114 protein-coding genes and 1 riboswitch (1 of these 115 cut by a window edge) are annotated in these 113,125 nt (G+C 62.7%); of the genes, 88 read left to right on the forward strand and 26 right to left on the reverse strand.

Annotated features, from left to right (window positions below; translation table 11 throughout):
- Positions 1-111 precede the first annotated feature (111 nt).
- Positions 112-723 carry a class I SAM-dependent methyltransferase gene (locus tag NKI21_RS15270; protein ID WP_128304605.1) on the reverse strand — a complete coding sequence of 204 codons (612 nt, stop codon included), beginning with the start codon at positions 721-723 and terminating at the stop codon, positions 112-114.
- A 302-nt stretch (positions 724-1,025) separates the two neighbouring features.
- Here NKI21_RS15270 and NKI21_RS15275 point away from each other — a divergent pair, with 302 nt between their 5' ends.
- From NKI21_RS15275 to NKI21_RS15300, 6 genes are all read left to right on the forward strand, one after another.
- Entirely contained in the window at positions 1,026-2,795 is a 1,770-nt protein-coding gene (locus tag NKI21_RS15275) for a portal protein (protein ID WP_352866179.1), read from the forward strand.
- Entirely contained in the window at positions 2,792-3,115 is a 324-nt protein-coding gene (locus tag NKI21_RS15280; protein WP_352441229.1) for a Bbp19 family protein, read from the forward strand. Before NKI21_RS15275 ends, NKI21_RS15280 begins: the two co-directional genes overlap by 4 nt.
- 253 nt (positions 3,116-3,368) lie before the next feature.
- Positions 3,369-5,108 carry a hypothetical protein gene (locus NKI21_RS15285; protein ID WP_352441228.1) on the forward strand — a complete coding sequence of 580 codons (1,740 nt, stop codon included), beginning with the start codon at positions 3,369-3,371 and terminating at the stop codon, positions 5,106-5,108.
- A 12-nt stretch (positions 5,109-5,120) separates the two neighbouring features.
- The gene (locus tag NKI21_RS15290; RefSeq protein WP_352866182.1) at positions 5,121-5,393 is read left to right on the forward strand and encodes a hypothetical protein; all 273 of its coding nucleotides are present in this window, start codon (positions 5,121-5,123) and stop codon (positions 5,391-5,393) included.
- Positions 5,390-5,821: a hypothetical protein gene (locus tag NKI21_RS15295; RefSeq protein WP_352441226.1), complete on the forward strand. Its 432-nt coding sequence runs from the start codon at positions 5,390-5,392 to the stop codon at positions 5,819-5,821. Before NKI21_RS15290 ends, NKI21_RS15295 begins: the two co-directional genes overlap by 4 nt.
- Before the next feature lie 81 nt (positions 5,822-5,902).
- Positions 5,903-6,364, forward strand: a complete 462-nt coding sequence (locus NKI21_RS15300; protein WP_352441225.1) for a hypothetical protein — start codon at positions 5,903-5,905, stop codon at positions 6,362-6,364.
- Positions 6,365-6,565: 201 nt separating this feature from the next.
- On the opposite strand, the gene NKI21_RS15305 is transcribed toward NKI21_RS15300, so the two are convergent.
- Positions 6,566-6,880, reverse strand: a complete 315-nt coding sequence (locus tag NKI21_RS15305; protein WP_027040217.1) for a YMGG-like glycine zipper-containing protein — start codon at positions 6,878-6,880, stop codon at positions 6,566-6,568.
- A 257-nt stretch (positions 6,881-7,137) separates the two neighbouring features.
- Between NKI21_RS15305 and NKI21_RS15310 the strand changes: the two genes are divergently transcribed.
- From NKI21_RS15310 to NKI21_RS15380, 15 genes are all read left to right on the forward strand, one after another.
- Positions 7,138-7,707, forward strand: a complete 570-nt coding sequence (locus NKI21_RS15310) for a hypothetical protein (protein WP_352441224.1) — start codon at positions 7,138-7,140, stop codon at positions 7,705-7,707.
- Positions 7,708-7,913: 206 nt separating this feature from the next.
- Positions 7,914-8,825: a hypothetical protein gene (locus tag NKI21_RS15315; RefSeq protein ID WP_352441223.1), complete on the forward strand. Its 912-nt coding sequence runs from the start codon at positions 7,914-7,916 to the stop codon at positions 8,823-8,825.
- Positions 8,826-9,006: 181 nt separating this feature from the next.
- A complete protein-coding gene (locus NKI21_RS15320) occupies positions 9,007-9,996 on the forward strand; it encodes a Coat protein (RefSeq protein WP_352441222.1) in 990 nt (329 codons plus the stop codon).
- Positions 9,997-10,277: 281 nt separating this feature from the next.
- Entirely contained in the window at positions 10,278-12,851 is a 2,574-nt protein-coding gene (locus NKI21_RS15325; RefSeq protein ID WP_352866185.1) for a hypothetical protein, read from the forward strand.
- 3 nt (positions 12,852-12,854) lie between these two features.
- Positions 12,855-13,292: a hypothetical protein gene (locus NKI21_RS15330; RefSeq protein ID WP_352441220.1), complete on the forward strand. Its 438-nt coding sequence runs from the start codon at positions 12,855-12,857 to the stop codon at positions 13,290-13,292.
- A 221-nt stretch (positions 13,293-13,513) separates the two neighbouring features.
- On the forward strand, positions 13,514-13,678 hold the full coding sequence (locus NKI21_RS15335) for a hypothetical protein (protein ID WP_352441219.1): 165 nt from the start codon (positions 13,514-13,516) through the stop codon (positions 13,676-13,678).
- Positions 13,675-14,001: a hypothetical protein gene (locus NKI21_RS15340; protein ID WP_128304616.1), complete on the forward strand. Its 327-nt coding sequence runs from the start codon at positions 13,675-13,677 to the stop codon at positions 13,999-14,001. Before NKI21_RS15335 ends, NKI21_RS15340 begins: the two co-directional genes overlap by 4 nt.
- A gap of 345 nt (positions 14,002-14,346) precedes the next feature.
- Complete coding sequence (locus tag NKI21_RS15345; RefSeq protein WP_023814089.1) at positions 14,347-14,943, forward strand: phage connector family protein; 597 nt, start codon at positions 14,347-14,349, stop codon at positions 14,941-14,943.
- Positions 14,943-17,426, forward strand: coding sequence for a phage tail protein (locus NKI21_RS15350; RefSeq protein WP_352866189.1), 2,484 nt, complete (start codon positions 14,943-14,945; stop codon positions 17,424-17,426). The genes NKI21_RS15345 and NKI21_RS15350 overlap by 1 nt, the downstream gene beginning before the upstream one ends.
- A 243-nt stretch (positions 17,427-17,669) precedes the next feature.
- Positions 17,670-18,338, forward strand: a complete 669-nt coding sequence (locus NKI21_RS15355) for a hypothetical protein (RefSeq protein WP_031213875.1) — start codon at positions 17,670-17,672, stop codon at positions 18,336-18,338.
- A gap of 4 nt (positions 18,339-18,342) precedes the next feature.
- The gene (locus NKI21_RS15360) at positions 18,343-18,846 is read left to right on the forward strand and encodes a hypothetical protein (protein ID WP_031213873.1); all 504 of its coding nucleotides are present in this window, start codon (positions 18,343-18,345) and stop codon (positions 18,844-18,846) included.
- On the forward strand, positions 18,846-21,332 hold the full coding sequence (locus tag NKI21_RS15365; protein WP_352441215.1) for an HNH endonuclease: 2,487 nt from the start codon (positions 18,846-18,848) through the stop codon (positions 21,330-21,332). Before NKI21_RS15360 ends, NKI21_RS15365 begins: the two co-directional genes overlap by 1 nt.
- Entirely contained in the window at positions 21,320-21,613 is a 294-nt protein-coding gene (locus NKI21_RS15370; protein WP_023814084.1) for a hypothetical protein, read from the forward strand. Before NKI21_RS15365 ends, NKI21_RS15370 begins: the two co-directional genes overlap by 13 nt.
- A gap of 8 nt (positions 21,614-21,621) precedes the next feature.
- Complete coding sequence (locus tag NKI21_RS15375) at positions 21,622-21,936, forward strand: hypothetical protein (RefSeq protein WP_023814083.1); 315 nt, start codon at positions 21,622-21,624, stop codon at positions 21,934-21,936.
- A 432-nt stretch (positions 21,937-22,368) separates the two neighbouring features.
- Positions 22,369-24,717: a glycoside hydrolase family protein gene (locus NKI21_RS15380; RefSeq protein ID WP_352866193.1), complete on the forward strand. Its 2,349-nt coding sequence runs from the start codon at positions 22,369-22,371 to the stop codon at positions 24,715-24,717.
- On the opposite strand, the gene NKI21_RS15385 is transcribed toward NKI21_RS15380, so the two are convergent.
- Entirely contained in the window at positions 24,705-24,860 is a 156-nt protein-coding gene (locus tag NKI21_RS15385) for a hypothetical protein (protein ID WP_352866195.1), read from the reverse strand. The genes NKI21_RS15380 and NKI21_RS15385 overlap by 13 nt on opposite strands.
- On the opposite strand from NKI21_RS15385, the gene NKI21_RS15390 reads away from it, so the two are divergent.
- The 9 genes from NKI21_RS15390 to NKI21_RS15430 all read left to right on the forward strand — a co-directional run bounded on the left by NKI21_RS15390 (position 24,859) and on the right by NKI21_RS15430 (position 32,513).
- Positions 24,859-27,522 carry a right-handed parallel beta-helix repeat-containing protein gene (locus tag NKI21_RS15390; RefSeq protein ID WP_352866198.1) on the forward strand — a complete coding sequence of 888 codons (2,664 nt, stop codon included), beginning with the start codon at positions 24,859-24,861 and terminating at the stop codon, positions 27,520-27,522. The genes NKI21_RS15385 and NKI21_RS15390 overlap by 2 nt on opposite strands.
- 67 nt (positions 27,523-27,589) lie before the next feature.
- On the forward strand, positions 27,590-28,885 hold the full coding sequence (locus tag NKI21_RS15395) for a hypothetical protein (RefSeq protein WP_023814080.1): 1,296 nt from the start codon (positions 27,590-27,592) through the stop codon (positions 28,883-28,885).
- 35 nt (positions 28,886-28,920) lie between these two features.
- The gene (locus NKI21_RS15400; RefSeq protein ID WP_023814079.1) at positions 28,921-29,712 is read left to right on the forward strand and encodes a class I SAM-dependent methyltransferase; all 792 of its coding nucleotides are present in this window, start codon (positions 28,921-28,923) and stop codon (positions 29,710-29,712) included.
- A 473-nt stretch (positions 29,713-30,185) separates the two neighbouring features.
- Positions 30,186-30,896: a glycoside hydrolase family 108 protein gene (locus NKI21_RS15405; protein ID WP_352866201.1), complete on the forward strand. Its 711-nt coding sequence runs from the start codon at positions 30,186-30,188 to the stop codon at positions 30,894-30,896.
- Positions 30,893-31,111 (forward strand): hypothetical protein, encoded by a 219-nt coding sequence (locus NKI21_RS15410; RefSeq protein WP_224699536.1) that lies wholly within the window; start codon positions 30,893-30,895, stop codon positions 31,109-31,111. The genes NKI21_RS15405 and NKI21_RS15410 overlap by 4 nt, the downstream gene beginning before the upstream one ends.
- A 1-nt stretch (position 31,112) precedes the next feature.
- A complete protein-coding gene (locus NKI21_RS15415; protein WP_023814075.1) occupies positions 31,113-31,346 on the forward strand; it encodes a hypothetical protein in 234 nt (77 codons plus the stop codon).
- Positions 31,331-31,516 carry a hypothetical protein gene (locus NKI21_RS15420; RefSeq protein WP_032909564.1) on the forward strand — a complete coding sequence of 62 codons (186 nt, stop codon included), beginning with the start codon at positions 31,331-31,333 and terminating at the stop codon, positions 31,514-31,516. Before NKI21_RS15415 ends, NKI21_RS15420 begins: the two co-directional genes overlap by 16 nt.
- Positions 31,516-31,839: a hypothetical protein gene (locus NKI21_RS15425; RefSeq protein ID WP_013530789.1), complete on the forward strand. Its 324-nt coding sequence runs from the start codon at positions 31,516-31,518 to the stop codon at positions 31,837-31,839. Before NKI21_RS15420 ends, NKI21_RS15425 begins: the two co-directional genes overlap by 1 nt.
- A 359-nt stretch (positions 31,840-32,198) precedes the next feature.
- On the forward strand, positions 32,199-32,513 hold the full coding sequence (locus NKI21_RS15430) for a hypothetical protein (RefSeq protein WP_127297818.1): 315 nt from the start codon (positions 32,199-32,201) through the stop codon (positions 32,511-32,513).
- A gap of 86 nt (positions 32,514-32,599) precedes the next feature.
- On the opposite strand, the gene NKI21_RS15435 is transcribed toward NKI21_RS15430, so the two are convergent.
- Positions 32,600-33,307, reverse strand: coding sequence for a hypothetical protein (locus tag NKI21_RS15435; RefSeq protein ID WP_023814072.1), 708 nt, complete (start codon positions 33,305-33,307; stop codon positions 32,600-32,602).
- Positions 33,308-33,346: 39 nt separating this feature from the next.
- Positions 33,347-33,517, reverse strand: coding sequence for a hypothetical protein (locus NKI21_RS15440; protein WP_164762750.1), 171 nt, complete (start codon positions 33,515-33,517; stop codon positions 33,347-33,349).
- Positions 33,518-33,606: 89 nt separating this feature from the next.
- Here NKI21_RS15440 and NKI21_RS15445 point away from each other — a divergent pair, with 89 nt between their 5' ends.
- From NKI21_RS15445 to NKI21_RS15460, 4 genes are all read left to right on the forward strand, one after another.
- Complete coding sequence (locus NKI21_RS15445) at positions 33,607-35,151, forward strand: glycosyltransferase family 39 protein (protein ID WP_352441207.1); 1,545 nt, start codon at positions 33,607-33,609, stop codon at positions 35,149-35,151.
- A gap of 132 nt (positions 35,152-35,283) precedes the next feature.
- Entirely contained in the window at positions 35,284-35,802 is a 519-nt protein-coding gene (gene msrA / locus NKI21_RS15450) for a peptide-methionine (S)-S-oxide reductase MsrA (protein WP_023814070.1), read from the forward strand.
- Between the two features lie 25 nt (positions 35,803-35,827).
- Positions 35,828-36,061, forward strand: coding sequence for a hypothetical protein (locus tag NKI21_RS15455; protein ID WP_155930624.1), 234 nt, complete (start codon positions 35,828-35,830; stop codon positions 36,059-36,061).
- Between the two features lie 130 nt (positions 36,062-36,191).
- Positions 36,192-37,223: a formyltransferase family protein gene (locus NKI21_RS15460; protein ID WP_352441206.1), complete on the forward strand. Its 1,032-nt coding sequence runs from the start codon at positions 36,192-36,194 to the stop codon at positions 37,221-37,223.
- 44 nt (positions 37,224-37,267) lie between these two features.
- Here the strand turns inward: NKI21_RS15460 and NKI21_RS15465 are convergent, their stop codons facing one another.
- Entirely contained in the window at positions 37,268-37,588 is a 321-nt protein-coding gene (locus NKI21_RS15465; RefSeq protein WP_023814068.1) for a RodZ family helix-turn-helix domain-containing protein, read from the reverse strand.
- Between the two features lie 195 nt (positions 37,589-37,783).
- Positions 37,784-37,897, forward strand: a riboswitch (TPP riboswitch).
- Here NKI21_RS15465 and NKI21_RS15470 point away from each other — a divergent pair.
- The 7 genes from NKI21_RS15470 to NKI21_RS15500 all read left to right on the forward strand — a co-directional run bounded on the left by NKI21_RS15470 (position 37,888) and on the right by NKI21_RS15500 (position 43,390).
- Positions 37,888-38,496, forward strand: coding sequence for a YkoF family thiamine/hydroxymethylpyrimidine-binding protein (locus NKI21_RS15470; RefSeq protein ID WP_352441205.1), 609 nt, complete (start codon positions 37,888-37,890; stop codon positions 38,494-38,496). It overlaps the preceding riboswitch by 10 nt.
- Before the next feature lie 95 nt (positions 38,497-38,591).
- Positions 38,592-39,353 carry an ABC transporter permease gene (locus NKI21_RS15475; protein WP_023814066.1) on the forward strand — a complete coding sequence of 254 codons (762 nt, stop codon included), beginning with the start codon at positions 38,592-38,594 and terminating at the stop codon, positions 39,351-39,353.
- Positions 39,350-40,117, forward strand: a complete 768-nt coding sequence (locus NKI21_RS15480; protein ID WP_023814065.1) for an ABC transporter ATP-binding protein — start codon at positions 39,350-39,352, stop codon at positions 40,115-40,117. Before NKI21_RS15475 ends, NKI21_RS15480 begins: the two co-directional genes overlap by 4 nt.
- Positions 40,110-41,129 carry an ABC transporter substrate-binding protein gene (locus tag NKI21_RS15485; RefSeq protein WP_352866206.1) on the forward strand — a complete coding sequence of 340 codons (1,020 nt, stop codon included), beginning with the start codon at positions 40,110-40,112 and terminating at the stop codon, positions 41,127-41,129. The genes NKI21_RS15480 and NKI21_RS15485 overlap by 8 nt, the downstream gene beginning before the upstream one ends.
- A gap of 176 nt (positions 41,130-41,305) precedes the next feature.
- The gene (locus NKI21_RS15490) at positions 41,306-42,001 is read left to right on the forward strand and encodes a methyltransferase family protein (RefSeq protein WP_352441203.1); all 696 of its coding nucleotides are present in this window, start codon (positions 41,306-41,308) and stop codon (positions 41,999-42,001) included.
- Between the two features lie 376 nt (positions 42,002-42,377).
- Positions 42,378-42,983: a hypothetical protein gene (locus NKI21_RS15495; protein WP_031213861.1), complete on the forward strand. Its 606-nt coding sequence runs from the start codon at positions 42,378-42,380 to the stop codon at positions 42,981-42,983.
- A 251-nt stretch (positions 42,984-43,234) separates the two neighbouring features.
- Complete coding sequence (locus NKI21_RS15500; RefSeq protein ID WP_023814061.1) at positions 43,235-43,390, forward strand: DUF3309 family protein; 156 nt, start codon at positions 43,235-43,237, stop codon at positions 43,388-43,390.
- Between the two features lie 282 nt (positions 43,391-43,672).
- On the opposite strand, the gene NKI21_RS15505 is transcribed toward NKI21_RS15500, so the two are convergent.
- Positions 43,673-43,930, reverse strand: a complete 258-nt coding sequence (locus tag NKI21_RS15505; protein ID WP_023814060.1) for a hypothetical protein — start codon at positions 43,928-43,930, stop codon at positions 43,673-43,675.
- A gap of 60 nt (positions 43,931-43,990) precedes the next feature.
- Here NKI21_RS15505 and NKI21_RS15510 point away from each other — a divergent pair, with 60 nt between their 5' ends.
- From NKI21_RS15510 to NKI21_RS15555, 10 genes are all read left to right on the forward strand, one after another.
- On the forward strand, positions 43,991-44,284 hold the full coding sequence (locus NKI21_RS15510; protein ID WP_245482812.1) for a DUF982 domain-containing protein: 294 nt from the start codon (positions 43,991-43,993) through the stop codon (positions 44,282-44,284).
- 217 nt (positions 44,285-44,501) lie between these two features.
- The gene (locus NKI21_RS15515; RefSeq protein ID WP_023814058.1) at positions 44,502-45,227 is read left to right on the forward strand and encodes a GntR family transcriptional regulator; all 726 of its coding nucleotides are present in this window, start codon (positions 44,502-44,504) and stop codon (positions 45,225-45,227) included.
- 3 nt (positions 45,228-45,230) lie between these two features.
- Positions 45,231-46,271 carry an ADP-ribosylglycohydrolase family protein gene (locus NKI21_RS15520; protein WP_023814057.1) on the forward strand — a complete coding sequence of 347 codons (1,041 nt, stop codon included), beginning with the start codon at positions 45,231-45,233 and terminating at the stop codon, positions 46,269-46,271.
- Positions 46,268-47,239 carry a PfkB family carbohydrate kinase gene (locus NKI21_RS15525; protein WP_128304630.1) on the forward strand — a complete coding sequence of 324 codons (972 nt, stop codon included), beginning with the start codon at positions 46,268-46,270 and terminating at the stop codon, positions 47,237-47,239. The genes NKI21_RS15520 and NKI21_RS15525 overlap by 4 nt, the downstream gene beginning before the upstream one ends.
- Before the next feature lie 57 nt (positions 47,240-47,296).
- Positions 47,297-48,358 (forward strand): ABC transporter substrate-binding protein, encoded by a 1,062-nt coding sequence (locus NKI21_RS15530; protein ID WP_352866209.1) that lies wholly within the window; start codon positions 47,297-47,299, stop codon positions 48,356-48,358.
- 65 nt (positions 48,359-48,423) lie between these two features.
- Positions 48,424-49,287, forward strand: a complete 864-nt coding sequence (locus NKI21_RS15535; RefSeq protein ID WP_127317861.1) for an ABC transporter permease — start codon at positions 48,424-48,426, stop codon at positions 49,285-49,287.
- On the forward strand, positions 49,287-50,075 hold the full coding sequence (locus tag NKI21_RS15540; RefSeq protein WP_352630498.1) for an ABC transporter permease: 789 nt from the start codon (positions 49,287-49,289) through the stop codon (positions 50,073-50,075). The genes NKI21_RS15535 and NKI21_RS15540 overlap by 1 nt, the downstream gene beginning before the upstream one ends.
- Positions 50,075-51,139 carry an ABC transporter ATP-binding protein gene (locus NKI21_RS15545; protein ID WP_352630452.1) on the forward strand — a complete coding sequence of 355 codons (1,065 nt, stop codon included), beginning with the start codon at positions 50,075-50,077 and terminating at the stop codon, positions 51,137-51,139. The genes NKI21_RS15540 and NKI21_RS15545 overlap by 1 nt, the downstream gene beginning before the upstream one ends.
- Before the next feature lie 238 nt (positions 51,140-51,377).
- On the forward strand, positions 51,378-52,628 hold the full coding sequence (locus tag NKI21_RS15550; protein ID WP_352630454.1) for an aconitase X: 1,251 nt from the start codon (positions 51,378-51,380) through the stop codon (positions 52,626-52,628).
- Positions 52,625-53,083 (forward strand): aconitase X swivel domain-containing protein, encoded by a 459-nt coding sequence (locus tag NKI21_RS15555; RefSeq protein WP_352441197.1) that lies wholly within the window; start codon positions 52,625-52,627, stop codon positions 53,081-53,083. The genes NKI21_RS15550 and NKI21_RS15555 overlap by 4 nt, the downstream gene beginning before the upstream one ends.
- Here the strand turns inward: NKI21_RS15555 and NKI21_RS15560 are convergent.
- A complete protein-coding gene (locus NKI21_RS15560) occupies positions 53,044-54,129 on the reverse strand; it encodes a siderophore-interacting protein (RefSeq protein ID WP_128303399.1) in 1,086 nt (361 codons plus the stop codon). The two genes, NKI21_RS15555 and NKI21_RS15560, sit on opposite strands and share 40 nt — an antisense overlap.
- 2 nt (positions 54,130-54,131) lie before the next feature.
- Positions 54,132-56,258, reverse strand: coding sequence for a TonB-dependent hemoglobin/transferrin/lactoferrin family receptor (locus NKI21_RS15565; protein WP_352554746.1), 2,127 nt, complete (start codon positions 56,256-56,258; stop codon positions 54,132-54,134).
- Positions 56,259-56,444: 186 nt separating this feature from the next.
- Here NKI21_RS15565 and NKI21_RS15570 point away from each other — a divergent pair, with 186 nt between their 5' ends.
- From NKI21_RS15570 to NKI21_RS15600, 7 genes are all read left to right on the forward strand, one after another.
- Positions 56,445-57,389 carry a heme/hemin ABC transporter substrate-binding protein gene (locus tag NKI21_RS15570; RefSeq protein WP_352554747.1) on the forward strand — a complete coding sequence of 315 codons (945 nt, stop codon included), beginning with the start codon at positions 56,445-56,447 and terminating at the stop codon, positions 57,387-57,389.
- Positions 57,390-57,667: 278 nt separating this feature from the next.
- Positions 57,668-58,264 (forward strand): thioredoxin family protein, encoded by a 597-nt coding sequence (locus NKI21_RS15575; protein ID WP_023814046.1) that lies wholly within the window; start codon positions 57,668-57,670, stop codon positions 58,262-58,264.
- A gap of 30 nt (positions 58,265-58,294) precedes the next feature.
- Positions 58,295-59,920, forward strand: a complete 1,626-nt coding sequence (locus NKI21_RS15580) for an FAD-binding protein (RefSeq protein ID WP_352554748.1) — start codon at positions 58,295-58,297, stop codon at positions 59,918-59,920.
- On the forward strand, positions 59,917-60,243 hold the full coding sequence (locus NKI21_RS15585) for a 4Fe-4S dicluster domain-containing protein (RefSeq protein ID WP_023814043.1): 327 nt from the start codon (positions 59,917-59,919) through the stop codon (positions 60,241-60,243). Before NKI21_RS15580 ends, NKI21_RS15585 begins: the two co-directional genes overlap by 4 nt.
- Before the next feature lie 32 nt (positions 60,244-60,275).
- Complete coding sequence (locus NKI21_RS15590) at positions 60,276-61,112, forward strand: ABC transporter ATP-binding protein (RefSeq protein ID WP_352775310.1); 837 nt, start codon at positions 60,276-60,278, stop codon at positions 61,110-61,112.
- A 12-nt stretch (positions 61,113-61,124) separates the two neighbouring features.
- Complete coding sequence (locus NKI21_RS15595) at positions 61,125-62,021, forward strand: ABC transporter permease (protein ID WP_352554749.1); 897 nt, start codon at positions 61,125-61,127, stop codon at positions 62,019-62,021.
- Positions 62,022-62,056: 35 nt separating this feature from the next.
- Positions 62,057-63,076, forward strand: a complete 1,020-nt coding sequence (locus tag NKI21_RS15600) for an aliphatic sulfonate ABC transporter substrate-binding protein (protein WP_352554750.1) — start codon at positions 62,057-62,059, stop codon at positions 63,074-63,076.
- A gap of 49 nt (positions 63,077-63,125) precedes the next feature.
- Here NKI21_RS15600 and NKI21_RS15605 read toward each other — a convergent pair whose 3' ends face one another.
- Positions 63,126-64,154 (reverse strand): LacI family DNA-binding transcriptional regulator, encoded by a 1,029-nt coding sequence (locus tag NKI21_RS15605; RefSeq protein WP_352554751.1) that lies wholly within the window; start codon positions 64,152-64,154, stop codon positions 63,126-63,128.
- A 336-nt stretch (positions 64,155-64,490) separates the two neighbouring features.
- On the opposite strand from NKI21_RS15605, the gene NKI21_RS15610 reads away from it, so the two are divergent.
- The 15 genes from NKI21_RS15610 to purU all read left to right on the forward strand — a co-directional run bounded on the left by NKI21_RS15610 (position 64,491) and on the right by purU (position 79,457).
- Positions 64,491-66,104 (forward strand): extracellular solute-binding protein, encoded by a 1,614-nt coding sequence (locus NKI21_RS15610; RefSeq protein WP_023814038.1) that lies wholly within the window; start codon positions 64,491-64,493, stop codon positions 66,102-66,104.
- An 81-nt stretch (positions 66,105-66,185) separates the two neighbouring features.
- Positions 66,186-67,046 carry a carbohydrate ABC transporter permease gene (locus tag NKI21_RS15615; RefSeq protein WP_352866218.1) on the forward strand — a complete coding sequence of 287 codons (861 nt, stop codon included), beginning with the start codon at positions 66,186-66,188 and terminating at the stop codon, positions 67,044-67,046.
- Entirely contained in the window at positions 67,043-68,002 is a 960-nt protein-coding gene (locus tag NKI21_RS15620) for a carbohydrate ABC transporter permease (protein ID WP_352441189.1), read from the forward strand. The genes NKI21_RS15615 and NKI21_RS15620 overlap by 4 nt, the downstream gene beginning before the upstream one ends.
- The gene (locus NKI21_RS15625; RefSeq protein ID WP_352441188.1) at positions 67,999-69,090 is read left to right on the forward strand and encodes an ABC transporter ATP-binding protein; all 1,092 of its coding nucleotides are present in this window, start codon (positions 67,999-68,001) and stop codon (positions 69,088-69,090) included. The genes NKI21_RS15620 and NKI21_RS15625 overlap by 4 nt, the downstream gene beginning before the upstream one ends.
- A 1-nt stretch (position 69,091) precedes the next feature.
- The gene (locus tag NKI21_RS15630) at positions 69,092-70,153 is read left to right on the forward strand and encodes an ABC transporter ATP-binding protein (RefSeq protein ID WP_352441187.1); all 1,062 of its coding nucleotides are present in this window, start codon (positions 69,092-69,094) and stop codon (positions 70,151-70,153) included.
- A gap of 35 nt (positions 70,154-70,188) precedes the next feature.
- Positions 70,189-71,274 carry a Gfo/Idh/MocA family protein gene (locus NKI21_RS15635; RefSeq protein ID WP_352441186.1) on the forward strand — a complete coding sequence of 362 codons (1,086 nt, stop codon included), beginning with the start codon at positions 70,189-70,191 and terminating at the stop codon, positions 71,272-71,274.
- Positions 71,275-71,329: 55 nt separating this feature from the next.
- Entirely contained in the window at positions 71,330-72,244 is a 915-nt protein-coding gene (locus NKI21_RS15640) for a sugar phosphate isomerase/epimerase family protein (RefSeq protein WP_352441185.1), read from the forward strand.
- 57 nt (positions 72,245-72,301) lie between these two features.
- A complete protein-coding gene (locus tag NKI21_RS15645; RefSeq protein WP_352441184.1) occupies positions 72,302-73,246 on the forward strand; it encodes a sugar ABC transporter substrate-binding protein in 945 nt (314 codons plus the stop codon).
- Between the two features lie 82 nt (positions 73,247-73,328).
- Complete coding sequence (locus tag NKI21_RS15650; protein WP_031213848.1) at positions 73,329-74,309, forward strand: ABC transporter permease; 981 nt, start codon at positions 73,329-73,331, stop codon at positions 74,307-74,309.
- Positions 74,306-75,088, forward strand: a complete 783-nt coding sequence (locus NKI21_RS15655) for an ATP-binding cassette domain-containing protein (protein WP_196815367.1) — start codon at positions 74,306-74,308, stop codon at positions 75,086-75,088. Before NKI21_RS15650 ends, NKI21_RS15655 begins: the two co-directional genes overlap by 4 nt.
- Before the next feature lie 16 nt (positions 75,089-75,104).
- Positions 75,105-76,286 (forward strand): aldose 1-epimerase family protein, encoded by a 1,182-nt coding sequence (locus NKI21_RS15660; RefSeq protein WP_023814028.1) that lies wholly within the window; start codon positions 75,105-75,107, stop codon positions 76,284-76,286.
- Between the two features lie 49 nt (positions 76,287-76,335).
- Positions 76,336-77,418 carry a fatty acid desaturase family protein gene (locus NKI21_RS15665; RefSeq protein ID WP_164892896.1) on the forward strand — a complete coding sequence of 361 codons (1,083 nt, stop codon included), beginning with the start codon at positions 76,336-76,338 and terminating at the stop codon, positions 77,416-77,418.
- Positions 77,419-77,429: 11 nt separating this feature from the next.
- Positions 77,430-77,744, forward strand: coding sequence for a MocE family 2Fe-2S type ferredoxin (locus NKI21_RS15670; protein WP_013530832.1), 315 nt, complete (start codon positions 77,430-77,432; stop codon positions 77,742-77,744).
- Between the two features lie 34 nt (positions 77,745-77,778).
- On the forward strand, positions 77,779-78,579 hold the full coding sequence (locus tag NKI21_RS15675) for a 3-methyl-2-oxobutanoate hydroxymethyltransferase (RefSeq protein ID WP_031213845.1): 801 nt from the start codon (positions 77,779-77,781) through the stop codon (positions 78,577-78,579).
- Positions 78,576-79,457, forward strand: coding sequence for a formyltetrahydrofolate deformylase (gene purU, locus NKI21_RS15680; RefSeq protein WP_023814025.1), 882 nt, complete (start codon positions 78,576-78,578; stop codon positions 79,455-79,457). Before NKI21_RS15675 ends, purU begins: the two co-directional genes overlap by 4 nt.
- Before the next feature lie 9 nt (positions 79,458-79,466).
- Here the strand turns inward: purU and NKI21_RS15685 are convergent, their stop codons facing one another.
- Positions 79,467-80,948, reverse strand: a complete 1,482-nt coding sequence (locus tag NKI21_RS15685; RefSeq protein WP_352441183.1) for an HAL/PAL/TAL family ammonia-lyase — start codon at positions 80,946-80,948, stop codon at positions 79,467-79,469.
- Positions 80,945-81,946 carry an ornithine cyclodeaminase family protein gene (locus NKI21_RS15690; protein ID WP_352441182.1) on the reverse strand — a complete coding sequence of 334 codons (1,002 nt, stop codon included), beginning with the start codon at positions 81,944-81,946 and terminating at the stop codon, positions 80,945-80,947. The genes NKI21_RS15685 and NKI21_RS15690 overlap by 4 nt, the downstream gene beginning before the upstream one ends.
- A gap of 121 nt (positions 81,947-82,067) precedes the next feature.
- On the opposite strand from NKI21_RS15690, the gene NKI21_RS15695 reads away from it, so the two are divergent.
- From NKI21_RS15695 to NKI21_RS15730, 8 genes are all read left to right on the forward strand, one after another.
- Positions 82,068-83,501 (forward strand): DHA2 family efflux MFS transporter permease subunit, encoded by a 1,434-nt coding sequence (locus tag NKI21_RS15695; RefSeq protein WP_352441181.1) that lies wholly within the window; start codon positions 82,068-82,070, stop codon positions 83,499-83,501.
- 269 nt (positions 83,502-83,770) lie between these two features.
- On the forward strand, positions 83,771-84,757 hold the full coding sequence (locus NKI21_RS15700) for an ABC transporter permease (protein WP_352441180.1): 987 nt from the start codon (positions 83,771-83,773) through the stop codon (positions 84,755-84,757).
- A 60-nt stretch (positions 84,758-84,817) separates the two neighbouring features.
- Positions 84,818-85,843, forward strand: coding sequence for a sugar ABC transporter substrate-binding protein (locus NKI21_RS15705; RefSeq protein ID WP_352441179.1), 1,026 nt, complete (start codon positions 84,818-84,820; stop codon positions 85,841-85,843).
- A 77-nt stretch (positions 85,844-85,920) separates the two neighbouring features.
- Positions 85,921-88,044, forward strand: coding sequence for an ABC transporter permease (locus tag NKI21_RS15710; RefSeq protein ID WP_352441178.1), 2,124 nt, complete (start codon positions 85,921-85,923; stop codon positions 88,042-88,044).
- A complete protein-coding gene (locus tag NKI21_RS15715) occupies positions 88,041-89,090 on the forward strand; it encodes an SMP-30/gluconolactonase/LRE family protein (RefSeq protein WP_352441177.1) in 1,050 nt (349 codons plus the stop codon). Before NKI21_RS15710 ends, NKI21_RS15715 begins: the two co-directional genes overlap by 4 nt.
- Complete coding sequence (locus tag NKI21_RS15720; protein ID WP_352441176.1) at positions 89,090-90,586, forward strand: sugar ABC transporter ATP-binding protein; 1,497 nt, start codon at positions 89,090-89,092, stop codon at positions 90,584-90,586. The genes NKI21_RS15715 and NKI21_RS15720 overlap by 1 nt, the downstream gene beginning before the upstream one ends.
- Before the next feature lie 384 nt (positions 90,587-90,970).
- Positions 90,971-91,381 (forward strand): carboxymuconolactone decarboxylase family protein, encoded by a 411-nt coding sequence (locus tag NKI21_RS15725; RefSeq protein WP_352441175.1) that lies wholly within the window; start codon positions 90,971-90,973, stop codon positions 91,379-91,381.
- A 181-nt stretch (positions 91,382-91,562) separates the two neighbouring features.
- On the forward strand, positions 91,563-92,492 hold the full coding sequence (locus NKI21_RS15730; RefSeq protein ID WP_352866229.1) for a hypothetical protein: 930 nt from the start codon (positions 91,563-91,565) through the stop codon (positions 92,490-92,492).
- Between the two features lie 45 nt (positions 92,493-92,537).
- On the opposite strand, the gene NKI21_RS15735 is transcribed toward NKI21_RS15730, so the two are convergent.
- The 12 genes from NKI21_RS15735 to NKI21_RS15790 all read right to left on the reverse strand — a co-directional run bounded on the left by NKI21_RS15735 (position 92,538) and on the right by NKI21_RS15790 (position 103,600).
- Positions 92,538-93,425: an amidohydrolase family protein gene (locus tag NKI21_RS15735; RefSeq protein WP_352441173.1), complete on the reverse strand. Its 888-nt coding sequence runs from the start codon at positions 93,423-93,425 to the stop codon at positions 92,538-92,540.
- Positions 93,425-94,561, reverse strand: a complete 1,137-nt coding sequence (locus NKI21_RS15740) for a vWA domain-containing protein (protein ID WP_352441172.1) — start codon at positions 94,559-94,561, stop codon at positions 93,425-93,427. The genes NKI21_RS15735 and NKI21_RS15740 overlap by 1 nt, the downstream gene beginning before the upstream one ends.
- A gap of 220 nt (positions 94,562-94,781) precedes the next feature.
- Positions 94,782-95,663 (reverse strand): AAA family ATPase, encoded by an 882-nt coding sequence (locus NKI21_RS15745; protein WP_127295448.1) that lies wholly within the window; start codon positions 95,661-95,663, stop codon positions 94,782-94,784.
- An 8-nt stretch (positions 95,664-95,671) separates the two neighbouring features.
- Positions 95,672-96,676: a xanthine dehydrogenase family protein molybdopterin-binding subunit gene (locus tag NKI21_RS15750; protein WP_127295450.1), complete on the reverse strand. Its 1,005-nt coding sequence runs from the start codon at positions 96,674-96,676 to the stop codon at positions 95,672-95,674.
- A 1-nt stretch (position 96,677) separates the two neighbouring features.
- Positions 96,678-98,045 carry a xanthine dehydrogenase family protein molybdopterin-binding subunit gene (locus NKI21_RS15755; RefSeq protein WP_127295452.1) on the reverse strand — a complete coding sequence of 456 codons (1,368 nt, stop codon included), beginning with the start codon at positions 98,043-98,045 and terminating at the stop codon, positions 96,678-96,680.
- Between the two features lie 13 nt (positions 98,046-98,058).
- Positions 98,059-98,541 carry a (2Fe-2S)-binding protein gene (locus NKI21_RS15760; RefSeq protein ID WP_127295454.1) on the reverse strand — a complete coding sequence of 161 codons (483 nt, stop codon included), beginning with the start codon at positions 98,539-98,541 and terminating at the stop codon, positions 98,059-98,061.
- A gap of 60 nt (positions 98,542-98,601) precedes the next feature.
- On the reverse strand, positions 98,602-99,396 hold the full coding sequence (locus tag NKI21_RS15765) for an FAD binding domain-containing protein (protein WP_127295456.1): 795 nt from the start codon (positions 99,394-99,396) through the stop codon (positions 98,602-98,604).
- Positions 99,397-99,409: 13 nt separating this feature from the next.
- Positions 99,410-99,853, reverse strand: coding sequence for an SRPBCC family protein (locus tag NKI21_RS15770; protein WP_127295458.1), 444 nt, complete (start codon positions 99,851-99,853; stop codon positions 99,410-99,412).
- Positions 99,854-99,983: 130 nt separating this feature from the next.
- Positions 99,984-100,811, reverse strand: coding sequence for an AraC family transcriptional regulator (locus NKI21_RS15775; protein WP_127266791.1), 828 nt, complete (start codon positions 100,809-100,811; stop codon positions 99,984-99,986).
- 174 nt (positions 100,812-100,985) lie between these two features.
- Positions 100,986-101,753 (reverse strand): SDR family oxidoreductase, encoded by a 768-nt coding sequence (locus NKI21_RS15780; RefSeq protein WP_023813246.1) that lies wholly within the window; start codon positions 101,751-101,753, stop codon positions 100,986-100,988.
- A 66-nt stretch (positions 101,754-101,819) separates the two neighbouring features.
- A complete protein-coding gene (locus tag NKI21_RS15785) occupies positions 101,820-102,818 on the reverse strand; it encodes an ABC transporter permease (protein ID WP_023813245.1) in 999 nt (332 codons plus the stop codon).
- Between the two features lie 41 nt (positions 102,819-102,859).
- Positions 102,860-103,600: an ATP-binding cassette domain-containing protein gene (locus NKI21_RS15790; protein ID WP_013530854.1), complete on the reverse strand. Its 741-nt coding sequence runs from the start codon at positions 103,598-103,600 to the stop codon at positions 102,860-102,862.
- A gap of 466 nt (positions 103,601-104,066) precedes the next feature.
- Here NKI21_RS15790 and NKI21_RS15795 point away from each other — a divergent pair, with 466 nt between their 5' ends.
- Both NKI21_RS15795 and NKI21_RS15800 read left to right on the forward strand, forming a co-directional pair.
- Positions 104,067-105,056 (forward strand): sugar-binding protein, encoded by a 990-nt coding sequence (locus NKI21_RS15795; protein ID WP_023813244.1) that lies wholly within the window; start codon positions 104,067-104,069, stop codon positions 105,054-105,056.
- Positions 105,057-105,254: 198 nt separating this feature from the next.
- On the forward strand, positions 105,255-106,037 hold the full coding sequence (locus NKI21_RS15800; protein ID WP_023813243.1) for a FadR/GntR family transcriptional regulator: 783 nt from the start codon (positions 105,255-105,257) through the stop codon (positions 106,035-106,037).
- Positions 106,038-106,061: 24 nt separating this feature from the next.
- On the opposite strand, the gene NKI21_RS15805 is transcribed toward NKI21_RS15800, so the two are convergent.
- On the reverse strand, positions 106,062-107,000 hold the full coding sequence (locus NKI21_RS15805) for an NAD(P)-dependent oxidoreductase (protein ID WP_023813242.1): 939 nt from the start codon (positions 106,998-107,000) through the stop codon (positions 106,062-106,064).
- A 119-nt stretch (positions 107,001-107,119) separates the two neighbouring features.
- Between NKI21_RS15805 and NKI21_RS15810 the strand changes: the two genes are divergently transcribed.
- Positions 107,120-108,016, forward strand: coding sequence for an NAD-dependent epimerase/dehydratase family protein (locus NKI21_RS15810; protein WP_023813241.1), 897 nt, complete (start codon positions 107,120-107,122; stop codon positions 108,014-108,016).
- Between the two features lie 101 nt (positions 108,017-108,117).
- Positions 108,118-108,894 carry a FadR/GntR family transcriptional regulator gene (locus NKI21_RS15815; protein WP_023813240.1) on the forward strand — a complete coding sequence of 259 codons (777 nt, stop codon included), beginning with the start codon at positions 108,118-108,120 and terminating at the stop codon, positions 108,892-108,894.
- 12 nt (positions 108,895-108,906) lie between these two features.
- Here the strand turns inward: NKI21_RS15815 and NKI21_RS15820 are convergent, their stop codons facing one another.
- Positions 108,907-109,197 (reverse strand): DUF3175 domain-containing protein, encoded by a 291-nt coding sequence (locus tag NKI21_RS15820; protein WP_031213606.1) that lies wholly within the window; start codon positions 109,195-109,197, stop codon positions 108,907-108,909.
- A 170-nt stretch (positions 109,198-109,367) separates the two neighbouring features.
- Here NKI21_RS15820 and NKI21_RS15825 point away from each other — a divergent pair, with 170 nt between their 5' ends.
- The 3 genes from NKI21_RS15825 to NKI21_RS15835 form a co-directional block, all read left to right on the forward strand.
- Positions 109,368-110,597: an MFS transporter gene (locus NKI21_RS15825; protein WP_023813238.1), complete on the forward strand. Its 1,230-nt coding sequence runs from the start codon at positions 109,368-109,370 to the stop codon at positions 110,595-110,597.
- A 177-nt stretch (positions 110,598-110,774) separates the two neighbouring features.
- Positions 110,775-111,803, forward strand: coding sequence for an HTH-type transcriptional regulator GntR (gntR, locus tag NKI21_RS15830; RefSeq protein ID WP_023813237.1), 1,029 nt, complete (start codon positions 110,775-110,777; stop codon positions 111,801-111,803).
- A 301-nt stretch (positions 111,804-112,104) separates the two neighbouring features.
- A protein-coding gene (locus tag NKI21_RS15835; protein WP_023813236.1) for a sugar ABC transporter substrate-binding protein crosses the window boundary here: on the forward strand, positions 112,105-113,125 show its 5' portion. It continues 107 nt past the right edge of the window; only the first 1,021 of its 1,128 coding nucleotides appear in the window; the start codon lies at positions 112,105-112,107; its stop codon lies off the right edge, out of view.

Raw genomic sequence — 113,125 nt, forward strand, 5'->3', positions numbered from 1 at the left:
GGCATCGCGAACCTCCCGGCGCAAAGCACGCCAAACTGTTCGCGATGTCCTCGCACACCTGTTCGCGATGTCTCCGGTCCAAACAGGGGGGAGATGGGCAGCTTCAGCCCCTCACGCCTTCTTCGCAAAAGCCCAGACCATCAGCGGGTATTCCTCGTCATTGCTCAAATCCCGCCACAGGCCGTAGGCGCGGACGGGGCCGCCGATATGGGCCCTGGCGCAGGCCTTGTTGCCCCAGCCGTGGACCTTGACGTTGGCTTCCGCGAAGCCGCCCTCGACCATAAGCTGCTTGAGGCCGGCGGGGGTCCATCTGTTGTAGTCGTGCGGCCTGGCGTGAACGCGAAACAGGAAAGGTGTCGCCACCATCGCCCAGCCGCCGGGCCTCGTCATGGCGTGGATGTTTTCCACCGCCGCGTGCGGCCGGCGCACATGTTCCAGCACCTGATCGGCGATGACGATGGAATATTGCTCGTCGGTGCGATCCCTGCAGATGTCGAAGGCCGGAAAATCGACCGAGCGGTAATTGGGGCACATCGCCCGCCAGTAGCGGTTCCAGCCGGGCGAGATCTCGATCACGTCGGAAGCCTTGCGGTTGCCGGCTTCGAGAAAGAGCGTGAACGCCTCGATCTGGCGGATGCGTAGCCAGTTGCGGGAATCGTAACCGATGAGCCGTTTCACGGCGCGTTTGCTTTGGCTTTTCAGGGCGGCAAGGCTTGTCGTCACATCGACCTCCTCCAAAACCCGCCGCGAGCAAGTTCGTAGCACCGCCAAGTGGGCAAAAGATGACAAGGGAAGGCTGGCGCGAGGCACCCCCCTCTGTCCTGCCGGACATCTCCCCCGCAAGGGGGGAGATGGGATGTGCTGCCGCTTTCGCCAATTGCCGACGTTGCAGGAAACGCGCCGTCGGCAAAACTGCCGATCTCCCCCCCATGCGGGGGAGATGGCCGGCAGGCCAGAGGGGGGTGCTGTCCCTCCGCATCTCCAATCAATCGGCAGCTCCGCCGCGCCAAACAAGTGAGAACATCATGACCGATTCCCTCGCCCGCAATATCCTGTCCCGCCAGTCCAAGCTCGAGAGCGAGCGCAGTCAGTATGAGGCTGTGTGGGAGCAGGTGGCGGAGTTCTGCGACCCCGATGCGCCCGATATCTGGAGCGGCCGCCGAACCGGCAGCCAGGACTCGCAGGCCGAGCGGCAGGAGCGGCGCGGCGCCCGCGTCTACGCCAACACCATCAACTCGGCCGCCAACCGGCTGGCCGCCGGGCTGGAAAGCCTGATCATCCCGCAGTCGGAAAAATGGCACGGGCTGTCGACGGCGGCCATGAACGACGAGGAGACCGACGAGGAAAAGGCATGGGCGGAGGCCTTGCGCGATTTCCTGTTTGCGCTGCGCTACTCAGCCAATTCGAATTTCGTGCCGGCGACGCAGGCCTGCCTGCGCAATGTCGTGCGCTATGGCCCGGCCTATCTCTATGCCGAGGAAGGGTTTGGCGCGACGCTGATCCGCTATGCCTCGATCCCGGTGGTCGAGGGCTATCTCAGCCGCAACCGCTGGGGCCAGGTCGACATTTTCCACCGCCGCTACGAGCGCACGGCGCGGCAGGCCGCACAGCTGCTCGGCTATGAAAAACTGCCGGCGCAGATCAAGGTTCTGGTCGACGATCCGGCCAAATGCGAGACGAAGATCTCGCTGATCCAGTGCATTGAGCCGCGCGACGAGCGCAAGATGTACCGGCTCGGCGGCCAATACCAATATCTCGACACGGCCTTCGCCTCCTACCACGTCATCGAGGACGAGGAGGAGATCGTGCGGGAAAGCGGTTTTCGCACCTTTCCGGTGTCGACCTTCAACTGGCGCCGCTACGAGGGCGACCCCTATGGCATTTCGCCTGCTATCGAGGCGCTGACGACCGTGCGCGAGGAAAATGCCGTGCGCCGTTCGGGCTTGCGTGCCTTGCAGCAGATCACCGATCCGGCGACCGCCTCGAAGGCCCGGCTCGACTACGTGCCGGTGCTCAATCCGGGCGAGAATTATCCGGGGCTGATCGACGACAATGGCCGGCCGCTGATCGCGCCAATCTCGACCGGGCAGAACCCGACCTATGCCTTCAACTACGCGCAGAGCCGCGCCGACGAGATCCGCGACATGATGTTCGTCAACCTGTTCCAGACACTGGTGCAGAACCCGCAGATGACGGCGACCGAGGCGCTGATCCGCCAAGAGGAAAAGGGCGCGCTGCTGGGGCCGTCCGGCTCGATCATCCAGGCCGGCTTCGCCAGCAATCTCGATCGCGAGCTCGGCATTCTGGAGGACAAGGGGCTCTATGACGAAGACAGCCGCTTCGTGCCGCCGGAGAGCCTGGCCGGCAAGGCGGTGCGGCCGACCTTTACCGGCCCGCTCGACGTGCTCAGGCGCTCGGCCGAAGCGCGCGACACCATCCAGGTGGTGACGACGGCCATGCAGATGGCGCAGTTCGATCCAGGCGTGATGGACAACATCGACAGCGACGAGGCGATCAAGATCGTGCAGAGCGCCGGCCGCAGCCCGCAGCGCATCTTCCGCCGCAAGGAGGAGGTCGACGGCCTTCGCGACGCCCGCGCCAAGGCAAGCCAGGCGCAGGCCGGCATGGCGGCGATCGCCACCGCCGGCAAGGCCGCCAAGGATGCGGTGCCGGCAGCGGTGCAGGCGCGCGACAGCGGCCTGCTCGACGGGTTGCAAGACATGCTGGGCGGCGCCCAAGATGCGCAAAGTGGTCAAAGCGGGCAGCCTGTCGGCCCGGCGGGCGGCGTCGCATGAGCCGGAAACGCTTTGCCCATGCCGGGCAGGCCGGCAGCCCTGCCAGGGCGCGCGACGCGCTGGCCAAGGCCTATCTCCGAGTGTTTTCCGGCGAGGACGGCGAGATGGTGCTCGCCGACCTCGCGGCGACGACCGGCTATTACCGGCGTCCGTCCTATGGCGAGTGGATGGCGCGGACACGGACGCCCAACGGGTTCGAACTGCACAGCGCCTTGAGCAATGCGCGCGCCGAGGTGGTGCAGCACATTATGGGGTTTCTGACGCTCGATGACGCGCAGCTGGTGGCGCTGGAGAAGGCGGCACGGGCGGAGGAGCGGTAGCTGTTCGCCGACGCTGTCCCGCCGACATTCCGATCAATCGGACGCGCCCGACATAGCGGTCGCCGCGGCTCCGCGACGTGGCCGCGCTGACGACGAGCAGAGCCGACCCGCCCGGGCAGCACCGCTGCTCCAGGATTCTTCCAAAAATCGATCCGACAAAACCCGCGAACGCGACAGCCAGCGTACGACCCGGCCGTGCCGTGCTCGCCGGCGCGCCCTTTTTGTTCAAAGCCAGTTGGGCAGGAAACAGCCGATGGTCAGCATCATCCCCCTCTCCATTGCCCAGCGCCGGCTCGATACCGGCAATGCGGTGCAATACCCGCAGGGATCGCCGATCGGCGGCGCCATGCAGGGTCTTCGCGACCAGTTTTCCGCTGTCGCCGAGCGCTATCAGCAGATGAAGGAGCAACAGGAGGCGTTCGACGCCGAGCTGGAACGGCGCCGGTTCAACGGCCGGATCGCGCAGGCGGAAGATGAGGTGGCGGCGAACGCGCCGGCCGACGGCGCCGGCCTACATGAGACCATGTACGGCCAGGTCGATCCGCGCACCGGCCGGGTGGTCAAGACAGGCCTGTTCGACACGCTATTTGACGTCGCCTTGCCTGATATGCCCGAGAGCCAGCGCGCCAACTTCGCCAGGCAGAAGCAGGTAATGCGCGCGGTTGGCGCGCGGCGCATGGCGCTGCGGCAGCTCCAGCGCCGGCAGGACTATGAGTTGGCCGAGGTCGACACGGCGCTGAAGACCAGCGCCATCGCCATCGGCAAAGCCAATCCCGACGATCACGTGACCTTCGAAGCAGCCCGCCAGGAAGGGCTCGACCTGATCGACAAGATGGGGCTCGACCCAGGGATCAGACAGCAGAAGGTGAAGGATTGGTTCGGCACTGCGGCCAAGACGCGCTTCGAGGCGTTGATCGCCAAGGATCCGAAACGGGCGTTGGAGATATTTGGTGTCGGGACGCCGGCCTCCGGCAGCGAGGCCTCCGGCGACCGCCTCGGCAAGAAAACACCTGATGAAGCAGTGGCGCAGGCGTTTAAGGACCGTGCTCCGGCGCCCGATCTGATCGCGACCAAGCCGGCAGCCGACCATCTCGCCGACCTATCTCCAGATGACTTTCAGCGGCTGATCGACCAGGCACACGCCGCGACCACGGCCCAACTGATCGAGGCGCGCACCAACATCGCCCTCGCTTCGCAGAACGCTCCGGACGCAATCGCCAATACGGGCAGCTATTCCGGCAAGATGCCCAGCCCCGCTGACTTCGCGGCCGTTTATGGCGCGGAGGAGGGCGGCAATCGGTACCAGGACTTCAGCGTAAAGATGGATGTCGGCCGCCAAGCCTTTGGCATGCGGACGATGCCCATCCAGGCGATCCACGCAGCACTGCGTGATGCCGAGCCTGCGGCGGGCAGTTCCGAGGACGAGCAGACACGGTATCAGGTTACGGCTGCCGCTGCGCTCAAGACTCTGGGCATGAGGCGGGCGGACCCTGCTGGCTACGTTCGCGATGTCTTCGCCAATGTCGACGCCGCGTGGAGGGCGGCAACGAGCCCGGACGGCAACGATCCGGCCGCCTATCAAGTCGCAATTGCCCGTTCTATTGCTGCTCAAGAACAGTTGGATTTTGAGAACATCCAACCCTTGCCAAATTCATTCTCGGCCGACCCGACCAGCGCACTAGATATCCGTGAACTGCTGCACCATGCGAGCGACACGGAAGCAGGTACACTAGATGCATCAACCGATGCGTCTGAACCGAATTCGGGGAGCGGGCAACGTTCTGAGGCGTTGGAGAACCAGCAGACCGCGTCCGCAATGTATGAACAAAATGAGAACATCTATCCTTCCGTCGAGGTAGCTGGTATATCAAAGTCAGTCGCGAGGAATTTGTGTATCGACTTTTGCACCAACGCCACACTGCCCACCGGCACGTACGACGGAGCACCATTCCACTATTGTATGGCCAGGTGTATGGAAAATTACGGGCATTGAAGGACGAATTAAATGGTAGACAATCTCCGCAGAGATGATGCAGAGGCTATTGTGCAATTAATTCTTGGCACCTCTAAGGCTCTGAATGAATTCTTGCTTGATAGAAGAGATTTAAGGAGCAAAGAAGAATTCGATTTCCTCAAAAAAATCGTTGGAAGGCTGATGGGATTTCAATATTTCGAAGTGGTTGAAGTTGTTGGTAGTAAGTATAAAGACATCGTAGAAAATTTGCGTGGACCGGCCTCTAAGTCAGATTTCGATTTTCCTGAGATCAATAAATTATGAAAATATATTATTATCTTGAGCCAGAGGTATCTGGTGGTTTTGGCGATAACATCATTTTGGACGCGAGTGTCCATCCCCCTCTCGTAACCCGTTTACATTATGAGTTTGATGGGTGGTTGGGGGACAGGATGGTGGCGTCATTCCCGTGCTATCTAGTCACCGAAGATGTTGCAGAGAAAATTCTCAAGAGTGAATTTTCAGGCGTAACCTTCGACAAGGTCGAGGTGACCACTTCTGAATTGTTCGAGGAAATGCAACCGGACCAGAAGCTTCCGCCCTTCGTATGGCTGAAAGTGAACGGGGATGCCGGTCGCGATGATTTCGGAATGGCGAAAGATCTCCGCCTAGTCGTTTCCGAGCGCGTGCTCGATGCCCTCAAGCCATTGGGGATCTCCAATGCCTTGATTGAGCCTTTTGAAGCGTCTTGATGGCCTCGGCCCTGGCTCTTTGGGGGGCGGTGTTGAAGCGATGGATTGCTGGCCTGAGGGCGAAATTCGCGGGAGAGACACATGAGGCGGCACGGGGGGCATCCGACCAACGGGTCGACCGGATACTTCAAAATAAGGCCGAACGTCGCTGGCGGGATCGGCGAAAACACCGTTCTCGACTCGAGCGTCCATCCGCCAATCGTGACCAAGCTTCACTATGAGGTAGAAGGCTGGTTCGGCGATGTGATCGTTGCGACATTCCCCTGTTTCCTCGTTACTGAAGAAACCCAGCGCGCACTGCAGAAGATGGGCTTTTCAGGTGCGACGTTCGCCGAGGCCGAGGTGACTACCTCGGAAGAGTGTCAAGAGGATCAACCCGGGCTGGAGCTACCACCTTTCGTCTGGCTGAAGGTAAACGGGAAGGCTGGCCGCGACGATTTCGGGATCGCAACACCCTTCCGTCTCGTCATTTCTAAACGCATTCTTGATTTGCTGGAGTCGTTGGGAATACCGTTTGCAGTGGTCGAACCCTACGAACAGTAACGGGATCGCGCTTTTTAATTGCGATGACAGTTCATTTGTCGGCTGCACCGATGTGACTGCAGCGAACGTTTGGGCTGAGAACTGGAAAATAGTGCACTGTCACCGCAATTCGGAAAAGGGTGTCGCCAAGCTGGAACACCCCTCATCCGGCCGCTGCGCGGCCACCTTCTCCCACAGGGGGGAGAAGGGAAGATCAGCGCCTCAATAATCGCCGTTGTAGTACCGGTCGTCGCAGGGTGCCGTGTAGATGCGGCCGCGGCGGTCCTGGTAGCGGCACATCTGTTCGCCGCGGCGCTGCGGCGTGGTGGAGCTGCCGACAACCGCGCCGAGCAGGGCGCCGGCACCGGCGCCGATGAGCGTGCTTTCGGTGTTGCCGCCGATGGCCTGGCCGACGAGGGCGCCGCCGGCGCCGCCGATCAGCGCGCCGGTCCCGGCCCGCTGCTGCCCCTCGGTCTGCGCGCAGCCTGCCAGTGCTGCAGTCATCAGCACGGCGGCTATGGCTTTGTGAAAGTTCATGTGCGGTCTCCCTTGAAGGCCTGAAATCCCTATGGCTCGTCCCGTGCGTTCGCATTGCGGCGGAACGGGGGCACGCGGCCTCACGATATAAGACATGGTTTCTCGGGCGTTGATGGGCCGAGGGCCGAAAACACCTCTTTCGAACAAGGCGCTAGCGCCGCTCCTTGTCAAAATGATTCAGCCTTCGATGGTTCGGCCCGGTGCCGGGGTTCACTCGGTCGGGCTTCCAGAATTTCACTCACCAATGGAGAAATGCCATGACCCGAGGTCTTCCCCGGACGCTTGTCCGCGCCGCCGCCCGCGAGGCCGGCCTTGCCCCGCCCAGGCCCGGCCTGAAAGCCGTCACCACAGGGCAGGGCGGATCGTATCGCACCGTCTTCACCTTCGCCGGCATGCAGGTGCCGGTCACCGATGCGCTGGCCTATGCTGCCCAAAAGATCTTCGACTTCATCGAGGGCAAGGTGCGCATCAAGGGCGGCACGGCAAGATTGCAGTTCGCTGTGCTCGGTACCCGCGCGGCGACCATCAACGACAATGCAGCGCTGAACTGGTCGCTCGGTTCGGCGGCGGCATCGAGCGCGACGCTGGCTGGAACCATGGTCAATGTGCTGGCGTCGACGGCCCGCACGCTCGACGGCGCCGGCGCCGCACTGTCCACGGCTTCGGTTGCCGACATCGCCGCCGCAGTGACGCTGGATGGCACCACGACGCCGGTCGATCTCCATCTCAACCTCGCGTTTGCAACCGGTTCCGATATCGACGCTGACGGGACGATTGCCGTGACCGGAACAATCACGCTGCTTTGGGAGAACTGGGGCGACGTCTAAGCGCTAATCTCCCCCCTCGAGGGGGAGATGTCGCCGAAGGCGACAGAGGGGGTCGGTTCGACTGGGCGCGACTCCCGGCGACGAATGAAGTTGGCGCTCCACGCGCGGCGACCCCCTCTGGCCTGCCGGCCATCTCCCCCTCGAGGGGGGAGATACCAAGCTTTTGCCGTCGGGTCTTTTCTAACCTCAACAAAGGAATCTCACACATGACAGATCTGGCAGACGCCGGGTCCGTGGCGGCGCGTGCGCAGCCGGCGGGCAACCCGGCACAGTCACCGGCAGGCGCGGACAACGGGTCCGCCGCGCCTGCCGCCAAAAGTTGGTTTGACGGTCTTTCCGAAGGCAACCGCAAGCTCGCTGAAACCAAGGGCTGGACCAAGCCTGAAAGCCTCGATCGGGTTTTCACATCCTATGCGGAGCTGGAGCGGCAGCAGGGTGAGAGCCTGCGCGTTCCCGCCCCGGACGCATCGCGGGAAGACTGGGACCGGTTTCATGCCCGGCTGCCCGAGGCCATGCGTCCGGTCACCTCGTCCGAGAAGGTCGAATACATCAGGCCGGAAGGACTGCCGGAAAACTTCGCCTATTCGGACGAACTCGCCAACGCATCCAAGGCCTGGGCGGTCGAGGCGGGTGCTTCGCCGAAGACCGCGCAGGCCTATCATGACAAGTTCGTCGGCTACATGGCCGAGCAGGCCGCGCGTCAGGAAACCGCGCTCGCCCGCTCGGTCGAAGCCACCCATGACGACCTTGTCAGGGACTGGGGACCGACCGACAGCGACGGCTTTCGCCAGAAGCTGGAGGTCGCCAACCGGGCGATGAAAAAGCTCGGCCTGGTCGACGCCTACAAGGCGAAGGGCATCCTTCTGCCCAACGGGGCGCTGACCGATCCGCAGATCGCCAGGGCGTTCCAGGCGATCGGCGAGGCGATGTTCCGCGAAGACACGATCGACGGCGGTGCTGGTCGGAGCGGAGCCAATCCGTTCAAGCGCAACGCCGCCGGCGAACGCAACCTGACTGATATCTCAGCCCTCGTCAAAAGCGACCCCGCCCGCGCCCGACGGCTGGCTCGCGAGGCCGGGGAGAACCCCGACCGCTGGATGCCCAACAACCCGCGCTGACGATCGATCAGCCGCACTGAAACGCCCCTCATCCGGCCGCTTCGCGTCCACCTTCTCCTCGTCAGGGAGAAGAGGCGCGCCGACGTCGCAAGTCTCCTCTCCCCCGGAGAGGTCAGCCGAGCGAAGCAGAGGCTGGGTGAGGGGGCACCCGCCGCCAACCCAAACCTGAAGAAAGAGAAAAATGGCAGATGCCTACACCCGTATCGCGGACGCGATCGTTCCGTCCGTCTATGCGCAATATGCTTTCGAGGAACATGTGCAGTCGCTCGAGATCTACCAGGCCGGAATCCTGTTTTCCGACCCGGCCATCTCGTCAAAGCTGTCGATGGGCGGCCGCTCCGTCGACATGCCCGGCTGGAAGGACCTCGGCAACGATCCGTCCGAACCGGTCAATGACGATCCGGCTGATTCCATCGAGATGAAGAAGATCGGCTCGCGCCGCGAGGTCGCCGCCCGCAATGTCCGCGCCCAGGCGTGGGGCGTTCCGGACCTGACCTCGATCCTAGCCGGCGACGATCCGCAGAAGCTGATCGTCAAGCGGCAGACCGAGTACTGGCAGCGCGCCAACAAGCTGACCCTGCTCGGCATCCTGAAAGGCGTCGTCGCTGACAACGTCGCCGATGACGGCGGCGACCTGGTGCGCACCACCGGCGCCTCCATCGTCGACACCGACATCATCGAGGCCGCCTATCTGATGGGCGACCGCGCGGACAAGTTCAAGACGATCTGGATGCACTCCAAGCAGATGAAGGCGCTGAAGCTCGCCGACCTCATCGACTATGTGCCGTCTTCCGAGCAGGGCGGACCGCTGATCCCCTATTATATGGGTCTGCGGGCCGTGGTCGACGACGATATCCCGGTCACGGCGGGCGTCTACACCGCCTTCATGTTCAAGGACAAGGCGATCCTGTGGAACGAGCTGCCGGTCAACACCGAGGGCGGCCCGCTGGAGTTCGACCGCAAGCCGCGCCAGGGCCATGGCGGCGGCATCACCGAAATGGTCGGCCGCCGGCATTTTGTGCCGCATGTGCCCGGCACCCGCTTCCTCGACGCCTCCTCGGCCGGCGAATTCGCCACCGATGCGGAACTGGCCCTGGCGGCGAACTGGGACCGCACCGCGTCCAGCGTCAAGAACATGACGTTCATCGCGCTGAAGACTACCGAGGCCTGATCCGGCCGAGGCGAGGGGCGGGGGCGATGAGCTCCCGCCTCTTTTTCTGAACTTGACGCCAGCTCTGTCCCGATCCTGGCGTGACAAACAGGGCCGGACTCCGTTGCCGGCAGAAGATCAGCCCGCTGAACCAATGCGCAGGCAATGCCCTGGTTGGCGGCCTCTCCAAAATCCAGACCCGACGAAGGCACCTGCCTCGAGCGCGATTGCCGGCACGCTGCCGAAGCGGTCGGTGATCTCAGCGGATCAGCATCAGCGCTTCGTGAGCAGGGAACATCCAGATGGCGACCATACCTCTCCATATAGCGCAGCGCCGGCTCGATACCGGCAACGCTGTGCAGTACCCCCAGGGATCGCCGATCGGCGGCGCCATGCAGGGGCTCGGCGACGAGTTCTCGGCCATCGCCGAGCGCTACCAGCAGATGAAGGACCAGCAGGAGGCCTTCGACGCCGAGTTGGCGCGCCGCCGGTTCACCGGCCGGATCGCGCAGGCGGAAGACGAGGTGGCGGCGAACGTGCCGGCCGACGGCAGAGGCCTGCATGAGGCCATGTATGGCCAGGTCGACCCGCGCAACGGCCGGGTGGTCAAGACCGGCTTGTTCGATACCATGTTCGACGCTGCCTTGCCGGACATGCCCGAGAGCCAGCGCGCCGCTTTCGCCAGGCAGAAGGAGGAGATGCGCCGGGTTGGCGCGCTGCGCATGGCAAAGCGGCAGCTTCAGCGGCGTCAGGACTACGAGTTGGCTCAGGTCGACACGGCGCTTAAGACCAGCGCCATCGCCATTGGCGACGCCAATCCCGACGACACCAGCTTCGAGGCGGCTAGGCAGGAAGGGCTCGACCTGATCGACAAAATGGGGCTCGATCCGGGGATCAGGCAGCAGAGGGTCAAGAACTGGTTCAGCACTGCGGCCAAGACGCGCTTCGAGGCGTTGATCGCCAAGGATCCGAAACGCGCTCTGGAGATATTTGGTGTCGGGAAGCCGGCCTCCGGCAGAGATGCCTCGCAAGCGGCTGACAGCTCTATCCCGGGCAACTCAAAGATGGCCGCCGGGAAAGGTGACCGCGTCGGCAGGCAGACGCCGGATGAAATGCTGGCCCAGGCGTTCGGGGACGACCTTTCGCAACAGGAACAGGCAGCGCTGGTGCGACAGGCTGAGGCGGCCAAAACGGCTCGGCAGGTTGAGCTTCGCACCAACATCGGTCTCGCCGAGCAGAACGCGCCGGACGCCATCGCAAGGACCGGCGCCTATGCCGGCAAGATGCCCGGTCGGGATGCCTTCAGGATCGCCTACGGGCTCGACGAGGGCGACAAGCGCTTCCAGGATTTCGACTGGTGGGCTGACGTAGGCAGTCAGGTTTTCGGCATGCGCACCATGCCGAACCAGGCGATCCATGCCGCCCTCCGCGATGCCGATTCCGGGCCGAACGGTTCGCCGGAAGACCAGCCGCGTCGTGAGGCGACCGCCGCTGCGGTAGGGCTGGTGATGAATCACAGAAGAGCCGATGGCGGCGGCTATGTCAGTGAAGTGTTCCCCAATATCGCTGCCGCTTGGAAAGCAGTGATCGGCGGCGGGCTTGAGGATCCAAACGGCTATGACAAGGACGCCTATGACAAAGCGATAGCCATGTCCGTCGCAGCGCAGGAACAATTGGGCATTGAGAACCCTCAGCCCGTGCCGCTGTCGTTTATCCGTGATCTTTCCGATAATTATGACAGCCGTATTGCATACCAGCAGGACAAAAATGCGAAGGCAAGCACGCTGCTTGCGGGAACGTTCGGCCCTGTCGCTCGAGCAGCCGTGGCCCGGCAATTGGCCGATGCCGGTTTGGGCTCGATCATTCCAGATGCCTCTGCGCACACGCCTCCCCCATCGAGTTCGATGCTCACGTCTCAAGCGAAGGCACTAGGCAAGTCGATCGCCAATGCCGGGATTGGAACAGCCGAATTTGCGGCTAACGCTGCTGTTGGAGCTTTCAACGCGAAGACCAGATCAAGGCTCAAGTCTTTCGATTTTACAGGTGCTTACTACGAGCCGTCGAACCGTGTTGAGAATCTGATGATGCATCAGGGGTATGATGCATTGAACTGGCTTGGGTTTGGTCGGACTGCTGCCGTCGAGAAAGCAATACCGCGAGCAATTGAGTCAGTCAGTTCCGGGGCCTTGGGGCAAACTGAACGATCCATCGCCAATCTGGAAGCCGCAAATACACCGACGTCCAAAGTCGCTTCCGGTCGGGTTGAGAAGCCAGGTGCCGGCGAAGGTGTAGCGGGAGCCATACCGGAAAAGCCACAGCCGGGGAATTTCTCCAAGCAGCCCACGACATGGCTTGATGGCGCAGGGGAACTTCTGACAGCTGACTCCAACGCCCTTGCTGGCGTTACGACGGCGCAAGGCGGAGGCCAGACGACCCGTTCACCCCGGAAGTCACAGCTGGATCGCCGGATGATCGCCGCAGTAGCACGCGAACTATTTGCCAGAGACCCCAGTCGCGTAGAGCATCCCGGTGTAAGACTTGGCGAGGCGACTACAAATGATTACCGGAAAGGGTATGCTGACGCGAACCCCGGCGTGAAAATCGAGGATTTGGTAATTCATCACCAAGCTGAGCAGCAATTACTTAAGAGATTTCTAAATATCCTGTCAAAGAGTAAGATCAATTCGGTAGAAAATCTTCGCGGAATACCTAAAGAGTTTAACGATATCCTGCATCTCGTTATCATTAGGAGCGAAAATGACGCATTCTATAAAAAGTACCCCAACCCAACAGAGCAGCAGCTTATGGACCATTATACAATGATCGATAAGAAATATGGCCATCATTTCGTGCCGCCCGTCGGAAAATATAGGTAAAAAATGGATTACTATTATGTATTTCCGTTTGTGGCTGGCGACTTTGGCAAAAATACGGTTCTCGATAACCGTGTTCACCCACCCATTGTGCACAAACTTCACTATGAGATCGACGTTTGGATTGGAGATGTCCTGATAACCAGCTTTCCCTGTTTTCTTGTCACCGAAGAAGCTCAGCGGGAGTTGTTGAAGCTAGGTGTTTCGGGGGTCACTTTTGCCGATGTCGTGGTTACTGCCTCGGAGCTGTTCCATCGGTTGCAGCCAGAGACGGAACTTCCATCTTTCGTCTGGATGAAGATCCATGGGCAGCGGGGACATGACGACTTCGGGATGGCTCCGAACCACGAGCTTGTTGTTTCAGAACGTGCCCTGGACGTGTTTGAGCGCCTCGGCAACGAGTCAGCCGGGATTCGTTCATTCGACGAACCGGAAAAGGATTGAATGATCCTGATGACGTTGCGCGTGCGGGCGAAACGATCGCTTGAAACGAAGGTGTAGGGATTGAATGAGTTGTTGAACAGTTCTGTAGGCGGGGCGCTCAAGCAGGGCTTGTACAGGATCGTCCGCGTGCAGGACGTGGCGCGGGGAACGCGAGGGGCAGCCTAGGCTTTCCCGAGTTCACTGGGCGGATCACCTGCTTTGGCTACGATTGGCAGCGTGCCATGGATCTCATAAATAACAATGTCGGCAATAACAATGTCGGCCGTGTGTTGGGCGAAGCTTTACCCGGGGTCGCGCCCGACGAAATCGCGCGCCTTGCCCTGGAGGCCGGACTACTTCAGACTTCACTGCCTCCGGCAATGATCTTTCACGAGAAAAGAAAATGAAGAAAGTGATGGTTCTGACGACCGCAACTATCTTGGTGGCTGCTGCAATTTTTGTTTATTGCAGCCCTCTTCTCGTCAAGCTTGAGAAGGACGGATTTGTGGGCGGAACGCTGGAAATTGCAGGCACCAAACTGGATGAAGCGGCAGGATCTGGAACGACGTACCACCTCGTTTTCGTGAATGAGGAATCCAGCGCGAGCGTTTCTTGCAGCAAGGATGGGAAAGTTACAAGCCGGGATGGATATCTATCTCCATGGCTTGGGTGGTACGTAAGTTTCCATCTTTCGAATTGCTCGATTAGTGGATTTCGTCCGATATTTTAAGGGTTGGAATCACGAATAACAGTGAGATGCCGGAGATCTCGCGCGTTTTGTCGATAGCATGTCTGGACTGAGACTTGGAAAATAGTGCGCTGCCGCCGTAATTCCTCGTTCTGACAATATTTCTTAGCGCCCCCTCCGTCCTGCCGGCTTTCGTCATTCGGAAAGCCAAGCAGTTGGCTTTCCGTCCGCTACGCGGACCACTCTTCAACCCCACGAAGGGAGATCGGAGGGGGCGTAGAGCACGATCTCTGAATATCGCCATCCAAACCCCCAGCCGCTTCGCAGCGGCTTTTTTCATGCCCGGAGAAAATCATGACCCGACCCACATGGACGAGGCGCTGACCCATGGCCATCACCCCGCTCGATATCGCCAACATGGCGCTGGCCGTGCTCGACGAGGCGCCGATCGACAGTCTCGATCAGGACGTCAAGGCGGCACGGCTGCTCAACTTGCATTTCGACCTCGCAAGGGAAGCAGAACTTACCAAATGTGCCTGGGTGTTCGCCATCCTGCGCGCCACGGTTGCCGGGGCGGACACCGGCAGCGATTGCGGCTTGACCTTTGCCTATGAACTGCCGGCCGACTGCCTGCGGCCGCTGCCGCTGACCCGTGATGGCGAGCCGGACGGCGTGCCGATTTCGTGGCGCCAGGAGGCGGGGCTGATCTATTCCGACCAGTCCGGCCCGCTGACCATCCGTTACGTCGCCAACCTCACCGATCCCAACGACTGGGATGCGCTGTTCACCGAGGTTTTGGTGGCGGCCCTTGCCGTCAAGGTGGCGCATCCGCTGACGCACAAGTCAGGCATGATCGATATTGCCCGCTCGGCCTATGACCGGGCGCTGGACGCGGCGCTCAACGCCAACGCCATCCAGCGCGGCAGCCGGCTCTACACCGCCTCGTGGTCCAATCAGCGCGGCGACAACAGGATTGCGCGCTGATGACGACGCTCTATCCCGTCCAGGACGTCTTCACCCGCGGCGAGATCTCGCCGCGCCTGCATGCACGCGCCTCGCTCGACTTCTATCGGGCGGCGCTGGCCAAATGCGAGAACTTCATCACCCTGCCGCATGGCGGCATCCGCAAGCGCGGCGGCACCTATTTTGCCGGCGAGGTGAAGATTTCCGCGAAGACGACGCGGCTGATCCCGTTCATCTTCTCGGCCGATCAAGCCTATGCGCTCGAATTCGGCGACCGGTACATCCGCGTCCATGCCTATGGCGCGCGCGTCGACACGGTGGAGGTCGCTTCGCCCTATCTCGAGGCGGACCTGTTCGAGCTCGCCTATGTCCAGTCGGCCGACCAGATGTGGGTCACTCACCGGGACTATCCGCCCAAGGTGCTGACGCGCAGCGCACACACGGCGTGGGCTCTGACGGATTTTGAATTCCTCGACGGTCCCTACGACCCGGTCAACGACACGGCGACGACGCTGACACCGTCCGACACCGGGCATCTGACGCCGCAGATGACCAGCAACACGACGCCTTCCGGCACCGCTTCCACCGGCAGCGGCAGCGCCTCTGCCTGGCAGATGTTCGACCGCGACAAGACGCAGGATATCCAGATCTCTGGCGGCGGTGACGGCTATATCCGGTTCCGCAATGCCGGCGGTTCACAGCGCGTGGCCGATGCCTACTGGATCACCACGTCACGGGTGGCAACGGGCAATTATGATTTCTTCACCGCCTGGGAATTGCAGGGTTCCAATGATGGCACCAACTGGGTCACCCTGGATACTCGTACGGGCGAGCTCGGCTGGGGCAATGGCGAGACGCGCTTCTACGAATTCACGAACAAATCGGCCTTTGAATATCATCAACTGGTGTTCAGCGGCGGTGGCGGCGATGATGCCGAAAGCAGCGTTTCGGCCGAGCTTGCGATCCATGTCGCCGCATTCGACCAGACGCCGTTCGACATCACCGCGTCTTCAAGCATCGGCATCAACAATGACACCGGCTTCCAGGCGACCGATGTCCGCCGCGCCATCCGCTTGTTGGGCGCCGACGGCATCTGGCGGTGGGCGAGGATCACCAGCCGCACCAGCACGACGGTCGTCAAGATCATTCTCTACGGCCATGCGCTGCCGAACATGAACCCGATCACGCGCTGGCGGCTCGGCACCTTCGTGCCCGGCAAGTACGTCGAAAGCGGGTCGCTCTACGAGGAGCGGCTGGCCTTCAGCCGCAAATTCTCGGTCTATGCCTCGGCCACCGGCGATTTCGACAATTTTGCACTGGGCGAGAAGGACGACGACGCGCTGGAGTTCGTCCAGGCGGGCGGCGGCCAGGCCAACGACATTGTCTGGATCGCCGACAGCGACGGCGCGCTTCTGATCGGCACCTCAGGCGGCATCCGCGCCCTGTCGGGCTCGGGCATCGACGAGGCGCTGACGCCGTCCTCGTTCAAGAACCGGCGCTCGCGCACCTTTGGCTGCGCCCGCATCCGCCCGGTCGATGCCGGCCAGTCGTTCCTCTATGTCACACGCTCGCGCAAATCGATCGCCGAGCTGACGCAGACGGCGCAGAGCCGTTTTGCTTCGGACGATGTCGGCCAGGTCTCCGAGCATATTCCCAAAAAGGGTGTGGTCGAGCTCGCCTTCCAGACCGATCCCGACCCGTTGCTGTGGTTCCCGCTCGAGAATGGCGAGCTTGGCGGCTACACCCATCAGCCGAGCCAGGAGGTGCGCGGCATGCACCGGCATCGCCTGGGCGGCAACGTCAGCGGGGCGGGCTCCGATGGTTCAAATTGGGCTGATGTCGAAAGCGCTGCGGTCACCCCCGGCCAGGACGGCAATGACGATCTCTGGCTGATCGTGAAGCGCAGCATTGGCGGCGTGACCAGGCGCTACATCGAGATCAAGACCGCGCCGTTCGAATACGGCGCCATCGCGGACGCCTTCGAGGTCGATTGCGGCCTGTCCTACGCGGGTCTTGCGGTCACCACGGTGGGCGGCGCCATGCACCTTGCCGGCCAGTCCGTCGATGTGCTCGCCGACGGCAAGGTCTATCGCGGGCTGACCGTCAGCGGCGGCGGCACCGTCACGCTGCCGGGCGGTTCTACCGCCGCCAAATGGCAACTCGGCCTGCCCTACGCGGCGGGCGCCGACACGCTGGAGCTCGATGTCGGCGGCCGCGACGGCTCCATCATCGGCCGCCGCAAGAAGGTGGCGAAGGTGATCCTGTCGCTGCTCGAGACCGACACCACGGGGCTTCAAGTCCAGTCCTTGATGCGCGGCCGCTGGGAGCCGGTGCGCATGCCCTCGATCATCGCGCCGGACGGGCGGGCAACGCTGTTCACCGGCAATGTCGAGGTGCCGATCGACGACAGCTGGGAAGGGCAGGGCCGAGTGCGGATCCGCCATGTCAACCCGACGCCCTGCACGATCCGTGCGTTCACGCCGGTGTTCGACGCCGAGCCGTAGAGCGCCGGCGTTGAAGATGGTGATTTCCCCCCTTGAGGGGGAGATGTCGCCGGAGGCGACAGAGGGGGTCGGTTCGACCGGACGCCAACCTCCTCCACGTTGAAAGAGGATGCCGACGCTCCACGCGAAGCGCCAATCTCATCTGCCGCGGTAGGTCGCACCCGGTCGTGCCGACCCCCCTCTGGCCTGCCGGCCATCTCCCCCTCGAGTGGGGAGATAACAATTCACCAAAGGATCCCCGAAATGACATCTCCCCATGCCGAAATCCTCGGGATGGCGCGGACGGCTGCCGAATTCGCCGCCGTCATCGCCTTGCTCGACACCGACCTCAACGACGCGCTTCACTGCAGAACCGAACTGGCGCAAGCCGAGGACCGCGCGGTCTTCGGCGATGGCGACCTGGCCGCCGCGCGTGCCGCGCTGGACGACTGCAACGACCAGATCGGGCTGCTGGAAAAGACCATCGACGCCGCCGGCAAGCGCCGTGCGGAGGCCGCGCAAGGCGAAGCGCGGGCCGACATCGCCGCGCTTGGCGACGAGATCAAGGCCAAAGCTGCAACGCTTGGCGAGCGCTGGGGCAGCGCCCGCCGGCTGGTCGAGCTGCTGCGCCAGGAATTGTTCGAGGCCGATGCGCTCGCCCGCACCATTGCCACCGCCAACGGCCTGTTCGATGCCGCCGGCGTCGCCGAGCTGAAGATCAATCTGACCACGACCCGCCGCGCCGCCATGGCCGGCCCGCGGGCCGCTGCACCCGCCCGTCTCAGCCGGCCGGCGTTGCAGGCCGACAGGCTGCTTGTGTCGTTCCTCACCCCCGGCGGTGCGCTCGACCCGCGCCCGGCGCTCGGCGCGCCGGTGGACGGCGTCAAAAGCAAATTCATTCCCGCAAACACCTCCTTTGGCGAACGAGGCTGAACGCATGTGCACACTTGCCCTTATCGGCACCGCCCTTTCTGTTGGCGGCGCGCTGGTCGAAGGCCAGCAGTCGAAGCAGATGGCCGACTATCAGGCCAAGGCCTACGGGCAGCAAGCGCAGGCCGAGGCGCAGAGTTCCGCCTTCGAGCAGAGCCAGGAGCGCCATAAGCAGGATCTCCTGCTGGGCCAGGCGCGTGCGCAGGCCGGCGCCTCGGGCGTCGGCATATCAGGCTCGCCGGCCGAGGTGCTGGCCGCCAATGCCAGGCAGGGCCAGCTTGATCTCGACGCGATCCAGTACGGCTCGAAACTGCGCCAGAACAGTCTCAATACGCAAGCCGCGCTCTCGCGCTTCTCCGGCAAGCAGGCGGTCACGGCCTCGATCTTCAAGGCCGGCAGCAATCTCGTATCGGGTCTCTCCGGCCTCTACGACCCGACCAAGGCCGTGACCTTCGGCAAGGGCGCCTTCCCACCGCCGCCGGGCGGCTCGTCCACCGGAGGCCTCTACTGATGGCCACCATTCCGCTCCACATAGCGCAGCGCCGGCTCGATGCCGGCAATGCGGTGCCGTACCCCGGGGGATCGCCGATTGGCGGCGCCATGCAGGGTCTTGGCGACCAGTTCTCGGCTATCGCCGAGCGCTACCAGCAGATGAAGGACCAGCAGGACGCGTTCGACGCCGAACTGGCGCGGCGGCGGTTCACCAGCCGGATCGGGCAAGCCGAAGACGAGGTGGCGGCCAACGCCCCGGCTGACGGCGCCGGCCTGCATGAGGCCATGTACGGCCAGGTCAATCCGCGCGACGGCCGGGTGGTCAAAACAGGCCTGTTCGACAGGCTGTTCGGCGATGCCTTGCCTGATATGCCCGAAAGCCAGCGTGCTGGTTTCGCCAGGCAGAAGGAGACGATGCGCGCGATTGGCGCACGGCGCATGGCGCAGCGGCAGCTCCAGCGCCGTGACGAGTATGAGTTGGCCGAGTGGACCAAGGTCGACACCATGTCCACGGGTTCCATCGCACAGGGCGACCCGAACGACGCCGAGACATTCGAGGCGATCCGGCAGAGCGGCTTCGACCTGATCGCCAAGATCGGCAACTCGATCATTCGGCAAACAGCCGAGGCCACCTGGCGCACCAACACGGCCAAGGCGCTGGTCCAGGCAATGATTGCCCAGGATCCGAAGCGGGCGGCTGAGATGCTGGGTGCGGGGCGGGCTGGCAGCCGGATCAAAGATGATACGGCCGAGGCGGTTGGTGGCCCACAGGCAAATACCACAAGTTTTGTGGCGCCAAGAGACGATCGCCTTGGCGAGCCGACGCCATATGAGCGAGCGGTGCAGGTTGTCCGGGACGACATCCCGCCTGAAGACAGGCCAGCGTTGGCCCAGAAAGCGCGGACCGCTGAGATCGCACGGCAGGTCGAAACACGAACCAACATCGGCCTCGCCGAACAGAATGCGCCAAGCTCCATCAGGGAAACTGGAACCTATTCCGGCCCCGTGCAGACTCCGGAGCAGTTCATCGCTCTCTACGGCGCCACCGAAGGCGTCAGGCGCTTCCAAGCCTTCAGCCAAGCAATGGATGTCAGTCGGCAATTCTACAGCATGCGTGGCATGTCGAATGAGGCCGTTTTGGCCAGAGTCAAAGAGTCCTCGCCCAAGGCCGATAGTGCTACGCCGGAAGAGGACAGCGCGCGTCATGAAGTAATAGCCACGGCCGCCGACCTCACGCTCAAAGAGAGGCAGGGCGATCCGGGTGGCTATGTACGTAAGACGTTCGCGAATCTCGATGCGGCTTGGAACAATCTTTCGACGCCGGAAGACTATCAGGCAGCCATCATCGGCTCGATCGCCGCTCAGCAGCAACTGGGCTTCGAGAAGATTCAACCGCTGCCCAATTCCGTGGCGGGAGGCGTCGTCGACGGACTCAAAAACGGAACAAACCCGCAAGATCCCGCCCTAAACAACCTCTTTGCTGCACTGCCTACCGAAGCTGCCCAAAAGGCAATGCTAGACCACCTAATTCGGACAAGTGCAGCGCAGACAGAGAGAAGCCTAGCTGATCGAACACGTCGCGATTGGATAGTCGACCCCGAAATGCTGCTCGATCTGCGCCAAGCAGCCGAGTTGGGTCTGCGGGACTCGCATGTAGAAGTCACGAATTACATTCCTACGCCCCAAGATAAGCTTGGCTACCTTATCGCCGGCGATAGTAAGCCAAGCAGCGTGCGGCGTAATCTGGCGCGGATGCTGGTTGGCTCCGAGGGAGCCGGCGAGCAGGGCATCTCGCTGCTCGGCATTGCGCCCATGGTCGCGGCCGATAAGGCTGTTGCGTCCGCGATGTCTGGCAACGTCGGCGACACCATTCTCAATGTCTTAGGAACGCTCCCCACCGAGAAATTGGTATCCGTCGGCCTGCAACAAGCCGGCAAGATTGCGGGGCCTTTGGTTAAGGAACTCTCGCAGGTCTTGAGGCGGTCCGACGACCTAGCGGAGGGGGCCGAGGCGCTTGTTCGCAGAAGCAGCGGCAAGCTCGCCGACTCGACGGAGGACGCTCTTTCTGAAGGAGCGGATCTTTACAAAGGCGTAGACGACTTACCTACACCCGGGTCCGAACCGCTGACAGAAGAAGCAGGCGACGGCGCTAGTCGAGGGCCGACCGGTCAATTCTATAGTGTGGTGTTCGAGACAGAGATAGATTCTGCATTATATCCGAACGTTTCGCGCCCACGCCATTTCCAGGCGGCCAACGAAGCCCTGCTGGTGCTAATGGAAAGAGAGCCGGATTTCGCGAAAGCTCTGCAAGATGCGGGAATTAACCTCCAGCGGACAAAGAGGGGGCTCGTTCCCCGAAGAGCGCCCCCCGGCTACACTTGGCACCACGACACAAAAGCCGGTGTGATGCAACTTGTCCCTAGATCGCAGCATGATCCTGGGACTATCTTTCAGAAAGCATTGCACCCGAATCGTCGAGGAGGATTTTCTTTATGGGGAAAATAATCAAGTTGTTGGATATTGTTGGACGGTTGTCGGACTTTGACGAGGATGACACGATTTATGTGGCGGAGCCTTGGACTGAAGATTCCAATGCAATGGTTGCGACCGCACCCGACGATAGCACGGTGCCTCCGAAGGCGGCAGCCAAAGCGGGGCTTACATATTTCATCGAGATATTCATTGCGATTGAATTTACCGAGGCCTGGGTAGCTTCACTGAAGGAAAAGCCCAGCCTGTCGGCTATCTGCCAAAGACTCATCGAATACGCCACCAATGATGCGTGAGGGGAAACATGGCGACTAACCCACGTTACGATGGACAGCCGCTGCTTAGGCTGCTGGAGCTTTATGTGCTCTGGGCCATTGGAGAACTTTCTCAAGAGTCGGAGGGTGGCTTGAAAAAGATGGCCCCCAAACTGCAATCTATCTATGGCGGCGACGGACAATGGCATGATGCAATTGCCCAAGCCATGCACATGCCCGAGGGAATGCCGGCAGCAATCCGGGATATGTGGGCAAAGAATCTCGAAATCGCCCGTGTCAATAATGTAACGCTTACGCCCCAGCAATTTGCCAAGATGTTCGTGGACAACAACTTCGCAGGTTGAACGCTGTTTTCTGATTGGAATTGCGGTGCTGGCTGGCGTTCTACGGCGCCCCCCTCGTCCTGCCCGACATCTCCTCGGAGGGGGATTACGGTGACGATGCACTTTTATGAATTCTATCGATACGGATCAGAGTGAAATCTAGACAAAGAAAATAGTGCAAGAGCACGACTCGCCAAATGTAGGCATCCCCGAAGCAAGAGCCTGGGCGCGAAATTATCTAAAAGATCGATAGTGCGTGCGAAAAGCGCGGCAACTGGGTTGCTGACCGAGGCGAAAAGGCTGATGCCGACCTTGTGCTGCAGTTACGGTGACAGCGCACTTTCATCGGTCCCACCCATGTGACTGGGGTTAACCTCCCGACGCGCCCACGCCCCAAAATCAGACCCTTTCACAGCCTCGCTTGCGCGGGGCTTTTTTCATGGAGCAAGCCTTATGGCCCGACCTGCAACCGCCGCCGTTCGCCTGTTGACCGGCGAGCGCGAACCCGTGCGCCTGGCAACGACGGCGAACCTGGAGACGATCGTCATCGACGGCGTTGCCTGGATCCAGGGCCTCAAAATGGTTGACGGCGTCCAGACAGCGACCGGCGACCGGGTGCTGGTCAAGGACCAGGCGGACGCCAGGCTGAACGGCATCTATACGGCCTCGGAAGGCTACTGGTACCGCGCCGCCGATGCGCGCACGGGGCGCACCATGCAGAAGGGAACGACGGTGCATGTCCAGGAGGGCACGGCTTCGGCCGCTTTCGTCTATGCCTTCCAGACAGTGAGCCCCGTGATCGGTGCCGACGACATTGTGCTGTCGTTTTACCAGTCCGACGACACCGTCGGCGATATCCAGGCAGCCGCGCAAGGCATCATCGACCGGGCCCAGGCCGCGGCGGACGTGGCGACGGGCGCCATGACGACGGTGCTCGATCCGCAATTCGCAACCAAGGCGACGGCAGAGGCATACTCACCGGCGATCGCGCCGGATTATATCAGGACTGCCGGCTATTCGCAGGTCGGCGACGGCCAAGCCCTCTACAGGAAGAATGGCACCATTTCGGCTGGCGGGGGCGGCCTGGCGATCACGCTGCAAGATGGGGCGAAAGCCGGCTTCGACATCATCAACGCACCGAGGGCAAAGGAGATCAACATTCGCGCTGCGGGCGCCGACACGGCAGCCGGCAACAACAGGACCGCGATCGTCAACGCCATTGCTGCCGCCGGGCAGGGCAGGGTGATCATCCCGGCTGGCACATTTTCGCTGGCCGGCAATATCGACATTCCGCAGGGGCTGATGGTCGAGTTTGACGACAAGGCGCTTTTACAGCGCACCGAGGACGCCACGCACCTATTCAACCTGAAGGGCGACAACCGCATCATCGCTCCAAAGGTCAACGGCGCCTGGAATCATGTCGCGGCTCCGAACGGCTTTGGCGTTTTCAACATCAGCGGCATTTCAGGCGTCACGATCGAGCATGGCACGCTCACCGGTACGCAAGGCGATCACTACCGCATTGCCGATTCCAACTGGGTCTACATTGACGACGCCAGGGGCGACACGGCGCGCAACATCGTCACCATTAACGACGATGTTTCCGGCACAAGTCACGTGTTTGTCCGCCGCGCTCGCGTGAGTGCCTATTTGAACGGTTTCGATGCAGAGAGCGACGACGACTGGCCGGTGAGCGATATCGAGGTGGATATCGACTGGACGCAGCTTGGCGGCGTTCAGCTTGGCGCGGCCGTCGCCTTCACCCGCAGCGCTGTGCCCGTCGGATCGGTGTTGAAGTACAAACGCCTTCGCATCAGTGCCAAATCCAGGGATGGCCTTTATGGTCTGGTGCTGCGAGGGGCCAAGGATATCGAGGTGCGCAGCCTGGTGACGGAAGGCGTGCAGCAAGGCATTCGCGCCGGCACCGGCCATCATATCGAAGATCTTCGCCTGCTGTCCTTCGACATCCAGGCGACACATCAGGGCATCTATATCGAAACCCCGGCTGGGCAACAGATCTCGCGCGGCGTCAGGATTGGCGCCGGCCGCATCTTTGGATTCACCCAGGCCAATGCCTATGGCGTCTTCAGCGCGGCGGATGAGACCATTGTGTCGGCTGACACGCTTGTCGACATGGGCGGCGCAGCCGCTTCCATCGGCGTTCGATTGAACGGCGACATGTCGCAAACCCATGCAGGCATCGCGGATGCGCGATCGTCCTATGTCGCCCTGTCGACACTATCGAGCGAACGGCAGAGGGCGACGGGTGGCCTTTTCAAGGCGACGACCGGCAGTGTCGTCAACGACGTGAAAGTCAGCGGATCCTCGCCAAACATCGAGGTGCGGGGCAACATCTACTCCGGCACGGCGACGGGCAAGCCAACCGATGACGGATCGCACATAGCGCTGATTGAAGGAAACCGGGGCGGCGATCTTTTCAAGGGCTATAAATCGACGCCGGACGCAACGCCCGTTCTTATGGTCTTCGAAGCCGGAAACAGCTTTGTTCCGATCAGGCCAGGGCAAGGCGCAAAGTTCACCGTCGATGTCGCTGCCCGCCGCACGGATGGTTCATCGTCGACCAGCGCCGGCTATGTGTTCGCCGGGGTGATCCGCAACACGGGCGGAACCCTGGCGATCGAAGGTGCGATCACCAAAACGGTGATCGGCGAATATGCAACCGACGCCGCATCGCTCGACGCGTCGGTCACCGCTGGGGCTTCCGGAATTGAGGTGACCGCTACCGGCGTCGCGGCAAAGACCTATGGCTGGAACGCCGTTGTGCGGCTTCAGGAGGTTTGATTCTGCTGAGAAGTTCGACGCCGCTGCGCCATCACAATCGCCATTGATGTCATCAGCCGGCTGATCGGCAGGCCCGAGGGACGGGCTCGCTGCATTGCAAGACCAAAATCTTTTTCAGCCTCGCTTTTGCGGGGCTTTTTCATGGAGCAAGCCAGCATGGCCCGATCTTCAGCCGCCGCCGTCCGCCTTCTGACCGGTGAGCGCGAACCCGTTCGTCTGGCAACGACCGCCAGCATTGCGTTTTTCGGCCTTCAGACCATCGACGGGGTGGCGACGGAGGTGGGCGACCGCGTGCTGGTCAAGGACCAGGCCGACCAGACGCAAAACGGTATCTACACGGTAAGCGAAGGCCGATGGTTCCGCGCCGCCGATGCCCGCACCGGGCGCACCATGCAGAAGGGAACGACGGTGCATGTCCAGCAGGGCAACGCCTCGGCCGATTTCGTCTTTGCCTTCCAGACGCTGAACCCTGTGATCGGTGCCGACGACATTGTGCTGTCGTTCTACCAGTCCGACGACACCGTCGGCGATATCCAGGCAGCCGCCCAAGGCATCATCGACCGGGCCCAGGCCGCGGCGGACGTGGCGACGGGCGCCATGACGACGGTGCTCGATCCGCAATTCGCAACCAAGGCGACGGCGGAGGCCTATTCCCCGCCGATAGCACCCACATACATCCGCACCGCCTTCTACGACAGCTCTCAGGTGGCAGGCAGCGGCGCTGTGTACCGCAAGAATGGAACGAATGCCGGGGATTTGGTGATCACGCTGAGCGATGGCATGATGAAGACGGGCTATACTCTCGCCTCAACCCCGGTGACGGCATCAATGCTCGGGGCGCGTGGTGGCGGTGCGAATGCCACGGCTGCAATAGGTGCACTGCTCGCGGGCAGCTATCCGCATGTGCTGATTGACGGCTCCTACCAGACAGACGGCAACCACACGATCTCGACAGCGAAGAAGCGCGTCGAATGCCTGGGCGGCTCTGCTCTGATCCTGCGCACGCCAGTCGGTACCGTTACCGCCCACCATCCCGTCATCGATATCGCTGCCGATGACGTCCTGATAGACGGGGACCTCACGATCGATGGTGGATCACATGCCGGCTACCAGGCTTCTATCGGTATTCGCGTCGGCCTTTCCACTGGTGCACGCCGGAAGCGGCCGACAATTCGCGGCGTGAAAGTCCGCAATCTTGGCCTTGCCGGCGTGATGGCGCTCTGTGTCGACAGCCCGACGATTGAGGACATTGACGGCTATAACATCGTCACGCCAACCGGCGGCGAGTTTGGCGATACGGTTTACGTGGCCGGCGTCCGCAAGCCGATCGTGCGCAACATCCGGTCGGCGAAGTGCAAACGCGACGGCGTCGTGTTGACCTATACGGGGAATCTAAACACCACCGACGTGTTGGTCGACGGGGTTTTCGCGGATGCACATCTCGACAGCCCCTCCGCCGGTGTCTGGGTGGAGATGACCGGTGCGCGAGATCCACGAGGGATCATAACCAACGTGGTGGCGAATGACTGTCTGGTTGGCGTAGCTGCGACTGACGCCAACAGCGAGATCGTCATTTCGAATGTCAAGGCAATCGGCAACCGGCTCTCCGGTAGTTCTGCCGGTAACGTCTTCGGCGTTCAGATTCAGTCGGGCCGGCTCGATAACTGGTACATCGATCGCTACAACACAGCCCTGCAATTGGAGCCAAACGGCGAATATCAGTTCGCCCTCAGCTCGCAAGTTGGATCGTTTGCGACTGGCGAAACGGTCAGCGGCGGCACCTCTGGCTCAACCGGAACCCTGCGGTTCCAACATTTTGAAATCCTCATCACCGGTTCAACCGTCGACTATGAACTCGGTGAGACGGTGACTGGCGGTTCATCCGGCGCGACGGGCATCTTGGTCGACTTCTTTGCCAGCGTGCTGAGGGTCTTGCCGATAAGCGGGACGTTTCAGGCCGCTGAAACAATCACTGGGGGCACCTCTGCGGTTGCCAAAACGGCAAACAGCGCGACCCGGCGCATCTATGTGCGCGGTTCGGCCGGCATCTTTCCGGCTGGCGAGACGATCACGGGCGGAACGTCAGGTGCCACAGCCGTAATCGCCGCGCCCTACCAGACGCCTCTTGCGATCGGTCCGGGCACGTTGATGAACTGCTCGACCGACGCCATTGTCGTTGCGAACGTCGTGACACCGGCGAGCCTTAGCCTTTCTGGCATCAGGGGAAACACCCAGTCGCATGGCATCCGGTTCAACCTTTCCGTGGGCCAGCGGCTGCGCAAAGCCAGTCTCAGGGACATCGCCCTGAAGAACTCGACCTCCATTGGCATTGCCTTTCGGGTAACCACCGGCGGCGCAATAGACGAAATGCTGGTCGATGGTTTCGACATGTCGGAATGGGTTGGCGATGGCACCGGCAGTTCCATCACGGCCGGCATCGTGACCCGGTTTATTGGCGGCAACAATCCCGGCCTGCAGGGGACGTCGAGTGTGCCGATCAATCTGACCGTCAACACAACGCTGTCCGGACTTCATAACCGGGCACTCTGCCACAACAACGGCGCCGGCGCGACGTGGACACATACGCTGCCGCCTGCCGTGCCTGGCCTTCGGATCGGTTTTGCCGGAGTGCACGCAACCCATGTCATGAACATCGAGCCCAACGGGACGGACACGATCAAGGGCGGCGGTGCAGGGAAATATCTCATTCTCGATCCCGGCGAGCGTGTAACCCTGGAGGCATACGCAACGGGCTCATGGGTGGTCAGCGCGACAGTCGGCTGGGCGGGCGATTTCGAGTTGTAGACTTTGTCGTTGTGAATGACCGAATCGCCTAGGTTGCTTTTTTGATCCAAATGGACGAACGAAAGATATGGTCCTCGCTCTGTGGTCAATGGTGGCCGTGACCACCGTTATACTTGTAGCCCGCCACAATCGGGTTTCTGTTGTAGCGATTGGCTATGTCGGCCTTCTTGCTTATTCGGTGCCCGCGCTGATTGGCTTCACGCGGCCTGTGAGCGCGAAAGGATTGGTGCCATATCTCGAGCCGGCATCGTCGGAAGCAATTCTGGTGATGGTCGCTGCTTGGCTAGGGTTCGGGCTGGCGCTGCTGCTGATGCCTTCGTCTGTGGACGGGGGGCGTCCCCCTTGTTACCAGCTGCACCCGATGCGGGTCACCTGGTTCATTCGGTGCACGCTGATCATTTCTTTAGCCTGCTATGCATGGATGGCAAACAGGGCTGGACTTGAGTGGTACGCGATGGAGCGTGCCGACATCTATGACGCTGTTGGTGGGCTCATTTCCATCGTGTGGCGTTGGGTCAGCGGCATCGGCCTTCTGGCATCGATCTATTTCGATAGGTTGTGGGGTCGCGGCGCTCGTATTAATCAAGCCATCTTTGCGTTAATGGTCGCACTTAATGCGATCGCGGGCGATCGGACTGTCCCGGTGATCTTGGCAATGGCGTTTGCCATCGTGTTATTGTGGGAGTGGCCGATAACGAAGGCGGCCCTGCATTGGAAGGCATGGGCGATCGGGCTGGCGACGCTTGCGATCATCTTCTTTATGAAGCCCTTCTATCTGGCCTACAAACGCGACCTGCCGTTTGGCAGGATGCTGACAGGCGGTTCTGATCCGATGGCTATGGTGGCCTCCTGGGAAGCCTTCGGCACTCATGAAAACATCGAAGGGCTGATTAGGAGTAGCACGACCTATCCATGGTGGAACACGGTTCGCGATACCTTGGCGCAACTGCTAATTCAGCCGTCGGCCTTCGGCTTCGACAGCACTGGGTTCAACACGGTGCTCCAGACCCAGATATTTTCGCAGGCGTTGTACGGCTTGGCTGGTACATTCTGGGGGCAGGCGTGGGCGATTGGTGGTATTCCCGTTGTGATCGTATTTGGGTTGATCTATGGCGGAGCGTTGGTGGCGTTGCACCATGCTTCGCTCAAAAGTAAGGGTATGTGGTTCTTCTTCTGGATCATCCTCGGCAGCGTGATTGGGGTCTATGCGCACCGGAATGCCTTGGAGAACGTTCTTGCGCAGGCACGGCAGCCATTCGTCGGTTTCGTGACGATTCAGGTCTTGGTGTGGGTACTGCTCTTCGGGCGCTTCCATACCAGCGTTCCGGCTGTTCCGATTGTGGGTCGAGACTACGGCAAATGAACTGATGTTGAGCAGCGCCTTGGGGAGGCAAATGAATGGTGGAGCAGGTATATCTCGATCGGCAGCATGATCGTCTTGTATTCATCGACCGACCAGCCGACGAAGGATTCTGGGACGATCGTTGGGCGCAATCCCTAACAGCAGCGGACATTCGGAAAAAGAGCGTCTTTGTCCAGCATGTTACCCGAAAGTATTTAAGCCCGTCTGATCGAGTGATTGATGCAGGCTGCGGTGTGGCCAACACAGTCTTTGGGCTCCATCACGCAGGGTTCGAGGCATACGGATTAGACTTTGCCCCCGTAACCATCGCTAGGATCAAAAAGCACGCCCCCGAACTTAATATCGTTCTCGGTGACGTGCGAGAAATGCCATTCGAGGATGCCTTTTTCGAAGGGGTGTGGTCCTTGGGGGTGATCGAACACTTCAAGGATGGTTACGCATCGATCATCGAGGAGGCACGCCGAGTGCTGAAACCCGGCGGACTCCTTTTCCTAACTGTCCCCAGCGTGTCGCCATTGAGGCGTCTAAAGATGCGGCTCGGTCGATACGAAGATGTGAGTGCCGCGGACATGGCCCGATTTTACCAATTTGCCTTCACCCCGAACGATACAATTAGAACGATCAGCGGGATGGGGTTCCGGCTTTTGGAAAGTCGGTCCAGGGGCGGATATCTGGGGTTGATGCGGGAAAGCAACTTGTTAAAGCGCCTGCTTGAACCATTGTATGAGAGCCGGTCGCGACCGATGGTGACCTTACGACGTGCGATCGACCTAGTGATCAGCCCAGTATCCTTTCACACAAAGCTGTTCGTCTTCAAAAAGCACTAGCTGAACTCGCTGAATTTTCGAACTCCGACCTCAGTTACTTGTATCCAGCGAGTTGTCGCGGGATCGTCTTCGTACGGCATGAACGTGGTTCGGCGCTTCGACTGAAGTCCTATTGATCTTTATCCTGACGGAGCTTCTCATCGATGTCTCTCAGGCTTTTGTTGTACGCGCGCGTCTCTCGCCGCACCCCTATCGTGGCAATAACTACCCACGCGATAGAAAAGGCGCCGATGAGTATTCCTAAAACTAAATGTTTTATGTCAGGCATATGTGCTTTTATACGTCCTAGGTGTCAATCACTTACCGAGCGCACGAGTCTCTTGCCGACACTCAGAATTTTAAAGTCTGTATCTGCCAACTTGGCGAATGATATCCAGAATCATAATCGCCCGCGCCAAACCTAACCTCCACCCGGCGAACATACCAAAAATCAAAAACTGAACAACTGCCCGGAAGGGCGGAAAGGAACCACCATGGACCGCAACTTCGCGCGGGCGCTTGCGCTTGTTCTCAAATCGGAAGGCGGGTGGTCGGACAATCCGGCTGACCCCGGCGGCGCCACCATGAAGGGCGTGACGCTTGCCAGCTTCCGCCGCTATGTGAAGGCCGACGCGAGGAAGGCGGATCTGCGTGCGATCAGCGACGCGCAGGTCGCCACCGTTTATCGCCGCTTCTACTGGGACGCTGTGCTCGGCGCCGAATTGCCCGATGGCGTCGACCATGCGGTGTTCGATTTCGCCGTCAACAGCGGGCCTGGCCGGGCGGCCAAATATTTGCAGGCGGCCGTCGGCGTTGCGCAGGACGGGCGGATCGGACCGGTCACCGTCGCGGCGGCCGAGGCAAAGCCGGCCGGCGTCACCATCGATGCGCTTTGCGATGCGCGGCTGGCGTTCCTCAAGCGGTTGCCGACATGGGCAACATTCGGGCGCGGCTGGTCCGATCGTGTCAGGTCGGTGCGGGTTCAGGCCCTGCTGATGTCGGCGCAGGGCCCCGCGGCACCGGTGGCCGCGCCGGCGTCGCCCAGGTTTGAGACATCGGCTGATGTGATGCCGGCGACCCAGCCCGTGCAGCCGGCATCCGGCGGCAAGACGGCTGCCGCGGCCGGCATCCTCGTTCTCATGGCCGGAGCGCTCGCGGCCTTCCGGCATCGGGTCGCCGATTTTTTCGGGGGCCTGTTTCAATGACATGGTTCAACACCAATGCGCTGCACAATCTCCTCAACACGCTGATCGCCATCATCTGCGGCGGCGCGCTCGCCGGCTTCGACTGGACGCTGCTCGGGGTGAGCGACCGCACCGCGCTTCAGATCAGCGGCGCCATTGCCCTTGCCAAGATCATCATCAACGCGGTGCGTGACGGGCCGCGCGGCATGGTCGCGCCGCCGGCCAAGGAGACATGAGATGGGAACACTCGCCCTCGCGCTGCTTGGCCAGGCCTGGCCGTATCTTCTGGCAATGGGCGCCGCGCTTGCCGGTGTCTGGACCGCCTATGCCAAGGGCAAGGCCAGCCAGAAGGCCAGGCAGGATGCCGCCGACGCAGCGGCGCGCACCGAAGCCCAGAAGATCGACGATGCCGTCGCCGGCCGGGCGCCGGACGACAACAGGGGGAGGCTGGCCAGATGGTCAAAATCATAGCGCTCTCGCTCCTGCTGGCCGGCTGCACCAAATCAGGCGGGTCGTTCTGCGCGGCCGGGCATCCCCTCCGGCCGACAAGGGCAGAGGCGGCGACCCTTTCCGATGCGTCGGTGGCGGCGATCCTGGCTCACAACGAAAAGGGCCAGAAACTTTGCGGCTGGAGGCCATGATGAACGATCTTTTCGACCTGCTCGGCATCAAGGGACCGGTCGTGGCGGCGGGTCTCGCCGGCGGCGTTCTGCGCGCGCTGTCGCGGCATCGCTACAAGCTGCGCGAAATGGTGGCCTCGCCGATCTGCGGCGCACTTGCGGCGGCCTACCTGACGCTGCCGGCGGTTTCCTACGCCAGGATCGCCGGCCTGCCGATGCCCGATCCCGCCGACGACACCACCACGCTGGCGGCTGCCTTCCTGATCGGCGTCTGCGCCATGTGGATTTCGGACGTGCTGTTCGAGTTTGTGGTGCGGAGATTCAAGCCGGGGGTGGAGGAGTAGCTATTGGCACCGCGTCGTCTGTTGGCTACTGCCTCGGAATTACCGAGGCAGGCAACCTGGCGCGGCGCTGCTCTCATTTCCAGAAACGACCGCTGCCCGCTTCGGCTCACGCCGGGGCGGCTTTTTTGTATTTCCGATCGGCTATTGCTGAGCGGCATTCGATCTGACCGGTCTCGTCATCGCCCGTTGTCACAAGCAAGTTAATCATGTCGGTTATGCATAATGATTATTGTTAATTTTTGATTGATGCACTGAAACTAGATAAAGACTTGAGCGGATGAAGTGTTCATATATTGTTAAACAAGAGGTAGACCACAGAAGACGGAAGCCATCTCCATCATCAAACGGGAGTAGCTTTCATGAACAAGTTCACTGTTATTTTAGCCGCTGTTGCAGTTGCATCGTCCGTTGGAGCCGCCGAGGCAGGTTGTGGGTGCGGAGGTTCGGGCGGCTGGGGAGGCAATTCGGGCAGCCTGATCAATGTTTCGCCATCCATCGACCTTGGCAAGATCACCGCGCTGAACGACGTGCTCAGCGGCAACAACATCCTGAGCGGCAATGTCGTCTCAGGCATTCTGAACGGCAACAAGACCAACATCGTCGGTGGCGTTCTGAGCGGGCTCGGCGTCAACCTGCTGGGCGGCAACAGCTACAGGCTGGGCAAGCGCCACTAGTTCGGCGCTGCATTCCAATCATCGAAGACAACCCAAAATAGCCCGTTCCGGTTCGCCGGGCGGGCTATTTTCGCGTGTCGGGCCGATCAAGCGAGGATGTTGACCGCGCGTGCCGCGACCAGCGCGATGGTCAGCAGCGAGATCATGGCCTCGGCCATCATCAGCAGCTTGGCGCGCTGGGAGAGTGGCAAGGTATCGGTGGGCGAAAATGCGGTCGCATTGGTGAAGGCGAGGAAGAAATAATCGACGAAGCCGGGCAGCCAGTCTCGAAGCTCACGGTCGTTCAACGTCATCTGCGCGAACAGGAAATCGGCCTGTGCGAGCTTGACGAGGCCGCAGGTCGGCGGACCGCCGCGGTCGGTGCTCCAGAACCACAAGGCAAACACGATGACGTTGGTAACCCAGATGTTGAGTGCGTCGATCAGCAGCGTCGTACCGCTGTTGCCGGCATGGCCCTCCAGCAAGGCACGCACCAGCAGGACCAGCGAACCGCAATTCATGATGCTGATGATGGCGGTCATGGTCAGGGCTGTTCTGCGGATCATGACCCGAAACTGGCCGATCGCATGCCACTCGTGGTCCTCGACCGCCTTTCGGGTAGCGGCCTGTGTCCAGGCGGTGGCCACCGACAAGGGCAGCAGCAGGGCCGCCTCCAGCGCGGGCGCCACCCAGCGCGGCCCGAATGAGAGATTGTTGATGACCAGAAGCTGCAGGCAGATGATGACGAGAACGGCCGCACGGGCCATCCAGAAATCGAGCGCACGGTAATGAATGACGGCATGGTGGTGGCGCATTTTTCAAATCCTGGATGCTTTTTTGGGGACGGGAGCCGGTCAGGCGTAGGCGACACCTGCCGCGATCACGCCCAAGGCGCCATGCCCGGCATGTTCAGGGTGCTGCGGGATGGCGTGTTCCATTGTTGTCTTGCTGGCATGTGATGACGGGAGAGGCGGCATGGTGGCGCGAAACTCTGCCTCAATCTTGGTTTTGCCATGGTCGGCCAAGTATACATTTTCGTAAGCTTCAAGTTCTGGGCTGTTCGTAAAACCGTCCGGTGTGATTTATCCACCGCATGACGCGAATCGACGAACCCATGAACGGTTGGCTGCCGGTCGGCAGTTCTGTTCCAGGCGACTGGCGGCAGTCGTCGATCTGGCCGGGTCTGATGCGCTATCCAGAAGCCGGCCTGGCGCTTTTATGCCTGACGCAGATCCTGTGCTGGACCGTGGTTCCGGCGCTTGTCGATGCCGCCCCGCCCGGCGATGTCGTCGAGAGCTTCATGTGGGGCCGCGAATGGGTGCTTTTGACCTACAAGCATCCGCAGCTCCCCGGCTGGCTGCTCGAGATCAGCCATCTTCTGACCGGATCGTTCCGCTGGCCGCAATATCTGCTCGCCCAGCTTGTCGTCTCGGCGACCTTCGTCTTCGTCTACCTGCTGGCCCGCGACATGCTCGGGAGAACCCGCGCGCTGGCCGCCGTGCTTTTGATGCCGTCATTGTATTTCTTCGGCTGGCCGACACCGCAGTTCAATCATGATTACGCGCAGATGCCCTTCTGGGCCGCAATCTGCTGGCTGCTGTGGCGTGCGGGCCGTGGCGGTGGGCCGGGCTGGTGGCTGCCGCTCGGACTGGTGTCGGGCGTCGGGCTCTATGCCAAGTTTTCCACCGGGTTGCTGTTGCTCTTCGGGGCGATCTGGCTGTTGTCGGACACACGGGCACGCAACCGGCTCGCCACGCCCTGGCCCTGGCTTGGGCTCGCGGTTTTCCTCGCCGTCGCCGCGCCGCTGGCCGTCCAGCTCTACCGCATCGATTTCCTGCCGCTGACCTATGTCGCCGGCCGCGATGAATGGGTGTTGGTCCACCGCGCCCGCCTTTACTATATCGGTGTCCAAATGGCGGGGCTCTGCGGCTTATTGCTGGTGCTGTCGATATCGGGGCTGTTGCGGCGTTCGCCCGCGCCGGAACAGCCCATCGAGAGCGGCGCGCTGGCCTATCTCGTGTGGATGGGGCTTGGTCCGGCGGTGCTTGTCATGGTGGCTTCGCTGTTCACCGGCGCCGGCGAGGCGTGGGGCGCGCCGATGTACAATCTGGTCGGCGTTGTGGCGCTCGCCTTGCTGGGTCATCGGCTCGGCGCCGTCGAACTGCGACGGCTGGCGATCTGCGCGTTCGCCTGCATCCTCGGCATGTCCGGTGCCTATGCGGGCATCCGCTGGACGAGTTGCAATTTGCGCGGGCGCATGGATGCCGTCTGCTGGCCAGCGCGGCAGATTTCGGACGAAGCCGAGGCGGTCTGGCACGCGGCGGTGCCCGGTCGGCTCGACATCGTCGGCGGCGATACCCGCATCGCGTTGCTGGCGGGCCTCAACGCCTATGACAAGCCGTCGATCTTCACCGACCTCGACATGCGGCTCGCCCCCTGGATCACCAGCCAGCGGCTGCGCGATCACGGCATGCTCCTGGTCTGGCCCGGGAGCGGCGTGCCACCTCGGCTGCTGGCGTGGCTGGGCAACATCCCCGTCAAGACCGTTCTTTTCGACTGGTCGCTCAGGGCACCACCGGTGGCGATCAGCTTTGCCGCCATTCCGCCTGGCATGAAGCTACCGGGTTTGATCGACAGGCTCGCCCAAACGAGCAACTGAAGTAGATCCACCGCGTCCGCTGGACGAAGCAGGTGACAATGCCCATTTATGGCGAGACCACTTGCTTTTACGCAATTCCAGACGGAAAACCGCTACACACTTTTCCTGGAATTGCTTTTGAGGAGACGTGACATGGCGACTTCGACCGAACGTGCAGTCCTTGCCGGCGGCTGTTTCTGGGGCATGCAGGATTTGATACGGCGCTATCCCGGCGTCATCTCCACCCGTGTCGGCTACAGCGGCGGCGACGTGCTCAACGCCACCTACCGCAACCACGGCACCCACGCAGAAGCCATCGAGATCAATTTCGATCCGGCCATCATAAGCTTTCGCACGCTGCTGGAACGCTTTTTCCAGATCCACGATCCGACGACCCGCAACCGCCAGGGCAACGATGTCGGGACGAGTTATCGCTCGGCGATCTATTACACCAGCGACGAACAGAAGCGCGTCGCCGAGGACACCATCGCCGATGTCGATGCCTCGGGCCTGTGGCCGGGCAAGGTCGTCACCGAAGTCGCACCCGTTGGTCCATTCTGGGAAGCCGAGCCCGAGCATCAGGACTATCTGGAGAAATATCCCGACGGATACACCTGCCACTTCGTCAGGCCAGGCTGGAAGCTGCCGGTTCGCGAGACGGCGGTTTCGTAGATTTGCAACTGCGATTTGCCCTGCATTGCTGCTCGACGGTGTCGTCGAGCAGATCATCGCATCCAAACCCCTTTCGGTCAGCGCGGCTTGTCGCGTCGGTGAAGCCATCGAGCTTTCACCAATGTGCGAAAGCGCCCTTCGAACACCTTCGTCAACGGCGAATGCGGATGCGGTAGGCAAACACGGTCAGGCGGTTGACAGCCTGCCGTATCGCGGTCCAACTGCGCAGGAAGAGTTGATTTCGGGAGACGGGCCGTGAAAAAAGTTTACGAAAAGCCAGTGTTTGTAAAACGCGAGCGTCTTTCGGTTGTCACTGCCTTGGCATCGCCTTCCACTCAGCCGACCTGACAAGCTCGCCCTGACCTGTCGGCCCGTTTGAGCCGCCGAAGATGAGGCCGATCGAATCGACCGATCACTCGGAGCCGATCACAGCCGTTTTTGTCCTCGATATCTCTAACTATACGGGGCCTCTGCTCGCCGGCTGGCTAGAGGCTGGAAATGCAATTGGCGCGATCATCGTGCCCGGGTTCCGGCGTCGTCCCACCGGTTTCAGCATTGGCAATTTCCGGCGAAGGCTTCAACGCAAGCTGCTGCTCAGGCGGTTTATCGGTAACACGCCTGTCAAGTTGATCGAATTTGGCCGCCCTTACGATTGGAATGCGCTTGGTCGGCAATTGTCTGACGTCCGCGCCGATGTGCTGGTCTGCTACACTTTGCCTGTCTTGATCCCTCAAGAGGTTCTTGGCCATTTTTCCAAAGGCGGGGTCAACCTCCACCCGGCGCTGCTCCCCGACTATCGAGGGCCCCACCCGATCCAGCGCTTGGCCGTGGACGGCCGGCATGCGGCTCATGGCGGCGTCACGCTCCACAAGATGTCCGCCGGTTTTGACGAGGGTGACATTCTCGGGCAGGTGCCGTTTTCCGAAGCTGACTGGACATCGAGAGAAGCCCTGGTCGACAGCACGGCAACCGCTATGCGGATTCTGGTGAGCGAGGCGGTGCCGACCTACTGCCGGGGGCTGTTGTCAGGAATGCCGCAACCGAAAGGCGATTTCGTCTGGGCGCGGCTTCAGCCCAGCCACCTGATAATCTCGCCGGCCATGTCGGTCGAGCATGTTGTACGGCTATGGCATGTGCTTGGCCTTCTGCCAGGCATCTATCTTGAAATCGGAACGCGCAAAGTCAGGCTGGGATTCCAGATCAGAAGGCTGGGGCCCTGCACAGGAAAGGCCCCGGTCAGGCGGTGGGGAACAGTGGAATTTGATCTCGCCAACGGTCGGGTCCTGTATTTTACCTACGGTAGAGTGCTCAAACGGCTGCTCAATTCGAAACACCTATTTTCGCGCCCGCCCGCCGGGAGACCCGCTCCAGAAATCCGGCTGTTCGGCAAAGCGCGTGCTGCGGACCAGAAAAACGGATGAAGTCGCTGGGCGATGCCCAGCGGCTTCATCCGTTTGCGACGTGGTTACTTGCCACAATGATTATCGTTTACCGTTGGCGCCGTCGCGTTACCATCGGCGTCCGGCTGCGCGCCTTGCGGGTTGGTCGGGCAATTCTGATCCGCGTTCGAATTCATGTCCCCTACCGTGCCAGTCGTGCTGTTGGTCGTGCCCGGGTCGACAGTGTCCGGCTCGATCGTATTCGGGGAAGCCGGCGTGTTCGGCTCAACCGTCACCGACTTGCCGCTGCCGCTTCCATTTGCGTTGTTGCTGCCGGCGCTTTGCGCCATGGCTGACGTGGCCAGACCAATGGTGAGAACCGAAGCTGCGAGGATTTTCATGAACATGGTTTGTCTCCATTTCTGTGAAGTCGTCGCTTATTTTCTACGAAAGTGATCGCGTTGCGACTGTGGGGACAACCGGTCGCGGCGGCGAAGGTTCCCGACAAAATTCCGCTCAGGCGCACCGTGACTGGCGCAATGCTTTTGGCGCAGTGCTCTGAAAAAACGGCTTTCCCTTGAACTCGAATGATGCTTTAAGGCGCACATCCACAGGGGTGCTCCGTACGGTCGGGGCTGAGACGGGGGCGGCAAGCCCACAGACCCTAGAAGCTGATCTGGGTAATACCAGCGGAGCGAGGCGGGCGATGTTTTCAGGCGCACAGATTTCCCTATACCCCATGACCGACGATTTCGTCGGTGTCATTCTTGGCGCGCTCGGTGCGCTCGATCCCTGGCGCGACAAGCTCAGGATCGAGACCGACGACATCTCGACCTTGCTGGTCGGGTCGCCCGAAGTGCTGTTTCCCGCCATGCGCGACCTCTTCGTGGCGGCGGCACGTAGCGGCAAACATTGCGTGTTGTCGGCCACCATCTCGCGCGGGTGCCCTGGCGAGCCGGATGATCCGATCTGCCGCTCCGATGCACTTGGCGGGCCTGTCGGGCCACTCGGCCCGCGCAAGGATGCGGCCATCGCGGCGGTGCGCAATGCTGCTGCCACCGGCCAGCCGGCGGCGGCGCAGTTCTCGCTCTATGTGATGGGCACCGACGACCACATGGACGAGATCTACGGCTGCATCGATTTTCTCAAGCAGTCCGGCGTCTATGAGCGTTCCAAGCATTTCTGCACGAAACTGCGCGGTGATGCCGGTGCGATCTTTTCGGCGCTGGACGAGGCCTTCTGCCGCTTCGGACCAGGCGCCGGCCACGTAACCCTCGACGTCACGGTCTCGGCCAACAGCCCGTCGGCTGTCTGAAGCTGCCGCCGCCTCCGCGCGGCCGTCAAAGGTTATCTCCCGTGGTCTCATCATCATTCGCTTCGCGCCCGATCGCGGGCCTTCTTGTCAAGGCAATGCCGGCCATGATCTCGGTCGGTTTGCTCCTAGTGGCGTGGGAGCTTTATGCCACCTATTCCGGCATCAGGCCGACGATACTGCCGGCGCCGTCGCGCGTTTTCGAGCAAGCGCTGCTCAATCGCCAGGCGCTGGCCGACAACGCCATTCCGACCATCGGCGCCACGCTGCTCGGCTTTGCCTGTTCGCTCAGCGCCGCCTTCGTGCTGTCGATGCTGGTCGACTTCTTCCAGCCGCTGCGGCGTGCGCTGTTTCCCGTCTTAATCGTCAGCCAGACCTTGCCGCTGGTGGCCATCGCGCCGCTGGTGGTGCTGTGGTTCGGCTTCGGGCTGGCGCCCAAGATCATGCTGGTGGCGCTGGTTACCTTCTTTCCGATGCTGGTTGCATTGGTCGAGGGTTATGAGTCGACCGAGGCCGAGATCGGGCAAATGCTGCGCGCCATGGGGGCAGGGCGCTGGCGCATCTTCGTGCTGGCACGGCTGCCTTCGGCGCTGCCCTATTTCTTCGCTGGCTTGAGGATCTCCATCACCTACGCCGTGGTCGGCGCGATCTTCGCCGAATATGCGGGGGCCGCGAAGGGGCTGGGCATCTACATGCTCAACGTCAAGAACAATTTCCGTCCTGACCTGGTTCTTGCCGCCGTCGGAGTGAGCGCTGCCCTGACCCTTGTCCTGTTCGGGTTGACTGTACTGCTGCAGCGCCTTGCGATGCCCTGGGAGCGGGCCGGCAAGGAAACCGCCGGGAAGGGAGCCTGGCGATGAGCCGGCTGGAACTGCGGTATGTGCGCAAGGCGTTCGGTGGGCTCGACGTGCTGGCCGATATTTCGCTTAGCGTCGGCGCTGGTGAATTCGTCTCGATCCTTGGACCCTCGGGCGCCGGCAAATCGACGCTCTTCCAGCTTCTGACCGGCGCCGAGCATGGCGAGGGCGAGATGTTGTTCGACGGCGCGCCGCTCGACGACCACGGCAGGCATTTCGCCTTCATGCCGCAGCGTGACGCGCTGATGCCGTGGCGGCGCATCCTCGACAACGCGACGCTCGGGCTCGAAGTCCAAGGCATGAGGAGACAGGCGGCGCGGGTGCGCGTTGCGCCGTTGTTTGCCGAATTCGGGCTTGCCGGCTTCGAGCGGCATTTTCCAGCGCAACTGTCCGGCGGTATGCGCCAGCGCGCGGCCTTGCTGCGCACGGTGGTGCAGCAACGCGACATGCTTTTGCTCGACGAGCCGTTCGGCGCGCTCGACGCGCTGACCCGCACGGCCATGCAGCGCTGGCTGGAACAGATGTGGCGGCATCATCGCTGGACGGCGCTCCTGATCACCCATGACGTGCGCGAAGCCGTGTTCCTGTCCGACCGCATCTATGTGCTGTCGGCGCGCCCGGCCCGCATCGTGCGTGAAATCAAGGTGCCGCTGCCGCGCCCGCGCAGCCTTGGCGGCGATGCCGCGCGCCAGGCAAGTGCGCTCGAGGCCGAGATTCTCGACATCATCCTCAACGCCACCCCATCCAAAGGACACGATCATGATTGACTTGACGCGCCGGCAGGCCTTGTTGCTGACCCTTGCCACAGGCGTTCCGCTCATTGCCGGATCGGGGCGAGCCCAAGCACAATCGGCACAAAAGGTCACCGTTGCCCTCGACTGGACGGTCAACACCAACCACATCGGACTGTTCGTCGCCCGCGACAAGGGCTTCTATCGCGAGGCCGGGCTCGAGGTCGACATCCTGCCTTACAGCGATACCGGTGCGGGCACGCTGGTTGCAAATCGCGTCGCCGATTTCGGCATCAACGGCACCATCAGCCTGTTCACCCAGAGAACCGCCGGAGCGGACCTGAAGGGCGTCTATGCGGTGGTGCAATCGGAAACCGGCCGCGTGGTCTTCAATGCGGCCCGCAGCGAGATAGTAAGCCCGAGAAACCTCGACGGCCTGACCTATGGCGGCTTCGGCAGCGCCTGGGAAAACGCCCTGATATCGACCATCATCCGCCATGATGGCGGCAAGGGCAATTTCGAGACGGTGACGCTCGGCACCTCAGCCTATGAGGCGCTGGCCAATGGTTCGGTCGATTTCACGCTCGAAGTCTCGACCTGGGAGGGTGTCGACGCCGAGCTCAAGGGCGTCAAACAACGCAGCTTCGTCTATGCCGATTACGGCGTGCCTGACGAGCACACGACACTGATCTCTTCGAGCGAAGCCTATCTCCAGGCAAACTCCAAGCCTGCGGCCGCCTTTGTCCAGGCGACGCGGCGCGGCTACCAGTTCGCGGTCGATCACCCCGAAGATGCGGCAGCCCTGCTGATCGCGGCCAACAAGGATGCGTTGACCAATCCGGCGCTGATCCACGCCTCGCTGAAGGCGCTGATCGACGGCCATTATCTGCGCAGCCAAAGCGGCGCCATCGGGACGATGGATCCAGCCAAGATGGAAGCGATCGGCGGCTATCTCTTCGCGTCCGGCATTTTGCGTGATGCCGACGGCAAGCTGGTTGCTCAACGCCCGGATTTCGGGAGCTATTTCCGCAACGACTATCTGAGCTAGTCTGGCAAAACCAAATGAAATGGGTCGCCAGTCTATTTCTGGACGACCGCGTGGAGCAGGGTCGTCTGGATGTGGCACCCTGGCTCCCCGACAGCCAGTTTAAACACCGATCTGATCTTGTTGATTAACTGCCCGGCAATGGTTGCGTGCAAAGGTCGCCTCGAGGGATCATCGGGGTGTTTGCATTGCTCATATCAAAAAGCGAGGCGCTTTCGCACGTCAGTGACGGCAGGATTTTGTCCGCAGCCCGAAAGCGCGAAATCCTGGTGGATTTGCGCGAAGGTTTCTTTCGGATCTGCGCGCTGGCCTTCGCGGGCATGTTCGTCTACCGCGGCGTATATCACCTGATGCTCGACCCGACCCGCATCAATGTGGCGCTGGTGGCAATTTCCGAGATCCTGACCTTTACCTGGCTGCTTCTGTCGCGGCGACCGCAGGTACGCGACTGGAACCCGCTGACGGTGGTTGTTTCGGTGGTCGCCAGCTTCGGTGTCGGCTTCATCGACCTGCAACCGGGCGTGGCCATCATCCCGGTCTATGCCGCTGCGCCGCTGCAAGTCCTGGCGTTGGGGTTCGTGATCTGGGGGAAGATATCGCTAGGGCGTTCTTTCGCCATTCTGCCAGGCAATCGCGGCGTGATGACCGACGGTGCCTACCGCCTGGTGCGGCACCCGATCTATGCCGGATACCTTGCCGGTCATGTCCTGTTCCTGCTGTCGGCCTTTTCCTTCTACAATCTTGCTGTCTACGCCGCGATCACCTTCTTCCAGGTTCATCGCATCCTGCGCGAAGAGGCGCTGTTAGCCGCCACGCCGGAATACCGGGACTATATGAAGCGCGCCCACTACAGGCTGTTCTACGGGATCGTCTGACAAGCGGGCCGGCGCAGAATCGTTCGGCCTGCAATCACGCTTGCACTCTCTCACTCCCGCATCCGGCCGCCGATAGACTCTGGCCACTTGCAATCATCGCGGCGGTCTTGCTGATCTTGCGAGAGGCCTATCCATGTCCAGCGCGGTGTGCGGCATGGAGCAGAGTAACGTCCGATCGCCAATGCCTTACGAATTGTTCGTGTAAAGAACAATTATTCAAACTTTAATATCATTTTGTTTCAGAAATTTTGTTGATGTACACCACGCCTCAGGTTCAGTATTCTCTCTCTGAAACTGAAATTCACCACCTCGCGTAGTTGATCTTGCAATCGGCCTCTCGCCAATTGCTTTAGCGCAACGACAACAGGAGAGTGTTATGGCTCACACCATCAAGACAGTCGCCAATATGTTGGCGGGTAGTGCGGTAATTTTAGCTCTTTCCCTGCCCGCCAATGCTGCGGGAATCGGCCTTGGCGTTGGTGCCTCGGTGGGTGGTAGCGGCGGCGTCAATGCCGGTGTCGGGGCTTCCGTTGGCGGCAGTGGCGGCATCAGTGCCGGAGTGGGCGCCTCGGTCGGCGGCAGCGGTGGTGTAAATGCCGGTGCCGGTGCCAATGTTGGCGGCTCGAGCGGTGTCAATGCTGGTCTCGGCGCTTCGGTCGGCGGCAGCAACGGCATCAATGCCGGCGCGGGCGCCAACATCGGAGGGTCTGGCGGCATTACGGCCGGCCTTGGCGCCAATGTAGGCGGGACGAGCGGCGTCGGCGTGGGTATTGGTGGCGGCATCAATCCAGGCAATCCGTCGAACCCGAGCAATCCGTCCAATCCGTCAAACCCCAGCAGGCCGAGCCTGCCGGGTGTCGTGGCCCAGATGTCGGATAGCAACGTGGCGCGAATGAAGAAGCGCTGCGTCGACGTGCTCAGCAGCGAAGGCGCCTACGACCGCGATCTACGGCAACTCTGCCTCCTGATCGCTCGTCGCTGATACTGGAGGGGCCGGGGATTGGAAGTGCCGAATCAGCCGTGAGGCTCGACCGCACTCTCCTGGCCTCCGGCCGGTAGGAAAGCCCGCCACGCTGGCGGGCTTTCTGCGTCCACAGGCGTGCCGGAATCAAATTCTGGTTGCCATCATCTGGATGGCCGCTTCTGTTGCCGGCAGACCTCTTCCGCACGCGATGCCCGCCACAATCGCGCGGAACGGTAGAGCCTTTGGAGCGCTCGTCTTTGAACATCGCTATGAGTCTTGGAACCATACCGATCATCATTGCGCTGCTTGGCGGCCTCAGCGGCCTCGGTGGCGGTCCGTTCTACGGCACCGGCTACTATGGCGGCGGCGGCCTTGGGCTCGTGCTGCTCATCGCCATCGTGCTTGTCGTGCTCGGGCGTATCTAGCCGGGTTATCGCAACTGATCGCAATCTCGTGAGCGCCCCCAATATCGGCGTGCACCGGATTGTGATGCAGGCAAGCCGGCTTGTGATCCTGCACTCTGCAAAACTTTCGTATGGTCATTGCGGTCCACACCCCCCCGTGGAAACAAGAGGAGAGGGTCCCACCCCTTGTCCTCCTCCAAGGCCCGCTCCGGTTCACCGTAGCGGGCTTTTGCTTGCTGGCGAGGGGAAACCGGCTCGCATCAAACCCTATGGGCAAGGCATCCAGAAGCTGACGCCAGTCGACTATTCCATGTCAGGTACGTCGCCGCTGACGAAGAGCGTGTTCGGCGGGCCGTATTCGCCCAGCGTCGGATCGGCCTCGCGGCTCCAGGCGATGACGCCGGCATGCTTTGCCGCTAGAGCCCTGGCGGTGCGTATGGCGCGGTCTTCGCTCTGCTGGTCGGCGGGTCCAAAGGCTGGGAACAACTCGCCATCCTCACCGCGATCGAACGCGACCACGACGATCAGCCTGGGATTTTTCTGGCCACTGGAATCGGACATCTTGCACCTTTGTCGCGGAACCTATCACATTGCGCGGGGTTGAAGGCCGCGAATCGATGAATGCCGACTTTGGGGAGTGGCATCGTGCAAGATCAGCGTTTCGATGAGCCGGTCAGGATTGCGCTCGGCCGATCGCGAAACTCGATCTTCAACGTGGAGCGGGTCGCTCAGGCTGCCGACATCCTGCTGAACCGCTGGCCGGTTGCAACCGGGCAAAAGCATATGGTTGCCCGTAAGGTCTGTCTGGCCGTGCTAGAGGGAAAGAAAGAAGTCTCGGCGGCAAGGGCGGCGTTCATCAACGCCGCTATCGAGGCGGACATTCTCGTTGAGCCGCGTGAGGTGTCGATCCCGTAGCCTGCCCGGTGAAATTGAATCAAGGATCGGCTCTATCCTCTTGGTTGATCTCGGTCTTTCACCGGCTTTTCCGGGCCATGGCAACCGGCCAGTTCGGCGCGCTCTGCGGACAATCCGAAATTCGGGGTTCATTGGGCCTGTTTCCGGCATCTGTTGACACGGCATTTCTATCCAGATATTGAACAGGACTATACAGGTTCACTGAACAGGTACCTATATGAAGCGGCGCGCGGTTCAACTGTCTCCCGGTACGGGCAAACCCGAGCAGATCGCCACCGTTCTCGAACATGAAATCCGCTCCGGTGTTCTCGGCTTCGGCGACCGCCTGCAAAGCGAGAATGAACTTGTCCAGCGCTTCTCCGTCAGTCGCAATACGGTCCGCAAGGGCCTCGAAGAACTGTCCAGCCGCGGGCTGATCACGACCAGGGTTGGTATTGGCTCGTTCGTCACCTTCGACGGCAAGCCGGTCGATGACTCCATCGGTTGGTCGCGCGCGCTGGCCGATGCCGGCGCCAATGCCGAGACGCGGACGCTGCGGCTGGAGGTCATCGAAGACCCCGATCTGGCTGCGCTGCTTGGTATCGAAAGCCCGTTCTTCATTGCCGTTGACCGGGTGCGCACCAACGCCAGCGACGGCCATGCGATCTCCATCGAGCGCAGCCGGCTGCCATTGTCCTCCGAGCTTGAGGACGTACCGTTGCGCGGACTGCGCGAGGGCTCGCTGCACCAGACGCTGCGCGCCGCCGGCCTCATTCCCGACCATGGCGAGGAATGGGTCGAGATCGAGATGCTCAATGCCGAGGATGCGGCCATCCTCGGTTGCCCACAAGGCACGCCCTTCCTGCGCGGCCGCCGGCTGACGCGTGCGGCTGACGATCGGCCGATCGAGTATGTCACCAGCCTGCTCAACCCGGCACATTTTGCGCTGCATATGAGGTTCTGAGCGATGTCGGATGCAACCAGCAAGGCCATCGATCGCGCCATGGGCGCGCTTGTCGGCGGAGCGCTGGGAGATGCGCTCGGCATGCCGACGCAGCTTTTGTCGCCGGTTCGCATTGCCGAACTCCACGGCCATGTCGAGGATTTCATCGAGCCTTTCGCCGATCATCCGGTGTCGAAGGGACTGGCTGCCGGCACCATCACCGACGACACCGAACAGGCGCTGCTGCTCGGCCGCATCCTGGTCGAATCCGGCGACCGTTTCGACCACGCGCGCTGGGTCAATGCGCTGCTCGACTGGGAGCGCGAGGTCAAGGCGCGCGGCAGCTATGATCTCTTGGGGCCGTCGACCAAACGGGCCATCGACGCCATCAACAATGGCGTACCGGCCGAGGAAGCGGGACGCAGCGGCGACACCAATGGCGCGGCCATGCGCATCGGGCCTGTCGGCATCATGATGCCGCTCGAACCATTGGAGGCGTTCGTCGCCAAGGTGGCGGAGACCTGCCGGGCGACGCACAACACCTCGATCGCAATCGCTTCCGCTGCTGCCGTTGCCGCTGCCGTCAGCCGCGGCATCGCCGGCGGTGGCTGGCGCGATGCTTCCGCCAGCGCCGTCGCGGCGGCGAGGCGAGGGGCGACGCTTGGTCATTGGGTCACCGGCGGCGACATCGCCGCGCGTATCGTCTGGGCGCAGGACATCGTGCGCGGCAAGGCGATCAGGGATGCCATTCGGCTGATCACCGATCTGGTGGGTACCGGCGTCGCCAGCCAGGAATCCGTCCCGGCGGCCTTCGCCGTGCTGGAAGTCGCCCGTGGCGACCCATGGCAAGCAGCTATCATCAGCGCCAATATCGGCGGCGACACCGATACGATCGGCGCCATCGCCGCCGGCATGGCCGGCGCCTGCAGCGGTTTTTCCCGATTGCCGCAACAGCATATCGCCCGGCTTGTCGGCCTCGACATGTCAGAGGTTCGCGCGCTTGCCGCCGACCTCGTGGCAGCAAGGGTGGCGAAAATCGGTTCCGGCAAGGACGCGGCGGAATGAGCGGCCGTCTCGTCCATGTCGGCAGTGCCGTGGTCGACTATGTCTACCGCATCGACGCCCTGCCGGCGCCCGGCATGGAAAAGACGGCGTCGAGCTTCGCCCAGGTCGCCGGCGGCGGCTTCAACATGATGGTCGCGGCCAGCCGCACCGGCATGCAGGTGGTGTTCGGCGGCCAACTCGGCAGCGGACCCAATGGCGATTTCCTGCGTGCCGCTTTCGCCGCCGAGGGCATCGCGACGCTGACGCCGCCATCGCCATTGACGGACAGCGGCAACTGCGTCGCCATGATTTCGAGCGACGCCGAACGCACCTTCGTGTCGTGGCCAGGGGCGGAGAGCGTGCTCAGCCGCGACCTGATGGCGCCGGTCGCGGTGGCGCCGGGAGACTGGGTGTTCACCTCCGGCTACACGCTAAGCTATCCCAAGAGCCGCGATGCGCTCACCGATTGGATCGAGGCACTTCCGGCAGATATTCCCTTCGTCTTCGATCCGACGCCGGTCATCTCGGACATTCCGCGTCCCATCCTGTCGCGGGTGCTTGCCCGCACCACATGGCTGAGCTGTAACACGACGGAAGCCGCCGAGATTGCCGGCCCAGGCGATGTCGAGGGACTCGCGGCACGACTTCTCGCCGACCACTGCCCCAAGGCTGCTGGCGTGATCATTCGCGCTGGCGCGAAGGGTTGCCATATCAGGCTGGCCGACGGCACAGCGCAGACCATTGCCGGCTTCAACGTCAGCGCCATCGACACCAATGGCGCCGGCGACACCCATATCGGCGGTTTCGTCAGCGCGCTGGCGCACGGCATCCCGCCCTTCGAGGCAGCGCGCTATGCCAATGCTGCAGCGGCCATTTCGGTCACCCGCCATGGCGGCTCGTCGGCGCCGACGAACCGCGAAATCCAGACATTCCTGAGCCATGCCGCCGACCCATCGGGAGCAGGCCGGACACAGAAGGCCAATGCATAACAGCTGGAAAGCCTGACAAGCCCGGGAAGCGGGCAAACCCACAGAGAGGAACCAACCATGCGCATGCCTGACTTGACTGCTCTGCTGACGGCGACCGCCGTCTTTACCTCCGCACTCACGTTCGCCGCCAAGGCCGACGAAGTGCATGTGCTCAACTGGAAGGGCTACGGCGCCGACGAGCCGTGGGCCGTCGAGGCTTTCGAAAAGGCGACCGGCAACAAGGTCGTCAACGATTTCTTCAATTCCGAACAGGAAATGCTGACCAAGATCCGGACCAATCCCGGCCTCTACGACGTCGTCATGATCAACGCCGCCTTCAACGACCAGGCGATGGACGGCAAGCTGATCCAGCCGATCGACGTTTCCAAGCTGCCGAACTACGCCGACATCAGCAAGGACAAGGCGGGATCGCCGATGCTCGTCCACGACGGCAAGGTCTATGGCGTGCCGTGGGTATGGGGCCTGACGGCGCTCGCCATCAACGAAAAATCCTTCGACAAGCCGCCGACGAGCATCGCCGAGATGTGGGATGCCGCGCACAAGGGCCGTGTCGTCATTCGCGACGACGCCGTTGAAGCGGTGCAGTTCGGCGCCATCGCCACTGGCCAGAACATCAACGACATCAAGGATATGGATGCGGTCAAGACGAAGCTGACCTCGCTGATGCCGCAGATCAAGACCTTCTGGAGCTCGGAGAACGACTGGAACCAGATGGTCGCCTCCAACCAGATCGACATCGGCACCTACTGGAGCGGCTCGGCCGATCGCGCCAAGACGCATTTCAAGCTGCCGGTCTCGCTGGTCGTGCCGCAGGAAGGCGCCGTCGCCTGGCTCGACGCGTTTTCCATTCCGGTCGGCGCCAAGAACGTCGCCGGCGCCGAGGCCTTCATCAACTACATGATCGACCCGAAATTCTACGTCGAATGGGTCACCAAGGTCGGTGCTCCCGTCTCCGCCAACACCAAGGCGGTGGAAGCGCTGCCCGAGGATGCCTTCAACCGCAAGGTCATGGGTGATCCCGAAGTGGCCAAGCGCATCCAGTTCCAGGCGCCGATCACCGACGCCCAGCGCGAAGCCTATCTGGCGCTCTGGCAGCAGCTTAAGGTCGACGTGAATTAAGATCACAGCCAGGCCAGCCGGCGGTTCGCGTCGGCTGGTTCTTCCAATACTGGGAGGAGGGTACCATGGCAGCTGCGACAGCGTCGCGAAGCGGGCTGAGATCGGCATTGCCGCTGCTGGCGCCAGCCTATCTCTGGCTGACGGTGGCGATCTTCCTGCCGCTATCCGCTATGGTCTTCTTCTCGTTCATGACCGAGCTGCCGCTGTCGGGAAAGCCGTGGGCGTTCACGCTTGGCAACTATGCCGCCTTCTTCTCGCAAAGCCTCTATCTGACGCTGCTGCTGGCCTCGCTGCGGCTTGGCCTCGAAGTGACGCTGTGGTGCGTCGTCATCGGCTATCCCGCGGCTTACGTGCTCGCCAAGGTGCTGAAGGGGCGCAGCCGCGAGGCGATCTTCCTGCTCGTCATCCTGCCGTTCTGGTCGAACGGGCTGGTGCGCATCTTTTCCTGGGCGATGGTTTTGCGCGAGGGCGGCATTCTCGACACCGCGCTCAACGCGGTGCTGCCGTTCAAGATCAACATCGACCTGATGTATTCCTATCCAGCCGTCATCATCGGGCTGGTGCACTCCTATGTGCCCTACATGGTGCTGACCTGTTATCTGACGCTGCAGGCGATCGACGACTCGCTGATCGAGGCCGGGCGCTCGCTTGGCGCATCGCGGTTGCAGGTGCTGAAGCGGGTGATCATCCCGCTGTCGATGCCCGGATTGGTCGCGGGTGCGGCGCTGATCTTCGTGCCGGTCGTCGGCTCGTTCATGGAACCGCGCATCCTCGGCGGCCGCACCGGCACCTTCTACGGCACGGTCATCGAGGACCAGTTCGTCGCCGTGTTCAACTGGCCGCTCGGTGCAGCGCTCTCCTTCATCCTGCTGGCGGTGGTGCTGGTCATCCTGGCGGTGGCGTCGCCGGTGCTGCGGAGGGCCGCGTGATGGTGACGACCCGCATCCTCGAATGGCTCGGCCGTCTCTACATCTTTATGCTGCTCGCCTTTCTTTATCTGCCGATCATCATCATGGCGCTGATGTCGTTCAATGTCTCGCCCTTCTACCAACTGCCGTTCGAATGGACGACCGAATGGTACGCCTCGCTGTGGCAGAACGACCAGCTGATCGCGGCCACCTGGAACAGCGTCGAGATCGCGGTCATCACCACGATCATCTGCGTGGTGCTCGGCTCGGCTGCATCATTGGCGCTCTATCGCTACGAATTTCGCGGCAAGAAGTTCCTGCAGGCGATGCTGTTTCCGCCGATCGCCATACCGTGGCTGATCACCGGCACGGCGATGCTGATTTTCTTCTTCGGTGTCGGCATCGGCCGCGGCCTGCATGCGATCCTGCTCGGCCATGTCGCGCTGGCGCTGCCCTATGTCATCGTCGTCGTCTCGGCCCGGCTGCAGACCTTCGCGCCGGAGCTGGAAGAGGCGGCGCGCTCGCTCGGCGCCAACCAGTGGCAGGTGACGAGGCGCGTTACGCTGCCCTGGATCATGCCCGGCGTCATCGCCGGCGGGCTGTTTGCGTTTGCCGTTTCGTTCGATCAGTTCGTCGTGTCCTATTTCCTGGCGACGCCGGGCCAGACGACGCTGCCGGTCGAAATCTACGCCGCGATCCGCAAGGGTTTTACGCCCGAGATCAACGCGGTCTCGACCATCATCATTGTCGTGTCGATGGCGCTGATGCTGCTGACAGCGCGGTTCTTCAAATTCGGCGGAGAGAAATAATGGCCGGCGTGCAGGTATCTGATGTCTCGCGCAGTTTCGGCGCGCACAAGGCACTGGACGATGTCTCTATCGATTTCGCCGATGGCGGCTTCTATGCGCTGCTCGGGCCATCGGGCAGCGGCAAGACCACGCTGCTCAGGCAGATCGCGGGGTTCGATTTTCCCGATTCCGGCCGCATCACCATCGGCGGCGAAAGCGTTGAGCGGGTGCCGGTCGAAAAGCGGCGCATCGGCATGGTGTTTCAGAACTATGCGCTGTTTCCCAATATGAGCGTCGCCGACAATGTCGCCTTCGGCCTGTCGGTGCGCGGCGAGGCCAGGGCGATCATCGCTACCGAGGTGCAGCGCGCGCTCGATCTGGTGCAACTCGGCAAGCTCGGTGGGCGGCGGCCGCATCAGCTGTCGGGCGGCCAGCGCCAGCGCGTGGCGCTCGCCCGCGCCATCGTCACCAAGCCGCGCGTGCTGCTGCTCGACGAGCCGCTCGGCGCGCTCGACAAGGCGCTGCGCGTCGATATGCAGATCGAGCTCAAGCGCATCCAGCGCGAGATCGGCATCACCACCATTTTCGTTACCCATGACCAGGAAGAAGCGCTGACGATGAGCGACCGCATCGGCATATTGCGCGACGGCAGGCTGGTGCAGGAAGGACCACCGGAGGAGATCTACGACCGGCCGAAGAGCGAATTCGCCGCCACCTTCCTCGGCGACGCCAACATTTTTCGCGGCGATACGACGGGCGATGGCATCCGGCTGCCGGACGGCACGGCGATTGCCGCCGGCGCGGGTGCTCGCCTTGCTGCTGGTGCCAAGGCGAGTTGTGCGGTGCGGCCCGAACGCATTCGTATTGCTATTGATGGCGGGGCTTCGGATGGCAACGCCAACATGCTCAAGGGGCAGGTCTCCAAGCGCATTTTCGCCGGCAACAACAGCACATACTTTGTCGAGCACGCTGGTCAGACGTTGAAGGTCATCGTGCAGAACACCGGTGCCGAAAGACTGGCCGAGGGTCAGGAGGTAATGCTCAGTTGGTCGCCGAAAAGCACCGTGCTGATTGCGGCAAACTAGTCGACGCGGTTCGATAGCAGGGACTGTTGGCGTTCCTTCGCACCCCCCTCTGTCCTGCCGGACATCTCCCCCGCAAGGGGGGAGATTGGCGGTTTGAGCGTCACTGCCCTTTTTGCAACGTCGAAAATTTGCGAAAGCAGGTATGACGGCTAATCTCCCCCCTTGCGGGGGAGATGCCCGGCAGGGCAGAGGGGGGTGCTGTCCCTCCATCGGGCTAGATAGGGCCGGGAGCACATCTATGACGCTGGAATTGACGGCTAAGGACCGATCCATGCTCGACGGCGAGCAGGGCCCGTCCGCCGCCGCTGCCATGAAAATCCTCGTCGCATTTTCCAATGCGGTTGGGGCGCGCGGTCTGCTCGACATCACTGGCGCCCATATCGATGGCTGTCTCTACCACGGCAAGGCAGGGCTCGATTTCGTCGAGCGGCTGGTCGAAGGCGGTGGCCGGGTCCAGGTGCCGACGACATTGAATGTCGGCTCATTCGACCTCATCCATCCCGGCATGGTGAAGATGCCGGCAGCGGAAGAGGTGCCGGCGCGGCGGCTGATGAAGGCGCATCTGGAGCTCGGCTGCCAGGCGACCTTCACTTGCGCACCTTACCAGACGCGGTTCAGGCCGGAGTTCGGCGAGCAGATCGCCTGGGGCGAATCCAACGCCATCGTCTTTGCCAATTCGGTGATCGGCGCGCGCACCAACCGCTATGGCGATTTCATCGATCTGTGCTGCGCCATGACCGGCCGCGCGCCGGCCTGGGGTCTGCATCTGAGCGAGAACCGGCGCGGCCGGATCCTATTTGAGCTGGATGTTCCGGACGGCGAGCCGAGCGACAGCCTTTTCGTCGGCGTCGGGCTATTCATCGGGCAAGCGAGCGGCGACCGCGTTCCGGTGATTGCCGGTCTGCCGCAGCCGCGCGATGAGGACCAGCTAAAGGCGCTGGGCGCGGCGGCTGCAACGACGGGTGCTGTGGCGCTGTTCCATGCGGTCGGCATCACGCCGGAAGCGATGACGCTCGATGAGGCGTTCCAGGGTCATGCGCCTGACGAAACGATCCGCATCACCCGCGCCGATATCGACCATGCGCTGGCCAGGCTATCGAGCGTACGGGATGGCGCGCCGGTGGCGGCCGTGTCGCTCGGCACGCCGCATTTTTCGTATGAGGAGTGGATGCGACTGTTGCCGTTGCTGCGCGAGGCAGCACCCGGAAGGCGCATCCCGATCTACGTCAACACGGGCCGTGCGACCTTGGCGCGACTGCAGGAGGAGGGCGCGCTGGCGGGGATGGAGGCGTTTGGTCTGGTCCCGGTCGCCGACACCTGCACCTATGTCACATCGATCCTGGAACGCCTCGACGGCGTCGTGATGACCAATTCCGGCAAATGGGCGCATTATGCACCGGGCAATATCGGCGTGTCCGTCGCCTTTGCCGAGATGGAGGATTGCATCCGCTCCGCTGCCGTCGGGCATGTCGTGCGGAGCGCCTCATGACGCGACCGGTGGCACGAACCGGCACCTTCCAGTTGGCCGGCGAAGCCAAGGGCCAGGCGCTGGTGTTCTCGCAACCCCTCAGCTTCTGGGGCGGTATCGATGCCGAGACCGGCGACATAACAGACCATTCGCATCCCGGCCTCGGCCAAAATGTCGCCGGCAGGATTTTGGTCATGCCGAGCGGGCGCGGCTCATCGTCTTCATCCTCGGTGCTGGCCGAGGCGATCCGCAGAGGCACGGCGCCGGCCGGTCTTCTTCTGGAGCGGCCGGACCCGATCCTGGCGGTGGGCGCCATCGTTGCCGAGTTTCTTTATGACATCCGCATGCCGCTGGTGGTGTGCGATATTTCGAACCTTGTCTCCGGTGATCAAATTGATATCGGCATCGGCAAAGACGGCGGGCCGATCATCAGAGTTCACCCCGCCATCAATCCGGCAGAGCCACGCCGCCAATAGGCAGCCGCCAGCGTCTGATCGCGACCAAGTCCCAGCGTGTCGCGCCAATATTCGCGCACGATCTTGGCGGCAGCGGCTTCCGCCGCGAACCAGCCGAAGGCCGAACCGTCCTGCGGCCACGCCACCGAGCGGACAGCCTCGGCCAGCCGTCTGTCCTCGCCCGCCGCCACGCCATCCCGTGTCAGCCAATGCACTTCGATGCGGGTGGGGTTGGCGATCTTCTGCCGTTCACCGTCATTGGCGATCTCGACGAAGGCAACGCCTTTTGTCTCGGCCGGCAGCGTCTCCAGCAGCCGCGCCAGCGCCGGCAGGCCGGTTTCATCGGCACCCAAGACATACCATTCTGCCTGCCGCACCGGACGGCCGACCGGTCCCATGATGCCGACCTTCATGCCGGGCGCTGCCTGCATGGCCCAGGTGGAGCCGACGCTCTCGCCGGTATGAATCAGGAAGTCGACATCGATGATGCCCTTTTCCACGTCGAGCGCGCGGATGGTGTAGACGCGCGCCACCGGGCGCCGGTCATCGGCGGGCCAGACCGGCAAGCCATTGCCGCCGAGCACCGGCCACAGCGGATCGGGCACCTCCCTGGTCGGAAACAGCATGCGGATATGCATGCCGCCGAATTTGGCGAAACGGCTGAGATCCTCGCCGGCCAGCCGGATGCGGCGCATATGCGGGGTGAGGTCGCGAATATCCGTCACCACCATCTCGCGGAACTGAGCGAGGCTGGTTTCGCCTGAGAGATCGCCGGTCCAGACGATCTCGGGATTTTCCTCCTTGGCGTAGACCTGTACGGCCGTGGCCAGCAGGTCCTTGATACGGGCCAGCCCGTCGCGGTCGGCGGCATTGGCCCGCATCACCAGCCGTTCCATGTCGAAAGAGGCGCCACCGAAGGCAAAGCGGAAATCGATGCGCTGTCCCTGATGCGAAGCATCGGCCTCGAAGCTCTGCAGTCTGTCGCTGATGCTGTCCATGTAATCGGGCAGATGTCGCAGGTTGAGCTGTGCCTCACAGGCCAGTTCACGCACCGATGCTTGGCTCATTGTCAGCCTCCGATCCTGCCGGTGAGCGCCACCTTGAAGGTGCGGCCCTTGCCCTGTTCGGTTGCCGCCGAGGTCGACCATGCGCTTTGCGGGTCGGTGTAGGCGGTGTTGAAGATGTTATCGACGCCGAAGTCGAGCTTGAGGTTGTCATTGACGCGCCAGTTGGCGAAGACGTTGACCAGATCGAAACCGTCATCGACGACCGGCACGGCGTTGGGATTGGTGCGGCTGGTGCGGGTGATCTTGCCGACGCTGAGATATTGCGCGCCGACGGTGAGCTGGTCCTCCAGCATGCGGAAGCCGATGGTGGCCGAGAAGCGGTCGAGCGGCGTGTTGTTCAGCGCCTGGCCGGAATAGACGCCGCTGACGACCTTGGCGTCGATCAACGCGCCGGCAAGGTTCACAAAACCCCGGTTGTAGTCATAAACCATCTCGGCCTCGATGCCCTTCAGCCGGGCGTCGCCGATGTTGATCGCGGTGCGCGGCAGGACGGTCAGGTCGACGTCGATGTAATCCTCGACGGCAGTGTGGAAGACGTTGAGCTTGGCGCGCAACCGGTCGCCCGCCGTCAGAACATCGTCATACTTGACGTTGATGCCGGCCTCCCAGTTCTTCGCCGTCTCGGGCTGCAGCAGAAGATTGGGCCGGTATGTATCGCCGCCGCCATGCGCGCCGCCGCCGCGGAAGACATCCTGCAGGCCCGGCGCCCGATAGCCTTCGGAATAGGTGCCATAGAGCTGGAAGCCATCGAATGGCGTGACGCCGACGGTGAGGCGCGGCGACCAACGATCGCCGGAGATCGAGGCTTCCTGCGGCGACGGGATGCGCGTTTCGCCATCGAGCTGGTAGCCGTCATACCGCATCGCAGTGATGACCTGCAGCCAGTCCTCGTAATCGCCCTGCCACTGCAGGAAGCCGCCATAGCCCTGCTGTTCGCCAGCGCCGAAATGCGCCGCTTCCGAGGAGGCCTCGAGATAGTAGTAATCGAGTCCGTAGGTCAGCGTATGTGCTAGTCCCCAGGCGTCGAAACGTGAGGAGTTCTTCACGTTGAAGCCGGATGTGGCGACATCGTAAAAACGGAAATTGCCGATCCCTGAGGCAGGCGCGACCTGCGTCTGCTCGGTGCGGGTGCGGTTGTGGTAGGCATTGGCGCTGAAGTCGATCAGCTCGTTGTCGTCTGGCTTCCAGGTGTAGGCGGCGGTGTAGGTCTGGTTGGTGGTGTTGGTGTCGTAGCGGCTCAGCGTCGGCGAGGTCGAGCCGCTGGATCCGGTGATCTGGTCGTTGTAGCGCTGCAGGATGGCGCCGAGCTTCAGCTCATGGTCATCGGCCGGCCGCAGCGTCGTCTTCAGATAGCCGCTGGTCACCCGCTCGCCGGTCCATGGCACGGTCTCGCCATTGCCGTCGGTGTAGCTGTCGCGGTCGCGGTAGATGAGGTTGCCGATGATGTCGGCATCGTCGCTGAAGCGGTAGGCACCGGTGGTGCTGGTGGTGAAGCCGTCGCCATTGTCCTCGTAGCCGAGCTTCTCGCTCAGCGCCCAGCGCTCGTCCTTCTTGAGGAAATCGCCGGCGTCCTTGGTCTCGAAGGAGACGACGCCGCCGATGCCGCCTGACCCATAGGCATTCGACACCGGGCCACGAATGACGGTGGCTTCCTTGATCAGGTCCGGTTCGACATAGAACGAGCCAGAGCCATGACCGACGCGCCAATAGTCCTGACGGGCGCCGTCGAGCGTCACGACGACGCGGCCATATTGCTCCAGGCCGCGAATGTTGATGGCGGTTGCGGGATCGTCGCCATTCATCGAGGCAGCGACGCCGGGCGTGGTGCGGAAGATGTCGGCCGCTGTGTCGGGCTGAATGCGGTCGAGTTCGTCCTGATCGACGGCGCTGATGGCGGCCATCGATTCGATCACCGCCGTTTTGATCATCGTCGCCGAGATGGTGATCACGTCGAGCATCGTCGCCGGCTGATTCTGCGCGGCACTGGCCGGCGCCAGGCGGCCGGCCTTGGCGGCGGCCTTTTTCTCCTGGTCCTGTTCCTGCGCGCTGGCAAGAGGCACGGCGCAGAGGCCGAGCACGAAGGCGAGCGCGGTGCTCGCCATCAAGGTCGTGTTTGTTGTCGTTGTCATCGTCATGCAGCCCCCAAGCAAAAGCAAAACTGCTGGCGGTGGCTGAAGGGCCTTGGCTGGCATGATCGAGAATCCCTCGACCAGGCGGGCCGGGGCAGGGGTCACATATTAAAACATGATGACACAAGTCAACTTTAAATTTATAGCCGACCATCATCGAGAAGCATCTGGCACGGGAACAGCGGCATGGTCGGCAGTTTAGGCGAAGGCAAGACGACCCACTGGTCGCAACCTGGCAGGATCGCGGCGGTGCTGCTTCTGGCGCTGTCGGTGCTGGCGCCTTCCTGTGGTTTCCAGGCGCTGGCCGCCGAGGGCGTTGTCGACGCGCTGGGGCGAACCGTCGTGCCGGGCGCGGCGACCCGAATCGTGACGCTCGGCTCCGACGTCACCGAGATCGTCCACGCGCTGGGCGCCGGCGAGCGGATCATCTCCGTCGATCGCGGCAGCAAATATCCGCCTGAAGTCGCGCAAAAACCCAATGTCGGCTACCGCCGCCAGCTTTCGGTCGAGGGGCTGGCCAGCCTGCGTCCCGACCTGATCCTGGCGGCCGAGGACAGCGGACCGCCGGAGGCGGTCGAGGTGCTAAAATCACTGGCGATCCCGATCGTCTTCGTCCCGCAGGACAACAGCCCGCAAGGCATCGAGCGGAAGATCACCCTGATCGCCGCCAGCCTTAGGCTCGAGGACAAGGGCAAGGTGGTTTCCGCCGAGGTGCTCACCGCCTTTCAGACGGCAGCCGATCTGGCAGCAAAAATCCCGCCGGAGCGGCGCAAGAAGGTGGTGTTCTTCCATGGCCTCGTGAAGCTGAGCGCTGCCGGCGCCGGCACCTCTGCCGACGCCATCATTCGCTATGCCGGCGGCCTCAACCCGATGGATGTCGTGCATGGCTACAGGGCGGCATCGGAGGAAAAGCTGATCGAGATGGCGCCTGACGTCATCCTGATGATGAGCGACGGCAAGAGCGGGCCGACGCCCGAGCAGGTGTTCGGCAACCGCGCGCTGGCGGCAACGCCGGCGGCGGCCAACAAGGCGCTGGTCGTGCTTGACGGCGCCTACATGATCGGCTTCGGGCCGCGCACATCAGATGCGATCCGCGATCTGGCGAAGGCGCTTTATCCGGAAGGGGAATGACGCCGTAAAATCGCAAGGCGGTTCGGCTGGGCAGTACCAATTCGTCGGCGAACCAGTTGAGCTTGATAAATCCTGTCCGTCCGGATTTCTCCGGATCGGCTTCCGCCCGAACAAACTTGGCGGCTCGGCCTGAAACATTGGCACGATATTCTAAGCCGCGCGGTTGACCGCGAATGCGCTATCCAGCCTATAATTATACTAAATTCATAGACTAACTGCGGACGTTCAGGGCGCTCGCACCTTGGCCTGTGAAAATGGTTGCACAAGGGAGCGCATCGATGCCGAAGACAGAGTCCAATCCGATCGACCTCGGCACCAGGGCGGCCGATTTCCTGTTGCCCGACGCGCAAGGCGTGCTGCACCGCCTCGCCGATTTCGACGCCAAGCCGGCCCTGCTCGTCGCCTTCATTTCCAACCGTTGCCCGTTCGTCGTGCTGATCCGCGAGCAGCTTGCCGCTTTCGCCAGGGATTATGCGGGCAAGGGGCTGCAAGTGGTGGCGATCAACGCCAACGACCACGAAGCGCATCCGGAAGAAACGCTTGCCCGTATCGGCGAAGAGGCCGAAAAATTTGGCTATTCCTTCCCCTATCTCAAGGATGCGTCGCAGCAGACGGCGAAAGCCTATGGCGCGGCCTGCACGCCCGACTTCTTCCTGTTTGATACCGACCGGCGGCTCGCCTATCACGGCCAGTTCGACGAGGCGCGGCCGGGCAACGGCAAGCCGGTGACGGGTGCCGATCTGCGAGCGGCGGTCGACACGGTGTTGGAGGGCGGCAGGCCCATTGCCAGCCAAGTGCCGTCGATCGGCTGCAACATCAAATGGAGTGCCGGCAACGAGCCGGTCTGGTCTTCCAGCGCGGCGCGCGCGGCCTAGCGCCGGCCTCGACGCATTCGCCAGGTGTCCATGCACAAGCCGCAAAAATCCGCTTCCGACAGCTTGCTGCTCCAGGCAGACGTGCTGGTGCTGGGCGGCGGCCCGTCGGCCGCCTGGGCGGCAGTCGCGGCGGCCGAGGGCGGCGCCAAGGTGGTGCTGGCCGACAAGGGCTATCTCGGCACCAGCGGCGCCACCGCGCCGTCCAACACCGGCACCTGGTGCGTGCCGCCGGGTGACAACAGGCACGCCGTGGTCGAACGACGCTGGCAGCGCACCGGCGAACTCGCCGACCCGCGCTGGATGCTGCGCTGCGTCGACACCGCCTACCGCAACCTGCTCAGGCTGTCCGAATGGGGCTATCCCTTTCCGAGCGAGGATGACGGACGGCTCTACATCGCCAATCTGCGCGGCCCGGACTACATGCGCTTCATGCGCCGCCGGGTGCTTTTGGCCGGCGTCACCGTGCTCGACCATCATCCGGCGCTCGAACTTCTGTCCGACGGCGATGCCATTGTCGGCGCCGCCGGTGTTGCGAGACAGATCGGCCAGGACTGGCGCGTCGACGCCAACGCCGTGGTGCTGGCGACCGGCGGCTGCGCCTTTCGCGAACGCATCCTCGGCGCCACCGGGCTGACTGGCGACGGCTATCTGATGGCGGCCGAAGCCGGCGCCAGCCTGTCGGGCATGGAGTTCACCGGCAAATACACGCTGGCGCCCTATGGCTCATCGCTGAACAAGGGCCTGCCGTTCCGCTGGGCCTCGTTCCATCGCGAAGATGGCTCGCCGATCGTCGGACCGACCGGCGAGCCGTTGCGTAACGGCATCGGCGACCGCGAGGAGGAAGTGGCGCGCGCGCTGATCGACGGCCCGGTCTATGCGCGGCTCGATCAGGCCGAACCGGCGCTGCAAGGCTGGCTGCGCCAGGGCCAGCCGAATTGCTTCGTGCCCTATGACCGCGTCGGCATCGACCCGTTCAGCGAGTTGTTCCGCATCACCTTGCGCGCCGAAGGCACGGTGCGCGGCACCGGCGGCATCGACATCGTCTCCGACGATTGCGCCACCGGCGTGCCCGGCCTCTACGTCGCCGGTGATGCCGCCAGCCGCGAGATGATGACCGGGGCCGTGTCGGGCGGCGGCGCCGTCAATTCATCCTGGGCGCTGGCCAGCGGCTGGTGGGCCGGCAAGGGCGCCTCGACCCATGCCAAGCGCCGCACCGGCAAGGCGTTCCGCAGTGCGGTGCAGTCGCTCGGCCAAGCCGGGTTGCGTCCGGCATCGTCGGCGAGTGCCGACATCTCGGCGAGCGAAGTTATCGAGGTGGTGCGTAGCGAAGTGACGCCGCTCGGCAAGAATTTCTTCCGCACCGGCGAGGGCCTGGAGAAAAGCGGCGAGCGGCTGGAGAGTGTCTGGCGCGACGTGCGCGACCATCTGCAAGGCGAGGGGCTGGATCGGGTCCGCACGCGCGAGGCGGCATCGATCGCCGCTGCCGGGCGCTGGTCCGTGGCCGCAGCGCTGCACCGCACCGAGAGCCGCGGCATGCATCGCCGCACCGACCTACCGGGCAAGAGCCCGGCCTTCGCGCACCGGCTGGTCATCACCGGTGTGGATGAGTTCCGCATCGCAGGTGCGCCTGAGCGGCTGGCGGAGCTGGCGTCATGATCGAGATCGTCTCGGCCACGCGCTGCGTCGAATGCGACATCTGCGTCAAGGTGTGCCCGGCCAACGTCTTCGACGCGACCGACAATGGCGTGCCGGTGATCGCTCGCCAGGAGGACTGCCAGACCTGCTTTCTCTGCGAGATCTACTGCCCGACCGACGCGCTTTATGTGGCCGAGTTCGCCGAAGGGCCGACCGGCATCACGGAAGCTCAGGCCGACGCCCGACGGCTGTTCGGCTCCTATGCCCGCGCGCTTGGCTGGAAGCGCGGCAAGGCGGGCGGCTCGGAATTCGACCCGACGCACCGCATCCGCGTGGCGCAGTGAACCGATCGGAGACAGATATGGATCGCCCGAACATGGACCGGATCGTCGTCAGCGACATCAGCAAGACGTTCCAGCTCAAGCCGGGGCAGTTCGTCACCGTCGATGGCGAGGCGACCGACCGCGTCACCGTGCTCGACGGCGTTGATCTCTCGATCCGCAAAGGCGAGTTCATCACGCTGGTCGGCCCGAGCGGCTCGGGCAAGTCGGTGCTGCTCGATATCATTGGCGGGCTGACGCAGGCGACCGGCGGCAATGTCCAGCTCGACGGCAGGCGCATCACCAGGCCCGATCCAAAGACCGGCTATGTCTTCCAGCAATATGCGTTGTTTCCCTGGCGCACGGCGCTCGCCAACATCGAATATGCGCTGGAAGTGCGCTGCGTGGCCAAGGCCGAGCGTACCGCCACAGCCCGCCATCTGTTGGCGCTGTTCGGCCTTGCTGGTTTCGAGGACCGTTTTCCCAACCAGCTGTCCGGCGGCATGCAGCAGCGTGTGGCAATCGCGCGTGCGCTGGCCAGCAACCCGGAAGTGCTGCTGATGGATGAGCCGTTCGCGGCGCTCGACCAGCAGACGCGTGAACTGCTGCAAGGCGAGCTGCTGCGGATCTGGGGCAAGATCAACACGACTGTCATTTTCGTCACCCACTCGATCGACGAGGCGATCTTCCTCGCCGATCGCGTGGTGGTGATGACGGCGCGGCCGGGCGCGGTGAAGGAGATCATCGATATCGACCTGCCACGGCCGCGCGACGGCGACATCCGCGCCAGCGCCGAATTCAACGCCTATCGCGCCCGCGTCTGGGACGTGCTGCGCGACGAGGTCAACAAGGCGCAGAAGGACTGGACCCTGTCACCAGCCTTCAGTCACTGAGGAGCTGGACCAATGGCCTATCTGACCGAGAAGTTTGGCTCCGCTGGAGCGCTCCACCTGTTTGCCGGCGCTGGCGAAACGGTCGCCGTCGCTAGGGTCCCGGCCATCAAGGCCAGCGCCAAGAACCGGAGCAAGAAAGCGAGCCACGGCACGTTCCTCTATGGCTTGCCGCTGCTCGGCCTGTTCTTCCTGCTGTGGGAGATCGCGCCCCGGCTCGGCTGGCTGAACCGGATCTTCTTTCCGCCGCTGAGCGAGGTGCTGGTCGCCTGGTGGGCGCTGCTCGCCTCGGGCGTGCTGATCGAGCATATCGGCATAAGCCTGCAGCGCGCTGCGATCGGCTTCGCACTCGGCGTGGTGGTGGCCATCCCGCTCGGTCTGTTGATGGGGCGCTATTGGCTGTTCGAGAAGGTTTCCGACCTTCTGGTGCAGACGCTGCGCAACACATCGCAATTCGCACTGCTGCCGGTGTTCATCCTTTTGCTCGGCATTGGTGAGGAATCGAAGGTGGCGATCACCTTCTACTCCTCGGTTTTCTTTCTCCTCGTCAACACGATCAGCGGCGTCAAGTCGGTGGATCCGCTGCTGATCAAGGCGGCGCGCTCGATGGGCACGTCCGACTTCGATCTGTTCCGGAAAGTCATCCTGCCGGCCAGCATTCCCTCGATCGTCGCCGGCGCGCGGCTGGCGGTGAAATCCTCGCTGTTCGCGGTCATTGGCGCCGAGATGCTGGCGGCCAAATCCGGCCTCGGTTTCCTCATCCAGAACTCGCAGCTGATGATGGAAACGGCCGACATGTATGCCGGCATCCTGACGCTGACCGTCATCGGCCTGACCGTCAACTACCTGCTTGTCTGGTTCGAGCGCTGGGCGACAGCCTGGAAAGGCCAGTCCGAGACCTCGCTCATCTGAGCCGTCCATTCATTCCAATCAGGAAGGATTTTCCCATGCCCAGCATTCCATTCGATGCACTTCGCCGACTGCTCCTGAAGGGCGCCATTGCCGTCGTCATCGGCCTTGGCGGCATGCCTGCCTTCGCCCAGGACAAGCCGGAAATCATCCGCATCGGCAGTACCGCGCCGGGGCATCTCAAATTCATCCTCGCCCAGAAGGACGGCTGGTGGGAGAAGGAATTCGCCAAGGACGGCATCAAGGTCGAACTGGTGACTTTCAATGGCGGTTCGGAGGCGACGACAGCGTTGGCCACCGGCGCGATCGAATTCACCTATACCGGCAACAATCCAGCGCTGCGGGTTGCTGCGTCCGGCGCCGACGTCAAGCTGATCGGCCTGTCGAGCTATGTGAAGGCCGGCGGTTCCTACATCGTCGTCAAGACCGACTCGCCGCTGAGGACACTGCAGGATCTCAAGGGTAAGAAGGTCGCCTATTTGACCGGCACGGTGCGGCATTCGAATTTCAGCAAGGCGCTGAACAGCGTCGGCCTGACCACCAATGATGTCGAAGGTCTGAACCTGCCTTTCGAGGCATCCGGCCCGGCGCTGCTGCGCGGCGATATCGACGCCATTGTCGAGACCGATTCGACGGCGGCCAAGCTGGTCGACACCGGCGAGGCGCGCGTCCTGTTCGACACCAGCACCCATCCGGAATGGAACGTGCCCAACGTCATCTCGGTCAACGGCGCCTTCGCGGCGAAATATCCCGATCTGGTCAAGCGGCTGCTGAAGGTCGATATCGAGATTTCGCGCTGGGCCGACGCCCATCCGGACCAGACGATCAAGACCTTTGTCGAGGCGACCAAGTCGTCGGAAAAATCCGTCCGCAAGACCTATGCCGACGGGGTGTTCCATCAGGATCCGAAACTCACGGACGACGCGATCGCCGCCTTGCAGGGCGAGGAGAAATTCATGGCCAGCGCCGGGCTCCTGAAGGGCTCGATCGACTATGGCAAATGGGTCGACAAGAGCTTTGTCGATGGCGCCGCGGCTGAAGTCGCTGCCGTCCAATAGGCCCGGAAAGATCGAGCGGGCGGCGCTTTGCGGCGCCGCCTCGTACAGGTCAAATCTCCGGAATGTTCTCCTTGAAGACCACCTGCAGCCTTGGCTGGTGCAATTCGTAGGGCAGCCCCCGGACCGCATGGATCAGGGTGTTGAGCGCTTCGCGGGCCTCGACGCGCGGGTTCTGGTCGATCACCGCGTCGAGCGTGCCGTCGAGCAGAAGGTCCTTGGTGCCGTCCGTCACTTCGTGGCCGAGGAAGACCATGGATTGGGCGCGGCCGCGCTCCTTGAGCGCGCGGGCGATGCCGGTGTTGCCGGCGCCGACATTGTAGATCGCGGCAAGGTCGGGGTGCCGCTCCAGCAGGGCCGATGCCTCCGAATAGGCCTTCTCGCGGTCGTCGAGCATTTCGCGCATCTCGACGATCTGCAGATTGGGTGATTCCTCGGTCAATACGTGGCGGAACCCCATCTCGCGTTCCTCGTGGCCGCGATAAGACAGCGAGCCGGCGAACAGCGCCACCTTGCCCGGACGCCCCGATCCCATGAAGCGGTTGAGCAGATAGCCGGCCAGCCGCCCGGCGGCGCGGTTGTCGATGCCGATATAGGCGACCCTGGGTACATGCAGGATGTCGGAGGCGATGGTCACCACCTTGATGTCGTTGGCCGACAGGGAGCGGATTGCTTCGCGCACCGTCGGATGGTCGAGCGCGATGACGCCGACGCCTTGCGTCTGTCCGCGCAGATCCTGCAACAGGCGAGCAAGCCGGTCAGGATTGAAGCCCTCGATGGTGGCGATATGGACATCGAGGTCGGGCCGCGCCAGAGCCTGTGCCTCGATCTGGCGGTGCAGCATCTTGATGAAGGAATTGGTGCCGGCCGGCAGGGCGAAGTCGAGCCGGATGACCTCGCCGGGCGAGGGTCGTGGCGGCGCGCCGTTCGGGCCTTCGGCGATGTAGCCGAGGCGCTGCGCCATTTCGAGCACGATTTCCCGTGTGCGCGCCCGTACGCCGGGTCGGTTGTTGAGCACGCGGTCGACGGTGGCGGCCGAGACGCCGGCCTCCCGGGCTATGTCAGTCAGGGTGGAACGCACCGTCTTTCATCTCCTGCATGCGTCAGATCGGCTGGTGACGGCTTCCCCGCCATCGGCGATTCTGATGGGAAATGATGTATCCGCCCTTGGCCGATGTGCAAGCCGCCGCGCTAAATCAAATCGTCCGGCAGGGCTGCGCAGGGCCGGTAAGGGCCGGGTGCCCTCAAATTGAGGCATTCGGCGTGACGCATGGATCCCGTTTTTGTGCATTTCCTTGCCTTGTTGCAACGTTATGAGGTGTTTTGATTATTTATGATGTTGACAGCCTTGCCATGCTGCCGTCAATATCCCTCATAAGGGCCGTGGAGGAAACGTGGCCCTGAGGGAGGAGTTTCAATGTCTGACTTGATCCGCATCTCGCGGCGCCGGCTGCTGGCATCCGGAGGAAAGGCGGCTGTGATCATGGCCGCCGCTGGTATCGCACCCCAATTCATTCGTCCCGGACGTGCCTATGCGGCCGACGCGCTGGCGCCCGGCATGATCGGCGGCCCGACGGGCTTCGAAGGGGCCGAGCGCTACCAGTATGGCGCCGATACGCCGGAAGGCCGCGCCATCGAGGCGGCCAAGGCGCTGAAGGGCGCCGGCAAGGCGCCGGCCAAGATCGTGCTCGGCCTGTCCGACGGCTCGATCGGCCAGCTCACGCAGCCGTTCCCGGCCGGTGCGCCGTCGATCAAGGAGCTGTGGGAAAAGGAAACCGGCATCGCGATCGAAATCGTCGGTTTGCCGAACGGCCAGGAATTCACCAAGACGATGCAGGACATCTCCACCAAGGGTGGGGCCTACGACATCTACTCGACCGAATGGAACCGTCTTGGCGACCTCGCCGAAACCGGCGGCATCGCCAAGCTCGACGACTTTGTCGCGCAGCATAAGCCTGAATGGGACGATCCGGTCAGCGGCTATGTCAACGGCGCCAAGGGCGTGTCGCTGCTCAACAAATACCGCGGCTCGAACTATGGCGTGTCGCTGGACGGCGACTTCCAGACTTGGGTCTACCGCGCCGACCTGTTCGGCGACGAAGCCGAGAAGAAGGCCTTCAAGGACAAATACGGCTACGATCTGGCGCCGCCGAAGACCTGGAAGCAGCATGGCGACATAGCCGCCTTCTTCCAGCGACCGGACAAGGGCCTGTTCGGCTCGACCGACCTGCGTAACCAGGGCTGGGGCTACACGAACTGGTACCAGCGCTATGTCTCGATGGCTTCGCCCAACCAGTTCCTGTTTGGCGATGACGGCAAGCCGATGATCAATTCCGAGCAAGGCATTGCCGCCACCAATGAATATGTCGCTTCGCTCGCGCATCATTCGCCGGATGCGATCTCCTGGGGTTGGCCGGAGCAATACGGCAACTTCGCCAAGGGTGGTGCGGCGATGACCTGCGCCTTCTCCAACTTGCCGAAATTCCTCGACAATGCCGGCAACAAGGATTCAGCCGTCACCGGCAAGATCGGCTCGATGCTGCCGCCCGGCCGCGAGATCGGCGGCAAGCTGATCAGCCGTTCCGTGTTGTGGTTCTCGCTGACCGGCATGGTCTCGTCGCAGTCGAAAAACCAGGAGGTCGCCTATCTCCTGCTGCAATGGCTGGGCTCGGCCCGTATCTACGCATGGATGAGCGCCAACCCCGGCGGTTATCTGGACCCGTTCCGGCTTTCGGACTTCTCCGATCCGCTGGTGCGCCAGACCTATCATGCCTACCACATGGACGTCGTGCGCGAGACGGTCGCCCGCACCGTGCCGACCATCAACTATCCCGGCGCGACAGCCTTCCACAATGCGCTCGACGAGAACCTGATGGCGGCGCTGACCAAGGCCAAGACATCGGAGCAGGCGATGGCCGATACCGAGGCAGAGTGGAAAAAGATCGCACGGCGCACCGGCGAGGACAAACTGCTCGAAGCCATCAAGACCAACAAGGAGGCCTGGCCGACAGTTCTCGATCCAATCGTCTGATCCTTCTCCCTGGATCATATCGAAGGAGGGGAGGAGCTTGCTTCTCCCCTCCGCCCACAACGCCACCAGCAAAGCCGCCAGATGAAGCGTTCCGTTCCTTTCCTGATATTCCGCTATGCCGCGATCTTCGCGGCCATGGCGGTGACGCTGGTGCCGATCCTGTGGATGGTATCGATGGCCTTCAAGCCGATCGCCGAATGGTCGGCGACCGGCGCCGACCTGACCTGGTGGCCGAAGAACCCGACGCTCAGCAATTTCCGTTTCGTCTTCGGCGAGTCGACCAACAATTTGATCGTCGCGCTCGACCGTAACGCGCTGAAGCCGATCCTCGCATCGCTGCTGTCGGCGGTTTTCGGCACGGTGATCGCCATGTCGGCGGGCACTGCCGCGGCTTATGGGCTGTCGCGTTTCGGCTCCGGCCAGAACCTGCCGCTGGCGCTGATCCAGCTCCGGATCTTTCCGCCGATGGCGGTCATGATCCCGGTGATGATCATGTGGGCTTTCCTCAACTTCACCGATAGCTGGTGGGGCCTGGCGCTGATCTACGGCATCGTCACCTTGCCGTTCGCCTTCTGGCTGATGAAGACCTTCTTCGACGACATGCCGCGCGAGATCGAGGAGGCGGCGCTTGTCGAAGGCTGTTCGCGGCTGCGCGTCTTCACGCGCATCACGCTGCCGATGATGCGCGCGCCGCTCGCCAGTGCGGCGCTCTTCGTCTTCATCCTCAACTGGTCGGACTATTTGATCGCGCTGCTTCTGACGACACGCGAATGGGTGACCATCCCGGTCTACATGGCCTCTCTGTCCTCCTCGATGACCGGGCAGCTCTATGGCGCCAAGGCGGCGCTTGGCCTGATCGCGGCCGTGCCGCCGGTCATCATGGGCATCGTCATCCAACGCCATCTGGTGCGCGGGTTGACGTTCGGGGCGCTCAAGCAATGAGCGCGGTGACTGTCATGACTTCCAAGGATGAGATGAAAGCCGTCGGAACAAGGCCGGGTTCGCGTGACGAGGGCGCAAGGCTGGGTTTCCGGCTGACATTGCCCGCTCAGATCCTCGTGCTGTTCATCTCGGCCTTCCCGCTGTTGATGCAGCTCTACATCAGCGTCACCGACTGGTCGCCTCTGTCGGGCACCGGCTGGTGGAACGCCTGGTCGATGTGGAACAGCTTTGCCAACTACACCGATCTCGCCGCCGACGCGCGCTTCTGGAGCGCGCTGAAGCGTACGGCCATCGTCATGATCGTCTGCGTGCCGGCGGAATTCCTGCTTGGCCTGGCACTGGCGACGCTGTTTGCCGACGATTTCCCGGGCAAGCGCGTCTTCTACTCGATCCTGCTGATGCCGATGATGGTGGTGCCGGCGGTGGCCGGCTACATGTTCTTCATGCTGTTCCAGTCAGGCGGCCCGGTGAACGACATCTTGTCGTCGCTGACCGGTTCTCCCGTCACCATCGCCTGGCTGTCGGATCCGACGCTGGCGCTGATCGCTGTCATGATCGCCGACATCTGGCAATGGACGCCGCTGATGTTCCTCATCCTGCTCGCCGGCCTGGTCGGCGTGCCGGAGGACCAGATCAAGGCGGCGACGCTGCTCGGCGCCAATCCCTGGCAGCGCTTCGTCACCATCGTGCTGCCGAAGATGAAGACGATCATCATCATCGCGCTGGCGATCCGGGTGATAGAGAACTTCAAGATCTTCGACACGCTCTACATCATGACCGGCGGCGGTCCAGGCGTCGCCACCGAAACCATCTCGGTCTACATCTACAAGCTCACCACGCAGGACCTGATCTGGGGCTATGTGGCGGCGATCGCGCTGGCCATTTTGGTCGTGCTGTCGATCGTCGCGGTGTTCGCCATGAAGCGCATGGCGCGGGCACGCGAGGTGGCGGCATGAGCGCAATTCACCTGCAAAACCTGGTCAAGAAATTCGGCGACTTCACCGCGCTGAAAACCATGGATTTGGAAATTGCCGATGGCGAGTTCATGGCGCTGCTCGGCCCGTCGGGCTGCGGCAAGTCGACGACGATGAACATGATCGCCGGCATGGAAGAGCCGACCGGCGGCAAGATCCTGTTCGGCGAGCGCGACATGGCCGGTGTGCCGATGGGCCGGCGCGGCGTCGGCTTCGTCTTCCAGAACTACGCCATCTTCACGCATATGACGGTGCGCCAGAACCTTGCCTATGGGCCAAAAATGCGAGGGGCTGCCAAAGCCGAGATCGATCGCCGTGTCGGCGCCATCGCCGAGATGCTGCAACTGACGCCGCTGCTCGACCGCAAGGCCGACAGGCTGTCAGTCAACATATTGCAGCGGGTGGCGATCGGCCGCTCGGCGATCATGGAGCCGGCGATCTTCCTGCTCGACGAGCCGCTCTCCAATGTCGACGCCGCTTTCCGGGCCGTCATGCGCACCGAACTGAAGCAGCTGCAGCGGCAGTTCCGCCAGACCATGGTCTACGTCACCCACGACCAACTCGAGGCGATGACCATGGCCGACCGCATCGCGGTCATGGATCATGGCGTGCTGCAGCAGGTCGGCACGCCGCTCGAGGTCTACAACGATCCAGCCAATGTCTTCGTCGCCCGCTTTATCGGTGCACCGGGCATGAACCTGCTCAAGGGCAGGCTGGCGGAGAGCGATCGCGGACTGGTCGTCGATCTCGGGCCGTTGGGCGTCACGCCGCCGCTGCCGGGCGAACTCGCGGCGGCCATGCGCGGTGCCCGCGGCGAGGTGCTTTACGGATTCCGGCCGGAACAGGCGACGTTGGTGCAGAATGGGCAGGGCCTCGCAATGCCGGTGACCTTTGTCGAACGGATCGGTGCGCGCACCATCGTTCATCTCGGCCAGGGCGAGGCGGCTGTGAAAACGGTGTTCGACAATGATGTCGGACTGGCTATCGGCGACACCGCTGTCATCGCCCCCACTACGTCGTCGGTGCGCGTCTTTGACGCCGCTGCCGGCCTTGCGATGAAGGCAGGTTGAGATGGCCGATATCGTCTTCCGCAACGTGACCAAACGCTACGGCAACACACTTGCCGTCGACGACGCCTCGTTCACCGTCAACGACAATGAGTTCTTCTGCTTCTTCGGACCGCCGCTGTCGGGCAAGTCGACCATCCTGCGCCTGGTGCTTGGGCTGGAGACACCTGACTTCGGAGAAATCCTGATCGGAGGCAGGCCGGTCAACGCGATGTCACCGGCCGAGCGCAACGTGGCGATGGTGTTCCAGAACCTGGCGCTGTTTCCGCATATGAGCGCGCTCGGAAATGTCCGCTTCCCCCTGGTCGAACGCCGGGTGGCCGAGGTCGAGATCAAGCGGCGGGTCACGGACGTCGCGGCGAAGCTGCATATCGGCCATATCCTGCACAAGCCGCCGGGACAGCTTTCGGGCGGGGAGCGGCAGCGCGTGGCGATCGCGCGGGCTCTGGTGCGCGATCCCAATGCCTATCTGATGGACGATCCGATCTCGGCGCTAGACGCCAGGCTGCGCGAGGAAACGCGCGTCGAGCTGAAGCGCATCCAGCGCGAACTCGGCAAGACGCTGATCTATGTCACGCATGACCAGGAAGAGGCGATGTCGGTCGCCGACCGCATCGCTATCCTGGAGGACGGCAAGGTCAGGCAGATCGGCACGCCGGCAGAGATCTACGACCGCCCGGCCAGCACCTATGTGGCAAGGCTGCTTGGCTCGCCGATGATGAACATTCTCAGATCGGCGCGCGGCGAGGGCGGTGTCGAAGCGGCTGAAGGCACGATCCGCATCGAAGACAAGACAGCGCCCGCCGACGCCGTGGAGATCGGCCTGAGGCCGGAAGACATCAAGGTCAGACCGTGGGCGGATGGGGGCCCGGGCCGCCCGGCGCGAGTGTTCGAGGTCGAGCCGCTTGGCGGCTACACCGTGGTGACGCTCGCTGCCGGGCAGGCGCGGCTGAAGGCATTGCTGCGCGGCCAGCCCGACATTCGGCCGGATGCCATGGTGGCGATATCCTGCGAGCCGGCCAGAGTGCATTATTTCGAACAGAGCGGCGGGGCGTTGGCACGATGACGGCCGCCGCAAGGAAAGACTTTCGGGAGGAAGAGATGGCAAACAAGGGCTTCGAGCCGGACGTGAAGGTCCGCACGAAGGAATACAGGATCGGCTGCGTCGGCGCCGGCATGATCATGGCCGAGTGCCATCTCGCCGCCTACAAGGAAGCTGGATTCCCGGTGGTGGCGATCGCCTCGCGCACCAGGGCCAGCGCCGAGAAGGTGGCGACGCGCTGGAGCATCCCCACGGTCCACGACACGCCTGAAAAACTGATCGAGGACGAGAATGTCGAGATCATCGATCTTGCTTTCCCGCCCGACCTGCAGCCGGCGCTGATCCGTCACGCGCTGAAGCAGAAGCACATCAAGGCAATCCTGGCGCAGAAGCCGTTGGCCTTGTCGGTCGATGAAGCGGTCAAGCTGCGTGACGAGGCGGCCAAGGCCGGCAAGATCCTCTCGGTCAATCAGAACATGCGCTACGACCAGTCGATGCGCGTCTTGAAGCAGATCATCGACAGCGGCGCGCTGGGCGACATCGTCTTCGCCCAGATCGACATGCACGCCATCCCCCACTGGCAAAGCTTCCTCGAGGATTACGACCGGCTGACGCTGGCCAATATGAGCGTGCATCATCTCGATGTGCTGCGCTTCCTGTTCGGTGACCCCTCAGAGATCACCACGCTGACGCGGAAGGATCCGCGCACGACATTCGACCATTCCGACGGCATCACCGTGTCGACGCTGCGCTTCCCGTCCGGCGTGCTCGCCGTGTCGCTGGAGGATGTCTGGTCCGGTCCGCGCCAGGATGGCTACAAGGACGACCAGCACATCAACTGGCGCGTCGACGGCACCAAGGGCGTCGCGAAGGGCACCATCGGCTGGCCGACGGGCGCGGCCTCGACGCTGACCTATGCCTCGACCGAGACGACCGGCGGCGAATGGGTCAGCCCGAGTTGGGACACGATGTGGTTCCCGCATGCCTTTATCGGCGTGATGGAGCAGCTCCAGCATGCGGTGAAGACCGGCACGCCGCCGGCGCTGTCGGTGGCCGACAACGTCAAGACCATGGCGCTGGTCGAGGCGGGCTATCGCTCGATCGACGAGGGCCGCACTGTCAAGCTTTCCGAAATCGCTATCTGATCACCGCAACTGAAACACCAGACAACTGAATCGCTTACAGGGAGGAATTCACACCATGATGCAGGCAGGTATTTTCACGGGCTATTTCCCGTACGGCCTCGAAGAGACGGCGAAGAATATCCGCGGGCTCGATTTCAACACGGTGCAGCTCGACCTGCATTTCAAGGACGTCGACCTGTCGGCGGGGCAGATCACCAAGGACAAGGCCAAGAAGGTGCGCGACGTCTTCCGCGATCATCACCTGCCGGTGTGCTGCATTTCCGGCTACACAAACATCATCCATCCCGACAAGGCCGAGCGCGACAAGCGTGTCGGCTATCTCAAGGAGATCATCCGCAACGCCCGCCATTTCGGCAGCCCGTATGTGATCTCGGAAACCGGCACCTACAACACCGAATCCGACTGGGTGCATCACCCCAAGAACAAGACCGAGGAAGGGTTCGAGGAGTGCCGCAAGGTGGTCGCCGAGCTCGCCCAGACGGCCTATGACCACGGCGCGGTCTTCCTGCTCGAAACCTACGTCAACAACGTCGTCGGCTCGGTCGAGGAGACGGTGAAGATGTTCGCGCAGGTCGACCATCCCGGCCTTGGTCTGCTGATGGACCCGACCAATTATTTCGAGACGCATAACATCGACAGGATGGACCAGATCCTGAACCAGGTGTTCGACACGCTGACCGACAAGATCAGAATAGCTCACGCCAAGGACGTCAAGCGTTCGGGCGGCGACAAGTCCGAGAAGCACGCCGATATCGGCGACGAGGACGCGCTGGAGAGCCACACCTTCCGTGGCGTCGGCGAGATCGAGCTACCGGCACCGGGCCTCGGTTCGCTGAACTATGATCTCTACCTCCAGCGGCTGGCGGAAAAGCATCCGAACATTCCTGTGATTATCGAGCATCTCTCGGAAGACGACGTGCCGCGCGCCAAGAAATTCCTCGATGGGAAGTTCCGCGCCAACGGTCTGTGACGGTCACTGCGCGCTGTCGGTTCGCGGCGGCGCGGCCCAAAAGCAAGGGAGGAAAGAATGTTGAAGTTCGCATTGAAACTGGCGGCTGCCGCAACGCTGCTCGCCAGCGTCGCGCTAGGCTCGCCGGCAATGGCGCAGGATGGCCAGAAGACGTTTTACCTGCTGTCGCATGGCGGTCCCTCGGATGCGTTCTGGCTCGACTGGAATGCCGGCGCGACCAAAGCCTGCGACCAGCTCAAGGTGACCTGCAAGATCTCCTTCAGCGGCGGCGACATGGCGGCGCAGAAGGAGGCCTTCAATTCCGCGCTTGCGGCCAAGCCCGACGGCATCGCCACCACCTCGGCCCAGCCGGGCTTGTGGACCGAGGAAGTGAAGGCTGCCAAGGCGGCCGGGATCCCGATCGTGTTCTTCAACACAGACGATCCGGCGACCGGACGGCAGGCCTATGTCGGCGCCGATCTCAAGGAGGCGGGCGTCATCTGGGCCAAGTATCTCGTCGACCGCAAGATGGTGAAGCAGGGCGACAAGGTGTTCCTGCCGGTGGAAGTGCCCGGCGCCAGCTATCAGCAGCTGGAGACCGAAGGCATCGCCAGCGTCTTCGATCCGTTGGGGATCAAATATGATGTGGTCGATTGCGGCACCGACCCGGCCGGCATCATTGCCAAGATGACCGACTATATGGTGGCCAACAATCCGCCGGCGATCATCGCGCTCGGCGATTCCGTGGCGGCCAGCGTCAAACGGGTGTTCGACGGCGCAGGTGTGCCGGCCGGCAAGATCCCGGTCGTCGGCTGGGGCAATTCGAAGGAAACCGCCGAGGCCGTCAAATCCGGCTTCGTCAACGCGGCCGCCTGGCAGTTTCCGTCTGCGCAGGGCTTCATGCCGGTGGCGCTGCTCGGGCTCGCCGCGTCGGGCGAACCGATCGGCTACGACATCCATACTTTCAGCCTCTACGACGCCTCGAGCGTCGAACCGATCCTGAAACTCTACGACACGAAGTGAAAACCGGTGCCCGCGGCGCAGGCCGCGGGCACCATTTCAAAGCATGGTTCAAGCAGTCATGATGATCGCCGCAGAAGACGAAATGCCTGTCGGGAAACGCAGATCGAGCCTTATACGCTCGCCGCAATTCTCCTCGCTCGTCATCCTCATTGTCCTGCTCGCGATTTTCGCCATCGCCGATGCCAATTTCCTGTCGCCGCTCAACATCTCCAACATGATGGCGTTCCTCCCCGAGCTCGGCATCATCGCGCTCGGCATGACGCTGCTTCTGACGGCGGGCGAATTCGACCTGTCGGTTGGTGCCGTGTTCGGGCTGGCGCCGGTCGTCGTCATGCTTCTGGTGCAGAACGGAGGCGTCGATATCGGCTTCGCGCTTCTGGCCGGGCTTCTGCTGTGCGTCGCCATCGGCGCGATCAACGGGTTGATCGTCACCAAGATCGGCATTTCGTCCTTCCTGGTCACGCTGTCCATGCTGCTCGTGGTGCGCGGGGCGGCGCTCTACATCACGCAGGGCTTTCCGCTGAAATCCTGGGACCAGCCAGGCTTTTTCGTCACGCTGCTGGCCGGCAGCTTCAATGTCGGTTCGTTCAGGTTCTACACCTCGCTGTGGTGGTTCATCGGTCTCTCGCTGCTGGCGATCTACGTGCTGCGCTATGCCAAGCTCGGCAACTGGATCAGCGCCATCGGCTCCAACCGGAACGCGGCGGTGGCGCGCGGCGTGCCGGCGGACGCAGTCAAGGTGTGGCTGTTCATCCTGACTTCGGTCCTGGCGGGACTGGCCGGCATGATCAGCGCTTTCCGCATCTCGGCCGCCTCACCGGTGGCCGGCACCGGCTACGAGCTCGAAGTGATCGCCATGGTGGTGGTCGGCGGCACGGCGCTGACCGGCGGACGCGGCACGATCCTCGGCACCATCGTCGGCGCGCTGATGCTGCGCGCGATCCGCAACGGCATCGTGCTGATCGGCGTGCCGGGCCTCGCCTACAACATCTTCGTCGGCCTCATCATCCTCGCCATGCTCATCCTGCACGCTTTGCTGCAGAAGAACGCTGCGAGGGGCTGATCATGGAAGTTCTCCGGCTGCAGAATCTGCAAAAATCCTTCGGCAGCGTTCGGGCGCTGAAGAATGCGTCCTTTGCCCTCAAGGAGGGCGAGGTGGTGGCCTTGCTCGGAGACAATGGCGCCGGCAAATCGACGCTGATCAAGGCGATCTCGGGCGTGTTTCCAGCCGATCGGGGCGACATCTATGTGCGCGGCGAAAAGGTTTCGATCCGCTCGACGCGCGATGCGATGGACCTCGGCATAGAGACCATCCACCAGGACACGTCGCTGGCGCCGGATCTCAGCATTGCGCGCAATCTTTTCCTTGGGCGCGAACCGGTCAAGCTGAAATGGCTGGGCGTGTTCGCGCCGCTCGATTTCGCCAAATTGCGCGACGCGGCGTCGGCGCTGTTGAAGCGCGTCGGCATCTCGAAGAAACTCGACGCCGATGCGCTGGTCTTAACGCTGTCGGGCGGCGAGCGCCAGTCGATTGCGATTTCTCGCGCCATGCAGTTCGCCGCCAAGGTCATTATCCTCGACGAACCGACCAACAATCTCGGTGTCGAGGAAACCCATGGCGTGCTGCGCTTCGTCAAGGAGGTGCGTGACGCCGGCCATTCGGTGCTCTTGATCACCCACAACATCCATCACGTGTTCCAGGTCGCCGACCGTATCATCGTCATGCGCCGCGGCGAGATCGTCGCCGAGCAGACGGTTGCCGATACCGATCTCCTGACCGTGGAAAGCATCATCACCGGCGCCGACATGTCGGCCCTGCTGAAAGAGACGAGAGCGAAGTGAAGAAGTTGGCCGTCACATGGTAGAACTTTACGGCAAGACGCTTTCGCGCCGGCAGGTGTCGGAACGTTCGGGCATGCTGTCGCAATTTGCCGGCGTGCGGCTGATGACGCTTGGCGACGGGGTGGAACGCGGCATTCGCATGCTGGAGTTCCGTACTGGCACGGGGCTGCGCTTCACCGCGCTGGTCGACCGGGCGCTCGACATCGCCGACTGCGACTTCAAGGGCCAGGCGATCGGCTGGCATTCGCCGAGCGGCTTTCGTCATCCCGGCCTGCACGATTACGAGGGGGAGGGCGGGCTCGCCTGGGCACGCTCGTTTTCTGGGCTGCTTGTCACCTGCGGCCTCGACCACATATTGGGCCGCGAAGAGGTGCCTGCCGATAGCTACAACTACCCGGGCAAGAAGACCGTGATCCATTCGCTGCATGGCCGCGTGGGCACCATTCCAGCGCGGCTGACCGGTTATGGCGAGGCCTGGGATGGCGACCGCTGCGTGCTTTGGGCCGAAGGCATCGTTCAGCAATCGGCGGTGTTCGGCGAGGATTTGCATCTGATCCGGCGTATCGAGGCCGATGTCGGCGGCAACGAGATCCGGCTGTCGGACCGCGTCGTCAACCATGGCTTCAATCGCACGCCGCATATGTATTTTTACCACGTCAATGTCAGCCACCCCTTGCTCGACGAGGGTTCGCGCTATCTGGCGCCGATCCGCGACGTCGTCTGGGCTGGCCATGCAGGCGAACGCTACAAGGCGCAGAAGGTCGGTTACCGCACCGTGCCGGCGCCGCGACTGGGCTTCAGCGAGCAGGTCTGGCAGCACGAGATGGCGGCGGACGCCAATGGCGAGGTGCCGGTGGCGGTGGTCAATGACGGCATAGGGCTTGGCCTGGAAGTGATCACGCGCAAGGACCAGCTGCCTTGCGCCTATCAATGGCAGAATTTCCAGGCGGGGCAGTATGCGTTGGGCATCGAGCCCTCGACGCACCATGTGCTCGGCAATCTCGCCGCACGTGAGCGCGGCGAAATGATCTGGCTGGAGCATGGCGAAAGCCGTTCCTACGACGCGATGTTCCGAGTGCTCGACGGTGCCGGCGAGATCGCCGCGACGGAAGAGAGGATCGCTTCGATCGCCAGGCAACCGCAACAGGATTATCCTGCGCCGTCGGGCAATTTTCCGGGATTGGCGGACAGGGCATGATGCGAAACGAATGCTCCGGCTGGCGGGCCGGAAATCGGAGGTCGATGTGATGGCGAAAAAGCGCGACTACAGCCTGGTCGGGGAAAGCACGCGCACCGCGATCGAGACCGGGCTGGCCTCGGCCGAGTGGTATCACACCGATGTGCCGCGCAAGGCGATGAAAGAGCTGATGCAACGCTCGGACGGGCCGGCGATCCGCGACACGATCATCTGGATCGTTGCCATATTGGGCTCTGCCGCCGGGATCGCCTGGTTCTGGGGCACGTGGTGGGTGGTGCCGTTCCTGCTCGTCTATGGCGTGCTCTACGGCTCGTCCAGCGACTCGCGCTGGCACGAGTGCGGCCACGGCACCGCTTTCCGCACGCGCTGGATGAACGATGCCGTCTACCAGATCGCCAGCTTCATGCTGATGCGCAACCCGGTGACCTGGCGCTGGAGCCATGCGCGCCATCACACCGACACGATCATCGTCGGCCGCGACGCCGAGATCGCGGTGATGCGTCCGCCGGACCTGCTGCGCGCCGCACTCGCCTTCACCGGCATTCTCGATTTCCGCTATTCGCTGCCGACGCTGGTGCGCAATGCGTTCGGCAGCATCTCGCCCGACGAGAAAAGCTTTATCCCCGAGATGGAGCTTCACAAGGTGGTCACCGCCGCGCGCTGGCATGTCGCCATCTATGTCGCGGCGATCGTGCTGGCGCTCTATCTGTGGTCGTTCCTGCCGCTGGTGCTGATCGGCCTGCCGCGCCTCTATGGCAGCTGGCACATGGTGCTGACCGGCCTGCTGCAGCATATCGGCCTGGCCGATAATGTCACCGACCACCGGCTGAACACGCGCACCGTCTACATGAACCCGATCAGCCGCTTCATCTACTGGAACATGAACTACCATGTCGAACATCACATGTTCCCGATGGTGCCGTATCACGCGCTGCCGAGGCTGCATGAATTGATCAAGCATGATCTGCCCGCGCCGAACCCTTCGATGTGGCATGCCTACCGCGAGGTCTGGCCGGTGCTGCTGAAGCAGCTTCAGTACGAGGACTATTTCCTCAAGCGTGAATTGCCGCCGACGGCCAGGCCGTACCGGGACGAGTTCCATGCGCTGACCGTTCCGGCGGCGGCGGAATAGGGGAGAAGCAGATGGCCGACTGGGTTGAAGCGTGTGGCGTCGACGATGTCGAGGAAGAGGATGTCATCCGCTTCGATCATGGCGGCCGTACCTTCGCCATCTATCGCAGTCCCGATGACGAGTACTTCGCAACCGACGGATACTGCACGCATGAGAAGGCGCATCTGGCCGATGGGCTGGTGATGGACGACATCATCGAATGCCCCAAGCACAATGGCCGCTTCAACTACAAGACGGGTGTGGCCCGAGGCGCACCGGTATGCGTCAATCTCGCCACCTATCCGGTGAAGGTCGAGGCTGGCAAAGTGATGATCCAGATCGGCTGACCTGCCGCCGAATGCAACTGAGGGAACCCATTTGATGAGCCGAAAAAGACCAACGGTGGCGGATTTGCGCGCCATGAAGGGCAAGCGACAGCTGACCATGCTGCGCGTGCTGACGATGGACGAGGCCGAGGCCGCCGAGCGCGCGGGGGTCGACATCGTCTCGGTGCCGCCCGAACTGGTGCTCAACCCGCAATACCGGGACGCCGCACCCAGCCTGTTCACCATGCCGGGCGACAATTTCTACGAGATCGGCACGGCGGACGATTTCGTGCGCTGGGCTTTCCTGCTCTACAAGGCCGGCGCCGACGCGGTCTATTGCAGCGCCGGCTACGCCACGATCAAGCGGATGGCCGATGACAATATCCCGGTGATCGGCCATGTCGGGCTGATCCCGTCACGGGCCACCTGGACCGGCGGCTTCAAGGCGGTCGGCAAGACCGCCGACACCGCCATGGAGGTCTTCGCGGCGGTGAAGCAGCTGGAAACTGTCGGCGCCATCGGCGCCGAGATCGAGGTCGTACCGGTCGAGGTGGCCAAGGCGATCTCTGAACGGACATCGTTGATCATGCTGTCGATGGGAGCGGGCACCGGTTGCGATGCGCAATATCTGTTCGCTGACGACATCCTCGGCCAGAACCGTGGCCACATGCCCCGTCACTCCAAGGTCTACCGCAACTTCGCCGCCGAGTATGATCGTTTGCAGGCCGAGCGTATCGCCGCGTTCTCGGAATATGTTGCCGATGTCAACAGTCTTGCCTATCCCGAAGACAAGCATGTGGTGCATATGGATCCGGCTGAGCTCAGCCTGTTCATGAAAAGGGTCGACAGGGCGTGAAATCTCAAGGCAATGATGCGACGGACGACGCCGCGCCGGTTCATATTCTTACGCTTTCTTGCGAGGACCAGCCGGGGATCGTCGCCGCGGTCACGGCGGAGCTTGCCGCGAACGGCGCCAACATCGCCGAAAGCAGCCAGTTCTGGGACCGGCAGACCAATCGCTTTTTCATGCGGATCGCCTTCATCAGCCCGCCAGGCTCGACCAGGGACAGTCTGGAACGAGCCCTGAAATCAAGCGTCGATCGCTTCGGCATGAAGACCGCGCTGGTCGATCAGGGACGCCGCCCGAAGATCATCGTCATGGTCTCCAGGTTCGACCACGCGCTTCTGCATCTGCTGTACCAGATCAGGGTCGGCTGGCTGAACGCGGAGGTTGCCGCCGTCGTCTCCAACCACGAGGATGCCCGCCGCTTCGCCGAGCTGGAGGGCATTCCCTACCACCATTGGCCGACCACCAGGGAGAACAAGGCCGAGCAGGAACAGAAGCTGCTGGACCTGGTGCAGCAAACAGGGGCCGAACTGGTCATCCTGGCGCGCTACATGCAGGTGTTCTCGAAAAGCCTGTCGGACCGGCTGTTCGGACGGGCGATCAACATCCACCATTCCTTCCTGCCGAGCTTCAAGGGCGCCAAGCCTTATCACCAGGCCTTCGACCGCGGCGTCAAGCTGATCGGTGCGACGGCGCATTACGTCACGTCCGACCTCGACGAGGGCCCGATCATCGATCAGGAGACCGAACGCGTCACCCATGCGATGAGCGCCGAGGATTTCGTCGCCGTCGGGCGCGACATCGAAAGCCGGGTGCTGGCGCGCGCGGTCAAGCTGCATCTCGAAGCCCGCGTCATGCTCAACGGCCACAAGACCGTCGTCTTCTGAGAAGCCGCGTCAGGCCGGCCAATTTCCACCGGCGAGCGCGGCGTAGAGCGCCTCGGCGTCGATGCCGAGCGGCCGGTCCTCCTTCAGAGCAGGGACCAGCGCGCGGATCGCCGTGTGAATTGCGGCGGTGCGTGGCGCTGGCGTGAAACCGTCGCGCAGGTCGACCGCTTGTGCGGCCGCCATCAGCTCGAAAGCGATCAGGCGGCGCCATAGCGCGATCATCCCGGCGCATTTCGCAACCGCCAGAGGTGTCTGCGTGGCGTGATCCTCGACGCCCTCCGAAACCGGAAGAAAGTCGAGCATCACCGGATTGGCCTTGTGGCGGATGGCGGCCAGGATCGAGGTCACTGTCTTCTGTAGCGGCACGAAGCCGGCCGAGGCGCCGCCGACCGGCGACAGATATTTCGGCAGGCCATTGCGGCCCGAACCGGTGAGCTGGATGAAGCGCGCGGCACTGGCCGCGGCACATTGGGCGATCGCCAGGCCGAGCGTCTCAAAGGCGAGCGCCAGTGCGGCGGTGTGGAAATTGCCGGTCGACAGCACCAGCTCATCATCGCCCAGCACCAGCGGGTTGTCGGCGGCGGCGTTGAGTTCGATCTCGACAGCCTGTCTCGCCTGACCGATCGCCTCGATCAGCGCGCCATGGATCGACGGCATGCAGCGGATCGACAGCGGGTCCTGCAAGGTGGTCGGCACCAGCGCCTCGTCGCGGACGAGCAGATCGTGCAGCACCTTGGCTGCTTCCTGCTGGCCGGCCGCCGGGCGCGCCATATGCAGGCGCGGATCGAGGATGGTGCGGTTGGCACCAAAACCTTCCATGGTCAGCGCCCCGGCCTGCTGTTGCTGGGCAAGGGCGGACAGCGCATCCGTCACCGCAAGCGCGCCGCTGCCGGCGGATACCGCCGAAGCGTTGATCAGCGACAGCCCGTCCTTGGGCGCCAGGCTGATAGGGGCGAGGCGCGCCATCATCAACGCCTTGGCTGCCGGCATGCGACGGCCCTGATAGTCGGCTTCGCCTTCGCCGGTGAGCATGCGGGCGAGTGCCGTCATCAGCACCAGGTCGCCGGCGCCGATCGAGCCGAGCGACGGCATGACGGGATGGACGCCGGCATTGAGCGCGTCGACCAAAGCGACGAAGACGGAGGGCGAAAGGCCGGAGCCGCCAACCGACAGCATCGCGGCGCGGGCAAGCATAGTAGCGCGCACGGCTTCAACCGGCAGCACCTCGCCGACGGCGCCGCTGCGTCCTTCAAGCAACTGGCGCTGGAAGGCGCCGGCGTCGCCCTCGACAGCAGTGCCGAGATTGGCGCCGAGCCCGGTGTTCAGGCCATAGATCTGCTGGCCGGATGCGGCGGCCTGGTCGAGCACTTTTCGTGCCTTCTGCAGCCTGCCGATGACATCGGGTCCGATCTCCACCTTGCGCCCATCGCGGGCGACCGCAGCGACATCGCCAACGCTGACGCCGGTTCCGGTGAGGACGACCGCGGTCATGCGAAGCGCAGCCTCTGGCCGATGCCTTGCACTTGGGCCTTGGCCAGCATCGCCTTGCCCAATGCAATGTCGGACAGCGACAGGCCGCGATGCCAGAACAGGATCGTTTCGTCGTCGCTTTCTCGCCCGGCTTTCAGACCGGCGGCGATCTGGCCGAGCTCGGCATGCAGCGTCTTCTCGCTCAGCCGCCCGGTCTCGACATGGGCGCGCAGCGAGCCGAACTTGCCGCCCTTGCACTGGCCCCAATCGTCGACGATCATTTTCTGCATGATGTCGGTCAGCGACAGTTCGACCGCGCTCATCGTGCCATAGGGTACGACCAGCGCGCCGGGCTTGATCCATTCGGTCTTCAGCAATGGCTGCGGCTCCGGCAGCCGCGAGGCTTCGACGACGATGTCGGCGCCCTCGATGCAGCTCTTCCAGTCGGCCACCGCCATAACCGTCTTGCCGAGATCGGCGGAGAGTTTGGCGGCAAAACCGTCGCGGCTTTCCGGCCGACGCGAATGGACGCGGATTTCGTCGAAGTCGAAGAGATGGTCGAGCAGGCGCACGTTCCAGTAGGCGGTGCCGCGCGCGCCGATATGGGCCAGCACCTTCGAATTCCTGCGCGCCAGATGTTTGGCGCCGATGGCGGTGACGGCGCCGGTGCGCATGTCGGTGATGACGGTGGCGTCGAGGATGGCGCGGGGCGCGCCGGTGCGCGGGTCGAACAGGTTGAGGATGCCGAATTCGGAAGGCAGCCCGTGCAGGTAATTGTCGACATAGTCGCCGACGATTTTCACGCCCGCCGTGTCGAGCGGCGCGACGTAGCCACGCAAGACATTGAAATGACCGTGGAAGGACGGGTCCGGTTCGAGATGGACGCGCGGCTCGATCACCGTCTGGCCGTTGCCTTGCGCCACCAGGCCAGCCTCGACGGCGGCAATGATTTCACCATCGGTCATGGCAAGGGCATCGATGTCGAGGGCATTGAGGTAGTCGATATAGATGGGCTTCATTTTACGCAGACACTTTCCTCGGCCACCCCGTCCATCCCATAGCAGGCCATAGCGGGACACGAAAGTTTGTTGCGCCGTCTCTGGACGCGGCCGGTGAGATGCTGTTCAAACCGGTTCCGTCATGACCGCCATTCCCGATACCGAAATCTTACCCGTAACGGCCACCAATGCGCGGCGCGTGGCGCTGATCGTCGCCATCGCCTTCTTCATGCAGTTGCTGGATTCGACGATCATCTCGACATCGCTGCCGCAGATGGGTGCCTCCTTGGGCGTGTCGGCGGTGGCAATGAGCATCGGCATCACCGTCTACATGCTGACCATGGCGGTGTTCGTGCCGCTGTCGGGCTGGCTCGCCGACCGGTTCGGGGCGCGCAACATCTTCCTGCTGGCGATCGTCCTGTTCACCCTGGCCTCGCTCGCCTGCGGCCTCTCGCAAACCCTGACCCAGTTCGTCGCCGCCCGTGTCGTGCAAGGGCTCGGCAGCGCGCTGATGACGCCGGTCGGGCGGATTCTCGTCCTGCGCAACGCGTCGAAGTCGGAGCTGCTGAACGCCACGGCGCTGATCACCTGGCCGGCACTGTTTGCGCCGGTGGTCGGGCCGGTACTCGGCGGCTTCATCACCACCTATCTGTCCTGGCACTGGAATTTCTTCATCAACATCCCGCTCGGCGTGATCGGGCTGGCGCTGGTCGCGCGCTTCATTCCGGGCGACCGTGTGGCTGACCCCAAGCCGCTCGACTGGCCGGGTTTTTTCCTGACATCGGCCGGACTTGCCCTGCTGCTCTATGGCCTTGAACGCATTGCTCATCCGGAGGACGGCGTGCTGCCGACAGCGCTGCTGATCGTTGCCGGCATCGTCATAGGCTGGCTGGCGGTACGGCATCTCCGGCGGGCGCCGCATCCGCTGCTCGATCTCTCCTCGTTCAATGTGCTGACCTTTGCCATCTCGACATTGGCCGCCGGTACCATTTTCAGGGTGGCGATCAATGCCACGCCGTTCCTGCTGCCACTGCTGTTCCAGGTCGGCTTTGGCCTCTCGCCCGTCGATGCCGGCTTGATGATCCTGGCCTATTTCCTCGGCAATCTCGGCATGAAGACGGTGACGACGCCAACGCTGCGGCGTTTCGGTTTCCGCTCGGTGATGGTCGTCAACGGCATCATCGCCTCGGCCTCGATCATGGCTTGCGGGGCGATCTCGCCGCAGACGCCACAGGCGCTGGTGGTGGCGCTGATGCTGATTGCCGGCCTGACGCGCTCGATGCAGTTCACCGCGCTCAACACACTGGCCTTCGCCGACATCGATGCGGCGCAACGAAGCTCGGCGGCGACCCTGTCCTCGATGCTGCAGCAGGTGGCGATGCTGTTCGGCGTCGCGGTGGCGGCGGCGATCCTCAATTTGTCGCAGATCGTCAGGGATCGCCCCGCTCTCGACCTTGTGGATTTTCGAATCGCCTTCCTGGCGATCGGCGCCATCGGGCTGGTGGCGGCGTTGCGTTTTCTCGTGCTGCCGCCAAGTGCGGGCGCGGAGGTTTCCGGCCACTCGCCGGGAAATTGAGATCGATTTTTCCGCCTGATGCGGAGATAAATTCCGTCTCGTCCTTTCGCCGTAGTGCAGCGCTTTCGCGAGCGGCCGCAATGGCGCAACCAATTGCCAAAGTGCAGGCTTTTCCATGCATTGCGCCAGCTTCGGCAATCGACGCGTCCACTCGGTAAATATCGCTGCCGGCCTGGGTTCCGAGCGCGGATTCATTTGACGAACCGGCGTTGGGCCGATTAGCGTTCTTTCCCAGGGATGGCAGCGCTGCCATCGGGGCAAACGCAGACATGAACACGATCGGCTGGCCGAATTACAGGAGCCTGAATCAGGAAGGCATTGTCTTTGCCATAGCGGTGGTGCTGTTCGTTGCAGCGGCCATAGGCCTGCCGGGCTTCATCGACCCCAACAACCTTGTCGCCATTGTCCGCTCGGTGTCGGTGCTCGGCATTCTGGCCCTTGGCATGGCTGTCGTCATCATCGGCCGCGGCATCGACCTCTCCGCCGTCGCGATCATGGCGATGTCTGTCGCCTGGTATCTGCAACTTCTGAATTCGGGGACGCCGGACGGGCTGGCCTTCGCCTATGTGCTGGCCGGTGTGCTGGCCATCGGCCTGCTCAATGGCTTTCTCGTCGCCTATGCCGACGTGCCGGCGATCTTCGTGACGCTGGCGACAGGCTCCTTCGTCTTCGGCTATGTGCGCTCGCAACTGATCACGCAGGATGCCGTGCCGGTGCCGCAGGGCCATTGGGTCGAGTTGCTCGGCGGCTTGCGCTTCCTCGATATTCCGGTCGAGGTGTTCGTCTTCGCGGGGCTGGCCTTCCTGTTCTTCCTGTTCCTGCGCTACACCAAATGGGGCCGCTACATCTATTTCGCCGGCGACAATCCGGTCGCCGCCCGCAACATCGGCATTCCGGTGCGGCCGATGCTGGTGCTGCGCTATGTGCTTTCCGCCCTGGTCGCACTGGTCGCCGGCCTGCTGACGGCGGCGAGCCTGCATTCGATCAACACCCGGGTCGTCAACTCAACGCTGCTCTACGATATCGTGCTGGTGGCGGTGATCGGCGGCATCGGCCTGTCCGGCGGGCGCGGCGGGGTGCGCAACGTGCTGGTCGGTGCGGCACTGATCGGCATCCTGCTCAACGCCATGACCATCATCGACATTCCGCTGCTCTACCAGAACCTGATCAAGGCAGCGATCCTGCTCGGCGCCATCATCGTCGACGGCATCATCAATCCACGTGACGAGCAGACCGCCCAGCAAGGCGATATCTAAACCTACCGCGGACGGTTGGGGCCGGCCGTGAACAGCAACAGCAAAAACAGAGGATCTGACATGAAACTGATCAAGACACTTATGGCCGCCGCCACGGCGCTTGCCGTTACCACTTTCGTGGCGCCAACCTTTGCCGCCGATGATCCCGGCCCGGCCGCCTATGCGCAGGCGCTCAAGGGCAAGCGCGTCATGCTGGTGCCGCTGGCGATGGGCTTCGACCTGGCGCAGGGTTGGTCGCATTACCTGAAGACAGAAGTCGAGGCCTGGGGCGGCGTATTCGAGACGCGTGACCCGAACTGGGTCGTCGATGCCGGCGCGCAGGCGATCACCGACGCCATCTCGTCGGACACCAGGCCGGACGTGCTGATCATCCATGCGCCGGACCTCAACTCCTATTCCAAGCTGATGAAGAAGGCGCAGGCCGCGGGCACCTACGTGATACTGGTCGACAATCCGGCGAACTTCCCGGCTGATGCCTTTGTCGGCAGCGACTGGGACCGGCTCGGCCAACTCGAGGCCGAAGCGGCGATCAAGGGCTGCGGCCCGAACTCGTCAAAGAAGATCGGCCTTGTGCAGGGTGACCAGGCCAACTCCTCCAGCCTCTATCAGTATGCCGGCATCATGAAGGTGCTGGACAAGAATCCCGACTTCAAGGTGGTGGCAAAGCCCGATTCAAACTGGGATGCGACGACCTCGCGCAACGTGACGACGACGATGCTGCAGCAGAACCCGGACATCTGCTCGATCATCGATTTCTGGGATGGTGACGCCACCGGCGCTTCCGCCGCGATCCGCGACGCCAAGCTCGACGGCAAGGTGTTCCTAGTCACCACGGGCGGCGGCGAAAAGGCGGCCGATTGCGACAAGCTGCAGGACGGCACCTATGGCGCCGTGGTGATGACCGATCTTGCCCGCCAGTCGGGCGACATGAACGCCATCATCAAGTTCCTGCTGCAGAGCGGCCAGCCGGCCGGCACGTCGCACACCTACATCTACACGCTGGAGAAGGCGACGACCAAGGCCGACCTGAAGCCCGACAGCTGCTGGGACCTGAAGGCGCTGCAGGCGCAAGCGGCTGCGAAATAAGCCGATCCTTGCCAACACCGATCAACGAGGTGGCCGGATTGCCCGGCCACCTCTTTCTCATGGAATAGCAGCAGCCGATGTCCTTTCGCGAACGCCTCCAGTCCTGGCGGTACAATCTCGTGCCCGACCATGTCGTCGGCGAGATACTGACCAAACGCTGGACCGACAACGCCATTCCGTTCCTGGCGCTGGTGGCGACGCTGGCAACCTTCGGCTCGATCATTCCGGGCTTCTTCAAGCTGACAGCGCTGCAGGAATCGACCCGCCAGCTCGGCGAGTTCTCGATGGTCGTCACCGGCATGACGGTGGTGATGCTGGGTGGCGGCATCGACCTGTCGGTCGGCTCGATCTTCGCGCTGTCCTGCTTTTCCGCCGTCTATGTCTTCTTCATCCTCGAACAGTCGATCTGGCTGGCGCTGGCTGCGTCGCTGGCCACCGGTCTCATCTTTGGCGCCATCAACGGCTATCTCGTCGGTTATCTCAGGTTGCGCGCCTTTCTGACCACGCTGGTCACCTTCATCTTCGGGCGGGCGCTGTTTGATATCCTGGTCACCACCTATGCCGCCGACGTGCAGCTTTCGACCGCGACATCGGATGTGCTCGATTTCATCGGCGACAGCACGTTCTGGGGGCTGTCCGTCTCGGTGTGGCTGGCGATCATCCTGGCCATCGTCACCCATATCGCGCTGACCCGTTCACGGCCGGGCTGGCATGTGCTGGCGGTCGGCGGTTCCAGGCGCTCGGCGCACAATGCCGGCATCCGCGTGCGCCGCACGGTGTTCATGACCTACGTTTTTTCAGGCTTCTGCGCCTCGATCGGCGGTTTTTTGATCGCCTGCCGGTTGAGCGGGGCAGGGCCGGGCACCGGCCTCAACCTCGAGATCATGGCGCTGACGGCGGCGGTGGTCGGCGGCGTCAGCCTCGGCGGCGGGCGCGGCTCGGTGATCAAGGGGCTGATGGGCGCCATCATCGTCTTGACCATGACCAATGGGCTGATCCGGCTGGGCTACGGCACCGGCACCAATCAGATGGTGCTGGGAATCATGCTGGCGGTGGCGGTGACCATCGACATTCGCTGGCTGAAGAACCGGCACAAGGTGCTGAACGAGGTCTATGTCGCCCCGGTCTATCTCAAGATGGGCGAGACACAGTCGGCCGCACCCGGCTCGGGCACGCCATACGAACTCGACAACCGGCTGTCGGCCGCAGAACATATCGGGCTTGGCGAGCTGGAGGGGCCAGAAGACGTCATCCTCGACCGCGACGACAATCTCTATTGCGGCACGCGTCATGGCGAGATCGTCCGCTTCTTCGCGCCGGATTATGTCAAATCGGAAGTGTTTGCCCATATCGGCGGCTTTCCGCTCGGACTTGCCTTCGACAAGGCAGGCAATCTGATCAGTTGCGTCGGCGCCATGGGGCTCTATTCGGTCTCGCCGGATCGGGAGGTCAAACGCCTGTCGGCCGAAACGTCGCGCTCGTGGACCTCGATCGTCGACGATGCGAGGCTGCGTGACCCCAACGACTGCGACATCGCACCCGACGGCCGCATCTATTTCACCGACTCGACCAAGCGCTATGATGCGCATGATTGGGCGCTGGACTCGATCGAGAACCGTGCCACCGGCCGGCTGCTGGTCTACGATCCGAAGGACGGCTCGACGAAGACATTGCTCGACGGCTACCGCTACACCAATGGTGTGTGCATGGCGCATGACGGCAAGTCGCTGTTCTTCGCCGAAAGCTGGGCCTGCCGCGTACATCGCTACTGGCTGGAAGGGCCGAAGGCCGGCACCGCCGAATGCGTCATCCGCGACATGCCGGGCTATCCCGACAACATCAACCGCGCCTCCGACGGCAATTACTGGATGGCGTGGCTCGGCATGCGCACGCCGAGTTTCGACCTGTCCCTGCGCCACCCCGACATGCGCAAGCGTATGACGCGCCGCCTGCCGCAGGACGAATGGCTGTTCCCCAACATCAACACCGGCGGCGTGGTGAAGTTCAACGAGAAGGGCGGCATCGTCGAGGCGATGGGCGACCTCACCGGCGGCGCGCATCCGATGGTCACCTCGATGCGCGAGCACAAGGGATATCTCTTCGTCGGCGGCATCCTCAACAACCGCATCGGCCGCTACAAGATTTCGGGCGCCGACCCGAACTGGACCAGCCCCGCTTCCTACTGGGGAGCGAAGCCATGATCCTCGATTCGGTGCTCGACTTGTTTCGCGGCAAGGCGGTCACCATCCCGCCGCTCGACGGCGCTTTTCGCCCCAACACGCGGCTGGATGACGCGCCGGCTTTTGCCGAGCTGACCGAGCCGGACAATCTGCTGGTCTCCGGTGACAAGCTGCTGGCCTCCAGCGGCAACGCCATCTATTCGGCTGCTGCCGGCGCAACACCAACCGTGGTCGAGACCTTTCCGTCTGCCGTCACCGCGCTGGCGCTGTCGCCATCCGGCGAACTGACGGTCGGGCTGGAGAGCGGCAAGCTGCTGATATCAGGCAAGGAGGTTTCGCTGCCGGTTGATGTCGGTTGCATCACTGCACTTGCCTATGCCGGTGACGGCACGCTGTGGCTGGCCAACGGCTCGGCCGAGCATGCTCCATCGCAATGGGCCGCCGATCTGATGAACAAGGGGGCTTCCGGTTCGCTCTGGAAGCGAGACGCAGCAGGCGGTGATTTCCGCAAGGTCGCCGGTGACATTGCCTTTCCCTATGGGCTGCATCCTGCAGGCAGGGATGTGCTGGTCAGCGAAAGCTGGCGTCACCAGCTCATCCGTTTCGACGGCGCGACTGGTAACCGCTCGACGGTGCTGACGCATCTGCCGGGCTATCCGGCACGGCTGTCGTCCTCCGCCGGTGGCGGCGCCTGGCTGACGCTGTTTGCGCCGCGCAACCGACTGATCGAATTTGTTCTGCAGGAGACGCACTACCGGCAGGACATGCTCGACCAGGTGCCGCCGGCCTACTGGATCGCGCCGGCGCTGGCGTCCAGCCGCAGTTTCCTCGAGCCGCTGCAATGCGGCGGCATCCGCACCATGGGCATCCACAAGCCATGGTCGCCGAGCCGCTCCTACGGGCTGGTGGTCAGGCTCGACCAGAAGATGCAGCCGCAATTCAGCCTGCACAGCCGCGCCAACGGCACGCGCCACGGCATCTGCAGTGTTGCGGAAAAAGACGGCCTTCTGTTCGTCGCCTCCAAAGGGGGCGACTGCATCCTTTCCGTCGCCACGGGAGGTTTCTGATGGAACCGATCGTCCGTCTGGAGAATGTCACCAAGAACTACCGCGGCGTGCCCGCGGTGAAGAATGTCAGCTTCGACCTGCGCAAGGGTGAGATCCATGCGCTGCTCGGCGAAAATGGCGCGGGAAAATCGACGCTGACCAAGATCATCGCTGGGGTGGTCGACGCCACTTCAGGCAAGATGTTCCACAAGGGACAAGAGATCGCCTACGCCTCGCCGCACGCAGCGCTTGAAGCCGGCATCGCGATGGTGTTCCAGGAGACGAGCCTGGTGCCGTCGATGACGGTGGCGCAGAACCTTTATCTCGGCACCGAAAAGTTCCTCAACCGGCTGCGCGGCACCTACATTTCGGCGCAGCAATTCCTGCAATCGCTGAACTTTCCCGTCGACCCGAACGCGATGGTGGCGACGCTGGGTGCTGCCAAGCGGCAGATGGTGGAGATCGCGCGCGCGGTGCACCACAATGCCGAGATCATCATCTTCGACGAGCCGACGGCGACGCTGACGCCGGAAGAAAAGCGGCACTTCTTCGCGTTGATCCGCCGGCTGAAGGCGAGCGGCGTGTCGATCGTCTTCATCAGCCATGCATTGGAAGAAGCGCTTGATATTGCCGACCGCATCACCATTCTGCGCGACGGCGAGCTTGTCATCACCGACGACACGTCAGCCTTCGACCGCGACCGGATCGTCGCCGCTATGGTCGGGCGCACTTTGTCGGGGCAGATCTACCGCCAGCGTGACGAGGCAAAGCTGCGCAAGGCGGGCCGGAAGGTGCTGTCGGTGCAGGACATCTCGATGAGCAATGTCGTGCGCAACACATCCTTTTCGATCTTCGAGGGCCAGATCACTGGCGTGTTCGGGCTGATCGGCTCCGGCCGCACCGAGACATTCAAGATCGTTTCCGGCATTTACAAGCGCGATTTCCTGCGCGGCGGCGCCATCGAGCTGGACGACAAGCCCGTGCGCTATCTCGTACCAAGCGAAGCGGTGGCGGACGGCATCGTCTACGTCACCGAGGACCGCAAGAGCGAAGGCATCTTCGAGACGATGGGCATTGCCGAAAACCTGTTCGGCGGACTGCTGGCGGCGGGCCGGGAAAAGGCCTGGGTGATCAATGCGCAGGAAATGCGCGCGCTCTCAGCCGAATGGACGAAGATGCTGAACATCAAGGCGATCAACGACAATGCGCGGGTGGTCGAACTGTCCGGCGGCAACCAGCAGAAGGTGGTGATCGGCAAGGGTCTGGTGCAGCAGCCGCGCATCGTCATCTTCGACGAGCCGACACGCGGCGTCGATGTCGGCGCGATCGCCGAGATCCACCAGATCATCAACCGGCTGGCGGACGAGGGCCTGGCCGTCGTCGTCATATCGTCCTACCTGCCGGAGATCATGAACCTGTCCGACCGCATCCTGGTCTGCCGTCAGGGCCGTATCGTCGAGGAGTTTTCGCCGGCCGAGGCCACGGAGGAGAAGATCATGTACGCTGCGGTGCATTAGGGTTCTGGCCGGTGCGTACGTCGATAATTGGCGCGCACGTCCATCCCTTCGTCATCCACGGGCGAAGCAAGGAGCGTAGCGACGCGGCGCAGACCCCTGGAGCTGCTCCGCAGCCCAAGGGATCCATGCCGGGACTCCATGGCGCTGCTGCGGTGCAGAATTCTGCTCCGCTGCACTCTTCGGCTAAGGTCACGGAATGGATCCCAGGGTCTCCGCGACGGCGCTTCGCGCCTGCTTCGCCCGTGGATGACGAAGTTTAGGTGCCTCGGCTAATCTTCAACGCTATTGCGGGCAAAAACTGAGTCAAAGAAGCTGGTTAGCCGCCTTTGCTCGAAACTTGATTCAACGAACCAGTTCATCGATCGAAGCGAAAGGACCACCACCATGGCCACCACAAGACTCCTGACCGATGCCGAGGTCGAAAAGATCCCCGCCGTAAAAGCCGTGTTCGACGACATCCGTGCGACGCGCAAATCCGATTTCGTCAACAATTTCTGGCGCGGTCTGGCCAATGATCCTCCTTCGCTGAAGCGGATCTGGGAACAGTTGAAGGTGGTGATGGTGGCCGACAGCGCCATCGATCCGCTGACAAAGGAGATGATCTACATCGCTGTCTCGACCGCCAATGGCTGCTCTTACTGCGTCCACTCGCACACGGCGGCGGCCCGCGCCAAAGGCATGACCGATGCGCAGCATGGCGAGCTGGTGTCGATCATCGGATTGGCTGGGCAGACCAACCATCTGGTGACGGCGATGCAGATCCCGGTCGATCCACAGTTTGAGGTGAAGGGTTGAGCGATTGTACTGCCAGTTCAATGCAATTCGTGTTGACGAAAGGGGAGCAGCGTGTGCAATAAGCTTTCTGGGGTGAATTTAGGGCGGTGTTTTCTATTGAATGTCTAGCGGCTTTCGGAGCACATCCCATTCAATTGTAACGGCAATATTCGCCCTTACACTGGCATTCTTGATTGTCGCCATGATCTGGAGCATCGCGCTAAATACCGCCCGCGATCAGGTCCAAGCCGAGGACAATGCCAGCTATTCCGACGAATTGACTCGACAGCGGATAGAACACGACTGCGCGAACAGTCAGGGAACTACCCCGACCGAGTGTGTAGGTCAGATGGTAGCGGCTTTCCGCGCGGAGCAGCGCAGCGAGCAGGACTTGGCAGCCCAACGCGGTATGGAACGATGGGCGTTTTGGATGCTTGTCGTTTCGCTTGTCGGCATCGCTCTTACTTCTATGGGTATTTTCTTCGTGAAGTTTACTTTAGATGAGGCGCGGAAGACTACCCGGGCAGCCTTCGATAGCGCCGATCATGCGCGTGCTTCAGTCGATCAAGCTAAAGAAACTAACCGTATTGCCGTCGAGAGCGCCAATATCGAACAACGTCCTTGGTTATCTCTCGCTGTCGAGCTCACCGATGGAGTTCAATTTGGTAACGGCGGCGCGATGTTTATGGTTGCAGTAGCTGCAACGAACTACGGGAAAACACCGGCCATAGAAGTCTGGATGCAGCCGACAATAGTTCGCTTTGTTGATATTACTGACAAAAATAGACTGAGCGAGTACCGCGACTCCCTCGTCACTCAGCGACAAACCGGCAACGTTAGTCCTGCCGTTGTTTTCCCAGGTAGGCCCTTCGGACAGCGCTGGGGTTGTCTACTCGAACAGGAGGAAATTAGTTCATTTACATCTATTAACAACAACACGCTTATACCTGTATTGCTAGCAGGTGTGGTATATAAGTCTATTTATTCAGATGAATGGTATTCTACAACTGTGTTATTCGATGTATTTGAGAAGCAAGAAGGTTCCGGCCCTCGAGCGATTTCTCCAAGCAGGGGGAGCTTGACCAACAGCCAAGTCATTCTCTCGCCGAGAGGTAGTGGCATAGTTGCGTAGTATCATCATTTTCTACCCCCCTGTCAGGAGAGATGGAGCCCCCCTTCACACCGGCCGGTAAACCTTCTCCGCCGTGTTCCAGAAGATGTCCGCCTCCGCCGCCGCGCCATGGTTGGCCACCGCATTGCGGTGCGCCTTGATCAGCTCCGCGTGGCTGGTCCATAGCTTCTCGATCGGGAAGTTCGAGCCGAACATCAAATGGTCGGCACCCAGGATCTCGATCGTGTTGTCGACGATGTAGGCGATCAGCGCCGGGTCGTTGCGGTGGACGAAGGTGCCGAGGCCGGAGAGCTTGGCATAGAGATTGGGTGCGGCCGACAGCGTGCGCAGGCCGGTCTTCCAGGCTTCGGTGGTTTCCGGCTCCATGCCGGTTAGCATGCCGGCGTGGGTGAGGATGAAATTCGTTTCGGGGTTTTCGCCGACCAGCGTCAGGCCGTCCTTCATCTGAGCAGGGAAAAGCTGCAGATCGAAGGACAGGTCATAGTCCTTCAGGCGCGCTACATTCGCTCGCACCTTGCGGTCGATGACCTGATCGGCCGAGGCGGCGAAACGGAAGGCCGGCGTTTCGTGCCAGTGCAGTTGCATGCGCACGCCGCGCAGCAGCTTGTATTTCATCAGCCGATCGATCTGGGGCCTGATATCGTCGACGGTCATGTCGGTGTAGCCGACGATGGCATGCGGCCAGCCGGTTTCGTCGGATGTCTTCTGCAGGAAGGCGACTTCCTTCTCGAAATCCTCCTTGGCCCAGTTGGTCTGGACATAGACGGCCTTCTCGACGCCCGACCCCTTGTGGTCTTCGAGAAACTCCTCGATCGGATAGTCGCGGCGGATCGACTCGTAGGGACCAAAAATACGCGGCACCATCGGCCCGACCAGCCAGGGCTGGTCCTTTTGGCGCCAGATGTGGAAATGCGCGTCGATGGCTTTCTGCATCACGAAACCCTCTTCCAGATTGTCGCCGCCGCTGAAGCAGGGCGGGCGAGCGACAGGATGAAATCGGTGAGGCTTTTCACCGACGAGCCGTCGACGAGGTCGTCCAGTACCGGCAGGATGGCACGAAGTGCAGCCGTTGCCGGCCGGAAGCGCGGGTCGCCGGCTAGCGGTGTGGCCAGCGACAGCCGGAAAGCGCGGGCGCTCAGCCGTCGCATAGCTGTCTCCAACTCGCCATGATCGCCGCGCTCCAGCGCGTCGGACAGGATCACGACCGTGGCACCGCGTGCAAACGACGAGAAGCGCGGCACCGATAGGAAGGCGAGCAGCGTCGGTCCCATGCGGGTGCCGCCGTCCCAATCGTCGACCTGGGCCGCGGCGCGCGCCAGCGCCTGGCCGCGGTCGCGGATGCGCAATGCCCCGGTGACGCGGGTCAGCCGCGTGCCGAAGGTGAAGATTTCGGCGCGGTCGGCACCTTGCACGGCCGCATGTGCCAGCTTGAGATAGTCCGCGGTGTGCAGCTTCATCGAGCCGGAAACGTCGATCAAGAGCAGCAGCTTGCGCGGCACGGTCTGGCGGCGGCGCAGCAGCGGCGAGGGGACGTCGCCATCGGCACTGACGATTTCCCTGAGCGACCGGCGCAGATCGAGCTTTCCGCGCGAGTGGGTGCGTACGGTGCGGAAGGAACGGCGGGCGGGCAGGGCGGATGCGAGCTTGCGGCGGAAAGCGGCAAGGCCGTCATCGTCACGCTGGAAGGCGCGGCTGCTCAACTGCTCCAGTGCCGAGGACAGCTCGCCGCCCTCTTGGGTTTGTTCGGCTTCGATCCGTTCGTCGTCGGCGCCGCCATCATCCTTGATGCGGGTTTCCTCGTCGGCGTCGCCTTCCACCACGGCGGATGTGTTGCCATAAAAGTGGCTCTGGAAATGCGCTTCGAATTCGTCGTGGCGGTCGGGCGGCGGCGCCAGCGTCGCGAGCGCCGCCTCGCGGATGTCTGCCATCGAGCGCGGCCCGAGCAATGTCACGGCCTGCATGAAGCTGGAGACCTGCTCGGGCGCTATGGCGAAGCCGTAGCGGCGCAGCAGCCGACCGAAGCTGAGCAAGGGCGCTGCCGCGCGGGGTAAGCTTGTTTCCCGCATCATTGCGTGGCGCCCCCCTCTGTCCTGCCGGACATCTCCCCCGCAAGGGGGGAGATCAGCAGCTTCGATGCTTCGCTCCGTTCTGCGACGCTGGAGATTGTCGAAAGCCGGAATGACAGCCAATCTCCCCCCTTGAGGGGGAGATGTCCGGCAGGACAGAAGGGGGTGCTGTCCCGCCAGCGTTGCGGAATGAACGGGGAGAACGTGCCGTTGAGGTCTCGGCTCACGCCAGCGCCTCCTCGACAATCCGGCCAAGCTCGGGCTCGATGTAGGAGAGATCCTCCTCGTCCTTGATCAGCACGCCGATGGCGCGGCGGAAGGCTTCCGGCCACGGGCTGCCGCCTTTTTCCAGGATGGTCGCGGCGTTGGCCCATTCGACCGCCTCGGCAATGCCGGGCGGCTTGGCGAGCGGGCGGGCGCGAATGGTCTGCACGGCCGCCGCCACCGCGCGTGCGGTGGCTTGCGCTACATCGCCGGCGCGCAGCATGATGATGGCGGCCTCGCGCTCGGCGTCGGGATAGCCGATCCAGTGGTATACGCAGCGGCGGCGCAGTGCTTCGGCCAGTTCCCGGGTGCGGTTCGAGGTCAGGATGACGATCGGCTGTGCCGTGGCGCGGATGGTGCCGCGCTCGGGAATGCTGATCTGGAAGTCGGAGAGGAATTCCAAAAGCAGCGCTTCGAATTCGTGGTCCGAGCGGTCGATCTCGTCGACCAGCAGCACGCGCTGCTCGGGCGCCTTCAGCACCTGCAGCAGCGGCCGGGCGATCAGGAAACGGTCGTCGTAGATGTCGATCTCATGCTCGCCGGCATGGCGGATGGCGAGCAGTTGGCGCTGGTAGTTCCATTCGTAGAGCGCATGCGCGGCATCGATGCCTTCATAGCATTGCAGCCGCACCAGATCACGGCCGAGCAGCGCGGCGATCGCCTTCGCCGCCTCCGTCTTGCCTACGCCCGGCGCGCCTTCGAGCAGCAGCGGCTTGCCCAGCCGGATTGCCAGGAAGATCGCGGTCGAAAGGCTCTCGTCGGCAAGGTAGCGCGAGGCGGCCAGGTGCTGCGCCACCGCCTCCGGCGAGGTCGCGACAGTCTCGGCGCTTGTCCCTGTCATTCCAGCCCTCAATTCGCCGTTTGCGCCTTCAGCGCGCGCAGGATGCGCTCCGGCGTGATCGGCAGAGTGTCGATGCGCACGCCGACGGCGTCGAAGACGGCATTGGCGACGGCCGGGATCTGCGGGTTGGCGCACATTTCGCCCGGCCCCTTGGCGCCGTATGGTCCGTCCGCCGAAGGCCGCTCCAGAACGATGATCTCGGTCTCGGCGAGATCGCCGGGGCCGGGCATCAGATACTGGTTGAAGTCGGTGCCGCCATGGTCGCGGTTGGGATAATAGGGCTCGGTTGTCTCATAGAGCGCATGGCTGATGCCCATCCAGGAGCCGCCAACCAGCTGCTGTTCGACCATCTTTGGGTTCAGCGCGCGGCCGATCTCGAAGACGTTCTTCACCGTCAGCACGGTAACCTCGCCGGTCTCGTCGTCGACCTCGACCTCGGCCACCGTGCAGGCATGGGCATAACAGGTCGACGGCTTCATCGCGCCGGTTTCCTTCTCGGGATAGGAGCGCGGGATCAGGAACATGCCGCGGCCGGAGATCGAGCGGCCACGCTTGAAATGCGCCGACAGCGCGACATCGAAGATCGAGATCGACTTTTGCGGTGCGCCTTTGACCAGGATGTTGCCCTGTCCATCGGTCTCGAGGTCGGAGGCGTTGACCTCCAACTCCTCGGCGGCCACTTCCAGCATCACCTGGCGCGCTTCCCTTGCCGCCTGGATGACGGCGTTGCCGGCGCGGTGGGTGCCGCGCGAGGCGAATGTGCCCATGCAGTGCGGGCCGGTGTCGGTGTCGGCGGTGTCGACGACGACACGGTCGGTCGGCACGCCGATCGTCTCGGCGCAGATCTGCGCCATGATCTGCTTCATGCCCTGACCGAGATCGACGCTGGAAAGCGTCACCATGAAATTGCCGGTCGGCGTCGAATGCACCAGCGCCTGCGTCGGGTCGCCGCCGAGGTTCATGCCGGTGGGATAGTTGATCGCGGCAACGCCGCGTCCACGCCTGATCGCCATCTCAAGCTCCCTTCACGTAAGACGACATGGCCATGTATTTCTCCGCCACCGGCCAGTTGGCTGCGCGCGAGGCTTCCTGCATGCATTCGATCAGCGCCGCGCCCTCGGTCGGCTGGCGATGCGCCTTCATGTCGCCGTCGCGATAGGCGTTGATGAAGCGGAATTCGAGCGGATCCATGCCGATCAGCCGCGCCAGTTTGTCCATCTGCACCTCCAGCGCGAAGTCGCCGATGGTGACGCCGAAGCCGCGCATGGCGGAGGAGGGCGTGCGGTTGGTGTAGACGCAGTAGGTGTCGATCCAGACGTTTGGGATGGTGTAGGGGCCGGGATAGTGCCCCGCGCCCTTCTGCGCGCCATAGGGCGAGTGGCGCGAATAGGCGCCGGCGTCGGTATAGCCGGTGACCTTGCGCGCGACGATGCGGCCGTCCTTCATGACGCCGTCCTTGATGACGACCTTTTCGGCCGCTCGCGGCGACGAGATCTGCATCTCCTCCTCGCGGCTGTAGATAAAACAGACTGGTCGTCCTGTTAATTTTGCGCCGAGGATGGCGATGGGCTCGACGATGACGTCGACCTTGCCGCCAAAACCGCCGCCGACGGTGCCGCCGACGAAATGCAGTTTGCTGCCCGGCATCTGCAGGATGATCGAGGTGTTGTCGAGCGTGAAGAACATCGCCTGCGTGTTGGTGTAGCAGGTGAAGCGGTCATTGCCCTCGGGTGCCACCACGCAGCCGGTGGTCTCGGTCGGCGCGTGCTCGATCGGCGAGGACTGGTAGCTCTCCTCCAGGATGTGGTCGGCGCCGGCGAAGCCCGCCTCGACATCGCCGAAGCGCACCTTGCGGCACTCGCCGCTGTCATAGAGGTAATAATTCTGGCCGTGATATTCGTTGACCAGGGGCGCGCCGGGCTTCAGCGCCTCTTCCATGTCGAAGACGGCCGGCAGCACCTCATAGTCGACCTTGACCTTGGCTGCGGCCTCCTGCGCGGCACGCTCGGTTTCGGCCAGCACGGCCACCACGGCCTCGCCCTTCCAGCGCACCTTGCCGTCGGCAAGCACCGTCTCGTCCTCCGGCCCGACCTGGATCAGGATCAGGATGGTGTAGACATTGTGCGGCACGTCCTTGGCGGTCAGAATCTTCACCACGCCCGGATGCTTTTCCGCTTCCGAGGTGTCGATCGAGCGGATGCGGGCATGGTGATGCGGGCTGCGCACCATCTTCAGGTGCAGCATGCCAGGGAAATTGCGGTCGGCGAAAAAGGCGGTCTTGCCGGTGACATGGCCTGGCGAATCCGAGCGCGGCCGGGGCTGGCCGATCTCGTTCAGATCGTCCTTGCGGATATCAGTGAAGTAGTTCTTGCGCAGTTCCATTGCTTTGGACCCCTCAGGCCGCGTTCTGCGAATTGGCGCGGGCGGCGGTCAGCACCGCCTGGATGATCGGCTCGTAACCGGTGCAGCGGCAGATGTTTCCCGACAGCGCCTCGACCACCTCGTCGCGGCTGGGGTTGGGTGTGTGGTCGAGCAGCACCTTTGCCGCCATGATCATGCCCGGCGTGCAGAAGCCGCATTGCGTGGCGAACGTGTCGAGGAAGGCGCGCTGCAGCGGGTGCAGCACGCCAGCTTCCGAAAGTCCCGATGTCGTGCTGATGACGGCGCCATCGCAGGTCTCGGCCAAGGTCAGGCAGGAGAGCCTGAGTTCGCCGTCTATGATGACCGAACAGGCGCCGCAGGTCCCTTGATGGCAGCCGCCTTTCGGTGAGGTGTCGCCGATCTTGTCGCGCAGGGCCTGAAGCAGCGTCGTGCCGCTGTCGATGAATTCGGCCTTTTCCGAGCCGTTGAGCGTGAATTGAACCGGAACCTTTGCCATGTTTTCCTCCCAGCGCGCCTGCCCGAACCGGCGGACAGACGCGCGCCCCCGAACGAAATATTATGCGAGCAGCAACCGGCCGAGATGAACCGGCAAGACTTCGGCGCGATACCAGGCGCTGGCGATCGGGTCGGTGATGGGCGAGGTGCCATCACCGGCCGCGGCCAAGGCCGGCGCGATGCCGTCAGCGGTCAGCTTTCGGCCGATCAGCGCTTTTTCCGCCGCCCTGGCGCGCATTGGCCGATCCGCCATGCAGCCGAGCGCGATCCGCGCCGAGGTCACGGTGCCATCCGACGACAGTTCCAGAGCACCGGCTATGCTGAGCACCGAGACGCCCTTGGGCTTGACCCTCGACACTTTCAGGAAGCGGAAACTGTCGGCCTTCGGAAGCGTGAAGCTCACGGAAGTGACGACGGCACGGCTGCCGTCCCGATTGGCCAGAAAAGTCTCGATAGGCGTTTCGCCGCCATCGGTGCCGACCATGGCATCGAGCGCCAGCAGGGCAACAGCGAAATCGCCATAGGGGGCCGGGGCAAAAAGATTGCCGCCGACGGTCGCCATGTTGCGGATGGCCGGGCCACCGACGGCGCGGGCGGCCTTGGCGAGCGTGCCGAGCTCCGGATGGCCGGCGATCGCCGCCATCGTCACCGAAGCGCCGACACGGGCTTTTCCACCGGCAACGGCGATGGTGGACAAAGACGGCTCGGTCGACCTGACAAGGCCGGAAACCGAGACATCGCCCTCATTGGCCGCGCGGACGACCAGCGTGCCGCCGCCGAGATAGCGTGTGCCCTGGGCTTTCAGTGCCGCGTTCGCGTCTTTCACCGTTGCAAAGGTCTGCAGTGCCAGCGCCATGGTTTGGCTCCTGTCAGCTCTGGCCGGCGAAATGGCTTTTCAGAGCGTTGAAGCCGCCCTGAAAGACATTGGCGCCCATGCCCTCGGCCAGCTTGTCTGCCTCCTCGGGCGCGGCGTCGAAGCTGGCGGTCCATTCGGCGTAGGTGCGGTCGCCATCGGTCACGCGCCGCAACTGCAGCGTCGCCTTGTGATTGGTCAGCGGCTGCGGCGTCTCCAGGATGGAGTAGCTGACGAGGAAATTCTGATCGGAAAAATCGAGCAGCTTTTCGCGCAGGCGGGGGCCGCTGGCGAGCTGGAAATTGCGCACGCAGCCGATCGTGGTGGCATCCTTGCCGTCTTCAATGTGGCTTTCCACCATGCGCGGATGCCAGCCCGGCAGCCCGTTGAAGTCGCGTATGCGCGCCCAGACCTTTTCGACCGGCGCGTCGATGACGCTGGATATGGTGACTTTGGCCATTCAAATGTTCCCTTGCAAAAGCGATCCGGTGCAAGGGTAGGGCGGCCATTTCAGCGACGCTTATCAATGCGTCTTGAGCGTGTATCAAGGAGTCTGAAAAACAGTCGACCTTGACTAAACGAGGACAGGTTCAGGCAATCGCCCGCGCGGCCTCGCGGTAGAGCGTCGGCGGCACGCCGACATGGTCGCGGAAAAAGCGCGAGAAATTGCCCTGCGTGGTGAAGCCGAGATTGCAGGCGACCGAGATCAGCGGCTCCCGCGACCATTGCAGCTGCCGCACCGCTTCCTCCATGCGCAGCGTATTCCAGTAGACATTGGGCGTCAGATTGGTCTGTTCCTTGAACAAAGCGAAGAAATGCGGTCGCGACAGGCCGACGCTGCGCGCCACGTCGTCGAAGCAGATGCGCTCGCAGACATTGGCCTTCATCAGCTGGATTGCCTTGCGGACACGGAAATCCTGCATGGTGTTGATGCGGACACGGGCCTCCTGCGGCGCCGAGGCGTCGGCGGCGTCGAGCACGCTATCGATGAAACGCTCGATCTCGTAGTTGGCGATATCGTCGACGCTCTCATTGTCGCTGAGGTGGTCGAGCAGATTGGCGGCGGCCTGATGCAGCCACGGTTCCAGCGTGATCGCGGCTTGTGAGAACAGCGGCGCAGACGAAGGCAGGTCGCGGCGGCGCCGCGCCCAGTCGGGATCGATGTAGAAGGCGAGAAACAGACCGGGCGTCCCGTTTTGCGACAGAACATGGCTGTGCGGCTGGAAGGAGTTGATGCCGGCGGCCGTTCCAGGTCCAAGCCGGACGGTCTCGCGGCCGATGGTCATTTCGCCGGCCGTACCTTCCAGCCAGATGATCAGATGGGCCTCGACATGGGCATGAGTGACGAAGTCGCTTGCGACATTCAGGATAGAAACATGTCCGAACCGGCCCCAGTAGAGCCTGATCGCTTCCGTCATGGTATATCCTCCCGCAGACGACTGGCCTCCCTTCGCCTGCAACAGGGATTGTGCGGCGGAGTTCGGGGCCGCGTCAAGACGCGCGGGGGCGGCGAGGGCCAATGACGGCCGATGCGGCCGGATTTTCAGACTGAGCGATAGGTTTCCTCTTCTCCCACAAGGGAAGAACGCCCTTCAAACCGAAGCCGTCATGCCGCCATCGACATACAGCGTATGGCCGTTGACGAAAGACGATGCGTCGGAGGCAAGGAACACGGCGGCGCCGATCAACTCGTCGACATTGCCCCAGCGCCCGGCGGGCGTGCGCTTTTCCAGCCAGGCGGAAAATTCCGGATTGTCGACCAGCGCCTGGTTCATCTCGGTGCGGAAATAGCCGGGTGCGATCGCATTGATCTGCAGGCCGTATCTCGCCCAGTCGGCGCACATACCCCTTGTCAGGTTGCGGATCGCGCCTTTGGTCGCGGTGTATGGTGCGATGTTCGGCCTTGCCAGCTCGCTCTGCACCGAGCCGATGTTGATGATCTTGCCCTTGCCGCGCGGGATCATGTGGCGGGCGACCGCCTTGCCGACATGGAAGGCGCCCGACACATTGGTCTTGAACAGGCGCTCCCACTGCTCCTCGGGAAAGTCCTCGAGCGGAGCGCGGAACTGCACGCCGGCATTGTTGATGAGGATGTCGATGGCGCCGATCTCGGCCTCGATGCGGGCAATGTCCGCGTTGACCGCCTGAAAATCGGTGACGTCGAATACCGAGGCGTGCGCCTTGAAGCCGACATCGCGCAGCTTTTCGACGGCGCTGTCGATCCTGGCGGTGTCGCGACCGTTCAGCACTATGCTTGCACCGTGTCCGGCGAGGCCCCGAGCCAGCGCAAAGCCGATGCCTTGACCGGAGCCAGTCACCAGCGCCACCCGCCCCTCGAGGCTGAACAGGGAGTTGGCCATCAAACAGTCTTTTGTTTGACCATGATCTTGCCTGAAAACCGGTTTCCACTTTTCGGGATCATGGTTCTAGTCGCTGCGGCGGAAATTGCGGATGCGGTCGAACAGCACCGCCAGCAGGATGGCGCCGCCGATGAACACACCTTGCCAGAAGGCATTGATGCCGAGCAGACCGAGACTGTTGCGGATCACCTCGATCAGGGCCGCACCGACGATGGCGCCAAAGGCGGTGCCGACGCCGCCAGCCAGATTGGCGCCGCCAATGACGGTTGCGGCGATCACCTGCAGCTCCATGCCGGTGCCGAGATTGGTGGTGACGGCACCCAGCCAGCCGGTCTGGATGATGCCGGCAATGCCGGCCGACAGCGCCGAGATCATGTAGACGGCAACCTTGATCTGGCGCACCGGAACGCCGGTCAGCGTTGCCGCGTGCTCGTTGCCGCCAATGGCGAAGATGTGGCGGCCGAACTTCGTCCAACGCAGGATAAAGCCGGTGATCAGCGCCAGAAGGATCATGTAAAGCACCGGATTGGCGATGCCGAACACCCAGGCGCCGCCGCCCAATGACAGAAGCTTGGCGTGGTCCGGCCCGAACTGGAAGACGACCGTGTTGTTGGAGGCGACCATGGCTAGGCTGCGGGCGATCGACAGCATGCCGAGCGTCACCACAAAGGGTGGAAAGCCGAGATAGGCGATCAGCACGCCGTTGAAGGCGCCAATGGCGAGCGCGGTGGCGATCGAGGCCAGGATGCCGACCTCGATCGAGTAGCCGGCATGCATCGTGACGGCCAAAATCATCGACGACAGGCACAGCACCGAGCCGACCGAGAGGTCGATGCCGCCGGTGATGATGACGAAGGTCATGCCGAGCGCGATAATGGCGACGAAGGTGATGTTGCGGGTGATGTTGTAGAGGTTCTTCGACGTGGCAAACGCGTCGGTGGCAAACGACAGGAACACGCAGGCGAGGATAACGGCGATCACCACCCAGAAGGTCTGGCTGGCAAACACTCTTGCCGGCAGGGATTGCTGCTTGTGTTCGATCGGCTGGTCAATTGTCAGTGCCATCGTCGACCTTCATCTGCTGTGCGTGGTGAAATTCGCTGAAATCAAACCTGTTCGATGGCGCCGGTGATCAGCCCGGTGACTTCCTCGGGCGAGCTCGACGCAATCGTCTTGTCGGCGACCTTGCGGCCGCGCCGCATGACTATGACGCGGTCGGCGACGGTGAAGACGTCAGGCATTCGGTGACTGATCAGCACGACGGCAATGCCTTGATCGCGCAAATGGCGGATCAGGTTCAGCACTTCGGCGACCTGGCGCACCGAGATAGCGGCCGTCGGTTCGTCCATCAGCACGATCTTGGCCTGCGACAGCATGGTGCGGGCGATCGCCACCGCTTGGCGCTGGCCACCCGACATCTGCTTGACGAGATCGCGCGGACGGGTCTCGGACTTCAATTCGGCGAAGAGCTGGCCGGCACGCTTGTACATCGAGGCATAGTCGAGGATGCGGAACGGCCCGACGCCGCGCCGCAACTCGCGGCCGAGATAGACGTTGGCGGCGGCGGTCAGATTGTTGCAGAGCGCAAGGTCCTGGTGGACGATCTCGATGCCGTGCTGGCGGGCTTCCGCCGGCTTGTGCAGGATCAATTCCTTGCCGTCCATGTGCATGGTGCCATGGCTCGGGCGGAAATTGCCGGCGATCATCTTGACCAGCGTCGACTTGCCGGCGCCGTTGTCGCCCATGAGGCCGACCACCTGTCCGGGCTCGATCGACAGCGACACGTCGTTGACGGCCTGGATGGCGCCGAAATGCCTTGAGATGTTGGTGAGTTCGAGAACCGCCACCAGCCTTTGCCTCCCCGTGATTTGCGACCTGCTGCTGTTCCCGGCGTGGATGCCGACGCTGCTTTGGCCTCGCTCTCCCCGGCTCCTCCCGAAGACGGCGTTAGCGTTCTTTTACGCAAAAGCCGGCGCACGTCAATCAATTGTCGGACGAATTGGGCCAGGACTATTTTAAAAATCCGTTTTGTAGGACAAATAGCATTGACGTTGGCGCCAAGCCGATATTAGCTAAGCGTCGGAGGAGATTATGCCGATCTCCGCTGGCGGTTCGCCGGCCGGAATCGGCGGAGGTTTGACGGCCCAAGATCAAGCGGCACCTGTGTGTGAGTTGATCTGAAGCCGAATCTGGAAATGCTTATCGATCTGTCCTGGCGACACGAGCGCTCGCGAAACGACCCTCGGTCATCACGCATCCGGTCGATCTGTATGGCGGGCACGCCGTGTCCGTTTGTTTCAAGGGAGGACTGACATGAGGAAAACACTTTTGCTCGCCGCCGTCGCCGCAATGGCGTTGGGTGCCGGGCCGGCTTTGGCCAAGAAACAGCTCGTCATTGTCGTGAAAGGTCTCGACAATCCGTTCTTCGAGGCCATCCACCAGGGCTGCGAGAAATGGAACAAGGAAAACGCCAGCTCGGAGTATGAATGCTTCTACACCGGTCCGGCGTCGACTTCGGACGAGGCCGGCGAGGCGCAGATCGTCCAGGACATGCTGAGCAAGGCCGACACGGTCGCGATGGCGATCTCGCCGTCCAACGCGCCGCTGATCGCGCAGACGATCAAGAGCGCCAATCCGACGATCCCGATCATGACGGTCGATGCCGATCTCAGCAAGGAAGACGCAGGTCTTCGCAAGACCTATCTCGGTACCGACAATTACCTGATGGGCAAGAAGATCGGCGAGTACATCAAGAAGGGCAAGCCGAATGGTGGCACGATCTGCACCATCGAAGGCAACCCGGCAGCCGACAACATCCTGCGCCGTGCGCAAGGCATGCGTGACGCACTGTCGGGCAAGGAAGGCCTTGCCGCACTTGCGGGTGAAGGTGGTTGGACCGAAGTTCCCGGCTGCCCGGTGTTCACCAATGACGATGGCGCCAAGGGCGTGCAGGCGATGACCGACATCCTCGCCGCCAACCCCAAGCTGGACGCCTTCGGCATCATGGGCGGCTGGCCGCTGTTCGGCGCGCCGCAGCCCTACCGCGATCTGTTCGGGCCGCTCAAGGACCGGATCGCCAGCAACGACTTCGTCATCGGCGCCGCCGACACGATCGGCGACGAAGTGGCGATCGCTCGTGACGGCCTTGTAACGGCTCTGGTCGGCCAGCGGCCGTTCGAAATGGGCTACAAGGCACCGTCGGTGATGATCGACCTGATCGAAGGCAAGGCGGTCGCCGATCCGGTGTTCACCGGCCTCGACGAGTGCACCAAGGATACGGTCGACACCTGCATCCAGAAGTAGGTTCTCGATTTCGGGGCGCCCGGTTGCGGGCGCCCCGTCATTCCTGAACGGAAGCGGTAATTCCCGAACGGACGCAATAGTTGGGGCAATCGGCTCCGGCTTTGCCGCGCCCGTGATCTGGATTTTTCGGCAACGAGATCGGCGCCCGTACGGTTCGGACCAGTCCGGACGACAGACGGTCGACGCATTGGAACGTGGATGCCGGACGAGAAGTCAAGCAAGCGAACCGACCTAACCAAGGCACAAGCGAGCCACGGTCCGGCTGTCATGCGGAAGGCTGGTGCCGCGCATTTTGCGGGGGCGAGCGTCCATGTCTCGTTGGCCGGCGAGATTGGCCTGCGGATCGTGCGTGGCGACTATCCGCCCGGCACCATCCTGCCCAACGAGTCCAAATGGGCCGAGATCTTCAATGTCAGCCGTTCGGCGGTGCGCGAAGCCATCAAGATGCTGATGGCGAAAAGCCTGTTGGCCTCACGCCCCAAGATCGGCAGTTGGGTCGAGCCGAAGGAGCGCTGGAACCTGCTCGACCGCGACGTTCTGGCCTGGTACGCGACGGCGCCCGACCGCGAGGCGTTCCTGCGAACCGTGCAGGAGTTTCGTCATATCATCGAGCCGGAAGCGTCGGCCTTTGCCGCCATGCGGCGCAGCGACGAGCAAATGGCGGAAATCAGCCAGGCCTGCCGCGACATGGGCGAGGCCTTGAGCCTGCAGGAGCGTATCCGCGCCGATACGCGCTTTCATCTGGCCATCCTGCGCGCTTCCGGCAACGACCTTCTGGTGCCGCTCGGCGTGCTGATCGAATCGGCGCTCGACCATCTCTTCGCATTCACGACACAGCAGGTCGCCGATCAGCGCCAGGCGCAGAAGCTGCATGAGGCGATCGAAAAGAACATCCGCCTGCAGCGCCCAGCCGCTGCGCGCAACGCCGTGCACAAGCTGCTTGCAGATACCGACGATGGGATAGGGCGGTGGCGGCGGTGATCGGCGCCGGCGTTGGGCAATCGGTTAAATGGTCTGTTTCTTGCCATCCTTCATCGGCATCAGGTCGACACCGTTCACCCCAGCGATATGCGTCGCCAGCATCGGTACGAATTGCTCGGCCGGGCCGGTTGCATGGGCACCGGCGAAGGAGTTCTTGGTGGCGTTGCCGAGCGGGTTGGCAATGCCGGCCGCACCCGCCATCGATTCCAGATAGGTCAGGTCCTTGAAGGCATTGGCGATGGTGAATTTGTGCGCGTCGCGGTCACCTTCCAGCGTCCAGCGCATGAAGGTCTGGTAGAAGCCGCAATCCATGCGGCCATTGCGAATGACGCTGTCGAAGCGCGGCGGCGAGATGCCGACCTTCTCAGCCAGTGCCAGTGCCTCGGAATATATCGCTGCGTAGCCAAGCGAGATGAAATTGTTGAGCAGCTTCATGCGATGGCCATCGCCGGTGTCGCCGATATGGACGATGCGGCCGGCCCAGGTTTCGATCACCGGTTTCACCCTGGCAAAAAGGGCGTCCGGCGCGCCGACCATGGCGTCGAGCGTGCCTTCCCAGGCTTCCTTCGGCGTGCGGCTGAGCGGCGCGTCGACAAAATCGATGCCGAGCGCCTTAAGTTCCGCTGCCAGCGCCACCGTCGAGACCGGATCGGAGGTCGAGCAGTCGACGACGACCGAGCCCTTTTTCAAGCCCTCCTTGAGGCCGCCGGGGCCGCGAATGATGGCTTCGACCTCGCGCGAACCGGTGACGCAGATGAAGACGATATCAGATGCCGCCGCCACATCGCGCGAGGTCGATGCTTCCGTGGCGCCGCGGCCAAGCAGGTCTTCCGCCGGTTTGCGGTTCTTGCGGCCGAGGAAGGTCAGACTGTAGCCCTTGTCGACGATGTTCTTGGCGATCCCGTGGCCCATCAGGCCAAGCCCGATGAAGCCGATCTTTTCGCGCGCGGCAGTCGTGTTCATGTCTTCAAGTCCTGTTCCAATGATTGATGTCAGGCGCTGCCGTTTTGCAGGCGAGGGTGGTTGCAGATGGCGATATTGTCTGACAATACACATAAATCCCTGAGGATGTGGAGAGCAAAATGACAAAACGGATCATGTTCACCGGCGGCAGCGGCAAGGCCGGACGCCATGTCGTCCAGTATCTGGTCGAGCAAGGCTGTCAGGTGCTCAACATCGACACCAGGCCGCTCGACAATCCCAAGGTGCGCACGCTGATCACCGACATCACCGACAGCGGGCAGGTGTTCAACGCGCTGTCGAGCTATATGGGCCTGCATGAATTCGACCCCTCGCTGCGCCCGCAGCCGGTCGATGCGGTGGTGCATTTCGCCGCCATCCCGCGCATCATGATCACCACCGACAACGAGGTGTTCCGCATCAATGCGCTCGGCACCTACAATGTCATCGAGGCGGCGGTGAAGCTCGGTATCCGCAAAATTATCATCGCCTCCAGCGAGACGACTTATGGGCTTGTGTTCGCCAACGAGCCGCGCGATCCCAAATATTTCCCGCTCGACGAGGAGTATGACGTCGACCCGATGGACAGCTATGCTTTGTCCAAGGTCGTCAACGAGAAGACGGCGCGGGCCTTCGCCCAGCGCAACGGCACCGACATTTATGCCCTGCGCATCGGCAACGTCATCGAGCCGCACGAATATTCACTGTTTCCGAAATGGTTCGCCGATCCGGGTTTCCGCAAGCGCATCGCCTGGAGCTATGTCGACGCGCGCGACCTTGGCCAGATCACGCTGCGCGCCATCGAGAAGGACGGCCTCGGCTATCAGGTGATCAACGCCGCCAATGACGACACCTCATCCGACCTGCCGACTGCCGAACTCCTGAAGCGGTTCTACCCCGGCGTGCCGGTGAAGGCCGAGCTCGGCGAATACGAGACGCTGCTGTCGAACCGCAAGGCGCGCGACGTGCTGGGCTTCCGCCCGGAGCATAGCTGGCGCAAATACGTCAAGCAGGACTGATCCGCGAAGCAATCGAGCTGATCTGTGCACAGCGGGCGGCTTTGCGGTGCAAGCCGCTTGCCGCGCTTGACAGCCTGCTTAATACGGACTTTCTGGAACCCATGCGGGACGCGAAGCCGAACAAGGAAAAATCGTTGGGGAAAGCGGCCTCCGGGGACCGTCCGGGCGGCGTTCGCCGGGCGGACGCCGCCCGTATTCCTGGCTCCAGCGTCCACGCCTCGCTGGCCAGCGAAATTGGCCTCAGGATCGTGCGCGGCGACTATCCGCCTGGTACCATCCTGCCCAATGAAGCGAAATGGTCGGAGACCTTCAGCGTCAGCCGCTCGGCGGTGCGCGAGGCGATCAAGATGCTGATGGCCAAGAGCCTTTTGGCCTCACGTCCCAAGATCGGCAGCTGGGTCGAGCCGAAGGAACGCTGGAACCTGCTCGATCGCGATGTGCTTGCCTGGTACGCGACGTCGCCGGATCGCGAAGTGTTCCTCAAGACGGTGCAGGAATTCCGCCACATCATCGAGCCGGAAGCGACCGCGTTTGCCGCCATGCGAAGAACCGACGAGCAGATGGCCGAGATCAGCCTGGCCTGCCGGGAGATGGGAGAGGCGACGAGCCTGCAGGAGCGGACCCGCGCCGACACGCGCTTCCATCTTGCCATCCTGCGGGCTTCGGGCAACGACCTGTTGGTGCCGCTCGGCGTACTGATCGAATCCGCCTTCGATCACCTCTTTGCCTATACGACGCGGGAGATCGACGATCTCAACCACGCGCAGAAGCTGCACGAGGCAATCGAGAAGAACATCCGCCTGCAGCGCCCCGACGCGGCGCGCAATGCAGTGCGCAAACTGCTCGCCAACACAGACGGCGTCATCCGCGCCCGGTAGGGCCGGCCGCCGCTAATCATCCTTGTCACGTCCGAAGGCGCTGCGCAGTTCATCCTTGGCGTCCTCAAGCACTTTTTTGCGCGCGGCAGGCAAGTTCTTGCCGGCGCGGTTGATGTAGAAGTTCAGCATCGACATGGCCGACTGGAACGGCTCGGCCTTGCGCCGGTGGCTGTGTTCGGCGGATCGCTTGAGCGAGGCGGCGATCTTCCTGGCGTCGTCGGATTCGAAGACGTGATCCTCAAGATCCATCGCGTCGCTGTGCTCGGTCACCTCGGCCGACCATTTTTTCCTGGTGGCGGTCATCGCAGGACTCCTCTGCAGGGTAGGCTGCCAGGAAACTCCGCACATCGGCATCGGTTCCGCCCTGGCTCTGGAGCCACGGATTTGCCAGCTGTGGCGCTGCTGCGACCCGAGAATGCGCCGATAGTGGCGCAAACGGCAGCCGATCTCCGAGACCGCCGACAGGAAACGCCTTGACCCGAACCGACAGCATCCAGCCCGGCCCCGGCATCGACAGCTCCTATGCCTGGATGCGGCTTGCCATCTCGATGCTGCTGGCGACGATCGGCGCCGTCGGAATGTGGGCAGTCGTCGTCGTGCTGCCCGCGGTGCAGGCCGAGTTCGGCGTCGACCGCGCAGCGGCGTCCATGCCTTATACTGCGACCATGGTCGGCTTTGCCGCCGGCAACGTGCTGGTCGGCCGCGCCATCGACCGGATGGGATACTGGATCCCGGCGCTGCTCTCTTCGATTGCGCTTTCCGCCGGCCTGCTTCTCGCGGCGCTGTCGACCTCGATCCTGCAATTCACGCTTGCCCAAGGAGTGCTGATCGGTATCGGCACGTCGGTGATCTTCGGGCCGCTGATCGCCGATATCTCGCACTGGTTCAACCGCCGGCGCGGTGTCGCGGTGACCGCGGCGGCCGCCGGAAACTACCTCGCCGGAGCGATCTGGCCGACCATCATGCCGACGCTGATAAAGGCGGAAGGCTGGCGCTTCACTTATGCCGCCATCGGCATCTTCTGTCTGGTGACTATGGTGCCGCTGGTGCTGATGCTGCGGCGCGGTGCCCCAGTTGCGGCTGCCGCCGGTTCGCCCGGAAGCCGGCCGGTGCAGTCGATGCCGCTGTCGCCGGCGGCGTTGCAGGTGCTGCTGGTCGTCGCCGGCCTCGGCTGCTGCGTGGCGATGTCGATGCCGCAAGTGCATATCGTCGCCTATTGCATGGACCTTGGCTACGGCGTCGCACATGGCGCCGACATGCTGTCGATCATGATGGCAGGCGGCGTCGTCAGTCGGCTGGCATCGGGCTTTCTCGCCGACCGCATCGGCGCGGTGTGGACACTGATGATCGGCTCGGTGCTGCAATGCCTGTCGCTGCTGTTCTACATCCCATTCGACGGGCTTGCCTCGCTCTATGTGGTGTCGCTGGTGTTCGGCCTGTCGCAGGGCGGTATCGTGCCTTGCTACGCGATCATCGTGCGCGACTACATGCCGGCCAAAGAGGCTGGCCAGCGTATCGGCATCGTCTTGATGGCGACGATCTTCGGCATGGCGATCGGCGGCTGGATGTCGGGCTGGATCTACGATTTGACCGGCTCCTATGCGGCTGCGTTCCTCAACGGCATCGCCTGGAATTTGCTGAACATACTGGCGATCGGGCTGCTGTTGTGGAAGGCACGGCGCAGCACAGCCGTGATGGCCTGAGCTCACCCTGCCCAATGGTCCGGGAGCTGCGCGGCTTGACAACCACCCAAGGCTGCGCGACGCCGGAAGGCGGATGGGTGCGGCAACAGGCCGATTTGGCATGACGACGGTGGCAAAGACCCTGAATATGGTTCTAAAGGCGCTTGGCTGCACAAGCCCGTCGCCAGGAGTGCGCCCTTGACCAAGCCGCGCTCGCGCCGGGGCGGCGGCCGCCCTACCATCGCGGATGTCGCGCGCAAGGCCGGCGTTGGTGCGATCACCGTGTCGCGCGCCCTGCGCGAGCCGGAGCGTGTGTCCGAAGAGCTGCGCCGCCAGATCCAGGCCGCCGTCGACGAACTGGGCTATGTGCCGGACCCGAATGCCCGGGCCCTGGCCTCGGCGCGCGCGGAGGTGTTCGGCGTGCTGGTGCCGTCGCTTACCAACAACGTCTTCGCCGAGGTGGTGCGCGGCATCTATGACAGCCTGTCGGCCAGCCCCTTCCGCATCCAGCTTGGCAACACCCACTATTCCGGCCTCGAGGAAGAGCGGCTGCTGCAGGTGTTCGGTTCGCAACGGCCGGCAGCGTTGATCGTCGCCGGCATCGATCAGACACCGGCTTCGCGAAAGCTGCTGGAAAGTGCCGGCTGCCCTGTGGTGCAGGTCATGGAAACGGGTCCCGATCCGGTCGACATGATGGTCGGCTTCTCGCATCTGGATGGCGGCAGGGCGGCGAGCGAGCATCTGATCGAGGCGGGCTATCGCCGCATCGGCTTCATCGGCGCGCGCATGGATCCGCGTTCGCAGCGGCGCCTTGCCGGCTATCGCGCGGCGATGGAGGCCGCGGGCCTGTTCGACCCGCGCCTCGTCACCACTACGCCGGTGCTGTCCAGCGTCTCGCTCGGCCGCGAGATGTTCCGCGATGCGCTGGCCAAGGTGCCGACACTCGACGGTGTCTTCTGCAACAATGACGATATCGCGCTCGGCGTCTTGTTCGAATGCCATCGCGCCTCGATCGCGGTACCGAAGACGATCGGCATCGTCGGGTTCAACGATCTCGACATGATGCAGGTGGCGTTTCCTTCGGTCACCAGCATCCGCACCCATCGTTATGAGATCGGCCGGCGTGCCGTTGCCATGGCGCTTGCGGCGATCGCCGGCAACAGACCGGAGCAACGGATCGTCGACCTCGGTTTCGAGCTCAAGCGCCGCGAGAGCACGGCGCGTTGAAACGCACAGGAGCGACTGTGCAAATGCCGGTTTACACGCCAATTTGGTAGCGCTACCATTTCCCGCAGGCAGGTGCATAAACGACAGGGCGTACCTGTTTATTATACATAAGCGACAACTAATACTTGTTTATTATGGATAATATGATAGTTTTCGTACCGCTGGGGGCGACAAGGGAGGAACCGGGTCGGCCACCACGGGCGGCCAAGGACGCGCATGGCGAGGCGGGAGGTGCCGGTCCATCGCGCGAAAATTCGCGTTGCGAAACGAACAATCTGAACTGCAATCGGGAGGATTATCGATGATCAAGTCACTTGTTGGTGGCGTCGTTGCCGCCACTGCATTCGTCATGCTCAATTCGGCCGCCATGGCCGCCGGACCCGAAATCGTGTCGGGTCCCGCCGCTCAGGCGGACTGTTTCGCGCCGTGGAGCGCGGAGACCAAATTCTTCAAATATCCCAAGAAGGAAGGGCCGTTCCGCATCGCCTTTGCCAATGGCTATATCGCCAATACCTGGCGCATCCAGATGGTGCAGACGGCCAAGGCCTACGCCGCACAACCTGAAGTCAAAGCCAAGATCAAGGAATTCAAGGTCGTCTCGACGGGCGAGGACGTGCCGGCACAGATCTCGGCGATCAACAATTTCATCGATTCCGGCTATGACGCCATCGTCACCGACGCCCAGAACCCGACGGCCTTCGGTCCGGTCATCAAGCGCGCCAAGGAAGCCGGCATCGTGCTGGTCGCCTTCGACAACATCCTCGACACCAAGGACGCCATCAACGTCAATGTCGATCAGAAGGGCCTTGGCGAATTGTGGGCCAAGTGGCTGGTCGCCAAGATTCCGAACGGCGGCAAGATCCTGGAAGTGCGCGGCGTCGCCGGCACCTCGGTCGACACCGATCGTCACAACGGCATCCACGAGGTCTTCGACGCGTCCGGCAAGAAGTGGGACGTGACCGAAGTCGCCGGCAAATGGGATGACGGCGTGGCACAGAAAGTGACCGCGGATGCGATCGCCACCAACGGTCCGTTCGACGGCATCACCGGGCAGGGCGGCGACACCGGCATCGTGCAGGCGATGATCGACGCCAAGCATCCGTTCGTGCCGTTTGGCGGCGAGACCGAGAACGGCTTCCGCAAGTTCTGCGCCGCGCATTCGGCCGACGGGCTGAAGTGCTCGTCCGCAGGCTCGGGTCCGGCTCAGGTCGCCGTCGCCATCAAGACCGCGATCGCCGCACTCGAAGGCGAGGTTGTGCCACAAGAGGTGAAGCTGCCGCTGGCGATCGCCGAAGACCCGAACTTGAAGGAAGGCACGGATT

Origin of the sequence: Mesorhizobium sp. M0715 (assembly GCF_040320355.1) — a bacterium.
GTDB lineage: Bacteria > Pseudomonadota > Alphaproteobacteria > Rhizobiales > Rhizobiaceae > Mesorhizobium.

Bases quoted from the DNA above. Each gene is read 5' to 3' on its own strand.
- NKI21_RS15275 (WP_352866179.1), top strand. From the start codon at position 1,026: ATGACCGATTCCCTCGCCCGCAATATCCTGTCCCGCCAGTCCAAGCTC.
- NKI21_RS15280 (WP_352441229.1), top strand. From the start codon at position 2,792: ATGAGCCGGAAACGCTTTGCCCATGCCGGGCAGGCCGGCAGCCCTGCC.
- NKI21_RS15285 (WP_352441228.1), top strand. From the start codon at position 3,369: ATGGTCAGCATCATCCCCCTCTCCATTGCCCAGCGCCGGCTCGATACC.
- NKI21_RS15290 (WP_352866182.1), top strand. From the start codon at position 5,121: ATGGTAGACAATCTCCGCAGAGATGATGCAGAGGCTATTGTGCAATTA.
- NKI21_RS15295 (WP_352441226.1), top strand. From the start codon at position 5,390: ATGAAAATATATTATTATCTTGAGCCAGAGGTATCTGGTGGTTTTGGC.
- NKI21_RS15300 (WP_352441225.1), top strand. From the start codon at position 5,903: ATGAGGCGGCACGGGGGGCATCCGACCAACGGGTCGACCGGATACTTC.
- NKI21_RS15305 (WP_027040217.1), bottom strand. From the start codon at position 6,880: ATGAACTTTCACAAAGCCATAGCCGCCGTGCTGATGACTGCAGCACTG.
- NKI21_RS15310 (WP_352441224.1), top strand. From the start codon at position 7,138: ATGACCCGAGGTCTTCCCCGGACGCTTGTCCGCGCCGCCGCCCGCGAG.
- NKI21_RS15315 (WP_352441223.1), top strand. From the start codon at position 7,914: ATGACAGATCTGGCAGACGCCGGGTCCGTGGCGGCGCGTGCGCAGCCG.
- NKI21_RS15320 (WP_352441222.1), top strand. From the start codon at position 9,007: ATGGCAGATGCCTACACCCGTATCGCGGACGCGATCGTTCCGTCCGTC.
- NKI21_RS15325 (WP_352866185.1), top strand. From the start codon at position 10,278: ATGGCGACCATACCTCTCCATATAGCGCAGCGCCGGCTCGATACCGGC.
- NKI21_RS15330 (WP_352441220.1), top strand. From the start codon at position 12,855: ATGGATTACTATTATGTATTTCCGTTTGTGGCTGGCGACTTTGGCAAA.
- NKI21_RS15335 (WP_352441219.1), top strand. From the start codon at position 13,514: ATGGATCTCATAAATAACAATGTCGGCAATAACAATGTCGGCCGTGTG.
- NKI21_RS15340 (WP_128304616.1), top strand. From the start codon at position 13,675: ATGAAGAAAGTGATGGTTCTGACGACCGCAACTATCTTGGTGGCTGCT.
- NKI21_RS15345 (WP_023814089.1), top strand. From the start codon at position 14,347: ATGGCCATCACCCCGCTCGATATCGCCAACATGGCGCTGGCCGTGCTC.
- NKI21_RS15350 (WP_352866189.1), top strand. From the start codon at position 14,943: ATGACGACGCTCTATCCCGTCCAGGACGTCTTCACCCGCGGCGAGATC.
- NKI21_RS15355 (WP_031213875.1), top strand. From the start codon at position 17,670: ATGACATCTCCCCATGCCGAAATCCTCGGGATGGCGCGGACGGCTGCC.
- NKI21_RS15360 (WP_031213873.1), top strand. From the start codon at position 18,343: ATGTGCACACTTGCCCTTATCGGCACCGCCCTTTCTGTTGGCGGCGCG.
- NKI21_RS15365 (WP_352441215.1), top strand. From the start codon at position 18,846: ATGGCCACCATTCCGCTCCACATAGCGCAGCGCCGGCTCGATGCCGGC.
- NKI21_RS15370 (WP_023814084.1), top strand. From the start codon at position 21,320: ATGGGGAAAATAATCAAGTTGTTGGATATTGTTGGACGGTTGTCGGAC.
- NKI21_RS15375 (WP_023814083.1), top strand. From the start codon at position 21,622: ATGGCGACTAACCCACGTTACGATGGACAGCCGCTGCTTAGGCTGCTG.
- NKI21_RS15380 (WP_352866193.1), top strand. From the start codon at position 22,369: ATGGCCCGACCTGCAACCGCCGCCGTTCGCCTGTTGACCGGCGAGCGC.
- NKI21_RS15390 (WP_352866198.1), top strand. From the start codon at position 24,859: ATGGAGCAAGCCAGCATGGCCCGATCTTCAGCCGCCGCCGTCCGCCTT.
- NKI21_RS15385 (WP_352866195.1), bottom strand. From the start codon at position 24,860: ATGAAAAAGCCCCGCAAAAGCGAGGCTGAAAAAGATTTTGGTCTTGCA.
- NKI21_RS15395 (WP_023814080.1), top strand. From the start codon at position 27,590: ATGGTCCTCGCTCTGTGGTCAATGGTGGCCGTGACCACCGTTATACTT.
- NKI21_RS15400 (WP_023814079.1), top strand. From the start codon at position 28,921: ATGGTGGAGCAGGTATATCTCGATCGGCAGCATGATCGTCTTGTATTC.
- NKI21_RS15405 (WP_352866201.1), top strand. From the start codon at position 30,186: ATGGACCGCAACTTCGCGCGGGCGCTTGCGCTTGTTCTCAAATCGGAA.
- NKI21_RS15410 (WP_224699536.1), top strand. From the start codon at position 30,893: ATGACATGGTTCAACACCAATGCGCTGCACAATCTCCTCAACACGCTG.
- NKI21_RS15415 (WP_023814075.1), top strand. From the start codon at position 31,113: ATGGGAACACTCGCCCTCGCGCTGCTTGGCCAGGCCTGGCCGTATCTT.
- NKI21_RS15420 (WP_032909564.1), top strand. From the start codon at position 31,331: ATGGTCAAAATCATAGCGCTCTCGCTCCTGCTGGCCGGCTGCACCAAA.
- NKI21_RS15425 (WP_013530789.1), top strand. From the start codon at position 31,516: ATGAACGATCTTTTCGACCTGCTCGGCATCAAGGGACCGGTCGTGGCG.
- NKI21_RS15430 (WP_127297818.1), top strand. From the start codon at position 32,199: ATGAACAAGTTCACTGTTATTTTAGCCGCTGTTGCAGTTGCATCGTCC.
- NKI21_RS15435 (WP_023814072.1), bottom strand. From the start codon at position 33,307: ATGCGCCACCACCATGCCGTCATTCATTACCGTGCGCTCGATTTCTGG.
- NKI21_RS15445 (WP_352441207.1), top strand. From the start codon at position 33,607: ATGAACGGTTGGCTGCCGGTCGGCAGTTCTGTTCCAGGCGACTGGCGG.
- msrA (WP_023814070.1), top strand. From the start codon at position 35,284: ATGGCGACTTCGACCGAACGTGCAGTCCTTGCCGGCGGCTGTTTCTGG.
- NKI21_RS15460 (WP_352441206.1), top strand. From the start codon at position 36,192: ATGAGGCCGATCGAATCGACCGATCACTCGGAGCCGATCACAGCCGTT.
- NKI21_RS15465 (WP_023814068.1), bottom strand. From the start codon at position 37,588: ATGTTCATGAAAATCCTCGCAGCTTCGGTTCTCACCATTGGTCTGGCC.
- NKI21_RS15470 (WP_352441205.1), top strand. From the start codon at position 37,888: ATGTTTTCAGGCGCACAGATTTCCCTATACCCCATGACCGACGATTTC.
- NKI21_RS15475 (WP_023814066.1), top strand. From the start codon at position 38,592: ATGCCGGCCATGATCTCGGTCGGTTTGCTCCTAGTGGCGTGGGAGCTT.
- NKI21_RS15480 (WP_023814065.1), top strand. From the start codon at position 39,350: ATGAGCCGGCTGGAACTGCGGTATGTGCGCAAGGCGTTCGGTGGGCTC.
- NKI21_RS15485 (WP_352866206.1), top strand. From the start codon at position 40,110: ATGATTGACTTGACGCGCCGGCAGGCCTTGTTGCTGACCCTTGCCACA.
- NKI21_RS15495 (WP_031213861.1), top strand. From the start codon at position 42,378: ATGGCTCACACCATCAAGACAGTCGCCAATATGTTGGCGGGTAGTGCG.
- NKI21_RS15500 (WP_023814061.1), top strand. From the start codon at position 43,235: ATGAGTCTTGGAACCATACCGATCATCATTGCGCTGCTTGGCGGCCTC.
- NKI21_RS15505 (WP_023814060.1), bottom strand. From the start codon at position 43,930: ATGTCCGATTCCAGTGGCCAGAAAAATCCCAGGCTGATCGTCGTGGTC.
- NKI21_RS15510 (WP_245482812.1), top strand. From the start codon at position 43,991: ATGCCGACTTTGGGGAGTGGCATCGTGCAAGATCAGCGTTTCGATGAG.
- NKI21_RS15515 (WP_023814058.1), top strand. From the start codon at position 44,502: ATGAAGCGGCGCGCGGTTCAACTGTCTCCCGGTACGGGCAAACCCGAG.
- NKI21_RS15520 (WP_023814057.1), top strand. From the start codon at position 45,231: ATGTCGGATGCAACCAGCAAGGCCATCGATCGCGCCATGGGCGCGCTT.
- NKI21_RS15525 (WP_128304630.1), top strand. From the start codon at position 46,268: ATGAGCGGCCGTCTCGTCCATGTCGGCAGTGCCGTGGTCGACTATGTC.
- NKI21_RS15530 (WP_352866209.1), top strand. From the start codon at position 47,297: ATGCGCATGCCTGACTTGACTGCTCTGCTGACGGCGACCGCCGTCTTT.
- NKI21_RS15535 (WP_127317861.1), top strand. From the start codon at position 48,424: ATGGCAGCTGCGACAGCGTCGCGAAGCGGGCTGAGATCGGCATTGCCG.
- NKI21_RS15540 (WP_352630498.1), top strand. From the start codon at position 49,287: ATGGTGACGACCCGCATCCTCGAATGGCTCGGCCGTCTCTACATCTTT.
- NKI21_RS15545 (WP_352630452.1), top strand. From the start codon at position 50,075: ATGGCCGGCGTGCAGGTATCTGATGTCTCGCGCAGTTTCGGCGCGCAC.
- NKI21_RS15550 (WP_352630454.1), top strand. From the start codon at position 51,378: ATGACGCTGGAATTGACGGCTAAGGACCGATCCATGCTCGACGGCGAG.
- NKI21_RS15555 (WP_352441197.1), top strand. From the start codon at position 52,625: ATGACGCGACCGGTGGCACGAACCGGCACCTTCCAGTTGGCCGGCGAA.
- NKI21_RS15560 (WP_128303399.1), bottom strand. From the start codon at position 54,129: ATGAGCCAAGCATCGGTGCGTGAACTGGCCTGTGAGGCACAGCTCAAC.
- NKI21_RS15565 (WP_352554746.1), bottom strand. From the start codon at position 56,258: ATGACAACGACAACAAACACGACCTTGATGGCGAGCACCGCGCTCGCC.
- NKI21_RS15570 (WP_352554747.1), top strand. From the start codon at position 56,445: ATGGTCGGCAGTTTAGGCGAAGGCAAGACGACCCACTGGTCGCAACCT.
- NKI21_RS15575 (WP_023814046.1), top strand. From the start codon at position 57,668: ATGCCGAAGACAGAGTCCAATCCGATCGACCTCGGCACCAGGGCGGCC.
- NKI21_RS15580 (WP_352554748.1), top strand. From the start codon at position 58,295: ATGCACAAGCCGCAAAAATCCGCTTCCGACAGCTTGCTGCTCCAGGCA.
- NKI21_RS15585 (WP_023814043.1), top strand. From the start codon at position 59,917: ATGATCGAGATCGTCTCGGCCACGCGCTGCGTCGAATGCGACATCTGC.
- NKI21_RS15590 (WP_352775310.1), top strand. From the start codon at position 60,276: ATGGACCGGATCGTCGTCAGCGACATCAGCAAGACGTTCCAGCTCAAG.
- NKI21_RS15595 (WP_352554749.1), top strand. From the start codon at position 61,125: ATGGCCTATCTGACCGAGAAGTTTGGCTCCGCTGGAGCGCTCCACCTG.
- NKI21_RS15600 (WP_352554750.1), top strand. From the start codon at position 62,057: ATGCCCAGCATTCCATTCGATGCACTTCGCCGACTGCTCCTGAAGGGC.
- NKI21_RS15610 (WP_023814038.1), top strand. From the start codon at position 64,491: ATGTCTGACTTGATCCGCATCTCGCGGCGCCGGCTGCTGGCATCCGGA.
- NKI21_RS15615 (WP_352866218.1), top strand. From the start codon at position 66,186: ATGAAGCGTTCCGTTCCTTTCCTGATATTCCGCTATGCCGCGATCTTC.
- NKI21_RS15620 (WP_352441189.1), top strand. From the start codon at position 67,043: ATGAGCGCGGTGACTGTCATGACTTCCAAGGATGAGATGAAAGCCGTC.
- NKI21_RS15625 (WP_352441188.1), top strand. From the start codon at position 67,999: ATGAGCGCAATTCACCTGCAAAACCTGGTCAAGAAATTCGGCGACTTC.
- NKI21_RS15630 (WP_352441187.1), top strand. From the start codon at position 69,092: ATGGCCGATATCGTCTTCCGCAACGTGACCAAACGCTACGGCAACACA.
- NKI21_RS15635 (WP_352441186.1), top strand. From the start codon at position 70,189: ATGGCAAACAAGGGCTTCGAGCCGGACGTGAAGGTCCGCACGAAGGAA.
- NKI21_RS15640 (WP_352441185.1), top strand. From the start codon at position 71,330: ATGATGCAGGCAGGTATTTTCACGGGCTATTTCCCGTACGGCCTCGAA.
- NKI21_RS15645 (WP_352441184.1), top strand. From the start codon at position 72,302: ATGTTGAAGTTCGCATTGAAACTGGCGGCTGCCGCAACGCTGCTCGCC.
- NKI21_RS15650 (WP_031213848.1), top strand. From the start codon at position 73,329: ATGCCTGTCGGGAAACGCAGATCGAGCCTTATACGCTCGCCGCAATTC.
- NKI21_RS15660 (WP_023814028.1), top strand. From the start codon at position 75,105: ATGGTAGAACTTTACGGCAAGACGCTTTCGCGCCGGCAGGTGTCGGAA.
- NKI21_RS15665 (WP_164892896.1), top strand. From the start codon at position 76,336: ATGGCGAAAAAGCGCGACTACAGCCTGGTCGGGGAAAGCACGCGCACC.
- NKI21_RS15670 (WP_013530832.1), top strand. From the start codon at position 77,430: ATGGCCGACTGGGTTGAAGCGTGTGGCGTCGACGATGTCGAGGAAGAG.
- NKI21_RS15675 (WP_031213845.1), top strand. From the start codon at position 77,779: ATGAGCCGAAAAAGACCAACGGTGGCGGATTTGCGCGCCATGAAGGGC.
- NKI21_RS15685 (WP_352441183.1), bottom strand. From the start codon at position 80,948: ATGACCGCGGTCGTCCTCACCGGAACCGGCGTCAGCGTTGGCGATGTC.
- NKI21_RS15690 (WP_352441182.1), bottom strand. From the start codon at position 81,946: ATGAAGCCCATCTATATCGACTACCTCAATGCCCTCGACATCGATGCC.
- NKI21_RS15695 (WP_352441181.1), top strand. From the start codon at position 82,068: ATGACCGCCATTCCCGATACCGAAATCTTACCCGTAACGGCCACCAAT.
- NKI21_RS15700 (WP_352441180.1), top strand. From the start codon at position 83,771: ATGAACACGATCGGCTGGCCGAATTACAGGAGCCTGAATCAGGAAGGC.
- NKI21_RS15705 (WP_352441179.1), top strand. From the start codon at position 84,818: ATGAAACTGATCAAGACACTTATGGCCGCCGCCACGGCGCTTGCCGTT.
- NKI21_RS15710 (WP_352441178.1), top strand. From the start codon at position 85,921: ATGTCCTTTCGCGAACGCCTCCAGTCCTGGCGGTACAATCTCGTGCCC.
- NKI21_RS15715 (WP_352441177.1), top strand. From the start codon at position 88,041: ATGATCCTCGATTCGGTGCTCGACTTGTTTCGCGGCAAGGCGGTCACC.
- NKI21_RS15720 (WP_352441176.1), top strand. From the start codon at position 89,090: ATGGAACCGATCGTCCGTCTGGAGAATGTCACCAAGAACTACCGCGGC.
- NKI21_RS15725 (WP_352441175.1), top strand. From the start codon at position 90,971: ATGGCCACCACAAGACTCCTGACCGATGCCGAGGTCGAAAAGATCCCC.
- NKI21_RS15730 (WP_352866229.1), top strand. From the start codon at position 91,563: ATGATCTGGAGCATCGCGCTAAATACCGCCCGCGATCAGGTCCAAGCC.
- NKI21_RS15735 (WP_352441173.1), bottom strand. From the start codon at position 93,425: ATGCAGAAAGCCATCGACGCGCATTTCCACATCTGGCGCCAAAAGGAC.
- NKI21_RS15740 (WP_352441172.1), bottom strand. From the start codon at position 94,561: ATGATGCGGGAAACAAGCTTACCCCGCGCGGCAGCGCCCTTGCTCAGC.
- NKI21_RS15745 (WP_127295448.1), bottom strand. From the start codon at position 95,663: ATGACAGGGACAAGCGCCGAGACTGTCGCGACCTCGCCGGAGGCGGTG.
- NKI21_RS15750 (WP_127295450.1), bottom strand. From the start codon at position 96,676: ATGGCGATCAGGCGTGGACGCGGCGTTGCCGCGATCAACTATCCCACC.
- NKI21_RS15755 (WP_127295452.1), bottom strand. From the start codon at position 98,045: ATGGAACTGCGCAAGAACTACTTCACTGATATCCGCAAGGACGATCTG.
- NKI21_RS15760 (WP_127295454.1), bottom strand. From the start codon at position 98,541: ATGGCAAAGGTTCCGGTTCAATTCACGCTCAACGGCTCGGAAAAGGCC.
- NKI21_RS15765 (WP_127295456.1), bottom strand. From the start codon at position 99,396: ATGGCGCTGGCACTGCAGACCTTTGCAACGGTGAAAGACGCGAACGCG.
- NKI21_RS15770 (WP_127295458.1), bottom strand. From the start codon at position 99,853: ATGGCCAAAGTCACCATATCCAGCGTCATCGACGCGCCGGTCGAAAAG.
- NKI21_RS15775 (WP_127266791.1), bottom strand. From the start codon at position 100,811: ATGACGGAAGCGATCAGGCTCTACTGGGGCCGGTTCGGACATGTTTCT.
- NKI21_RS15780 (WP_023813246.1), bottom strand. From the start codon at position 101,753: ATGGCCAACTCCCTGTTCAGCCTCGAGGGGCGGGTGGCGCTGGTGACT.
- NKI21_RS15785 (WP_023813245.1), bottom strand. From the start codon at position 102,818: ATGGCACTGACAATTGACCAGCCGATCGAACACAAGCAGCAATCCCTG.
- NKI21_RS15795 (WP_023813244.1), top strand. From the start codon at position 104,067: ATGAGGAAAACACTTTTGCTCGCCGCCGTCGCCGCAATGGCGTTGGGT.
- NKI21_RS15800 (WP_023813243.1), top strand. From the start codon at position 105,255: ATGCCGGACGAGAAGTCAAGCAAGCGAACCGACCTAACCAAGGCACAA.
- NKI21_RS15805 (WP_023813242.1), bottom strand. From the start codon at position 107,000: ATGAACACGACTGCCGCGCGCGAAAAGATCGGCTTCATCGGGCTTGGC.
- NKI21_RS15810 (WP_023813241.1), top strand. From the start codon at position 107,120: ATGACAAAACGGATCATGTTCACCGGCGGCAGCGGCAAGGCCGGACGC.
- NKI21_RS15815 (WP_023813240.1), top strand. From the start codon at position 108,118: ATGCGGGACGCGAAGCCGAACAAGGAAAAATCGTTGGGGAAAGCGGCC.
- NKI21_RS15820 (WP_031213606.1), bottom strand. From the start codon at position 109,197: ATGACCGCCACCAGGAAAAAATGGTCGGCCGAGGTGACCGAGCACAGC.